Here is a 113,510-nt window from a genome sequence, read left to right on the forward strand (position 1 = left end):
TGTCTATGGTCGTTTATCATAATTCCGCTTATCAGCAGGAGTGGGATGAACGGACGTGGCCATTCTGGGTGATGACGGTCGGTCTGTTCTATCCACTGCTGCTGCTTGCCGTCGGGGCCATACGCAAGAAAAAAATTCCATAGCCGTCGATTGATGAGGTGAAGGGAGTGAAACGATGGGCCATAGCGATAAAATGACGTGCCGTTTATTGGAGGGATGTTCCTGCTGATTGTAACTGGGCCTGCTGATCCCCTTGCTGCTTGTTGCGGCCGGGACGCTCCGCAAAAAAATAAAGCCGTAATCTCTTGCTACGGCTGGTTCTATACTTTGCTGTGCGGTCCGATAAGGGCGCGGGTTCCCCGGGAGTAGTGGAGTAGGGCAGGGGTCCCCAGCTCCAGTCCGAATCCGCGCGTCAAGGTGCTGCAGCTGAACTCCGCTTCGGCCGTTTGCAGCTCCCATGGCGCGTGAACTACCTCGCCCCGGTACAGTCCGCCACTGCGGCCGCACCGGCAATAGTAGACATAACGCTCCATAAGCCAATATTCGATCGTTCCTTGCCGGGCGATGGACGGGGTGGAGACAGGGCGGTACGTGGCGCAAAAGGCTTCTTCCGAGAGCGAGGCGGACCGTCGTCGGCTTTGAACCGCAATACTTCGGCCGTCCGCGTGGAAGCGCATCTTCGCTTGATAGTACGGAAGCCGGTACCACTGCTTGGCGATAGGAACAAGTAGGGGGTGGGAAGCGTCCATGGACAAAAAAAAGATGGCGGCTTCCCCTCCCGAACGAATATACGTACGTACGTTAATCTCGGGAAACGAGCGCATCCAGGGCAGGGAAGGCATATATTTCAACCGTATTCCGCCAAGACGGAAGGGCAGAATGCCGACCCATGCCTGCCCATCCCAAGTGTCGATATCCAGCGCCTCGGGGACGAAGGAACGGATCGCTTCGACCGGAACGGGCCAGTGGGCGAATAGGAAATGCTCCCAAGTCTGCTTCATTGTCCATCGGAAAGCGGGCATCGGCGACCTCCCCTTCAGCAGTTCGTCATCCATGCGGATTCGTTTCCGGCTTCTCCCACGGCTCGTAGGCCAATTTTACTTTGGTCACATGACTGGTCCACGCATCGAGTGCCACCATATCGTCGGAATTGACTTCCCGCAGAGCACGTTTACCGAGCGCGCTGATCGCCAGCTTCATTTCGTCCGTGAAAGAATGTAGAAAATTTTCCAAATAGATCGCTGCTTCTTCTTCGTTAAACTTTTCCTGCATGATTCCGGTGTAGTAGGCTAGCTGTGTCGGAGGCTCCCAAGGTATGGTTTTCATCACTTGATCGTGCGTCATGGCCCATAGCAAAGAGGTGCCCATATACACTCCGTCGGCTCCCAAAGCGATGGCCTTAAGGCATTCGCCAGGCTGCGAATACGCGCCTCCGGTCAGAAGGCTGATCGAGTCCTTGACGCCCCGTTGGCGAAGATAGCGGGTCGCGCGCGACAAGGCGTAAATCGTCGGCAGCCCGAAATCGTCCTCCAGAATCGGCGCGCCGCCTTTCGTCCCCGCTTGGCCCCCGTCGAGGCTGATAAAGTCGACGCCGGCTTGAATGGCGATTTCCAGATCGTGCTCCAGAACGGCGCTGGCGCATATTTTTACGCCAATCGGCACCCCTCCGGTCAGCTGACGAAGCCGCTCAACCACTTGCTTGAGATCCTGCGGGCTGGAAATATCTTTATGGCGGCTCGGAATAACAGTGATTTCCTCGTTCTGCACCTGCATGATCTCGCTGGCTCTACCTTCCAGATCGGCTGCTTGCAGGACGCTTGCCGTTCCCGCCAGCGCTCCTTGACCGAAGCGGATTTCAATCGCGTCGGCTTGCTTTAGAATTTCGGGCGATTTGGACCAATGGCCCGAATTGTATTGAATAATCAAGTATTTGGCATTCTGCCGTTCCTCCGGCAAAAATCCTCCTTCGCCGGTATTTGTGCTTGTCCCGGCTTTGGCCGTTCCTTTGGCGATGGCGATTTTGACCTTTTCGCTTAAGCCTACGCCATAGCCCATCCCGGCAGCGAGTATGGGAATGCGCAGCACCAGCGGTTTCTGCGCTTTGGGCCCAATGACGGTTGTCGTATCGATCTCGACGTCCTGTTCCGTAGGAAGCGTAGACAATTGCGCGGGAGAGAACACGAGTCCCTCGAAATGAAGAAATTTGCGCGGGCTTCCGAACGGACGTTCAATCACGGCGCCGGAAGCGGCGCGAATGCTGTTTTCCACGACGGTAATGGGACTGATTCGGGTCATTGCCGTTACGATTTCCCAGATGTTGGACTCGTAGGGATTGGACATTAACCGTTTCGTAAAGCGGCCGACGATCCACTTGATCATGCTTCTTGAGCACAAAAGAGCGAGCATGCCGGAAAGAACGACGGCCGCAAGCGATCCGACAAACGAGCCGAACATAAACCAAGCCCATTTCGTTGACATAAGAAAGACCTCTTCCGATTCGAATCGTTAGCTAAGAGAAACGCGGGGTTAGTTTGTGCATCGAATCGGCCAAATATACCAAATAAGGAATTATTTAAGAAGTCCCCGGGAACCATCCCGGATCGCCCCAAATCATCCGCCAGAGCGGGTCCGGGATGATAAGACGCTGCTGCGCGTCGGCCCGGAGTGTCGTTTCGATGTCCGCCTCGCGTCCGTGCTTGACCTTCTCGATCCAGTCGGGATCGATCACCAGCCCGCGGGCGAGCGAAAGGAGATCGATACCTGTTTCATACGCTTCCAGCGCTTCGTCTGCCGTGTAGATCGAACCGCCGCCGATGACCGGCACACGGCTTCCGACCGCTTCCTTGATCAGCTCAAGGCGGGTGCGAGTAACGTCAGCTTCGCGACGCGGCCGGGAGCGGTAATCGTTCGTCAGCACGTGAATGTAATCAAGCTCTTGCTTCGCCAGCACATCGGCCAAGTGCAGCGCGTCAGCCATCGTAAGCCCCGGCGTTGTCGCTTCTTCGGGGGTAAAGCGGTATCCGACGATAAACGGACGGTCGGCGTGGCTGGCGACGGCTTTCTTTACCTCGTCGATAACCGCAAGAGGAAAGGTCAGTCGCTTCTCGACGCTCCCGCCCCAACGGTCGCGGCGGCGGTTGCCGTGCGGAGAATAAAACTGCTGGAGCAGCAAAGCGAAAGCGCCATGGATCTCGACTCCGTCGAATCCGGCGATGATGGCGCGGCGCGCGGCTTCTCCGAACTGCCGGATCAGCTCCTCGATCTCATGCGGCGCCAGCTCCCGGGGGAGGACGAAGCCTCCGGCTTCATCCTTTATTGCGCTCGGGCCGACGACGTCGCCGTTCGGCACGAGTCCGGGGTCCGCATTGCGCCCGCCATGATGAAGCTGGAGGACGGCTTTCGTTCCTTGCGCTTGAATGACCTGGGCCCAGCGGCTCAGCTCCGGTATCGTTTCGTCGCGGTCGGCTGCGGGCTCCCCGGCAGCATCTTGTCCTCCAGGGGCAATGTAGGCGCAGGCCGTAACGACCATGCCGGCGCCTCTGGAGCGCCGGGCTATAAAATGCAGCTCCTCGTCTGTCAACGTTCCGTCTGAACGGGACGAATAGTGAGTCATCGGCGCGACGACGATCCGGTTATCAAGCGTGATGCCGCTCCGCAGGGCGAGCGGTTCGAACAAAGGGGCATATCGTGGATTCATAGGATGGATTCGACCTTTCTTTGGAAATATAGTATACTATTATGTATGTTAAGTTGATTTAATCAAAAGGCCGCACAAAAATCAATCCTTTTCCACGTCTGCAGCCCGATAGGCGGAAATGACCTGTTGATCCGCCGGGCTCAAGGCTTTTTAATTATTTCCAAGATGGGTAATCTTAAGATGTACTTATATCAAGGAGGGTGCTAACGATGGAATTCCGAACTGAAAAAGACACGATGGGCGAAATTCAAGTGCCTGCGGACAAATTATGGGGCGCTCAAACCCAGCGGAGCAAGGAGAATTTCAAGATCGGCACGGAGCGGATGCCGCTGGAAATCGTCCGGGCGTTCGCGCTGCTGAAGAAGGGGGCTGCAGCAGCTAACCTGAAGCTGGGCAAGCTGGAGCCGGAAAAGGCGGAAGCGATCGCCCAAGCGGCCGATGAAGTGAGCGGGGGACAATGGGACGATCATTTTCCGCTTGTTGTATGGCAGACCGGCAGCGGCACGCAGTCCAACATGAACGCGAACGAAGTCATCGCGAGAAGGGCGTCGCAGCTGCTCGAAGCGAAAGGAAGCGGGCTGCGGATTCACCCGAACGATGACGTGAACCGCTCGCAAAGCTCGAACGATACGTTCCCGACTGCGATGCATATCGCCGGCGTGCTGGCGGTGCGGCAGCAGCTGCTTCCCGCCCTGCAGCGGCTCAAGGAAACGCTCGGAAATAAAGCCAAGGCATTTGAGGATATCGTCAAAATCGGACGCACGCATCTGCAGGATGCGACGCCGCTGACGCTCGGGCAGGAAATCAGCGGTTGGTGGGCGATGCTTGAGAAGACGGAGCGGATGATTCGCGAAAGCTTGGAGCCGATGCGGGAGCTGGCGATCGGCGGCACGGCCGTCGGAACGGGATTGAATGCCCATCCGAAATTCGGCGAGACGGTGGCCGAGGAAATTTCCTGCTACACGGGAGAAACCTTCGTCTCGGCCGAGAACAAATTTCACGGGCTGACCAGCCATGATCAAATCGTATACAGCCATGGCGCGATCAAAGCGCTCGCAGCCGATCTGATGAAGATCGCCAACGATGTCCGGTGGCTGGCAAGCGGTCCGCGATGCGGCATCGGCGAGCTGCGCATCCCGGAGAACGAGCCGGGCAGCTCGATTATGCCGGGCAAGGTGAACCCGACTCAGAGCGAGGCGATGACGATGGTTGCCTGCCAGGTGATGGGCAACGATGCGGTGATCGGCTTTGCCGCAAGCCAAGGAAATTTTGAATTGAACGTGTTCAAGCCGGTCATTATTCACAACTATTTGCAGTCCGTTCGTCTGCTGGCGGACGCGATGGATTCGTTCAACGAGCATTGCGCCGTCGGCATCGAACCGAATCGCGAGGTCATTCAGCGGTACTTGGACGAATCGCTGATGCTGGTTACGGCGCTGAACCCGCATATCGGCTATGAGAAAGCGGCGTCGATCGCCAAATCGGCGCACAAGGAAGGATTAACGCTTAAGGAAGCGGCGATCCGGAGCGGCTATTTGACGGAGGAGCAATTCGTTTCGATCGTGCGTCCGGAGGAAATGATTCATCCGAAAGAATAGACGGCGAGGAGACAGCCTGTATGAAGCGGGCTGTCTTTTTTCTATCCCTTGCCGGGCTACTTTTTCAAGCCTGCAGATTGAATGGGGCTCAGTTGGATCATGCGCGTGAACATTAAGGCCATGTCCCACGGCGTATAATCGCGGCCTTGTTCAAGCCAATATTGAACGATGCCCAGATGCGCGGAGATTAAATAGGCCATCAAATAATCCCACGGAACCGGCACGCGGTCTTCGCTGTGGTGAAATTCGTTGAACTTGTCCATCAAATGAACCCGCATGAACTCCTTGAACTTCACAGAAAAGGACGGGTCCCCCTTCGGCCCCAGCATAACGCTGAAAAAGCGGGCATGCTCGCCGAAATATTCGAACAGCCGGACCGTGAACGGAAAGGGGGTATCCCGGGACTCGTGCATGACCAGGTCCAGCGGATCGAACGTTTGGGCGATCTTTCGGAGCCCCTGCATCATCTCTTCGGTGATTCGCTCCAGAAGATCGAATTTATCGGCAAAATGCAAATAAAAGGTACCCCGGTTCAGCCCCGCTTTTGACGTGATATCCTTCACTGTGATTCGTTCGAAGCCTTGTTCCTCTATCAGCTCAAGCAGCGCCTCCCGCAGCATGTGCATCGTCCGGACAATTCTGGGATCGTTTGCATTCTCGGTCACTTCGTTCAGTCCTTTCACTTCAATATAGAGTTGTGTAAAAATTGTCAAATCTAGGATGTTTTTTGATTGTTTAGTAGACATTTTCCGCCGGACTGTTCATGGTATCGTCTCCAGTTAACACTATAATAGACAGTGTGATCATTAATCAACACAAAGTTCATTTAGGGAGGCCTATTTATGGAAAAGTCCGCTATTACCGATTTTGGTCAAGTTCGCGAGCTTAGCACTCCGGAAGAGCGTTTCAACCCGTTTAAATGGTATCGCAAAATGAGAGAGGAGGCCCCCGTCCGTTGGGATGAGGAGCGCCGCACGTGGGATGTTTTCGGCTACGAGGAAGTGAAGACGGTTTTGGATCGGAAGGAGGTCTTTTCGTCCCGTGTTTTTCGCGACGGGAAGTCGCTTTTCGAGAACGGTCTCCTCAATCTCGACCCGCCAAAGCATACGCAGATGCGCGATATTGTCAATAAAGCTTTTACCCCCAAAGCGATGCAGGATTGGGAGCCGCGGATTCAGGCGATTACCAACGAATTGTTGGATAACATCGGTGGAGAACGGGAGATCGATCTTGTCGAGCAATTATCTTACCCTCTTCCGGTTCTGGTGATCGCCGCCATGCTTGGAGTTCCTGCGAAAGATAAGCGCAAATTTAAAGATTGGTCCGATCAGGCTGTTGCGGGACCAGCAAACAACAGTGCAGAAGCCAAGAACGAGCAGCTCCAGAAGCAGCAGCAGGTGGTCGGAGAGCTGTATGCCTATTTCAAGGAAATCATCGAGCTGAAAAAAAAGCAGCCTGCGGACGACATCATTTCCGTGCTGCTTCAGGCCAGCGTGAATGGTGAGAGCTTGACGGAAGAGGAGATCGTCGGATTTTGCATCTTGCTGCTCGTTGCCGGGAACGAAACCACGACCAATTTGATTACCAATGCGATCTACACGTTCCTAGAGTACCCGGAGGTGTACCGGCAAATCAATAATGATCCGGACGAATTGCTGCCTGCGGCGATTGAAGAAGTGCTGCGTTTTCGTTCGCCCGTACAGGCTTCATTTCGTATCGTGCAAGAAGACGTCGTTTTGGGAGGGAAAAAGCTGCGCGCAGGGGAATACGTGATCGTCTGGATGGGCGCGGCCAATCGCGACGAAAAGCAGTTTCAGGATGCGGAGCAGTTCGTGGTGCCGCGCAAGCCGAATCTGCACATGGCCTTTGGCCGGGGCATCCATTTTTGTCTCGGGGCGCCGCTGGCCCGCATGGAAGCGGAGATCGCTTTAAGAGAATGGATCCGGCGGTATCCCGACTTCAAGTTAAGTGCGGGCTTTACTTTAAAGCCGCTTGAAAGCACGTTTGCGTACGGGATCAAAGAGCTGCTGCTTACCGTTTAAGGCGGATGAATGAAGTACGAGGCTAAACGCAACAGCAGGTCGGTCAGTCAACCGGCCTGCTGTTTTTTTGCTCGTTTTTCCAAGGAACGGGTCGACGGGAAGGGGGTTATGGTATAATATGATGAAGCACGTTTTCGAAATACGGCTTGCAAATGCCGGTGCCATACGCTGCAATTTTCATCGGCATAGGAGAGGAAAGTTGACGGATGAAGACGCTTGTTATCGCCGAGAAGCCGGACATGGGGCGCAATATTGCGGCCGCCATCGAGCCGAAGGCGAAAAATCAACGCACGCATATCGAAGGCGAGAAGTATATTATCACCTGGGCCATCGGGCACCTGATCGGCCTCGCCGAACCGGATGCGTACGATGAAAAATATAAAAAATGGAATTTTAGCGATTTGCCGATCATTCCGGAGCGGTTCAAGCTCGTGCCCAATCCGAAGACGAAGGACCAGCTCAAGGTCATCGCCGAGCTGGCCAAACGGAGCGGGCAGCTTATTAACGCTTGCGACGCCGGGCGGGAGGGGCAGCATATTTTTTCCCTTATCCAGCGGCATCTGAAGCTGTCTCAGCCGGTCAAGCGGCTGTGGATATCGGACCTAACGCCGGAGACGATCCGCAAAGGCTTCGTCGAGCTGCGCGAGGGCGCGGAATTCGAGCCGCTGACGCGGGCGGCCCGGGCGCGGAGCGAGGCGGATTGGCTGATCGGGATGAACGGCTCGCGCGCGTTTACGACGAAGCACCGCGAGCTGCTGTCCGTCGGACGGGTGCAGACGCCGGTGCTGGCGCTTCTGTACGACCGGCAGAAGGAGATCGAGGCGTTTACGTCGAGCAAGTACTTCGAAGTCGAAGCATGGTTCACGCAAGGGGAGACGAAGTACCGCGGGCTGTGGCAGGGGGACAAGCTGACCGACGGCGAGAAAGCGGCTGCGCTTGCTGCCAAGGTCAAAGGGAAGGCCGGCCGGATCGAAAGCTACGACGTGAAGGATACGAAGGAATACCCGTTCAAGCTCTACGATCTGACTTTGCTGCAGCGCGAAGCGAATGCGAAGTTCGGGTTTTCCGCCAAAAAGACGCTCGATCTCGCCCAAGCGCTCTATGAGAAGCATAAAGCGATCAGCTACCCGCGGACGAACTCCAACTATGTGACCGAGCAGAACATCCCCGAGATGCACCGGGCGCTCGACCAGCTCGGCAAGACGGGCTATGCGCCGCTTGTCCAGCAGGCGGACAAAAAGCTGGTGCACAAAAACAATAAGGCGGTATGCAATCCGGCCAGGGTGGAAGATCACCATGCGATTTTGCCGACGCACAAAATGCCAAGCGGGCTCGCGCCCGACGAACAAAAGCTGTACGACTTGATCGTACGGCGGTTTTTGTCGCATTTTTATCCGGCGGCGATGTACAAGCTCCATACGATCGTGACGGTATCCGAAGGCGAACGGTTCAAGAGTACGGTCAAGCAATTGCTGTCTCTGGGCTGGAAGGTCATTTATTCGGACCAGAAAAAGGAAAAAGAAAAGCCGTCCCGGGGCAAGGGCAAGGCCGACCGGGAGCAGGAAGAGGATGCCGTCGCCGAGGAGGAGACCGACGCTCCGTTCACGCTGGATGCGGCGCAGGCGGTGCTGTGCAAGGACAGCGCGGCGAAGGAGAAGGAGACCCAGCCGCCGAAGGCGTACACCGAAGGCACGCTGCTGAAGGCGATGGAAAGCGCAGGCAAGCAGATCGAGGACGAGGAGCTGCGCGACGCGATGAAGGATTCCGGGCTCGGAACGCCGGCGACACGCGCGTCCGTCATCGAGCGGCTGAAGCAGGTCGGCTACGTGGTCATGCAGGGTAAGCGCATCGCGATTACGCCGAAGGGCCGAATGGCGGTCGAGCTGATCCGCGGCGCGGGCGTCGAGCTGCTGACGTCGCCGGAGATGACCGGGCAGTGGGAGCGGCGGCTGAACGAGATCGCGCGCGGCGCGGCGTCGGACGAGACGTTCATGAAGAACGTCGAGCGTTTTGCCGCCCTGATCGTCGAGAAGGTGCGGGGGCAGAAGCCCGTGGCGAAGCAGGCGTTCGAAGGCGATGCGCCTTCGAACGCCCAGCGCCAGCGGCGCAAAAGCGGCGCGGCGGCCAAGGCCGCGCCGGAGGGCACCGCCCGCGCGTCCGGCTCCGCGCGGGGCAAGCGCACCGCGCGCGCAGCCGCGGCCGCGGGCGAGCCGCCTGCGGCGGAAGCCGTGCGCCCCGCGAGCACGCGGCGCGCACGGTCCGCCCCGGGCGGCGAAGACGCCGCAGCGCCGGCCCCGCAGCCGGCCGCCGCAGCGGCGGTGGCGGCGCTGGGCGCGTGCCCGCGCGCGGGCTGCCGCGGCAGCATCATCCGCGGCAAGCGCGGCTACGGCTGCAGCGCGTACAAGGCGGGCTGCACCTTCGTGATCTGGAAGGACAGCTTCGGAGCTTCGCTGACGGACGCCGCCATCGCGTATCTGCTGAAACACGGGCGCACCGCGCTGATGAGGCTGGTCGACGAGCAGGGACGGCCGGTCGAAGGACGGCTCGTGCTGCAGGACCCGAACACGGGACAGCTCAGGCTGGAGCCGGTGTCTTCTTAGGAGCTTTGCCGGGAGCAAGCCTTCGTCGGCCAGGCAGGCTCCCGACCGAGTAAAGCTATTTTTATCGTGGGGTGAATCGAGCACTTATGAAAGAAATTCCCATTCCGTACGTCCGAGCGAACCAAGCCGGCATTGTCCTGCTGGTTGCGCTTGCGGTAGCGCTGCGCCAGCCGGCGCTGATCGCCGCCTTGTGGGCGATTCAAGTGCTTGGCTTGTGGCAGGGCATTCGCGCCAACCTGATCGTACAGCTCGCCGCCCCGCTGCTTCGCAGCCGTGTAGCAGGAGCCCGCACCGAATCACGGGAGCTGCTGAGGTTCAACAACGCGATAACCGTCGCGCTCCTTACTTTGTCGCTGCTTGCGTTCTGGGTGAATCCGGGCGGCTGGCTCGGATACGTCCTCGCCGGCATCGTGGCGCTTGCCGCGCTCGCGGCTCTATGCGGCTTTTGCCTCGGCTGCTTCCTGTATTACCGGTTCAAGCGTCTCCGCAAATAACCTATCATTATAAAAAAAGCTTTCACCGCAGAATCTGCGTGAAAGCTTTTTTGCCGTTAGGCCTTACCAGGGCAGCACGTAGAAATAGACGGAGCAAAAGTGGCAGATGCTTCCTCCCAGCACAAACACGTGCCATACGGTGTGGGCGTAAGGGAGCTTGCGCCATAAATAAAAGATCGTGCCAACCGTATACAGCAGGCCTCCGGCGACCAGCCAGCCGATTCCGGCTGCGGGAAGCTGCTCTTGCAGCGGACGGAACGCGAACATGACCATCCAGCCCATCGCGATATAGAACAGCGTCGAGAGGACATTAAACCGCTTGACGAAAAACAGCTTGAACACAATGCCCAGCAGCGCAATTCCCCACACGACGCCGAATAAGCTCCACCCCAAAGGGCCGCGAATCGTGACGAGCAAAAATGGAGTATAAGTGCCGGCGATGAGAACGTAGATGGCCGAATGGTCCATAATTTCGAACAGATCGACCCAGCGCTCCTTGCGGGCGCTATGCAGCAAGGTGGAGCAGACGTACAGCAGAATGAGCGAGACGCCGAATACGGTGAAGCTGACGATATGCCAGACCGTGCCGTTCTGCATCGAATGAAGCAGCAGCAGAACGAGAGCCGCGACGCTGAGTGCGGCGCCGATGCCGTGGCTGATGGCGTTGGCCCGTTCTTCTTTCCAAGACGATAAAGTCAACTTGCATTCATCTCCCGTCGGTTGATGGATTTCTTCCATTATAACCCGCGACCGGAGAAATGACCAACTCTTAGTACCAGCCCGTAACCGGGATCGGAAAGCCCCTGGGCGATTCATTGCCCGGCTCGTCTGGAATGAGCAGCAGCCCGGGAGTATCGCGGACTCCTTCCGCGAACAGCTCAAACGAAGTGCGGGGAAAATCCGCTTGCAATACAACGACGTTGCCGTCTACTTGAATGACGCGGATTGCAAGCTCCAGCGGCTGTCCGCCGGCGATGCAGCGGTAATGACTAGGCTCTGCGGCGGATTCGGCATCCACGCGCTTGTTGAATTCCAGCACCGCCAGCTGACGGTCCGGACGATGGACCCGCAGCACCCGCGGTGGTTCCCGGTACATCGGGAGGCTGATGGAATACTCGTAGGCCGTCCAGAACCGGTAACCAAGCTCGCCCGCCGATTTGGCAAAATCTCGAATCCAGGTCCGGCTGCGCCGCATCCGGGCATGCGAGCCGATATCCGCCTGGATGCCCAGCGGAATGCCAGGATGAACGGCACGGATACTCTCCGCGAAAGGCCGGTAATGTCTTATGTAATCGGGCGGCAAATGCGCGCGCATCCAGTCGGGCCAATGGGTCTGGAGCATGTGGGCGTCGGGGCGGACCGTCCGGATCATTTCAACGGCATCCATGCCCTGATACTCGCGAAGCGCTCCGACGGGGTCTTGACCGGCGTCGACCGCAAGGGACCACGTTGCGATTTTGATATCGGGTCTCGCTTCGCGGACCCCGCCGGCTCCGTTGATCAGCTCGTTCAGAAACCCGTTCACCGCCTGTACCCGAAACTCGATCCACAGCAAGTAACGACCGCGGTCCTTTTTGTAATGCAGCGGCGAGGAGGAGTAACGAAACTCCGGCATGTCGCTGCCGCTGAACTGCTTGAACGCCGCCCGGGCATACGGGCCGACATCGCCGTACACGCCGCTTGCCAGTCCGTTCCATTCCGGAAAATACGGCTCAGCCACCTCAAAGCCCGTAAACGGGTGCGTGCGGACGAGATGGGCAGCCGCCGCTTTTTTCCATGACACATAGCGGTGGCTGAAAGGGGATAGCCGGGTAAACCCGTCGTTGACCGGCTTTAGCAGCGTCATTTGCCACTCCGGCCAATCCGAAGGCAAATTTTCGGTCGTGAACGTCCCGTTGCCGATCACCATCGCCCAGACGTCCATGCCGCGCTCGCGAAGCGCCGCTACGAGCCTGCCGTTCACCCGGGTTTCATCCGTCACAAAATAGCGCACGGTACGGAATCCGGCCAGTTCCAGCTCGGAAGCGACGCTTTCGGGGGAACGGTCGAGATAATAAGCAAAGGTCGGATCGATTTGAATTGTAGGCCGAGTCGGGGTTCGGACAGACATGCGCATCCCTCGCTTTCCTTACTACAAGCGGTAATCGATTTTTTCTTATAGAAACGTTTCCTTCCATAGTACGCTCCATGCTCCGCGGATTCAAATTTGAAGTCCGCGGATGTTTATGGAACGTGCTTCCAAAGCCTTCAGAATTATTTATATGAGCCGGATAGCAAAAAAATTTGGTTTATTTATCGAATAAAGCTTCGGCCTTAGCCCAAAAAAGAAACGCCTCTCGCATGCGAGGGCGTTAAGTCCGCAGAGATCGGATGGGGTTACGCAGTGCCGTCTTTCGGTTTGCCATGGTCAATAATAATTCCGGCGAGAACGAGAATGGCGCTGACTCCGTTGGCGATTTCGTTAATGAGATTATCGGGGATGTCGTATCCGAAGCTGCCTAAGGCAAGCTTCGCGCCACCAAGAATACCTAGAATGAATGCTGGCTTTTTCCATTTATTACGCATAGGCCCAACCTCCTTTTCGATGGACTCCATATATTCATATGAGTCTTCAAAAAAAAGGAGTGGACTACCGGAGAAACGGGGTATTGTCCAAGTTCATGCCGGCGTCAAGCGCCGGGTCAGTCCCCAGAACAGCAGCGCGAGACCGCTTATGGAGGCGCCCAGCAGACAGACGCCGGTCCAACCGGCCCGCGCGTACATAAGCGTCGAGGAAATCGAACCGACGGCGCTGCCGATCGAATAGAAGATCATATACGCCCCGGCGAGACGGCTGCGTGCTTCCGGGCGCACGTTGTAAATCATGCTCTGATTGGTGACGTGTACGGCTTGCACTGCGAGGTCGAAGAGGACCACTCCGGCGATCAAGGCCCATAGGGAGCGTTCGGTCAGACTGATCGGCAGCCACGAAACCAGCAGCAGCGTCAGCGCGATTCCGGTGGTCCGCTGTCCCAAGCCGCGGTCTGCGAGCCGTCCCGCACGCGCCGCCGCCAACGCTCCCGCTACACCCACGAGCCCGAACGATCCGATCGCGGTATGGGAAAGCGACAGCGGCGGCGAGCTGAGCGGCAGGACAAGCGAGGTCCACAGCACGCTGAACGAGGCAAAAATAAGCAGTGCGAGGATACCGCGGATGCGCAGCACCGGCTCCTCCACGAATAAAGCGAACACGGAGCGCAGCAGCTGCGGATACGTCATCGGCACCTTCCCGTGATCTTCACGCGGCAGTATCCGGAACAACAGCCCGGCCATGAGCACCGTCAATCCGGCGGAGACGAAATATACCGAACGCCATCCTGCAAGATCGGTCAGTGTCCCGGCGACGGTTCGGGCAAGCAGAATGCCGATCACCACACCGCTCGTTACGAGACCGACGACCCGGCCCCGCTCGGCGGGCGCAGCTAACGTCGAGGCATAGGCCACGAGCGCCTGCGTCACGACGGCAAGCAGGCCGACCGCACCCATGCCCGCAAGCAGCACGGTGGCGGTAGAGGCGGTGCCGACCGCGAGAAGCGCTAATACGGACAACAGCATTTGGCCGACGATCAGCTTCCGGCGGTTCACCAGATCGCCGAGCGGGACGAGCATAAGCAGTCCCAGCGCATAGAAGATCTGAGTGGCCGTGATGACAATGCCTACGGCGGCGCGGTCAATGCCAAGCTCGCTTGCCATCGAGTCAAGCAGCGGCTGCGCATAGTAGATGTTGGCGACAGCAAGCCCGCAGGCGATAGCAAACAACAGTGCGACGGAACGGGACATCGCCGGCGCGGAAGCCGGTTCCTCTGCGGCTAAAGGCCCTTGCGGCATCTCCGCTGTCGCCTCGCTGCGGTTTTCGGCAAGAAGTCCCGCCTTTTTTTTAAGCCTATCCATCGTTTTTACCTCCTGATAAGTAAAAATATTTTGTACCGAAAAGTATAATATACCGATTGGTATGTAATTCGCTTCGTAAATATAACTCTCACGCAGGGCTGCTGTCAAGAGGCCGATTGGCCGGGAAGCGAGCTGAAATTCCATCATGACGCGTTTGAGTAATGCCGCTGGAATTTGACATCGACGGCTTCAAGGCCTAAAATCATAGTATACTAATCGATACGAAATGAGGCTATTCTTATGGTACGGCCAAGGGCGTTTGATGAAGACAAGGCTTTGGATGCCGCGATGCGGCTATTTTGGGAGAAGGGGTACGAATCGACTTCTTTAAGCGATCTCACGTCCGGAATGGGCATACAGCGCCCAAGCCTTTATGCGGCCTTCGGAGACAAGAAGGAGCTGTTCGAAGCTGCGCTGCGCAAATATACGCGTGCTCATTCCTCCTACGTCCGGTCCAAGCTGCTTAACGCTGCTTCCGTCAAGGAAGCGTTCCGGTCCTATTTCGAAGGGATTGCGGCGGAAGCGGACGAGGAAGGGCCCAACAAGGGATGCTTCTGCATCAACGTCATGGTGGAGCTTGCGCCGCATGACGCCAAATTCGAGGTGCTCACCAGAGAGCATCAGATGTATTTGGCTGCCCTGTTTCAAGAAACGATCGAACGCGGCATACGGTCGGGAGAGCTGAAGCAAGTCGGCAGCGCCAAGGCGTTGGCCCACACCTTGCTTGTGTCGGTCATCGGACTTACCGTTCTGATGAAATCCCGTCCCGAACGCTCGGTTGCGGACCATTTTATCGCGACGATCCTCGAATTGCTGAAGTAACTTGACCAGATGAGTTTAATCATAAAAATTACGATTAATTGACAGGGCCGATCGGACGGAGTAAAATTTGAAAAAAAGAAAGGCAACGACCTGACTTGCGAACATAAACGGAAAGCGGTGTAGCGATTTGAAGGAAGAACGATCGGTTCCGGTTCATATTTTGACCGGATTTTTGGGCAGCGGCAAGACGACGCTGCTGACTCGGGCGCTGGATTATTATAAGCTGAGCGGCAGAAAGCCCGCCGTTCTGATGAACGAGCTGGGTGACGTGAATCTGGACGGGATGCTCGTGGACGAGGACGTGCCAATGACCGAAATGCTTGGCGGCTGCATCTGCTGTACGATTCGCGGCGATCTGGGCATGGAGCTAAAGCAGCTGATCGAGGAGCACCAGCCGGACGTCGTGTTTGTGGAGTGCACGGGAGCGGCCAACCCGATCGAGATGCTGGACGGCGTAACGGATGCGTCCCTACTTACGAAGGTGGAGCTGAAGTCGGTTATTACGGTCGTCGATGCAGCGCAGCTCAGCGAGCGCTCACACAGTCCGAAGGGCAAGACGTACCGGCTCATGCAGGATCAAATCCGCTGCGCGACCCGCATTTTGCTCAACAAGACGGATCTCGTGCCTCCGGCAGAGCTCGTTCGTCTGGATACGCTGATCCGGGAGCTGAATCCCGCAGCCCCGATCCTGCCGACCGTGCGCTGCGAGATCGAGCTGTCCTTGTTCGAGCACCTCGAAGGCGGCGTAGCGGAGCGGCACCAGGCGGCTTCCGCTTGCGGCTGCGGACATGAGCATGCGGAGGGCGGAGCCTGCGCAACCGGAAGTGACCATGATCACGAGCACGGAAGCGATGCGCATCATCACAGCCACGAGCATGTGATGGTCTACACGCATTATTTCGCACGGCCGGTGGACAGTGAGCAGTTTGAAGCGCTGATTGGACGGCTCCCGCAGGAAATTTACCGGGCCAAAGGCATTTTGCGGTTCACCGATACGGCTAGTCCGTTTTTGTTCCAATATGCGTACCGTGAGATGGATTTTGTGAAAATTTCGCCGAAGGAAGAGCTGCCCAGCGTGGCGGTGTTTATCGGCGAGCACTTTGACCGCTCTCATCTGGAGTCTGAGCTGGAGGCTCTGGAAGGCCGGTAACCTTGACTCCCGCTGCGGATTCAGGCATTATTAGTAGTATCCGATAGCGTATTCATAGGGAAGAGGTAGGTATGGGAAATCACGAGCATGAGGTTCAGTCGACCGTTCAAGATATTTTGAAGGCCATGTCGGCCAAAGGCTGGCGCATCACCGACCAACGGAAGAGCCTTGCCGCCTTGTTCGCCGAATCGACCGGCTATTTGTCCCCGAAGGACGTTTATGATTATATGAAGCAGCCATATCCTGGCGTCAGCTTCGATACGGTATATCGTAACCTGCGCCTGCTGAGTGAGATGGGTGTTCTGGAACAAATTTACTTAAACGACGGACTGAAGTTCCGCGCCCGCTGCCAGTCGCACCACCATCATCATCTCATTTGCATGAACTGCGAGAAAACGGTGCCTTTCGAATTTTGCCCGATGAAGCAGATCGACAATCTGCCGTCTGATTTTCAAATCGTGAATCATCGGTTTGAAATTTTAGGCTACTGCGGCGACTGCGCCCCGGCGGAATCCCGCGAGGTAGGGACGGAAAAGCATTAATACAGCCAGGCTGCCATCATGGAAGACAGTGTACCCGCGAAGGGACGCTGTCTTTTGTTTGAAGAGTAAAGAAATGGGGAGTGAGTTCGTCTATGCATTTCCGGCATGTGCTCGAATCCGATTACATACCCGTGATCTCCGTGATCGACGATTGGTGGGGCGGCCGGCCGATGTCCGACATGCTGCCGAAGCTATTTTTTCAGCATTTTCAAGATACAAGCTTTGTAGCAGAACAAGGCGGTCAAATCGTCGGCTTTTTGATCGGCTTTGTTTCCCAGACGTACCCGGAGCAGGCCTATATCCACTTTATCGGCGTGCATCCGGAGCATCGGAAAGACGGCATCGCCAAGCGCCTGTACGAGATGTTCTTCGACAAGGCTCGTGAGAAGGGGTGCGAGATCGCGCGCTGCGTCACCTCGCCGGTTAATAAAACATCCATTGCCTTTCACACCCGCATGGGCTTTCGGATGGATCAGGGAACCGGCGAAGTAGACGGGGTGCAGGTTACGGCCAATTATGACGGAAAAGGGCATGACCGGGTGTTGTTTGTCAAGGAATTGCGGCCGTAAAGCCGGAATTGGCACGCACCGGAAGGGGAATGGTAGGAACTGCAGTTGTGGAGCAATATTATTGGCACTAGCCCAGGAAGAGCCGTGGCAAAAGGAAGATTCTAAAATTTGAAAATTCAACGCGAAACGGGGAGCGATCGGCTCCTCTTTTTTTATGACTAAATAGTGAAAAAATCCCAAAAAAATCGATTGACAGGACACAGGGCCGATGCTAATATACTGACATAACTAAGTAAGTTTATCGGAATTATTAGTTAGTCACCGGACAACCGGAACGCCATATAATGAGCTGTGGGCGTTTGACCCGCCCCTCCGATCCGATAAACGGAAATTATAAGCAGAATTGATAAATGGGGAGAGAAAAGGTTATGCGCGCACACACAAATCACGTGCTACGGTTGTTCGGTAAATGGTCAATATTCAGCGTACTTACGATATCGCTTGTCGGGCTGACGGCTTGCGGCGGCGCCAAACCGGATTCGGGCGGAGCTGCCCCGGCTCCTGGCGACGGCACGAAGCCTGCGGCATCGGCGGCAAAGCCGATCGAGCTGCTTAACGTCTCGTACGACCCGACGCGCGAGCTGTATCAAAGCTACAATAAAGCGTTTGCCGCCTATTGGAAGAAGACGAAAGGGCAGGATGTCACCTTCAAGCAATCACACGGCGGCTCCGGCAAGCAGGGACGCTCGGTCGTCGACGGGCTGGAAGCGGATGTGGTGACGCTTGCGCTTGCCTATGACATTGACGCGATTCAGCAAGCGGGACTGATTCAGGCGGATTGGCAGAAAAAGCTGAAAAACAACAGCTCCCCGTATACTTCGACCATCGTCTTCCTCGTGAAGAAAGGTAACCCGAAGGGCATCAAGGATTGGGACGATCTGATCAAGCCGGGCGTGCAAGTCATTACGCCGAATCCGAAAACGTCCGGCGGCGCCCGCTGGAACTATGTGGCCGCTTGGGGCTACGCCTACCAGAAGAACAATAAAGACGAAGCCAAGGCGAAGGAATTCGTGCAGCAGCTGTTCAAAAACGTGCCGGTGCTCGATTCCGGCGCGCGCGATGCAACCACAACTTTCGTGCAGCGCGGTATCGGCGACGTGCTGATCGCCTGGGAGAATGAAGCGTATCTGTCCATCAACGAGTTCGGCAAAGACAAATTCGAGATCGTCACGCCTTCGATCAGCGTGCTTGCCGAGCCTCCGGTCGCCGTCGTCGACAAAGTGGTCGATAAGAAAGGCAGCCGCGAAGTGGCGCAGGCGTATCTGGACTATTTGTACTCGGAGGAAGGGCAGGAGATTGCGGCCAAAAACTACTACCGTCCGCGTCTGGAGTCGGTCGCGAAGAAGTACGAGAACCAGTTCTCCAAAGTAAACCTGTTTACCATCGATGACGAGCCGTTCGGCGGCTGGGCGAAAACGCAAAAGACGCATTTTAGCGACGGCGGCGTATTCGACCAAATCTACAAACCGTAACTGACAGGGAGAGAATAGACGATGGCGAAAGCTTGGAAAAAGCGCAGTATTTTACCCGGATTCGGTTTATCGATGGGTTTTACTGTTTTATACTTGAGTTTAATCGTTCTGTTCCCTTTGTCGGCCATTTTCATTAAGAGCTCCGGGATGGGCTGGGAGGCGTTCTGGCATACGATTAGCGACCCCCGGGTCATCGCTTCCTACAAGATCAGCTTCGGCACGGCGTTCGGCGCCGCGCTCGTGAATTCAGTCTTCGGCTTCATCGTCGCTTGGGTGCTTGTCCGGTACTCGTTTCCGGGCAAAAAAATCGTCGACGCGCTCGTCGATTTGCCCTTTGCGCTGCCGACAGCCGTCGCCGGGATCGCCCTGACGACGATCTATTCGCAGAACGGCTGGGTCGGCAAGCTGCTGGAGCCGCTGGGGATCAAAATCGCCTTTACGCCGCTAGGCATTATGCTTGCGCTGACGTTCATCGGCATTCCTTTCGTCGTCCGGACGCTTCAGCCGGTGATGGAGGAATTGGAGAAGGAGGTCGAGGAGGCGGCGGTGAGCCTTGGCGCAAGCCGCTGGAAGACGTTCGCCCGCATCCTGTTTCCCGAGCTGCTGCCTGCGCTGCTGACCGGCTTTACGCTGGCGTTCGCCCGGGCGGTGGGAGAGTACGGCTCGGTCGTTTTCATCTCCGGCAATATGCCGATGAAGACCGAAATCGCGCCGCTTCTGATCATGACGAAGCTGGAGCAATACGATTACGCCGGTGCGACGGCAATCGCCTTGGTCATGCTGGTCATTTCCTTCGTGACGCTGCTCGTCATCAATCTGCTGCAATGGCGGGCGAACCGCCACGTCACATCGGCATAAGCCGGAGAGGAGAGGAAGACTATGGCCGGTTACGTAGCCACCGCAGTGAAATCGGGTTCGGCCGTCGCCGAACGTCCACGTCATATTACTGAGCCCCGGATCGTGAAATGGGCACTCATTACCGTCGCACTGTTGTTTTTGGGATTTCTGCTCATCCTGCCTTTGGTCAGCGTCTTCGTTGAAGCGTTCCACAAAGGCTGGGAAGTGTATGCGGCTTCGCTGATCGAGTCCGATGCGGCCGCTGCCATTCGCCTGACACTGCTCGTCGCCGTCATCGCGGTGCCGCTTAACCTGCTGTTCGGGCTGGCGGCGGCATGGGCGATCACGAAGTTCCAATTTAAAGGGAAAAATCTGCTGATCACGCTCATCGACTTGCCGTTTGCGGTGTCTCCGGTGATCTCGGGCCTGATCTTTGTCCTGCTGTTCGGCGCGAAAGGCTGGTTCGGCCCATGGCTGCAGGAGAACGACCTCAAGATCATTTTCGCGCTGCCGGGCATCGTGCTCGCCACGGTGTTCGTCACCTTCCCGTTCGTCGCCCGGGAGCTGCTGCCGCTGATGCAGGCTCAAGGGACGCTGGAGGAAGAGGCGGCCGTGACGCTCGGCGCCAAAGGATGGCGCATCTTCTGGAGGATCACGCTGCCTAACATCAAGTGGGGGCTACTGTATGGGGTAATCCTGTGCAACGCCCGCGCCATGGGCGAATTCGGTGCCGTGTCGGTTGTCTCCGGTCATATTCGCGGATCGACGAACACGATGCCTCTGCATATACAGATACTGTACAACGAATATAATTTTGCCGGCGCATTCGCCATGGCGTCTTTGCTCGTTCTGCTTGCGGTGGTCACTCTGGTCGTCAAAAGCGTCATCGAGTGGAAGCACCATCAGCAGCAGCTCAGCCGGGAAGGAGAGACCTGATCATGCATATTGTGGCCAAACATTTGACGAAAAGCTTCGGCAGCTTTCAGGCGACCAAAGATGTCAGCTTTGAGATTGAAAAAGGGAAGCTGATCGGTCTGCTCGGACCGAGCGGAGGCGGGAAAACGACGATCCTTCGCATGCTCGCCGGACTGGAGGAGCCGGATTCGGGCGACATTCTCTTTCACGGGCAAAAGGTCAATTCGCTTCCGCCGCAAGCACGCGGCATCGGCTTCGTATTCCAGAGCTATGCGCTGTTCCGCCACATGAGCGTGTTCGACAACATCGCCTTCGGGCTGACGGTTCAGAAGCGCAGCAAGGCTCAGATCAAGCAGCGCGTGCAGGAGCTGATCGAGCTGACCGGCTTGGCAGGGCTGGAGAAGCGGCTGCCGCACCAGCTTTCCGGCGGACAGCGGCAGCGTGTCGCCTTTGCCCGTGCCATCGCGCCCGAGCCGCAGCTGCTGCTGCTGGATGAACCGTTTGCCGCCATCGACGCCAAGGTACGCAAAGAACTGCGCACCTGGCTGAAAGAGATGATCGACCGCGTTGGCATTACGACCATCTTTGTCACGCACGACCAGGAGGAAGCCGTCGAGGTGGCCGATCAGATCATGATCATCAACCAAGGCCGTTTGGAGCAGCAGGGCACGCCGATTGAAATTTACAAGCAGCCGGAAACGCCGTTTGTGGCGAATTTCATCGGCGAATCGAATCAGCTCAGAGACGCCACGGCGCTCAAAGGCTTCCCGGCTGCCGGAGCGATCGACGGCGCAAAAGCGATTATCCGCCCCGAGTTTATCGAGGTCGGCTTGCCCGGTGAGCTGCCTTTCCCGTCCGCAGCCGAGCAGGGCGTCGTCAAAAACGTCTACTTCCGCGGAACGAATTGGCAGATCGAGGTAGCGCTCGGCAGCGAGAAGCTGTTCGCTTACCGCTCGCTGGAGCTGCCGCAGCTTCATGCCGGAGACCGGGTGAGCGTGTTGATTCACCGCTTGTACCTGTTCAACGAAGACGAACATTTGACCTTGGAGAATACTTTGAAATCCGACCCGATGCCGGTGCACATTTAAAAATCTATGTGCACAGGGGGATCGGTTCGCACGCGCAGCGTCTCATAAGCGACGGACACCGAAGAGGTCCGCAGAAAGGGGTAGTCGATGATGGAACATCACATTACGATACGAAGCGAACGATACGAACTGGCGGCCACCCTCCATTATCCGCCGGCGGAAGAGGAGGGCGGAAAAGGCTGCGGGTCGGGCCGTTATCCGATCATCATCCTATGCCACGGGTTCGTCGGCACGCGAATCGGCGTCGACCGCTTGTTCGTCCTGGCGGCGCGGGAATTTGCCCGTCACGGCTACATGGTGCTCCGTTTTGACTACGGCGGCTGCGGCGAGAGCACAGGCGACTACGGCGCCGGGGGCTTGAACGCGTTGATCGACCAGACGCGCACCGTCCTCGATTACGCGCTCGATATCGACTGCGTCGACCCGCAGCGGGTCGTGCTGCTCGGACACAGCCTTGGCGGAGCGGTCGCCATCCTGACCGCCGCCCGGGACAAACGGGTGAAATCGCTCGTGCTCTGGTCGGCCGTTGCGTACCCGTTTAACGACATCGTGAACATCACCGGGAAGAAGACGTACGAGACGGCCGTTCAATGCGGCTCGGCGGATCATCTCGGTTATGCGCTGCAGCCAGTTTTCTTCGAATCGCTGTCGCAGCACCAGCCGTTCGAGCAGCTTCGCAAATTTAACGGCGACGTCCTGCTCGTCCACGGTACGGCAGATGACGTGATTCCCGTCGATTACTGCTTTCTGTACCAGAAGCTGTTCTGGCTGCGCAGCCAGGGACAGTGTGAGAAAGAAATTATTTTCCAGGCCGATCATACGTTTACGGGCAGTCTGGCCAAAGAGCAGCTGCTGAGCAAAACAAGGGATTGGCTGCTGTACATCGACAAACGCAAAAACGAGTGGAACGATTGGACGATTTGAAGGGTATGCGCATTTTTTTTAACATACAAAACCAACTTAACACATAGGAATAAAAAACATTAAATCTGGAGGGATTAGGATGGCTAAACCGCTCGATGTGGATGAACTTTGGACGAAACGCATCCTTCAAAGTGTCAACGGACTCGAATACGGTACGGTGCAGATCGTCGTGCATGACGGACGAATCGTGCAAATCGAACGTACGGAACGCAAACGTTTTGAATCGGATTCGGCATCCCAGCGCCATCTGCCCGAACAAAAACAACATAAGCGCACCCTTTGATGCGAACGGGTCCACCGAACCGCTGGAGACCTCCCGAACTGCATGGCATATTTGCCGTGCGTTCGCCGGAGGTCTCTTTCTTTATTCGCTTCAAAATGATCAAAAGGAGTGTATGACTATGGCACGACTTGTTATTATTTCCGGCAGTCCATCCCCGGCTTCCCGGCTGAACGGTGTACTGCAGTCGATTGAATCGGTGCTGCAGCAGGAAGGGCTGCGTCCGGAGTGGATTCGCGTCCACGAGCTGCCGCCCGAGGATTTGGTGTACACCAGGTTCGACAGTCCCATCATTATTGCGGCCAACCGGCTCATCGAGCAGGCAAACGCCGTCGTCGTGGTGACTCCGATCTACAAAGCGGCCTATACCGGCGTGTTGAAAGCTTTTCTGGATCTGATTCCGCAGCGGGGACTTGAAGGCAAAGTGATCCTGCCGGTTGCTATCGGCGGTTCGGCCGGGCACCTGCTGGCGATCGATTATGCGTTGAAGCCGGTGCTGTCGGCGCTCGGGGCGCGCAATCAGCTGCAAGGCGTGTACGCGTTGGATACGCAGGTGAAGCCCAAGGAGGAAGGCGGATTCGAGGTGGCCGAGGAGCTGGAGGCACGGCTTCGCCAGTCCGCGCTGGATTTTACGCGCGAAGCGCGGTTGTATGCGGAACGGACCGTCCGGGGCCAGGGAGCCGTCGTATGAGACGGAAGCTGGGGGCGAGGCCATTCGCATTGGCTTTGCTGGCGGTTCTACTGGTGGCCGTTGCAGCCAGCTGCGCGACGGCGGCCAAGTCCGGACTGGGCGGAACCACGGGAGCTGCCGGCGAGAAGGATGAAAAAGCGAAGCAGGTGCGGATCGGCTACCAGAAATACGGTACCGTGAACTTTCTGAAGGCGCAAGGGAAGCTTGATCGGAAGCTACAAGAGGCGGGCTACGCGGTGACGTGGACGGAGTTTCCCGGCGGTCCGCAGTTGCTTGAGGCGCTCAATGTAGGCAGCATCGATTTCGGGCATACGGGCGAAGCGCCCCCGATTTTCGCGCAGGCGGCCGGAGCGCCCTTGGTTTATTTGGCGTATGAACAGGCTAGACCGGCCAGCGAAGCGATTGTTGTGCCCGAAGCGTCCCCAATTCAAAGCATCAAAGATTTGAAGGATAAAAAGGTCGCCTTAAACAAAGGGTCCAACGTTCATTATCTGCTCGTAAAGCTGCTTGAGCAAGCCGGTTTGAGCTATTCCGACGTTCGAACGGTGTTTCTGCCTCCGGCCGACGCCAGAGTCGCATTCGAGCGGGGCAGCGTGGACGCTTGGGTCATCTGGGACCCGTATTTCGCCGCTGTGCAGACGTCCGCCAAGGCAAGAGTATTGGCGGATGGAAAAGACGTGGTGTCCAACCACGAGTATTATTTGGCATCTCGCCCGTTTGCCGAGCGGAATAAAGAGATCACCGCCGTCCTGCTGGAGGAATTGAACAAGGCCGGTGCTTGGGCGAAGGCAAATCCGCAGGAGGTGGCGCAGCTCTTGTCGCCGCAGCTCGGCATCGATATTCCGTCGCTGGAGCTCGCCATGGGAAGGCGCGAATACGGCTTGCTGCCGATTAACGGGCAAGTGATCGCCGAGCAGCAGCGCGTGGCGGATACGTTTCTGCAAATCGGGCTGATCCCCAAAGCAATCAAGGTGAGCGAAGCGTTGTTAGACTCGTAACAACAACCCGGAAAGGATGACGGACGATGGAAGTGTTCTGGTTTATCCCGACGCACGGAGACGGACGCTACTTGGGCACGCGGAAGGGAGCCCGCGCCGTTGATTTTTCCTATATGAGTCAAATCGCCCAGGCGGCCGACCGGCTCGGATACGGGGGCGTGCTGCTGCCGACCGGGAAATCGTGCGAAGACGCATGGATCGTCGCCTCGGCGCTCGTTCCGCAGACCAAGCGTCTCAAGTTTCTGGTGGCCATCCGCCCGGGACTGATGTCGCCGATGCTGTCGGCTCGCATGGCCGCCACGCTGGACCGTCTATCCGGCGGGAGGCTGTTGATCAACGTGGTCACCGGCGGCGACCCGGTCGAAAATGCCGGCGACGGCTTGTTCCTCGATCATACGTCGCGCTATGAGCTGACGGACGAATTTTTGCACATATGGCGGAAGGGGCTGGAGGGCGGGGAAGTCACCTTCGAGGGTGACTATTTAACCGTCAAAGGCGGTACGCTACTATATCCATCGCTCCAAAAGCCGCATCCTCCGCTTTATTTCGGCGGGTCCTCCGACATCGCCCAGTCGATTGCAGCGGAGCATATCGACGTGTACTTGACTTGGGGCGAACCGCCGGCCCAGGTCGAGGCCAAAATCAAGCGCGTGCGCAAGCTGGCCGAAGCGAAGGGACGGCAGGTGAGGTTCGGCATCCGGCTCCACGTCATCGTCCGGGAGACGGAGCGGGAGGCTTGGAGCGCAGCCGAAGAGCTGATCCGCTATGTGGATGACGAGACGATCGCGCAAGCGCAAAAGGTGTTCGCCCGTTTCGACTCCGTTGGGCAGCGCCGGATGGCGGAGCTGCACAGCGGGAAGCGCGAGGAGCTGGAGATCAGCCCGAATCTGTGGGCCGGAATCGGTCTGGTGCGCGGCGGAGCCGGAACGGCGCTCGTCGGCGACCCGGAGACGGTGGCGGCCCGGATGAAGCAATATGCGGAGCTGGGCATCGACACATTCATTTTATCCGGCTACCCGCATCTGGAAGAGGCCTACCGGATGGCGGAACTGGTGTTCCCGCTGCTGCCGTTGAAGCGCGTTCCGGCGAGGAGCTCCGACGAATCGGAAGCCGCAGCGGCCGGCGTTTCCTCGGCAAGTCCGTTCGGCGAAATAATCGCCAACAACAACCTGCCGACGAAGCAAGACCCCTTATTTGTCAAAGAAAACGAGGTGCAAGCCGATGAAGGCCGCATTCCGCGACTCGCACACTAAAGGCTGGCTGCCTTGGCTCGTCCCGGTCGCCATTGTGCTGATATGGCAGCTGCTCGGACAGACCGGCTTCATCTCGACACGCATTTTGCCGACGCCTTTGCAGGTCATTCAGGCATTCATTCCGCTTGCCGAAAACGGTACGCTGCTTCAGCATATCGGGATCAGCGCGAAGCGGGCATTGCTCGGCTTTGCCGTTGGCGGGGGGATTGGCTTGGCGCTCGGACTCGCGAATGGGGTGTCACCGCTGCTGGAAAAGCTGACCGACTCGTCCATGCAGATGATCCGCACCATCCCGCATTTGGCCCTTATTCCGCTCGTCATTCTATGGTTTGGCATCGGAGAGGAGGCGAAGCTGTTTCTGGTTGCATTGGGCTGTGCTTTTCCGGTTTACCTGAATACGTTTCACGGCATCCGCTCCGTCGATCCGGGCTTGATTGAAATGGGCAAAGTGTATGGTTTGCAGGGCCTCCCGCTGTTCTGGCAGGTCATCCTTCCCGGCGCGCTTCCCAGCATTCTGGTCGGGGTGCGTTACGCGCTTGGCATCATGTGGATCACGCTGATCGTCGCCGAGACGATCTCCGCCGATTCGGGCATCGGCTATATGGCGATGCATGCGCGGGAATTCATGCAGATGGACGTCGTGGTGCTCAGTATCATCATCTACGCGTTACTTGGGAAGCTGTCGGATGCGCTGGCCAAAGAGCTTGAGCGGCGCTGGCTGCAGTGGCATCCGAATTTTAAGAAAGCCTGACCTTGAACCGAAGGAGGGTTCCGTATGAGTGCAAGACAAGGCGGCATCCGGCTGAATATCCGCCGTGTGACCAAGCGGTTCGGAGATCGTGCCGTACTGAAAGAGATTACGCTCGATTTGAACGCGGGCGAGTTTGTGGCCGTCGTCGGCCGGAGCGGCTGCGGGAAAAGTACGCTGCTCCGGCTCGTGGGCGGATTGGAAACGGCCGACGAAGGCACCGTGCTGTTGGACGGGAGGGAGCTTGAAGGAATCGACCCCGACACGAGGCTGCTGTTCCAGGAAGCCCGGCTGCTTCCATGGAAAAAAGTGCTGGCGAACGTGCAGATCGGCGAGAAGACGGGGGACCGGGCGAAGGCGCGCGAAGCGCTTCGCTTGGTCGGCTTGGAGGAGCGGGCCGACGAATGGCCCGGAGTATTGTCCGGCGGACAGAAGCAGCGAATCGCGCTCGCCCGGGCGCTGGCCGGCGCTCCGCGCCTGCTGCTGCTTGACGAGCCGCTGGGTGCGCTTGATGCGCTCACCCGCATCGAAATGCAGCGGCTGCTCGAACGGCTGTGGCTGGAACAGGGGTTCTCCGCCGTTCTCGTCACGCACGATGTCAGCGAAGCCGTCGCGCTGGCCGACCGGGTCGTGCTCATCGAGGACGGCGCGGTTGCTCTGAACATCCCGATATCTTTAGCCCGTCCGCGGGAGCGAGACAGCGGCTTTGCCCATTACGAAAAGGTAATTCTGGATCGTGTGATGGGATCGGAGCTGGAGAGGGCTCCCTCCGGCGTTCCGGCGCTGAGACCGGACTATTCGTTCACCATTTAAGGAAAAAACAAGGAGTGAATGCGAATGCTTACCCATATCTCTCTTTCCGGGCAGTTCGATGAGGCTGACGTGCTTCAGCTTCCCGATCATCGGTTCGTCACGCATTGCTTTGAATGCTATGGCCTCAATCGGGGCATTTACAATACGATTGACGAGTGGCTGTACCGATTCGGCGTGCGGGATATTGTCCATCGCCGTCAGGCCGTCCTGGCCTTTCTGGCCTCGCTGCAGCCGCCGGATCGGACGAAAGGAACGTATCTGAAATTCGGCAAGGGCGGCTTGACCAAGCAGCTGTTCGATTTTATGACGAAGCCCAAGCTCGTTGGATAAGCGTCGTCCCCGCCGCACCGTGGCCGTTGAGTAAGAGACTCAACGGCTTTTTGCCGTTGCCGCCTCCACTTGCGCGGGCTTAATCGCGAACAGCGCAACGAACCCCCCGACGAGTACGGTGCCTGCAAGCAGCCCGAACAGTACGGCCGACGGCCATTTGATTCCGACGGAGATGAATGGGGGCCCGGCGGCCACTCCGATAAAGCGCATGCTGCTGTACACCGCGCTCACCGTCCCTCGCTGCTCCTTCTTGATTCCTTCCGTAATCAAAGCGTCCAGACACGGGAGAGCGATGCCGATTCCGATGCCGCCAAGGCCGACCCAGACAAACAACAGCCAGAGTCGGGTTATGCTGGACAACGCCATACAGACAAGCGCCGCTCCTAGAAGAACGAGCCCGGCCACCGTTAGCCATTTCATCCGCGGTTTGTTTTCCCCGATCGCTTTGCCGGCCAGAAAGGACGCCAGACATAAAGCGGATAAAGGCACAGCGAGCAGGCAGCCTTTGACCAGTCCCTGAATTCCGAATCGCTCTTCCAACGTTTCTGACAAGTAGAACAGGATGCCGAACAAGACGAACATCGCAATGACCCCGACGACAAATATGGCGGCCAGCCACCGTCCCTCGTTGCGGGCGATCGTTCTCAGCATGGCGGCAAAGCTGCGGAAGCTCGTGTCTTGCTTGCTCTCGGATTTCGGTGTCCGGACCAGACATGCGACCAGCAAAACAGAAACGAGACACAGCGCCGGAATCGCGTAAAAGACGGCGGTCCAAGTCCATAGTGCAAGCAGCGAGCCTATAATTGGACTGAGCACTTTGCCGAACGTATTTGAGGTTTCGATCATCCCAAGCCCGCTGCTGACGTCGCTTTCTTTTTGGAACATGTCACCTACGAGCGGCATGACGATCGGAGCGGCTCCCGCAGCGCCGATTCCTTGGATGAACCGGCCTGCCAGGATGAGGGGGTAGGCCGCATTCTGACTGAGCCAAGGCGCAAGCGCGCAGAGCAATCCACCCGCTCCGGCGACCAAGAGGCTGGGAATGATGATTTTTTTGCGTCCGAAGCGGTCCGACAAATAGCCGGCAATCGGAATCAGTACGATGGCGACGACGGAATATACTGTGATCAGCAGGCTGATTTGAAGGGAGGTCACGTGCAGCGTGCGTTCTAAAGCAGGTAATATGGGAATAAGCATGGAATTGCCTAAGGTCATGATAAGCGGAATGGAGGAAACCGCAGCCAGATCCCAAGTTTTTTTAGCTTCCAAGCCTGTCGAACCACCTTTCCGGGAGAGAGGATTAGGTCTTTGGGATGAAAAGGAAGCCTCCGGCGGTCCGGTCGACATACGAATGTTATTTTGTGCCATATTTCCTAGTTCTATTCCATGTTTATTCATTGCCGGACCGGATACGTGATTGTAAAAGCGAGAGGTCTATTATATAATGTACAGGTTAAAGAGAAAGGAGATTTGACCAGTGACTAAAAACAAAGCCATTATCTTCATGCTCCTCTGCTTTACGCTGATCGTATCCGCATGCGGCACGAAGCCTGCAGCTACGACCGCCGACAAGCCGGCAACCGGGGGAGATGCGGCCGCAACGACACCGGCGTCCAAGGACTCCAAGCTTGAACAAATCAAAAAAGCGGGCAAAATCGTATTAGGCACGAGCGCCGACTATCCGCCGTACGAGTTCCACAAGGAAATCAACAAGAAGGATGAAATCATCGGCTTCGATATCGAGATCGCCAAAGAGATTGCTAAGGACCTCGGCGTTACCCTGGAAATCAAAGATATGAAATACGAAGGTCTGCTTGCCGCTCTGGATTCCGGCAACATCGACTTCATTCTCGCCGGCATGACGCCGACGGAAGAACGCAAGAAGAACGTGGATTTCTCCAAAATCTACTACACGGCTATCCAACGCGTGGCTGTCCGCGCGGAGGACAAAGATAAATACAAGTCCATCGACGATCTGAAAGGCAAAAAAGTCGCCGGTCAGAAGGGTGCGACGCAAGAAAAAATCATTAAAGAGCAAATGCCAGCCTCCGAGCTGAAGGCGCTCGGCAAAATTTCCGATCTGATGCTGGAGCTGAAAAACAAAAAAGTCGAAGCTCTCGTCGTCGAGCAGCCGGTAGCCGAAGCTTACTTGAGCAAAAACAAAGATTTGGTGCTTGCGGACATTAAGCTGAGTACGGAAGACAGCGGATCGGCTATTGCCGTGAAAAAAGGCGGCTCTGATCTCGTGGAAGCGATGAATAAAACGTTGGACCGCTTGATGAGCGCCAAGTCCATCGATAAAATGGTAGCTGAAGCGAACGATCAAGTCGATACGCAATAAGCAAGAAGGCGGGACCGTCCGTTCCTTGCAGCACTCCGACAAAAACCTGAGCGGAATTCTCCGGCGGGTTTTTGTTCGGTTATAACGCTTCTTTAACAGAAAGGGGGGGGACGCATGGATTTTTCATTTTTATCCAAATACTACATGTTTTTTATCGACGGAGCGAAGATGACACTCATTTTGTCCATCTTCACCGTCATTTTCGGGGTGCTGCTCGGCATGGTCATTGCCTTGATGCGCATGTCCCGCTTTTGGCCGCTTAAAGCGTTCGCGGTTGCCTATATCGAGTTCATCCGCGGGACGCCGATGCTTGTGCAGCTGTACATTTTTTATTTCGGGCTGCCGAAACTGGGCATTCAATTTCCCGAGGTGCCGGGAATCGGTTCATCGTTTCCCGATATGATGGCTGCGATTATCGCGTTGTCCATCAACAGCGCCGCATATGTGGCGGAGACGTTCCGCGCGGGCATCCAGTCGATCGACAAGGGACAAATGGAAGCAGCCCGCTCCCTCGGAATGCCGCACGCGATGGCGATGCGCTTTATCATTTTGCCGCAGGCGCTGCGCAACATTCTCCCGGCGCTCGGCAACGAATTTATCGTGGTGATCAAGGAAACGTCCATCGTCTCCGTCATCGGAATCGGCGAGCTGATGTACAAAGCCGACACGGTGCGGGGCAATACGTTCCAGCCGTTTGAGCCGCTCATTCTGGCGGCGATCATTTACTTCATCATGACGTTCACGCTGACCAAGCTGCTCGGCGTTGCGGAAAGGAGGATGAAGTCCTCTGATTAAAGTAACCGGTTTACAGAAGTCGTTCGGATCTAACCATGTATTGACCGGAATCGATATCGAGATCGCGAAAGGCGAGGTCGTCGTCGTCATCGGACCGAGCGGCTCAGGCAAAAGCACGTTTCTGCGCTGCCTGAACCTTCTGGAGATGCCGACGGGAGGAGACATCGAATTCGACGGCGTGTCGCTGCTGCGCGGCAAGCACGATATCAATCAGCTGCGGCAGCGGATGGGCATGGTGTTCCAGCAGTTCAACCTGTTCCCGCATATGACCGTACAGGAGAACATCACGCTGGCGCCCCAGAAGCTGAAAAACGTCAGCAAGCCGGAAGCGGACAAGATTGCGCAGCAGCTTCTGCGGCGCATCGGGCTGGCAGACAAGGCGTCCAGCTACCCGTCGCAGTTGTCCGGCGGACAGAAGCAGCGGATCGCGATTGCTAGGGCGCTCGCGATGTCGCCGGCCGTCATGCTGTTTGACGAGCCGACCTCGGCGCTGGACCCGGAGATGGTCGGCGAGGTACTCGACGTCATGAAGGAACTGGCAGCGGAAGGCATGACGATGGTCGTCGTCACGCATGAGATGGGCTTTGCCCGGGAAGTCGGCAAGCGCCTCATCTTCATGGACGGGGGAAAGATCGTAGAGCAGGGCAATCCGGTCGACATCTTCTCGAATCCGCAGCATCCGCGGACGAAAGAGTTTTTGGCCAAGGTGCTCTAACCGCATCCTTATAAAAAAGTAAAGCCGCGAACATCCGGTTCGAATCCGGGTCGCGGCTTTTTGGCGTTTCGTTTATTCCGCAGCGTTCACGCTGCGTTCGAATTCGTCGCGGATCGACAGCAGCAGGGCAGGGTCGGCCAATACATCGTAAGCGGTGTACGCCAGCGCTTTGGCGCCGAGCAGCATGCCTTCGAAGGCCCGGGGCTGCATGGCCAGATCGCGGAATTCCTTCGTGTGCAGCAAATGCTTTTCGTCGACGACCTTGACGTACGGGTGGATCGACGGGCAATGCCGCGACACGTTCCCAAGATCGAGCGAGCCGTGGTCCTTGCCGTATTCGATCTCGTCTTCCCGGATGCCCAGACCGGCGAGATTGCAGGTAAACGTGTCCGACAAATGAGCATTAGTTATCAGTTCGTCATAGGAGTACTCGTAATTAGACCATTTCATTGTACAACCGGTTTGCAGCGCGGCGCCTTCCGCGCAGCGGATTACCTTTTGCACGGTTTCGTCCGTGTAGGGACGGTTCGCCGATCGGACATAAAACTGCGCAGCCGCGTAATCCGGAATAATGTTCGGGGCTTTGCCGCCCTCAGTGATGATGCCGTGAATCCGCGCATGGCTGCGAAGCTGCTGCCTCAGTGCGCTGATCGATTGGAACAGAAGCAGCACCGCGTCCAGCGCGTTGACGCCTTCATACGGGCTTGCCGCGGCATGTGCCGCCTTGCCGAAAAACTCGAACTGCAGCGCATCCATAGCCAGCGAACTCCCCGATTTCTCGTACGCATAGTACGGGTGAGCCATCAAGGCGAAGTCGACGTCGTCGAACAGGCCGGCGGCCGCCATATCGACCTTCCCGCCCTTCGTTTCCTCTGCCGGGGTGCCGTATACCCGAATCGTGCCGCCGAGCTGGTCGATGACGGCTTTCAGTCCGACAGCCGCTGCAAGGCCCATAACGCAGATCAGATGATGTCCGCAAGCATGTCCCAGCTCTGGCAGCGCGTCGTACTCGCACAGGAAGGCGACGGTCGGTCCCGGCTTGCTTGCGGTGTACGTCCCGAGAAACGCCGTCGGCAGCCCGGCGTAAGGGGCTTGTACGGTGAAACCGTGCTCTTTCAACGCTTCGATCAGGCGCGCCGACGCCTTCCATTCCTCGTGGCCCAGCTCGGGGTTCTCGCCGATAAACTGGGAAATCTCCGTGAACGACGAGGTGTGCAGGTCGATGGTGGAGGCAATTTGTTGTTTCATCTTCAGTTCTCCTTTACTTCTCAGTAGCATGACCTTATTATAACGAAAAAAGCGGAGCAAACAAAGAAAGACCCCGCTGCAAGGGCTTGCAGAAACGGGGTCTGGGTGTCGTTTCAAAATTCTGTTCGGTTATTGCAGGCTGCGGCGCTTGTCGATGATTTGCTCTTCAAGCTGCTTTTTAATTTTTTGAACCGCATCGACTTCCAGTTTATGATTTTGCCGGAATCGAACGCCGGTCAATGCCAAAGCCTCGTTCAAGGTCAGCTCGACGGAAATTTTTTGCTCCTGCGGCTCGCGTGCTTCATAACTCATGGTGCATCGCTCCTTCTCATTAGGGTTTGAGAGTGCATCAATAAGCTGTATTTGGCAGGGGACTTGAGTTTATTTTTCGGAAAAATCCTTAATTTTCCTTGGTTTCAATATAACATACCATGTAACATATTGCAAGTGCAGGACACAAAAAAGAGGCCCGTCCGGCCTCGGTTATTTTATCCGTTCCTGCATCCGAAGACGTTGGATGGACAAGATCAGACGATCTATTTTTTGGCTGAGCTCTACTACCCGGGGATCAACGAAACTTCCTTTTTCTTCCACGAGTAAGTAAAGCTGCATCTGCATTCGCTCCAAATGCCGTCTCAGTTCCGCTTCTTCCATCGGTTTCAGACCCCATCCTAACGATGTAAAAATAGTAAGTCCACTATCAGTCTATTATAATTCAACCTAGTTGTAAAATATGTAAATGATTGTCGAGCCGATTATTAATTTTTTTTATAGAAACCGACAGACTGTATAATCCCCTCCGGGAAGCGGTATATTACGGTCGACGGGAGGTGAGCCGAACATGGACAGCGCCAAGGCGAATACGAGAAACAATCCGAATTTCAAGGAGAACAAATTCACGGAAGAAGAGGCGGTCATGCATGCGGGTAAGGTGGCGGATCGTCCTCCGAATTTGAACGAAATTCCGAAGGAGACGAATCCTCAGTAACACAACGATTTCCGTGTAAGCGGCACGAACGGGGATGTGGCAGAGAAGTGAAAGCGAAAACGGTAAAACCCCGGAGACGGGCAGTTTTACCGTTTTTCCGCATTTGTTAAGCTTCGGCGTCGTTATTGTGCCCGATGGCCAGATTGGCGATTTCATCGTTCATTTCGTCCGGGAGGCGGGTTTTGAAATAGCCGACGACCGCTTCGACCGCTTTGTCCGCCTGTCCTTCGGTAATGCTCGCTTGCTCGGAGACGAGCTTGACCAATTGGTGCTTCACGCGTTGTTCCTCCTCTTCGGGATCTACGGGATAAGCATCTAATAGGATATGCTCCTTTATGGTTTTTATGTGGTGGAACATGTTATATTTATACAAAGACACAACAAGCCTGCAATTGCTTTGGCTCGAACAAAGGAGACATCGGACGGATGATCATCGTACGCAATCTAACCAAATCGTTCCCATCCGGGCAGCGCGTTCTGGACCGCATCAGCTTTCAGGCGGACGAAGGGGAGCTGGTCGCGCTGCTCGGCGCAAGCGGGAGCGGCAAAACGACCTTTTTCCGGTGCTTGATGCTCAAGGAAAAATGGAACGAGGGCCAGTATATTTACGACGGAAAGGATATTTCGGGCGCCGGAGTCTGGGAGAAGTTCAAATTGAACAAGCAGTGGGCCTATCTGGAGGAAAAGCCGAGCTTGAATCTGAAAAAGACGGCTTTGAAAAATGTACTCAGCGCGCTGCTGTTCAAAAAATCGTGGTGGCGCTTTTTGACGAATACCGTTTCGGAAGATGACCATATGGAAGCGATGGATTACCTCGATAAAGTAGGACTGCTCGACAAAGCGCACGAGCCGGTGGAGAAGCTGAGCGGCGGGGAGAAGCAGCGCGTCGCGATCTGCAAGGCGCTGATCAAGGAAGCCAAGGTGATATTTGCGGACGAGCCGGTGTCCGGCTTGGACCCGGAGGCAGCGAGCCTCGTCATGCAAGATTTCAAGTCCATCTGCCAGAAGCATAAGCTTCTCGTGTTTTGCAGTCTGCACCAGGTGGAGCTCGCCGAAAAATTCGGCTCGCGCATCTGGGGACTGTCGGACGGGAAGCTCGTGGTCGATATTGCGGGCCGGCGGTTGACGCAGCGGGAGAAGGAACTTATTTTTTAAATGAATCGTTACATACCAGCAATAAAGAAGGTCGGCCTAGACATCGATGTCCAGGTCGACCTTTCTTTAGTTAACCGCGGGATCGCAAGCGGCGATCCGCTTGGCGATCAATCCACCGTGCAAACGGCCGGTTTCGATAAATACCTCGTTGGCGTTCGCGCCCGAAGCGATGACACCGGCGACGAACAGCCCGGGAACGGTCGTTTCCATGGTGGCCGGATCGTACTGGGGAATCCCGTCCGACTCTGATACAACGGCCCCGGCTCCTGCCAACAGACCGCGGTCCGGACGGAAGCCGGTCAGCGCCAGGACGAAGTCGTTATCGAATTCCTCTTCGCGTCCTTCGCGAGAAACGGTGACGGACGTTTCCGAGATGCGGACGACTCGGGATTGAAACAGCATCCGAATACGGCCTTTACTGACCATGCTTTCGAAGATCGGTTTAACCCACGGCTTAATGACCGGCGAGTAGGTTTCGCCCCGATAAACGACAGTCACCTCGGCGCCTGCCCGCAGCAGCTCCATCGCGGCATCGATCGCGGAGTTGCTTCCGCCGATGATCGCGACCTTCGTGCCGGTATACGGATGAGCTTCGCGGAAGTAGTGCGTCACCTTGCTTAATTCCTCTCCCGGGATGCCGAGCATATTCGGCTGCGAGAAATAGCCGGTGGCGACAATGACATGACGTGCGGCTATCGTTGTAACTGCGCCGAAACGATTCTGCACCGTCAGCTCGAAGGTTCCTCCCGGCTGTACCGCCAGTTGGGTTGCCGTATGGTAGGGACGAATGCGCACACCGCTGCGGGCCGCCACATTCCGGTAATAATTCAAAGCTTCCAGCCGATAAGGCTTATCGTTAGGCGTCGAGAACGGGTAACCGCCGATCTCAAGCAGCTCCGGCGTGCTGAAAAACTGCATATACGTCGGATATAAGTATATCGAATGCACAACGCACTCTTTTTCGATAATGAGAGGATCGATGCCGATCTTCTGCAGCTCCAGGGCTGCCGATAGGCCGCAAGGACCCGCGCCGATAATAACAACATCTTCCATTGGAATGCTTCACCCGCTTTTTTGAATGTATGGATAGAGAGAGAATCCTGTTAATCCTCTACCCATAGTACCTTATCGGGCCGACGGATGCCAACGCTTAGTTTATTCGGGAGCCCTCGGGCTGTACGCCGGATTTTTTATCGACCTCCGTGGCCATGGAACCGTTGACAAAAACTGGCCTGCTGTCCTAGGATTAGCTTGAACGCTGTGATACGGCGGCGCGAGACTAGCCCTTTGGAGGTACGGACATGTTAAAAGGCATTCCTTCGATTCTTTCCCCCGAATTGTTCAAAATTATGATGGAAATGGGACACGGCGACGAACTGGTACTGGCTGACGCCAATTTTCCGGCAGCGAGCCATGCGCAGCGTTTGGTGCGCTGTGACGGGCACGGCGTACCCGAGCTGCTCGAAGCGATCCTGACCTTTTTTCCATTGGACGCTTATGCGGAGCATTCGGTGGCTTTAATGGCCGTCGTTCCCGGCGATCCGGTGAAGCCGGTCATCTGGGACGAATATCGTGCGATTGTGAAGAAGCACGCGTCCGAAGCCGCCGAGCCTGCATTTGTGGAGCGGTTTGCGTTCTATGAGCGCGCCAAACAATCGTATGCCGTCGTTGCGACGGGCGAAGGGGCGTTGTATGCGAACATCGTGCTCAAAAAAGGCGTCGTCAAGCCATAACGCCAATCATAATCCGTCCCGGAATCTCATAGATTAAGACTACGAATCTATGACTATGATTTCCGATGAAATGGGGATGCGCCGATGATAGCCGTTCTGAGAAACCGTCTGGCCCGCGGAAACGAACGTCAGCTCCAGCTTTTGCTTGCGGGATTTTTGCTTGGCAATTTAATTGCCGTCATTTTGTCCGCCTATTGGACAACCCCTCGGGAAAAGCCGGCTCTCGTTCATTATACATACGCCACGTATGCGGCGGCGAACGGAGTGAAGCTGCATGCGATGCGGACGGCTCCCGACAATATCGAGCTGAAGCACATCGTGACCAACGTGACTGCGACGGCCGATTACGGGATTAACGGAGGCTTTTTCTGGAACGGCGACCTGCTCAGCATTGCTGTTGTCAACGGCAAGCCGCTGAAGGGCGAACCCCACGATTACGGCTCCGGTTGGTACAACATCGATTATCCGAAAGGGACGCTCGTCTGGGACGAAGTGACGCGGTCGTTCTCCGTGCAGGTAGCGCTGGAGGCCGGGGAGCTGAAAATGACCGATCCGAACCGCTACTGGGCGCAAGGCGGGGTCAGCATGTCTCTTGGGGCGGAGGAGCGCTGGATTGAGCAGGCGAAGAAGGAGGACATGCCGGTTTTTGACGAGCCGAGGCTGCGCTCGGGAGCGGTGTTCGACCGGCAGCAGAACCTATGGCTGCTCGTATCGGACAAGCCGTGCACCGTCGAGCAATTCCGTCGGGCGGTGCTTGAAACGGTCGCCCCGGGTCAACTGGTCGACGGCGTTTTTCTGGACGGCGACGGCTCCTCGCAGATGCAGAACGGACAAGTCCGTCTTAAGGGGGACTCCCGGGAAGTGTATCAGATGCTGGCGCTCAAGTCGAAGTAAAGATGGCCGTGGGAAAGTCGATTTCCTGCGGCATTGATTTTTATTTGCATAATAAGGAAAATAGAGGAAAATAAAACGAAACTTTTACGCGTATGATGCGTATTACGATTTGAGGACATAACCCTAGACGGTCAGGAGGGAAGGACATGCTTGGAGTGTATTGGGGGCTGCTGATTACCGGCGTCCTATTCGCCTTGGTGACGGTGCTGCTCGGCGATTTGCTCAGCAACGCGCTGGACGGGATGTTCGATTTCATGTCCGGCGACGTGCTTCACTGGCTGCAGCCGATGGTGCTCTTTAGCGCGATTACGGTGCTCGGCGGGGCCGGGGTGCTGCTGACGGGCTATACGTCTTTGGTCGCGGGGGCGGTCTTTGTCCTATCTCTGCTGGCCGCAGCCGCATCTGCCGTTCTGATTTACTTTGTTTACGTGAAGCCAATGGAGAGAACCGAAAATTCCGTCGCCTTCTCGATGCAGGATCTGGTCGGCCGCATCGGCGAGGTGACCGTGCCCATCCCCGCGCGGGGCAGCGGCGAGGTCGTGATGCGGATCGGCGGCGGCGTGACGAATCAAATTGCGGAAAGCTTCGACGGGACGGAGATTGCGGCAGGTCTTAAGGTTGTGACGGTGGAAGTGAAGGACGGCGCACTGCTGGTGTCTTGTCTGGACTCCAATCATTAATTACTTATCGAAGGAGCGGTGCAGATGGATGGAATAAGCGATGCCTTGTTGGTTCCCGTGATTGTCGTTGCCGTTATCGTAGTGTTGGGCCTGGCGTTCTGGGCGCGGTACAAAACGGTCAGCCCGGACGAAGCGATGATCGTGACCGGTTCGTTTCTCGGCAGCAAAAACGTACTGACGGACGACAGCGGACGCAAAATCAAAATTGTACGCGGCGGCGGGTCATTCATTCTTCCCGTGTTCCAGCGGGCCGAGTTTTTGTCGCTGCTGTCGCATAAGCTCGACGTCTCTACTCCCGAAGTATATACGGAGCAAGGGGTGCCTGTACTTGCCGACGGCGTGGCGATCATCAAGATCGGCGGGGCCGTCGAGGATGTCGCTACCGCGGCGGAGCAGTTTATGGGCAAGCCGACGGAAGCGCTTAAAGGAGAGGCGCAGGAAGTGCTGGAAGGCCACCTGCGGGCCATTCTCGGCTCGATGACGGTGGAGGAGGTGTACCGTAACCGGGATCGCTTTGCACAAGAGGTTCAAGGTGTGGCGGCCAAGGATTTGAAGAAAATGGGCCTGCAAATTGTTTCCTTTACGATCAAGGACGTCCGCGACAAGCAGGGTTATCTGGAGGCGCTCGGGAAGCCGAGAATTGCCGCCGTGAAGCGGGATGCAGAAATCGCCGAAGCGGAAGCGCTTCGCGATTCGCGGATTCAGAAGGCGCGCGCCGAGGAGGAAGGGCAGAAGGCCGAGCTGCTGCGGGACACGAACATCGCCGAGGCTTCGAAGGAGAAGGAGCTGAAGGTAGCCGCCTTCAAGAAAGATCAGGATATGGCCCGCGCGGAAGCGGACCAGGCGTACCACATCCAGGAGGCACGTTCGAAGCAAAGCGTTGTCGAGGAGCAAATGCGTGTCGAGCTCGTGCGGAAGGAGCGCGAAATCGACCTCGAAGCGAAGGAGATTCTTCGCCGCGAGAAGCAGTATGACGCCGAGGTGAAGAAGAAGGCGGATGCCGACCGGTATGCGGTCGTTCAGGCGGCGGAAGCGGAGAAGGCGAAGCAGATCACGCAAGCGGACGCCATGCAGTACCGCATCGAAGCGGAGGCGAAAGCGCAGGCGGAGCAGAAGCGGCTTGAAGGTTTGGCGATCGCGGATGCCGAGCGGGCCAAAGGGACGGCGGAGGCGGAGGTGATCCGGCTGCGCGGCTTGGCCGAAGCGGAAGCGAAGCAGAAACTCGCGGAGGCGTTCGAGAAGTTCGGCGAGGCGGCCGTTCTCGACATCATTGTCAAGATGCTGCCGGAGCTGGCGGGCAAGGTGGCCGAGCCGATCAAATCGATCGACAAGCTTACGATCGTCGATACCGGTCACGGCGAAGGCGCGGCGCGGGTCAGCAACTACGTGACGCAGCTGATGGCGACGGCGCCGGAAATGCTGAAGAGCGTCAGTGGACTGGACGTGGAGAAGCTGGTGAAAGGCTTGACGAATCGCACGAGTCAGCAGACTTCCGCGGCGAATCAACCGGCTCTCGTCCCGGCCCCTTCCGCCGATTCGACTGCAAAGCCGGAAGCGTAAGCGGGGGTAGATGGGCAGTCCGATTTTACGCGCGGCCTGTTCTGGATTATAATGGAGAAGCGGCACGTTTCTACGTGTGCACATTAAGGGCGGCCTTCCGGGCCGCTTTTCTTTTCTCCGGAGGGATTACAATGCCTAAAACAAACGCTGCAAGCGTCAATTTGACGGAAGGCCCCATAGCCAAGAAGCTGCTGTTATTCGCTCTGCCGGTGCTGATGGGCAACGTGCTCCAGTCGCTGAACGGGACGATCAACTCGATCTGGGTTGGCAATTACCTTGGTGAGAGCGCTTTCGCCGCCACTTCCAACGCAAACAATATTATGTTTTTCCTGCTTAGCCTTGTATTCGGCATAGGGATGGCTTCCACGATTTTGATCGGACAAAGCATCGGCGCGCAAAATGAGGAGCAAGCCAAACGCGTAGTCGGTACGAGCGCGCTGTTTTTTGTTACTCTGGCGGTGATCATCACCGTGATCGGTTTTATTTTCTCGTCAACGATTCTGGAATGGATGCAGACGCCCAAAGATGCGATGCCTTATGCCATCGCGTATTTGCGCATTATTTTTGTCGGCGTGCCGTTCATGTTCTTCTATAATTTCGTGATGATGATCATGCGGGGCGCGGGCGACTCCAAGACGCCGTTCTACTTCTTGCTGCTGTCGACCGTGATCGATATCGTGCTGAATCCCGTATTCATTTTCGGATTAGGGCCGATTCCCCGCCTCGAAACGGCCGGCGCCGCCGTAGCCACGGTTATTGCGCAGCTGGTGAGTCTGGTCGGCCTGATCTTCTACTTGTACCGGACCCGCTATTTTTTGCGTCTGACCCGTGAGGACCGGCGATATATTCGGCTGGATCGGCAAATTATCGTATCGCTTGTCAAAAAAGGGCTGCCGATGGGCCTGCAAATGATGGTCGTCTCGACCAGCGCCATTGCCATCGTCAGTCTGGTGAACAGCTTCGGCTCGTGGCGACCGCAGCGTTCGGCGCGGCCATGCAGCTCTCGAGCTATGTCCAAATGCCGGCGATGGCGATCGGCGGAGCCGTGTCGACGCTGGCTGCGCAAAACGTCGGAGCGGGCAAATGGGACCGGGTGCATAAGACGACGCTGCTTGGGATTGCGTTCAACTTTGTGATGACGGGTTCACTCGTCGGATTGATCTACGTGTTCAACCGGCAAGCGCTGCAATTGTTTCTGCAGGACGAGGCGGCCATTGCCATCGGGATGAACATCAACCATATTACGCTGTGGGCGTTCGTTCTCTTCGGGATCACGTTCGTCGTCTCCGGCGTCGTTCGTTCGACCGGTGCGGTCATGGTGCCGCTGCTTACGGCCTTCCTGGCGCTCTGGTGCATCCGTGTGCCGGTGGCCTACTATTTGGGGAATACGTTCGGGCTGGAGGCGCTCTGGTGGAGCTTTCCCATCGGCTTTTGCATCAGCATTGTGATTTCCGTTGCTTACTACGTGTGGGGAAACTGGCGCAGCGCCAAGATGCTGACTCCGGAGCCGGGTCAGGCGGAGTAGTTGTGATGAAAGTTATCGTATAACGAATTCCTCCCCTGGATTCCAGAGGAGCGTTATGGTAAAGTGAACTCAACTTATCCTTATGAAACCGGAGGACTTGTGCGGCGATGATATGATAACACGTTATCCAAGGAACAACTTGCAGGAATGCAATCGTTTTTCCCCGAAGAAAAGCGGACGGGATACGTGTGCCGACGAGAGTCCATTCGATAGAACGACGAACGGTTAACAAGCTGCCGGGCCTGACGGTTTTTTCCGTATGCGCCTGCGCTTCTTGTCCTCACTTATGCATGCATATGACCGTAAGCCCCGGGCTGCGGTTTTTTTGTTGTCATGAAACGGAAGAAGGCCACAATGCTAATCGTAAAAGCAACGGATTTACGCAAGGAATGGGAACGCAGTTGATGGCAGAGCCGGAGCCGGAGCTTGAGGCGGACCGACAGCAGTTAATAGCCGACATCAAGCGGCTGCGGGCGCTGCTTATGAGCTTGAAGCAATCGTAAGCACGATGAAAAGAAGATGCCTTTCGGGACGGAATAAACCCATCCTGAAAGGCATCTTTCATTACAGCTGACGGATCAGTGAAATTACACCGTTGGCACCGACTCTTTCTTGGCCATGCCCGCCTTCGTCTCCGGCTCGTTCGTAATCTGGCTGGAAGGGAACGACAATTGCAGGCTGATGCAGGCGGCGGCAGCGACAAGCGCGGCGGAGATGAAGAACGTCGTCATCAACGAGGTCGAGCTCATCAACAGCCCGGCGGCTCCCGAGCCGATCAAGACGCCCCCGGTCATGAGCGGAGCCAGAATACCGTTCGTTCGGCCGACGTAATCGGCATGTACCAGCTTAATCATGAACGTGCTGAGCACGATTTGCAGGAAAGCTTCCGTTATCCCGACGAAAAAGCGCATGGAAGCTGTGACGAGGACCCACCGGGACAATACTTCAAAAGCGATCGAAGCGGCCAGGATCAGCAGGCCGAGAAACATGACCGTCTTAGCGAACCGTTGAATGTGGGAGGAAAGCGCTGCGGCGAGCAGCCCCCCGAGAAGCATCCCGAACCCGGAAACGGCGTAGAACCATTGCAAATTTTCTTTGTGCAGGCCGAGACGTTCGATCAGAATGTACACGTCGAGCGGCTGGATAATCCCGACAGCGAGACCGATCAAAGTGAAGACCGCAGCGATGACGACTAAATTCCGGTGGCGCTTCACGTAGCGAAAGCCCTCGGCCATGTCCTGAAGGACCGTGCTGCGGGCCGATTCGGCGGAACGCTCTGACGAAGGGAGCCCTAATTGGATAATTACCGCAAGTAAAAATAATCCCATCAGCACGATCAACGAATATTGGATGCCCAGCGTCGTATAAATCGCCGTGCCAATAATCGGTCCGGCAATGACGAAGATCGACATCAAGCCTTGCGTAATGCCGACGGCCAAGCCGACCTGTTCCTCGGGAACGTGCTTTTTGAACAGGATGGAGGAGGACGGCTGCGAGAACTGGCTGACCACTGCGGATACGATCGTCGCTACGAAGACGGCCTGCCACAAGCCGGACATCATGCACAACATGATGATTCCGATGGAAACCGCGCTCAAGGTATCTCCAGCGATAACCGTTTTCTTCGGGTTCCAACGATCCGCGAAGGTGCCGCCGATGAACGAGAAGATAAAGATCGGTAAATATTCGAACATGGTGAGCAGAGAGACGGCAACCGGATCGTTATTGGTCATATCCATGACATAAAAGAGCAGGGCGATATTGCGCGTCCAAATCGCAAGCTGCTGCAGCAGGTCGGCGAAAGCTACGATTTGGAATACGCGGTTTCGCCATAAGGGCGGGTGGGTGTGGGGGAGAGGCGAATGACTCATAGATAAATCCTCCTTGATAATAAACTGACCGTCCGGTTTAATAAGGCTCAAAAAAAGACGGAAAACCGCTTAGTCAGGCCGAATTCCGTTCAGAATCGTGTCGATCGCTTTGCGATGAATGGCAATCAATTGGTCCATCGAATAATTCTCGTAATAAGTGGCGCTCAAGCCGCCAAGCGTTCCCATGACGATGAAGGTTAATTGCTCGGGGTCGTCTTTCTTGAATTCTCCCTTATCCATACCGGCCTGCAGCACGTTCTTTACATGCTGGTGGGGCGTCTTGGCAAGCGTCAGCAAATAGTTCAAGATGTCGGGATCGGCGGTTTGACTGCCGGAAAATTCCTCTGCCGCCTTCATGAGAGGATTTTGAAGATCGAGCGCAAAATGATCGGCCAGCGCGTACAGCCGTTCGGTTTCGCTCGTCAAGGAAGCGGACAGCTTGGTCCATTGATCAATCCATTCCTGCATGTTCTCGTCCAGCAATTTCAGGAACAGAGATTCCTTGCTTTTGAAATGGTAGTAGATGCTGCCTTTGCTCATGCCGGAGTTCACGCGAATATCGTCAATCGACGTGGCACTGTATCCTTTTTGGACAAACAGCTCCTTGGCGGTGGCGAGTATATGTTTGCGGGTCTGTTCCGCTTCTTCGGGACGTTTGCGTGCCATCGTGCACCTCATTTATTAATCTGACCGTCCGGTCTAATTATAAGATAAAGGAAGCGGAGCGAAATAGCAAGTCACTCGACAGTAAAATCATCTTTGAACATTCCGTGAACAGAATGAGCAAAATGCACACAATGCGAATTATTCAACTTATGAGCAGAAGCTAGGCTCATGAAAGCGCTTAATGCTACAATGACGAAGCAATCGATAAAGAAAGCGCTATCAAAGAAAGGGCAAAACAAAAATAAAATGGAGGTCCTCACTTATGATATTGAAAACGTTATCGAACACATCTTGGAAAATCGCGCTCACCGGCGTTCTGGCGCTCAGTTTGACGGCATGCGGTGCGGGCGGAGGCGCTTCATCAACGAATGCCGGAGCGAAGCCGGCCGCCTCCGACAAATCGTCCTCTTACCCCGAGAAGCCGATCGTCATCGTCGCTCCGTCCGGCGCAGGCGGCGGCTGGGATAAGACGGCGCGGTCCGTCTCCAAGACGCTTGCCGAAAGCAAGGCGGTCGGGCAGCCCATCACTGTGGAAAATAAGCCGGGCGGCGGCGGAGCGGTCTTCATGGCTGAATATGCGACGAAGGACAAGAAAGACAATTACAAGCTGTTCATCAGCTCGCCGCCGATTCTGATCAACAACTTGAAGAAGGAAGGCAACAGCCCGTACGGGTACAAGGATACGACGCCGCTGGCCCAGCTTACCAAGGACTACGGCGCGATCGTTGTCAGCGCAGGCTCGAAGTTTAAAGATATGAAATCGGTGATCGAAGCGCTGAAGGCAGATCCGACGAAGGTAACGGTTGCGGGAGGCTCCGCGCCGGGCTCGATGGATCATCTGATTGCTGTGCTTCCGGCCTACAAGTCGGGGATCGATCCGAAGAAAGTAAAGTACGTTTCGTACGACGGCGGCGGCGAAGCGATGACTTCGCTGCTGGGCGGCAACGCGGACGTGATTGCGACCGACGCTTCCAGCGTAGGCGAATATGTCAAAGCGGGCAAAGTGCGCGTGCTTGCCGTGATGGCGCCCAACCGGCTTTCCGGCGAGCTGAAAGATGTCCCGACGCTCAAGGAGCAGGGCATCGACGCCGAATTTAACATTTGGCGCGGCATCTTCGGTCCGAAGGAAATGGGCAAGGACGAGCTTGCCTTCTGGGATGCCAAGCTGAAAGAAATGTCCGATTCCGAAGGCTGGAAAAAAGAACTTCAGGCGAACGTGTGGGAGAAAGATTACAAGAACGCGGCCGATTTCAAAGTATTCCTCGCCCAGCAGGAATCGCAGGTCAAGGACATGTTGACGGCGCTAGGCATGGCGAAGTAAGGACAGGAGGTTGATCCGATGAGCAAAGCATTTGATCGCACGCTATCTATCGTTTTTCTCGCGGTCGGAACGGCATTCGCTTATGGCAGTTTATCGATTTCCAGCAGCGCCTATGGAAGCCACGTGGGGCCGAACATCTTTCCGCTCGGCCTTGGTATTCTACTGATGCTGATCAGCTTGAGGCTGTTCTACGAAACGTTGAAATACCCGGCCGCTTCTAAAGGGGACGGCCATGGAAAAAAGCTGGATTATAAGCGGTTTCTCGTCATTTTGGCTTCTATGATCGGTTATATTATGCTGCTTGAGGAAATCGGCTATGTGATCAGTACGTTTATTTTTCTGATGATCGGCTTTCAAACGATGGAACGGGGAAAATGGCTGTACTCGGTCATCATTTCCGCAGGCTTTTCCATCGGCGTCTATTACGTCTATGTCGAATTGCTGCAGGGCACTTTGCCGGGCTTGCCTTCTTGGCTGGGCCTCTGAGCGAATGCTTTCGATACGGCAATCGTTCGGATTGCTAGGGAGGGTAGGGCTTCATGGATACGTTACAATATTTGCTCAGCGGGTTTGCTACGGCGCTGATCTGGTACAACTTGCTGTTTGCCTTTGCCGGCGTCTTGATCGGGACGATGGTCGGTGTCCTTCCGGGGATCGGACCCATCAGCGGGGTCGCCCTGCTAATCCCGGTCACCACCTCGCTTACTAGCGGACTGCCGCCGGAAGCTGCCGCGACCAGCTCAATCATCCTGTTGGCCGGCGTGTATTACGGAGCGATGTACGGCGGCTCGACCACCTCGATCCTGCTCAATACGCCGGGGGAATCGTCCTCCGTCGTCACCGCCTTGGACGGTTACCCGATGGCGAAGCAGGGCCGGGCGGGAGCGGCGCTCTCGATTGCGGCGATCGGCTCCTTCGTCGCTGGCGTGATTTCCTTGATCGGGCTGGTGCTCCTAGCTGAGCCGCTGTCCAATGTGGCGCTCAAAATGGGCCCCGCCGAAGAATTTTCGCTCATGGTTCTCGGACTGTGCGCGCTCAGTGGGCTGGCCGGGAAATCGATCACGAAAGCGCTGCTGATGACCGTATTCGGCCTAGCGCTGGCCACGATCGGAATAGATGCGGTGTCCGGCGTCTCGCGCTTTACGTTCGACATTCCCGAGCTGTACCAGGGCATTGAGTTTTTGACCGTCGCCGTCGGGATGTTCGCCCTCGGGGAAGTGTTCAAAACCATACTGGAGAAAGATGCGGATTCTGGCGAAATTGCCAAAATCAACCGTATCCTGCCGACGAAGCAGGACATGAAGGACAGCGCGATGCCGATTGTGCGCGGCTCGCTCGTCGGCTTCTTCAAAGGCATCGTCCCCGGCTCCGGGGCGACCTTGGCCTCGTTCCTTTCGTACCTGCTGGAGAAAAAAATCAGCAAGCATCCGGAAAAATTCGGCAAGGGCGCCATCGAGGGCGTCGCCGGTCCGGAATCGGCCAATAACGCCGCTTCGGGCGGCGCGATGATTCCGCTGCTTACGCTCGGCATTCCCGGAACGGGCACGACCGCCGTGCTCATGGGGGCGCTCATCATGTACAACGTACAGCCGGGTCCGCTGCTGTTCGAGGACCACCCAAGCATCGCTTGGGGCTTAATCTCCAGTATGTTTATCGGAAATGTGATGCTGCTGCTGCTCAACATGCCATTGGTGAAGGTGTTTGCCAAAATTATCGAAACGCCGGCAAAATACTTGATTCTGATTATCGTGACCATCTCCATCTTTGGCGTATACGCCGTGCAGATGTCTGTCTTTCATTTGATGCTCCTGATTGCATGCGGGGTTGCCGGCTATTTTCTTTCCAAAAACGACTACCCGATCGCGCCGCTCGTTCTCGGGCTGGTCCTCGGACCGATGATTGAAAACAACATGCGACGGGCGCTGACCATTTCCAGCGGCGACTTTTCCATTTTCGTCATGAAGCCGGTTTCCTTGATCTTCCTGATCATCGCCGTGCTGTGGCTCGCCATTCCGTTTGTGATGAAGCTGCGCGGCAAAAAAGTGATCGTCAACGAAGAGGCGTAAAGCGGGACGAATCCCGTTCTGAAACCATCCCCGGGCAGGTCCAAGCTTATTGGGCCCCCGGGGCTTTGTGTCGGTGGAGGCCGGATGTGGTATCATAGGAAAAAGGGGGAGTTTATGCGCTTACAAACGAAGCTGATTTTGCTCATATGCACACTCCTTTTTTCCGTGCTTACGGTAGCGGCGGGGGTTGTCGAATATATGGTGACTTCTATGATGGAAGACCAGATCGGAACCCGGGCGCTCAAGGTGGCGGAGACCGTGGCGGAAGTTCCCGAAATTCGCCAAGCGTTCAAGCTTGCGGAGCCGTCGTCCGTCATTCAGCCGCTTGCCGAGCAAATTCGCGAAAAGACAGGCGCCTTGTATTTGGTCATCGGCAACCGTGAAGGAATACGGTACTCCCATCCGGTGCCCGAGCGGATCGGCAAAGAAATGGTCGGCGGCGACAACGGTCCGGTGCTCAAAGGCAAGTCGATCATCTCTAAGGCGGAAGGCTCCATGGGGCCTTCGCTGCGCGGGAAAGTGCCGATTCGGGCCGAGAACGGAGATGTGATCGGCATCGTATCGGTAGGCTTCCTCCTCGACGATATTAACCGATGGGACGATGTGTATCAGCAGCGAATTTTGCTGATTTCCCTCGCAGCGTTAGCCGTGGCGATGGCCGGAGCCGTCGTCATTGCGAGAGGCGTCCGGCGTTCGATTCACGGTCTGGAACCGGAAGAAATCGGAACGCTTTACATGGAGAAGAAAGCCATTCTCGAATCGATCCGCGAAGCGATACTTGCGGTGGACCGCAACGGCTTGATCACCTTGGCGAATCAGCAGACGCTGCGCATTTTGGGGCTTCCCGACGATACGAAGCTGATCGGCAAGCCGATTCGGGAAATCGTTCCGAAATCCCGGCTGCTCACGGTGATTCGCACCGGCCAGTCCGAATTCGACGTCGAGATGATTATGCACGGTCAAGAGGTCGTCGCGAACCGGGTACCGGTGTTCAATAGGCAAAATGAAGTGATCGGCGCCGTAGTCAGCTTCCGCAGCAAGTCGGAGGTGTACCGGCTCGCAGAAGAGCTGTCGCAGGTCAAACGGTTCGCCGAGGGACTGCGAGCGCAAACCCACGAATATTCCAATAAGCTGTACGTCATCTCCGGACTCATCCAGCTCGAATCATATCAAGAGGCTGTCGAGATGATTTCTAAGGAAACTGATGTGCATCAAAATTTCATTCAGTTTATTATGCGCGAAATTCCCGACCCGGTGATCGGGGGATTGTTAATCGGCAAATACAACCGCGCCCACGAGCTGAAAATCAAGTTTGAGATCGATCCCGAAACTTCGTTCAAGGACGTCCCGGCCAGGATTGACAGGGATCTGCTCGTTACCATCATCGGCAATTTAACGGATAATGCCATGGAAGCGCTGCTTGAATATTCTGCCGCTGAAGAAAAGAAGGTTACCTTGTTTCTGAGCGATTACGGTGAAGATCTGATGATCGAATGCGAGGATAACGGTCCGGGTATCCCGGACGATTGGGCAGGGGACATTTTCCAGAAAGGCGTGTCGAGCAAGGAGGGCGAGCACCGGGGCATCGGCCTTGCGCTGGTCAATCATGCGGTGGATAAGCTCGGCGGCCGAATATTGCACGAACCGTCGGGGGAGGGAGGCACCGTGTTCTCGGTTGTCATTCCGAAACGGGTCGAACCGAAGAAAGGAGAAGGAACTTGAAGGCTGACGCTGCGAATGCGACCCCGCCGATCCGCGTGCTGATCGTCGAAGACGATGAGCGGATCGCGGAGATTAACCGGCGCTTCGTCGAGAAAGTGCCGGGCTTCGGTGTTGTCGGCATAGCGACCGACGAGCCGCAGGCGCTGGAGCTGCTGAGCGTGCTGGAGCCGGATCTGGTGCTGCTCGACATTTATTTTCCGGAGACCAGTGGGCTTGAGCTGCTTCGTACCATCGGCCAGCAGCACCGGCAGGCGGATGTCATTATGATTACCGCGGCCAAAGAGGTCGAAGCCGTGCGGGGAGCGATCCGCGGAGGCGTGTTTGATTATATCATCAAGCCGGTACTCTTCAGCAGAATGCAGGAGACGCTGCAGCGGTACGAATCGTTTCATCGGACGATCAAGCAACTGCGTCAGGCTAACGTTTCGATCGGTCAAGATGAGATCGATCGCCTGCTTCAAGGCAGCGCAAAAAAAGAAGCCCCCGGTCCGGGAGCTTTGCTGCCCAAAGGCATCGACAAGCTGACGCTAGATAAAATCGTTCAAGCGATCTCCGAGGCGACCGCGCCGCTTACCGCGGAAGAAACGGCGAAGCGGGTCGGCGTCAGCCGCTCTACAGCCAGGCGCTACTTGGAGCATTTGGCGGAAGAAGGCAAGCTTCGCGCCGATTTGTCTTACGGAGATGTCGGCCGCCCGGAGCGGGTGTACTTTCGAAAAAATAAATGAGTGAATTGTTTATTCTGTTAAATATTTTTCTGTCAAAATCGACAGCAGCTGGATGCCGACTTCGTTGTGCCCGCCCTCGGGGATGATGAGGTCGGCATATTTTTTGGACGGCTCGATGAAGGCTTCGTGCATCGGCTTGACCGTCGTCAAATATTGGTCGTATACGGATTGGATCGACCGGCCGCGTTCCTCGATATCGCGAAGCACTCTGCGGAGAATTCGTACGTCCGGGTCGGTGTCCACGAACACCTTAATGTCCAGAATGCCGCGAAGCTGCTCGTCCGACAACACATGGAGCCCCTCGATGATGACGATTTTGTTCGGCTTCAGTTCGACGGTATGAGTGGTTGACCGCGCATGCTTGGAAAAATCGTAGACGGGTGCGGTCACAACCGATTGGTTTTTAAGCTGCTTCAAATGCACCAGCAGCAATTCGTTATCGAAGGCGAACGGATGATCGTAGTTGATCGATTCCCGTTCCGTGAGGGATATATGCGAGTGATCCTTGTAATAATTGTCCTGCGAAATAAACGTTACTTTGTCGGATCCGAGCCGGTCGATAACGGAGCGTGCGACCGTCGTTTTGCCCGAACCTGTGCCTCCTGCGATACCGATGATTAACATAAAGGGGAAAATGCCTCCTGCCGCGTAAGATCAAACTTCAATTTTAGTATTGTAGCACAAATGCCTCCGGAACACGAGTCCGGTCGAACGCTGTCACATATTCTTCGGAGCTTTTGGCAAAATAACGCTGTTGCCGAACATCTACAAGACGAAGGAGCGAGAACGGATGACTTTACAGACGCTGCAACAACCCGGGATGACGCTCCCGGGGTTGAAAGACAAAGTCGCGGTCGTCACCGGCGCCGGTTCCGGGATCGGCCGCGCCGCCGCGATTGCCTTGGCCAAGCAGGGAGTGAAAGTATGCCTGCTCGATCTGCTGAACGACCGCACGGAGCAGGTCAAGCAGGAGCTGACGGCCATGCAGGCCCAGACGATCACGGTGGACGTGGACGTGTCCGACCCGCTGCGGGTGAAGCAGGCGATCGATACGGCAGCGGGAACATGGGGCCGGCTTGACGTCGTTTTTGCCAACGCAGGGATTAACGGCGTGCTGGCGCCGATCGAAGATATGAAGCCGGAAGATTGGGACCATACGCTGTTCGTCAATCTGAAAGGGACGTTTCTGTGCGTGAAATATGCGATTCCTCATATGAAGCAAAAGGGTGGGAGCATCATCGTGACCAGCTCGATCAACGGCAGCCGCGTCTTCTCGAACTTCGGGATGTCGGCGTACAGCACGTCCAAGGCGGGTCAGATTGCTTTTGCGAAGATGGCGGCGCTTGAGCTTGCCCGTTATAAAATCCGGGTGAACGCCGTGTGTCCGGGTTCGATCAAAACCCACATCAATCAAAGCACGCACCCGTCGCCGGAGCTGGAGAAAGTCAAGATCAAGGTGGAATATCCGGAGGGCAATCAGCCTCTGGAGCACGGTCCCGGGCAGCCGGAGCAGGTGGCGGATCTGGTCGCTTTTCTCGCGTCCGACGCTTCGAGCCACATTACCGGAACGGAAATCTTTATCGACGGGGCGGAGTCGTTGATCTGACCGAACGGGACATGTAGCGCGGGGAGGCCTTTTATGGTATGCTCGCTTCAAGGTCTTAGCCGTTCGGAACGGAACGTTCGAGGCAATCCGCCGAACAGCTGCCTACGGCTCTGGAAGGGGGAGAGAGCATGAACGAATTTATCAAGATCAAGGGGCTGGAGGGAGATCTGAAAATTTCTCATAAAAAGAGAGATTTCGGACTAACGGTCTCGACCAAGGAACTCGTGTTCCAAAAGCCGCATGCCAATTATCATATCAAGCTTGAAGATATTATTAGCATCTTGCCGTACGAGCCGCCGTCCGGCGTCCGTCCGATTACGTTCCAAAAAAGCGGTGCCTCCGGAAGCGAAACCGTCAGCATGCACTCCGGGATGCCGCATTACCGCCTGTACGTGAAAGAAGCGACGGTGCATAACCGCAGCGGCATATTTCAGCTTGATGGCGCGCAGTTCGTTTTGCCGATATTGCGCGATTTGCTGCTTGCGATTTCCCAGTACGGCGGCCTCAAGAGCTTCACTTGACAGCTTTTCCATACCGGCCCTATTGCAGCGTTATGCTGGCAGCAGGGCTTTTTGCGGCGAACATTGCAAAACGGCTTCGAGCCTGTCTTGTAAAAAGAATGTGGAATTTGTCTGCGCTAGTACTACGGTTGGTAACCTAGTATAATATATAGAATGCATAAGTATTGAAGGAGGAACGACGATGAATTCGTTTGATTTTCATAATCCTACCAAAATCTTGTTCGGTGCGGGCAAGCTGGAGCAGCTGGGCGAGCAAGTAGCAGCCTGCGGAAGCAAAACGGTATTGCTCGTTTATGGCGGCGGAAGCATCAAAAAGAGCGGCCTGTACGACCGCATCCTCACGCAGCTTGCCAATGCGGGTGTTCGAACTGTCGAACTGCCCGGCGTCGAGCCGAATCCCCGGGTCACGACGGTGCGCAAGGGAATCGAGCTGTGCCGCGCGGAAGGCGTCGATTTGATTCTGGCCGTGGGCGGAGGCAGCGTAATCGACGCAGCCAAAGCCGTCGCCGTCGGTGTTCCGTATGAGGGAGACGTGTGGGATTTTCTGATGCGGAAAGCGAAAATCACGGCGGCGCTGCCGCTTGGAACGGTGTTGACCTTATCGGCAACGGGCTCCGAAATGAACGGCAACGCCGTTATCACTAACTGGGAAGAAAAGCTGAAGAAATCGTTCGGCAGCATTTACGCTTATCCCAAATTTTCCATTCTGGACCCGACGCTGACGTACTCGGTGCCCGCGGATCAAACGGTGAACGGGATCGTGGACATGATGTCGCACGTCTTCGAGCAATATTTCAGCCTCACGCCGGACACGCCTCTGCAAGAGCGGCTTTGCGAATCGATCCTGCAAACGGTTATCGAGAACGGCGAACAGGCTCTGGCCAACCCGGAGCAATACGAGGCTCGCGCGAACCTGATGCTGTGCGGCACGTATGCGCTGAACGGCGGCATGATCAGCGTCGGCGTACAGACCGATTGGGCGACGCACGCCATCGAGCACGAGGTGAGTGCGATCTATGATATTGCGCATGCGGCGGGACTTTCCATTTTGTTCCCGAGCTGGATGAAGTATGTATACCACAGCCGTCCGGACCGGTTCGTGCAGTTTGCCGTCCGGGTGTGGAACATCGATCCTGCAGGCAAAAGCGAAGAAGAAATCGCGTTGGCCGGCATTCAGGCGACGAGGGATTACTTTACGCGCATCGGCGCGCCTGCCCGTCTCACTGATCTCGGTATCGGAGAGAGCGAAATCGGCCGAATGGCGAAGGAAGCCGTCAAGTTCGGTCCGGTCGGATCGTTCAAGGTGTTGCATGAGGACGATGTGAAGGCCATTCTACAGCTAAGCTTATAAGAGGGAAGAAGACTCATCATGAAATCGACAACCGCAGAGCGAATGAACCATACGATCTTTGTGTTGGTCACTTTGCTGTATTGGTGCACGCTCTATGTCTACGTGCCGATCCTATCGCCATACCTTGATCATCTAGGCGCTTCCTACACCATGGCCGGGATCGTGCTCGGCAGCTACGGCTTGACGCAGATCGTGCTGCGTTTGCCGCTCGGGATCACTTCCGACCGTTTCAAGAGCCGGAAGCCGTTCATTCTGCTCGGCATGTTGTGCACCGCGGCCAGCTGCTTATGCTTCGCTTTGGGCGAGCAGCTTGGCTGGGCGTTCGCCGGCCGTGTTCTGTCAGGGGTAGGCGCCTCGACCTGGGTTGCGTTTACCGTCATGTATGCCGGAATATACCGCGGCGAACAAGCGACCCGGGCGATGGGCACGATCAGCCTGCTTACCGTCGCCGGGCAGCTTTTCGGCATGAGCATGAGCGGCTACTTGGTCAAATGGGGCGGGTGGAACGCCGCATTCTGGACCGGGACGGTCATCGGACTGGCCGGACTGGCACTCGCCTTCCTGCTGAAGGAACCGCAGGAAAGCGGCGACCGTTCGCCGATGCGTTTCGCCGACCTCGCGCCGGTGATGAAGGATAGGCTGCTGCTGAAAGTTTCTTCGTTGTCCATTTTGGCGCACAGCGTCTTGTTTATTACGATGTTCGGTTTTACGCCCTCCTACGCCTTATCGCTGGGGGCGGATGAGGCTGGGCTGACGCTGCTTGTATTTGCTTTCATGATTCCGCACGCCGTCAGCTCGTTTATGACCGGCAAAGTATTTGCTCCGCGCTTCGGAGCGTGGAACGTCGTGCTGCTCGGCTTTGCGGTCAGCGCCGTGTGCTCGGCGGCAACGTCGCTGGTGCCCGGTTTCGGGCTGCTGCTGCTGACGCAGGCGGTAAACGGATTTTTCCAAGGGCTGCATTTCCCGCTGCTCCTGGGGCTCTCGATACAGCACATTCCGGAACAAAAAAGAGCTACAGCGATGGGGCTATACCAGGCGGTGTACGCGATTGGCATGTTTGCAGGGCCGTTCTTGGCCGGCGGCTTAAACGAGTGGGCGGGGCTCAAGAGCGGATTTTATTTGGCCGGGGTACTCGGGGCGAGCGCCGTGGGCTTGACCTTGTTCTGGTTCAGGCCCCGCCGTCAACGGTCCGACGCTTCGCGGTCGTCGCTTAGCAGATAGCGCGTATACAAATCAGGCTGTCGAGAAATTTTCGACAGCCATTTTTATGCTTTTTTTTCATGATCAATCGATTCAAGCAGCCTGTTGCCACTAAGCGTCCTTTATAACTATGCTATCGCATCTGGACGAGTAACTACACTACTTATGCAAGCCGCGCACCTACTAATAATGCGAAACTTCCAGAAGAGGTGATTCTATGGCTTGTGCTTGTAGTCGTTCAGTGCGAAAAGGGAAGGCTAAGGCAGCAAAGCGGGGAACCGCACAATCGAGTTCTTGTCCTTGTAAAGTAAATAATGCGGGGCTCAGATTCCGGAGCAAAAAAGGAAATCTGCTTACGTTTGAAGTCATCTTCAGCTCCAAATGTACTCCATGTACGAGCAGCCCCCTCATTACGTTCTCGATTCCCAAGGTGTTCCGCGGCAAAGCGCGTATCGTTAAGGTTAATCAAGTGTTAGTTACCGTAGCTGCAACCTCTCTGGCCGACTTCGTGCTGGCGGCCAAAGTTCAGAACCGCTGCATCAGACCGTTGTCCAAACGGAATTGCGTGTTCAAAGTCGTGTCGTCTTGCTCGCAAACCCGAAAGCTCCGGATCATTAACGGACAACGGGTCGACGGTTTTTGCCTGACCTAGAACGAGCCTGAAAATACAACGAAACGGGCAGGGGAGACCCTGCCCGTTTGTCGTGCCGTCCTATCATATAAAACGCGTGGATATTGTCCGGCCTTCCTTCACATAAACCCGGGGAACCCGGGCGCTGATGCCGCATACGATTTCGTAATGGATCGTATGCGCATGGCTTGCGACATCGGCGGCGGTCACTTTGTCTTCCGGCGTGCCGAAAAGTAAGACTTCGTCGCCGAGCTTCGCGTCCGGAATTGCGGTTACGTCAAGCATCAACTGGTCCATGCAGATCGTTCCGGCGATTGGCACGGACTGCCCGCGTACCGTTGCGGTTCCTTTATTGGAGAGCGCCCGCGGCATACCGTCGGCGTATCCGAGCGGTACCGTGGCAATTCTGCTATCTTTGTCGGAGGCAAACGTGCACCCGTAGCTGACCGGCTCCAACGCCGGGACGTCCTTGAGCGATACGATTCGCGATAGAAGCCGCATAGCCGGCTTGAGGGGAGCTCCTGCAATAACGCCTCTTACTGACGGCTTCAAGCCGTACAAGCCGATCCCGACGCGCACTATGTCCAAATGCATATGCGGATAAGCAATGGTTGCGGCGGTGTTGCAGCAATGCCAGAGTGGAACGGTGATGCCGGCTTCCTCAAAAGCGCCGCGAAATTCGAGAAACCTCGCAAATTGAAGTTCTGTGTATGCCGGACTCGGATGGTCCGCATTGGCAAAATGCGTAAATACACCCTCCAGCGTCACATAAGGGCTCTCGCTCGCACGGCGAGCGAGCTGCAGTGCAGCATCTGGCGACGTAATCCCGAGCCGGTTCATCCCGGTCTCGATCTTTAGATGAATCCGGGCTGCCCGGCCCAAGCTCTCCGCTTCATGCAGCACTGTTTCGAGCGCCTCATCGCTAAACACCGTCAGCGTCACATCGGCCGCAACGGCCTCCCGGATCGCTTCCGGAGACGTGTAGCCGAGCACAAGGATCGAGGCGGCAATGCCCGCCGACCGCAGGCGGAGTGCCTCATCCAGAAAAGCGACCCCGAGGCGGTCCGCGCCGGCGCTCAGTGCCGTCCTGGCGGTTTCCACCGCGCCGTGGCCGTATCCGTTCGCTTTGACCACCGCCATCCACTGGCAGCCGGGTCGGAGAAGCGACTTGAAGTACGCCGCGTTCGAGGCGATGGCATCGAGCGAGATTTCGGCCAGTGTCGGACGATGACTGAAACTGCCGTCCCAATCGGCGTAGTCCAGCTCGGGCATAATCGAACGGGGGGGCTCCTCGTGCGGTTTCACAATCCTATCGTTCCTTGTGTGCATGTTGTGCTGCTCCTTCGTGGTAGATATAGAATTTATAAGTTATAAGCGGAGCTGATTGAATTCTATATCGCAAGTAAAGTTTCCACTAAAACACGAATGTATCTTCCTCGAAAAGGCTTCGATAAGAAGCTTTTCTTATGATTTGCTGAATAAATAATAATCTCCCCCGAGGGCGGGGGAGTTTTTCTTATTTATCGGCTGGATACGGTTTCCAGTGCTTTGTGTGAAGGCACATAGTCGTAATTCAGATCTTTCGCTACCGCTTCGTACGTGATGGCACCGCCTGCCGTTGTAAGACCTTTGGCCAAGGCCGGGCTATCGGTGAACGCTTGCTTCACGCCTTTGTTCGCGATTTGCAGCGCGTACGGAATCGTCACGTTCGTCAGAGCGATGGTGGAGGTGTTCGGAACCGCACCCGGCATATTGGCTACCGCATAGTGGACTACGCCGTGCTTGACATACGTAGGCGCATCGTGAGTCGTGATGCGGTCAACCGTAGCGAAGATTCCGCCTTGATCGATGGCAACATCGACAACAACGGAGCCTGGCGACATGCTGCGCACCATATCTTCGCTAACCAGCTTAGGCGCTTTGGCTCCCGGAATGAGCACCGCTCCGATGACGAGATCGGATTGACGGACCGCTTGGGCGATGTTATACGGATTGGACATGAGCGTCTGAATTTGCGGGCCGAACTGATCGTCAAGCTGACGAAGCCGGTCTGCGCTCAAATCGATTACTGTTACATCCGCACCTAAGCCAACTGCGATTTTCGCCGCGTTCGTGCCGACTACGCCGCCGCCGATGACCGTGACTTTTGCCCGTTGTACTCCGGGCACGCCGGCGAGCAGGACACCTTTGCCGCCATACGGCTTCTCCAGGAACTGCGCTCCGATTTGCGTCGCCATCCGTCCGGCAACCTCGCTCATCGGTGTCAAAAGCGGGAGCGTGCGGTTGACTTCAACCGTTTCGTAAGCAATGGAAATGACTCCCGATTTCGTCAAAGCCGCGGCTAATTCCGCATCGGCGGCCAGGTGAAGGTAGGTGAATAAGATCAGACCTTCCCGGAAATAACCGTATTCGGAAGAAAGGGGTTCTTTGACCTTCATAATCATTTGGGATTTTTCCCAAACCTCTTGAGCAGCATCGGCGATCAAGGCTCCGGCCGCCGCGTATTGCTCGTCCGTAAAGCCGCTGCCAAGGCCTGCTCCTTTTTCAATATACACGCTATGGCCCGACTGTACAACTGTGGACACGCCGGCAGGCGTAATGGCCACGCGGTTTTCATTATTTTTAATTTCTTTTGGCACGCCGATAATCATTATTGCCATCTCCCTCGATAATGTGGTTGGATCGTTTCGGTAAACTGAGTATATCGAACAAATCCGGCGTTTTTCTTCGTGAAACGAGCTGAAAAGAATTGGATGCTTTTGTGTTTTTTCACAAAACGTAAGCGTTTTCGCAGGAGGGACGGGCCATTTTGTGTAATGTCACAAATCGGTCCGGTTATTTTTGAGTAACAAGACAAATGCAGACGGGAACGAGTGTGCTACGATTTAGACATCAATTCGTCACATAAGCGAATGTAAGCGCATACTGTAGCTCCTGTGTAAGTTTATGGTAAAATAAAAAGCACAGACTTTTCGCCGGGCGTATCGGCTCGCAGCAGATTCATAAGGAGGGAAACAACAGTCAGAAGCAAGTCTCTATCCTTTGAGGCACGAATAATGCAAGCCCAAGCCTGGAAATTAACTATTGGAGGAGATTTTTTGTGAAAAACAACAATGAACTGAAACGGGGACTGGAGCAAAAGCACATTACTCTAATGTCGCTTGGCGCGGCAATCGGCGTCGGCTTGTTTCTGGGGTCCGCATCGGCAATAAAGGTAGCCGGGCCTGCGATACTGATCGGCTACATGATCGGCGGGCTGGCGATGTTCTTCATTATGCGGGCGCTGGGGGAGATGGCCGTTCAGAAGCCGGTGGCCGGTTCGTTCAGCCGCTATGCCCGGGAATATATGAGTCCTGTGTTCGGCTTTTTGACGGGATGGAACTATTGGTTTATTTGGGTCGTGACGTGTATGGCCGAAATTACCGCCGTCGGGATCTATATGGAGTATTGGTTCCCGGGAGTGCCTAGGTGGATTTGGGCTCTGGCGGCGCTGGTCATCATGAGCCTGGTCAACCTGATTGCCGTTAAAGCCTACGGTGAGCTGGAGTTTTGGTTCGCTTTGATCAAAATCATCACCATCATCTTCATGATCATCGTCGGCGTGGGCATGATCGTATTCGGTCTGGGGAATGGCGGCATCGCTGTCGGAATCAGCAACTTGTGGAGTCACGGAGGCTTTTTTGCGAATGGCTGGTCGGGCGTCCTGCTGGCTATGCAGATGATCATGTTCGCCTATCTGGGGATCGAAATGATCGGGGTAACGGCCGGTGAAGTCAAGGACCCTGCGAAAGCGCTCACAAGAGCGATCGACAACGTGTTCTGGCGCATTCTCATCTTCTACGTCGGCGCGCTGTTCGTCATCATGTCGATTTATCCGTGGACGGAAATCGGTCTCAAGGGCAGCCCGTTCGTCATGACCTTCGAGAAGCTGGGCATTCCATATGCCGCAGGTATCATCAACTTCGTCGTGCTGACTGCCGCGCTTTCGTCTTGCAACAGCGGCATTTTCAGCAACGGCCGCATGCTGTACAATTTGGCGCAGCAGGGAGAGGCGCCTGCAAGCTTTGAGAAGATATCCCGTTCCGGCGTTCCGGCTCGTGCGATTGTTGTATCCGCTTTCTTCCTGTTGATCGGCGTCGTGCTCAATTACATCGTTCCGGAAAAAGCATTTACCATGGTTACCAGCATCGCTACGTTTGCGGTCATTTGGGTATGGGCGGTCATTCTGATCTCGCAAATCCGCTTCCGCAAGAAGCTTTCGGCCGATCAAGCCGCCAAGCTGATTTACAAAATGCCGTTTGCGCCTTATAGCTCTTACATCGTGCTCACATTCCTTGTGTTCGTGGTCGGGATTATGGCTTATTCCCCGGATACCCGGATTGCACTGGTGGTCGGTCCAATATGGTATGCGATCCTGCTCGTGGTTTATTACGTGAAAAAGAAAAAAAGCGTCTCTCCGGCCGAAACGAACGGCAGGGAAAGACGCGTAGACGACGGCGCGACGCAGATATAGTCTAATCGAACGGAATGGATCAGGAGGACATGAGCTTATTGGTCTTGAGATCAATGTAAAGCGCTACCTTCTGGTCCATGCTTTTTAAGTCGATCTCGCCGATTTCGGCAATCCGGGACAGACGATAGTTCATCGTATTCGTGTGGATATGGAGCGCGGCAGCGGCCTCCTTGGCATTGCTGTCGTGCATCAGAAACGTCTCCAGCGTGTCCAGCAGATTCGTATGATGGTCCCGGTCGTATTCTTTAAGCCGCTGCAAATGGCGGTTCACCATCCGGTGGGACTGCTTGTATTCGAAAATGGGGGGCAGGAACCGGTAAAATCCCAAGTCTTCGTAGTGGTGAATTTTCGTTTGATTCGGGAACAGCTTCTTCAGGCGCAGCAGCGTAAGCGCTTCGCGGTAGCTCGTCTCGACCTTGCCGTAATCCTCGTACAGAGAACCGCAGGCGGAGGCCATGGCAGACACGCGAAACCGGTCGTGCATCTGCTTGCCAAAATGATTGATAAAGCTGCCAGCATGCTCTTTCCAAGACGTCGATTCGGAAGGGGAAGCGAGCAGAATGAAGTGATGGTGATCCACCGCATGGCATACGACGGAGATGCGCTGCGTCACCGACATCAGATAGCGGATTTGCTGGAGCCGATGATCATCGATCGATTCGGGAAATTCGAACACCATGACGTAAAAAGCGGGGGGCAGCGTCAAATGGATTTGAGCCGCTTTGTCCCGGACCGCCGCTTCGGTGGTCAGATGCCCCGTAAGCAGCTGCCAGAAAAACTCCTGATAGCCTTCCTCCTGCTTGCGTTTGCGCGTTTGAATCTGCAGGAGCTTTTGCTTGGCCGTTTGCGCGGCCTTTTTTAATTGCTGTATGCCGTTATCGTCGATGGGCTTCTCCACTTCAAGCGCCCAAATATATCCAAGAACTTCCTCGTCTTTGCGAATGGCGACGGCGACGCGGTCCCCGAGACCGATATTCATAATGGAAGCGATCCGGACGGGCTCGTCGGTCTTCATGAGCTGCGGAATAACCCCTTGCCTCCACAAGCTTTGCACGACCTTCTCAGGCACCCGCCGGCCGATGATGGTCGCAGTGCGGGCTTCGTCCGTCTGGCGGTCGTGCGCGCTGTAGGCGACAAGCCGATGATTGGCGTCTTCAATCGTAACCGGGCAGCGAAGCACCTCGCTAATGGTTTCGGCTAACGTTTCCAGACTGTCGAAATGCTGATCGAAGGGCCCTTTTTCGGCGGTCATGCTTCATTTCTCCTTTTTAAAGTTTCGGGTGGCAGCGGTACCATTTTAACTATAAACAAATTTTTTTGTCATGGGAATCCCCTGAGGGGGATCAAAATTTAACTGTATCGTGCTATAATGGACGAACACACATTCTCATGGAAATAGAAAGGGATTTTCTATGTCGTTTCGTCAGCTTGTAATCATTGTAGGAATTACCGTGCTTGGCATCGCTGCCGCCTATATGGCCCAAGTTCCGGTCGTCTTCGGCTTTTCGGCAGGGCTGCTGGCCCTTATTCTGATTTCGCTCCGCAGCGGAATCGGAGGCAAGGAGCTTGGTGCCGGGATACTGGATGGCGTTCGCCGCACCAAGGAAGTCGTCTGGCTTCTGCTGCTCGTCGGCATGATTCTGCCCTGCTGGGCGGTCAGTGGGACGGTGGACGAGCTGGTTCAATGGGCGCTTGCCGTCGTGCAGCCGCAGTATGCGCTGACCTTTTCGTTTCTGATCTGCGCGTTCGTATCGATGATTCTCGGGACCTCGACCGGGACGCTCAGCGCAGTCGGCGTTCCACTCATCGGGATGGCAATCCATGTGGGCGTTCCGCTGCCGTACGTGGCCGGGGCCGTCGTCTCCGGCATTTTTGTCGGCGACCGTACGTCGCCTTTTTCCAGTGCGCACCAGTTGATTGCGGCTTCGACGGAAACGTCCATCCCGCGGCAATGGCGGGCGATGGCTCCGACCTCGGCGCTTGCCGTGCTTGCTTCGCTGGCCTTCTACGGATGGCTTGATCTGCGGACGGCGAAGGGTTCGGTGGAGCAGGCGGCTAGCCTCATTCCTTCCGATCTCGGTGAATCGCTTGTGCTGCTGATACCCATCTTCGTTCTTCTCGGCTCGATCGTACTGCGGCTGAAGACGAAATACGGATTTCTGTTATCCATTGCCGCCGCTATTATTGTAGGAAGCCTGCAAAAAGGGGTGGGGCCGGCCGTTTGGCTGAAAGCGATGTGGAGCGGGGCGGAGCATTCGATTGTCGAAGGCAAGGGATTGCTGAGCATGATCAGCCTTGTCTCGCTTATTGTGCTAGCCGGGGCGTTCAACGGCATTCTGGAACGGTCGAACCTGATCGGCGCGTACATCGAGCGGATGATGGGGGAGATGCCTTCGCTCGCTTCCGCCACATGGCGCACCGGAGCGTTCGGCTTGGTCCTTTGTCTGATCTCCTGCACGCAGACGCTGCCGATTATCATGTCCGGCCGTAACATTTTGCCGCTGTGGAACCGCCGGTTTAGCTCCGCGCACCTCTCGCGCGTCATCGCCGATACGAGCGCCGTTCTGGCCGCGGCCGTACCGTGGAATTTGCTGGCCGTGCTGTGCAGCACGTTTGTGGGCGTGCCGGTGGAGCAGTATTTGCCGTTTGCGATTTTTTTGTGGAGCCTGCCGCTTTGCACTTATTTATATTCCGCTTATCTGGATCGTGCGAAAGTCCGTGTTCAAGCCTGAGATATCAGGCTTTTTTGTTTATAATGATAGAATGTATAAGTTTTCAGCGGAGCTGAAGCATTCTATCATTTCAAGAAAAGCTTCGGCTAAAACACGAATGTATCTTCCTCGAAAAAGCTTCGATAAGAAGCTTTTCTTATAAATCTTGCGAGAGACGTACCATATCGATTACCTGCATCCCGTTCTCATAAATCGGCTCCTCGTAATGCCGGATGAAAAAGTCTTTGTCGATCCAGGTCATGCGGAAGCCGCACTTCTGATACAGAGCGAGCTGACCGATGCTTGAATTGCCGGTGCCGATTTCAATCGTTTTATACCCTAGCTGTCTCGCGGTCTCGATGGCGTGGTTAACCAGCTTTTTGCCTATGCCTTGGCCTTGATGGCGCTCATCAACGGCGACATTGACGATTTCGACGGTTTCGGGTCGGGTGGGCAGAAGAACGTATACACCGAGAATAAGCTCTTCCGCTTTGGCGACATAGCATTGGCCTCTTTGAATATATTCTTCAACCAGACTCGGGGAAGGGTCGGCTAATAACAGCAAGTCCATTGGAGGCTGTTCATGGGATGCCAGTTTTACAATTTTCATATGATCACTCCTAGAAAGTTAAAAAATAGCAGTTTCTTCACATAACATTCGGTAAGCCTCCGCCCGGTTCCTTCTTTTTACTCATAATTGGTTGAAAGCATCCGCATACTAACCAATAAAAAACGCTTGTGGATACTCGTTTTACGGTAAGCTAGCGGGAAGGAAAGTTTAAATGAATTTTTTCCATACTCACTAAGTACTAAATTTGATTATTATTTAAATAAGCTATATTCGGAACGGAGTGAGAGATGTGGACGTGCAAAATATTATTTCTAAAATTATTGATCGTCTTAAGCAAATTGACGGCGTGCATGCTCTGGTTCTAGGCGGTTCCAGAGCTAGAGGGACTGAAAATCCCGACTCCGATATTGATATTGGAATTTATTATAACGCCAACAGTGGGTTAGACATTGCCCAGCTTCGTCAGGCAGCCGCCATCTTGGATGACGATAATAGAGACGACTTAGTAACAGAAATCGGCGGCTGGGGACCGTGGATTAATGGTGGCGGCTGGCTGAAAGTGAGTCAAATACCGGTCGATTTTTTATACCGTGATCTGAGTAAAGTATCAAAAGTAATTGACCAATGCGTCATGGGGGATATCACAATCGACTATCAACCGGGACATCCTCATGGATTTATCAATTCGATCTATTTAGCTGAAATCGCGTTGTGTAAGGTGTTATGGGACCCGTCAGGTGTTGTGGGGGAAATGATGCTCAGAACAAATCCCTCCCCGCACATTTTGCAAATATCGATCATTCGAAAATTTCTATGGGAAGCACATTTCTCCCTTGAGATTGGGAAAAAGGGTAACTATAAAAATGATTTATCTTACATTGCCGGATGTTGTTTTAGGGCAGTCTCTTGCTTGAATCAGGTTTTGTTTGCACTTAACGAAACTTACTGGATGAACGAAAAAGGAGCTGCTGCCATCGCCGATTCGTTTAGCATGGCGCCAAGCCAATACTCCAATACAATTAATAGCATATTGACCTTGGTCACAGAAGACCAAACCGGTTTGGAGAAAGCTCAAAGCCTGTTACGTGATCTGATTCATGAAACAGACAATCTAGTGAAAAGTAAAGGTCTGCTGAACTAAGGGCAGGATAGTTTAAATATAAGAGTATTCTACATTTTGAGAAACAGCGATAGCATGTAGACTGGTGTTGATACAAAATCCATGCCAAAGTAGGATGATATGTGAATTATTGCGAAGAGGAAAGTGCCATTTGGAAAAAGATTGTTAGGAAGCTTCGCGCTTCCGGTTGTGTTTTTGCTGAGGATGAAGCCCGGTTACTTATGTCTTCTTCGAAGAATTCTACCGAGCTCGCCAAACTAGTGGATCGCAGAATTGCCGGTTTTCCTCTTGAACATATTATCGGGTGGGCGGATTTCTGTGGGTTGAGGATTGAGTTGGATCCCGGCATTTTCGTGCCCCGGCAACGAACCGAGTTTCTAGTTCGACAGGCCGTGGCCCTCACTCGACCAGGAGACGTAGTACTAGACCTGTGCTGCGGTTCTGGAGCTTTGGGCGCAGCATTGGTCGCTTTAACGGAACGTATTGAATTGCACGCGGTTGATATCGACCCCGCTGCAGTACAGTGTGCCCGTCGCAATATTCACTTGGACCAGGGTTTTGTGTATGAAGGGGATCTCTACGATCCAATACCTGTTCAACTTCATAACCGCGTCAATGTTATTATAGCCAATGCCCCATATGTGCCTACCGAGGCAATAAAATTCATGCCGACGGAAGCCCGCGTCCACGAGGCACGGCTTGCGCTTGATGGAGGAGCCGATGGACTTGACGTCCAACGAAGAATAGTAGCTGAAGCTCCTCGCTGGCTTGCAAAGGGTGGCTATTTGCTAGTGGAAACTAGCGAGAAGCAGGCGCCATTGACTGCCGAACTCTTTGCTCAATACGGATTGATTCCAAAATGGGTTCGTTCCGAAGAACAGGACGCTAACGTGATCATCGGAAGCCGAAGCGGTCAGATTTAAAGAAATAAAGATTTACAAGATAGTTGTGATGGAGTAGATTTCTTTATATGAAGAGTTTACCGGATATTTATTGATGCGGAGGGGTAACTATGCCATATATTAATCTTCAAATAACAAAGGGTGCAACCAGAGAACAAAAAGCCCAAATAGTAAAAGAATTTACCGAGACTCTTGTTAACGTGCTTGGTAAAAAACCAGAACATACCCATATCGTTATCCAAGAAATTGAGGACGAAAATTGGGGCTTTTCTGGAATATTGACTGATGACTTTCGAAAGTTATCGGAAGATAAGAGTTGAATAACAATAAAACGAGGCCGCCGATGGAATGATATGCTCCCCTTTAGGTAGACAGGTTAAATAAATAAACCGTCTGCTTGAAGGGGAGTTTTCTTTGGCCAAAAAGAATGAATATAACGCTAAAGAGAAATTAGCGATTATTAAGGAATGGGAAGAAGGCGCTCGGACCCGAGCGGAAGTTGCCCAAAGGTACAACATTAGTGTCAATACCTTGGTGAAATGGCGACATCGCTATGAATTGTACGGGATGGAAGGATTAGAAATCCGAACGGGTAAAAGCAGCTACTCCGTGGAACTTAAACTTCGAGCTGTTCACGATTATCTCTCGGGTCAATATTCTCAATACGAAATCATCGATAAATACAAAATTGCTAGTCGTACCCAACTCAAGAGTTGGATTGACAAGTATAATAGTCATAGCAGCTTTAAATCGGATAACGAATGAGCAAGAGCTATGACAAAGGGTCGCTCTACAACGTGGCAGGAACGAATCGATATCGTCCTCTACTATCTTACACATCAACATGACTACCGGAAGGCCGCGGAACAGTATCAAGTCTCCTACCATCAAGTGTTCCAATGGGTAAAAAAGTATTAAGCTGGCGGACAGGATGCATTACAGGATGGTCGAGGGCGAAAAAAGGCAGCTGAAGAGTTAACTGAAGCGGATCACCAGAAGCTCGCAATGAAGAAACTGGAGTATGAAAATGAACGGCTTCGAGCGGAGAATGCATTCTTAAAAAAGTTACAGGAATTGCAAAGGAGGCGACGTTAAGTGGGCACCGACAGGAACATGTTTACTTAGCTATACAGTCCGTTCAGCAGGAAGGGGCTTTTAGCCTCCAACTGCTGTGTGAGATTGCCGAGATCCCACGGTCAAGTTATTATAAATGGCTAGGCCACAAACCTAGTTTGCGTGAACAAGAAAATGAGGAGCTTATAGAGGCCATGCTTGTTCTTCATGAGAAGGTTGGGGGCATTTACGGATACCGTCGCTTAACCCTTCATCTGCGCCGACAAATCAAGCAACGGATTAACCACAAACGCGTGTATCGCCTTATGAAGCTGGCTAGGATCCAATCGGTCATTCGCAGAAAGAAGAAATATACACGTTCCACACCTCAACATATAGCTGAGAATCTGTTAAACCGTGAGTTCCACGCAGATGCACCAAACAAGAAGTGGCTGACAGATGTAACGGAATTGAAATACGGGAATGGGCAGAAGGCCTACCTGAGCGCCGTTTTAGACCTCCATGATAATACTGTAGTCTCCTATGTATTAGGGCACTCCAACAACAATGGCCTTGTATTTCAAACCGTGAAATTTGCCTTACGAGCAGCACCAGGAAGCAAGCCGATGCTTCATAGTGATCGGGGATTTCAATACACCTCTTCACAGTTCAAAAGGTTATTTGGCGGGAAACTCACCCAGAGCATGTCTCGCGTTGGTAGGTGCATTGATAATGGGCCTATGGAAGCATTCTGGGGAACTCTAAAGTGCGAGAGGTATTACTTGGGTTCCTATATTACATTCGAGGANNCTACTTGACGGGGTGCAGTTCAGAACACTCGGCAGCCTCATTAGGCTAAACGTTGGAATGAAGTTCGTTTTCATGACTGAACAGGTCCTGCGCCACGGTAAGGAAGGCCTGAACTGCCGGAGAAACATATGGAATCGCCGGAAAAGCCAGCGCCACATGACGGCAATTTGCTTGTTTTAGATTCCCTAATTTAATTTTTGGCTGGTCTTTGAGAAATAGTTCGGGCCCGATCGTAATCCCAAGTCCTTCTTGGACCATACTTGAAATGGTAGCGCAATCTTGAACTTCGAAGCGGACCGACGGTTTTATCTTAGCCTGAGCAAAAATCTCATCAACATGCGCCCGATAAACTCCTTTAGGCATAATAAAGGACTCTTCCTTTAACTCTTGCACATCAATTGTTTTTTCCTTTTCAAATCGATGTCCTTCGGGATAGGCGACAACCATTTGATCTTTGATTAAAGGCAAAAGATTCAGATTCGCATTCATGTTGTGCTGTACAACAATTCCAATGTCAATGACACCCGTCTCAAACCACTCGATGATTTCCTCGTAGGTCCCTTCAAAGAAAATAAACTCAATGTTCGGATATTTTTTTTGATATTTCGAAATGATTTTTGGCAGGATGCAAGCTGTTGCGCTTGCGAAGCTTCCTATGCGTATCGTGCCTGCTTCAAGATTGGATGCGAAGGCTGCTTCTTGCTTGATTTTTTCCATGTGGTTTAAGATTTCCCGCATATGCCCCAGCGTTCTCCGGCCCACTTCAGTCAGCATGAAGCCTTTTTTACGGTCCCGTATTAGCAATGGAATACCTAATTCCGACTCCAGCCCGGCGACAGCGTGACTTACTGCGGATTGGGTCATGTTTAGTTTTTCCGCTGCTTTTGTGAAGCTGCCCGTCTCAATGACTTTGGAAAAAACCTCGAATCGCGCTATAGTCATGAGCTACACCTCATATATCTTATGAATATTATGAATTTGATTAATGTTAACATGGGATTATATACTGATGCAAGCAGGATCGTCTTTCAAATCTAGGGGAGGCTGCTTCCATGACTTTAAAACTTTTTTCTTCGTACGATCTGAAGGGGCTGCACTTAAAAAATCGCATTGTGATGGCGCCGATGTGCCAGTATGCCGTCAAAGCAAAAGACGGAAAGCCGAACGATTGGCATTATGTGCATTATCTCAGCCGCGCTATTGGCGGAACGGGCCTCATTATTATGGAGATGACCGATGTCGATCCCGACGGCCGAATTACCGATTTTGACCTCGGTTTGTGGTCGGATGAGCATATTTCCGCATTCGCCAAAATTATTGATGGCGTACATGCTCATAACGGCAAAATTGGCATTCAGCTTGCTCATGCGGGACGGAAAACGGAAGATGTGGCCGTGCCTATCGCCCCAACTGCGATAAAATTTCCGGGTTCGCCTTACCAAATGCCGTGTGAGCTTGCGACCGATGAGATTCAAATCGTCGTCCAAAAATTTGCCGATGCTGCCCGCCGTGCCGTAAAAGCCGGAGTAGATACGATCGAGCTTCATGGAGCTCACGGTTATTTGATCCATCAATTCCAATCACCGTTGACCAATAAACGGGAGGATCGGTATGGCCAAGAGCTTGCCCGTTTTGGTGTGGAAGTCATCCAAGCCGTAAAAGCGGAAATGCCTGCGGATATGCCGCTCCTCTTCCGTATTTCGGCTGTCGAATATGCCGATGGCGGATATGATATCGATCACGCGATTGAATTGGCCAAAGCCTACAAAGCTGTCGGGGTAGACGCGTTTCATGTAAGTACGGGCGGAGAAGGACCCCCCGGAGAGAAAAAGCCGGGCAATTACCCCGGGTATCAAGTGCCTTTTGCCCGTAGTATCCGCGAGGCGGTGGGCTTGCCTGTCATTGCCGTGGGTATGCTTGAAGATCCGTTGCTGGCCGAATCGATCATCGACAATGAAGCAGACTTTGTAGCGATTGGACGGGCCCTGCTGCGTGATCCTTATTGGGCTGTTCATGCCGCGGTTGCACTCGGTCACGAGCAAACTCCTATTGCGGAACCTTATAGAGCCGCTTACGAAGTATAAAAATGTAAAAAGGGAGAAGAAAAGCTTGCTTAAACGACCGGAACAAAACGAATACGATCCGTATTTCTCGAGGTACATCGAGCTTGTGCCTGAAGACGATATCCTGGCTTTTCTTGAACGCCAACGAAACCGAATAAACGGCTTTTTCGGTCATCTTAGCGAAGAGCAAGGATCGCATCACCATGTGTGGGGGAAGTGGAGCTTTAAGGAAGTGCTCGGTCATATCAGCGATTCGGAGCGTGTGATGAGCTATTGGATGCTTAGCGTTGCACGCGGAGATACCATGAAACTTCTTGGCTACGATCAGGATATTTACGTAAACAACGGTCGCTTCGGGGAGCATACAATTCCCGAGTTGCTTGTAGATTTCGAAGCAGTCAGACAAGCGACACGTACGCTTTTGACAACAATTGCAGAGACCGACTGGTTACGGGTAGGCCATGTGGTCAATAAAGCTGTGACCGCCCGAAGTCTTCTCTATGTGATGGTCGGTCATACGGAGCATCATTTACATGTCATTCAGCAGCAGTTTGGTCGAAAACCGGAAGGATGCAGGATGCTATGATCAGCGGCCGTTTTACAAGGAGTTCTGTCCTTCCACGAAGAAGTTAAATACGCGGTTCGCTGACAGAAAGGAAAGTGGGAGGGAAAACATGACGGAAGAAGAGGCAAAACGGCTGTTGCTGCTCCACAGTTTCTCAATTGATGAGGCGATCGACCATCCGAAGGGTCAAACCGGATTTCTGATGTCGCTTCGCCCGTACCGCGGCTTGATCGAAGAGAACTTTCACGAGGTCATGTACGCTCTGTATATCCTGCAAAAGAGGCTTGGGCCGGACGCTCCGTATCTGGATCGGGATCTTGTCACCGCCGTATGGGGGATGTGCCACTTAAGCCGGGCGTGGGGCGTTCATCCGGACGGCATGCTCCGTTCTAACCGGTTGATCGCGGAAGAGGACGTGAGCCGATTAGAAGAATGGATCGACATGATTTCGTATGCGTTCCTGAATTTGTTGGAAGGCAATGGGGATGAGGCCTTTTTCGAATACTTGGAAAGCTACGGCGCATTCCGGGAGCCGAAACTTGAAGAGGAAGGGTAACCCGTTGATGTCGGCAATGATATTTGCCGTAGAGCTTGCCCGAGGCGCAATTTCTGCAAATGGAAGAGTGCGGCTCGGGCATGGGGATGCACAACTGAATTAAGATTTAAAACGGCATTTCAGCAGATAAACTTCATCGTACGATTTGATTAATTCGTCAGGGTCCGGTCTGAAACTCGTCGGACCCTGCTCCTTCTTGCGTACAATCGCGCTTAAAGTAATGGGCTCCTCCGGTACGATCTTTTGGCTGCCAATCATCGAACCCCACGTAGATGAAATAAAAGCTTCTTTGGCCATGGAGCCCTTACTGGAGGAGAAACTGCCTCCGTCCCGTACCGAAACAATCCACATTTGCTCCTTCTCGTTTACGTTGGTCAGGCTCCAGTACAGCTTATTTTCACGCTTGGGCCTCATACTCGACCCCATCGATGCCATAGTCTCCTTAAACGATCCGTTTACATAATGTTCCATCCAGCAATCGATCTGGGTGATACTCTCGTCATCCGTTTGAAACTTATAGATGAATAAACTGTCCGTGCCTGCGGCGCTTTGGATGGATGCATATTCGTCATCCGTTATCGGAACATAGCTTATCGCATTTTTTTCACTAGGAGAAGCGGTTGTATTGACCAGCTTCGCAAGGTGCTTCTTCGGTGCGTCATTCCAGATCCCGGCCGCAAAGGCAAGCGCGAATAAACAGGCGAGAAATACTTTTAGTTTCATCAGATAAGACCTCCAAACATGTTCGTGCAAACGGAACGTTCCAACACCAATATACCATATCTTGGTTTTTTGTACCAATTATGTTACAAGACTTTTCTCATTGAGAGGTGAAAAGTGTATCCTGCGCGCAAATGTTTGGGCGTTGTCAACTCGATTTAAAGACAATTTAAAGATTTGTCTCTAAATACCCGCTGGCGCTATGATGATATTGAAATCGCTATCAATCGTGAAGAAGGGAGCTGTCTTGATCGATGAGAACCGTGGAGGAACTGGAGCATAAGCTTGCCGAGCCGTCGCCAGCTTTGGTGCAGGAGATGAAGTCGCTGGAGGGGGACATCATGCTGCTCGGGGTGGGCGGCAAAATGGGACCGAGTCTCGCCAAGCTGGCGATCAACGCGATCCGGGAATCGGGGGTCGGCCGTAAAGTATACGGCGTGTCGAGATTTTCAGAACAAGGGCTGAAGGAAGAGCTGGAGAGCTTCGGCGTCGAAACGATCGCGTGCGATCTGCTGAACGATGAGCAACTGCAAAAGCTTCCTGACGTGAAAAACGTCGTTTATATGGCCGGCACGAAATTCGGCACCACGGGCAGAGAGTATTTTACATGGGCGATGAACGCTTATTTGCCGGGCCGCGTGGCGGAGAAGTTCCGCCATTCACGGATCGTGGTATTCTCCACCGGCAACGTCTACCCGTTGACTCCTGTCCTACAAGGCGGAGCGAGCGAATCGACAGCTCCGTCGCCGGCCGGCGAGTATGGGCAGTCGTGTCTCGGGCGGGAGCGGGTGTTCGAGCATTTTTCCCATCAATACGGAACGCCGGTCTTGATCTACCGTCTCAATTATGCGATCGATCTGCGGTACGGGGTGCTGCTGGAAATTGCAAAATCGGTGAAGGAAGGCCGTCCGATCGACGTGTCTATGGGGCATTTCAACTGCATCTGGCAGGGTGACGCCAACGAGATAGCGCTTCGTTCGCTGCTGCGCTGCAAGCAAGGGGCGGAAGTGCTGAACGTGACCGGCCCGGAGACGGTATCGATCCGGTATGCGGCTGCGGAGCTCGCCAAGCGGCTTGGAACGGAAGCGGTGTTCACCGGACAGGAGGCGGACACGGCGCTGCTCAGTAACGCGTCAAAATGCATGCAGCTGTTCGGGTATCCGCGGGTATCGCTTTTGCAAATGATCGATTGGGTGGCCGACTGGGTGCTGCATGAAGGCAAGATGATTAATAAACCGACACACTTTCAGGAAAGAGAGGGGAAATTTTAACGTATGGGCAGCAGAAAACCGTTGTCACCGGAACAATCCCAGGCGCTGCACGAAGGGCTGGTCATTCCCGCTCACCCGCTGGCGCTGGACGAACATCGGCAGCTCGACGAGCGCAGCCAGCGCGCTTTAACCCGCTATTATGCCGCATCGGGCGCCGGAGGCGTCGCGGTGGGCGTGCATTCGACGCAGTTTGAAATCCGCGAGCCGCAGTTCAACTTGTTCGAGAAAGTGCTGCGAATGGCCTCTGAGGAGGTCGATCGGGCCAACATCGCGCGTCCGTTCCTGAAAATCGCCGGAATTTGCGGCCCGACCGAGCAGGCGCTGAGCGAAGCGGATACAGCGGTCGGACTCGGGTATGACGCCGGGCTGCTGAGCATGGGCGGGCTGCAGAGCTTGAGCGAGGCGCAAATCCTCGAACGCACGGCGCGGGTCGCCGAAAAGATGCCGGTTGTCGGCTTTTATTTGCAGCCGTCCGTCGGCGGGAAGGTATTCAGCTTCGACTTTTGGAAGGAGTTTGCGACCATTCGAGGCATCGTGGCGATTAAAATGGCGCCATTTAATCGGTACCAAACGATCGACGTGGCGCGGGCTGTCTGCTATTCGTCCCGGCGCGACGAGATTGCGCTGTATACCGGCAACGACGATAACATCGTGAACGATCTGTTGACGGTATACCGCTTTATGGTGGACGGCAAGCCCGTGGAAAAACGAATCGTCGGCGGGCTGCTTGGGCATTGGGCGGTCTGGACGCGCAAAGCGGTCGAGCTGCTGGAGGAAATCAAGCGAGTGCGGCAATCGGGGACGATCGGCAGCGAGTGGCTGACCCGCAACGTGGCGGTGACGGATGCGAACGCGGCGTTTTTCGATCCGGCGCACGGATTTGCCGGCTGCATTCCGGGCATCCACGAGGTGCTCCGCCGTCAAGGGCTGATGAAAGGTGTCTGGTGCCTGAATCCTCACGAAACGCTGTCTCCGGGGCAGGCAGAGGAGATCGACCGGGTGTACCGGGACTACCCGGAATTGAATGACGATGCGTTCATCCGTGAGCATTTAGCGTCTTGGATGGCTTGAGTTCCCGGGGAAAGGGGTGAACGAATGAAACCGATTCATGAGGACGGTCAGAAGCTGTTGGCGTCGGCGGAACGGCTTGCGGACTCGCTAGTAGCATTTCGCCGCGACCTGCACGCTGAGCCCGAGTTGAGTTTGGACGAACGGGAAACGTCCCGCAAGGTGGCAGAGCAGTTGACCGGGCTTGGGCTTAAGGTGCGGACCGGCGTCGGCGGGTATGGCGTGACGGCCGAACTTCGCGGCAGCGGACCCGGGCCCGTCATTGCGCTGCGCGCCGATATGGATGCGCTGCCGGTGACGGAAGAGACCGGCCTGCCGTTCGCCTCGCGCCGCCCGGGCGTCATGCACGCCTGCGGCCATGACGGGCATACGGCGATTTTGCTCGGCGCGGCCCAGCTGCTCACGGAGCGGCGGGAGCGCTTGAACGGTAGCGTGCGGTTCCTGTTCCAAGCAGCAGAGGAAATCAACGCAGGCGCCAAAGCGATGATCGCGGACGGCGCGCTGGACGGCGTCTCGGAAATTTACGGACTGCACAATTTGCCGACGCTTTCGGCGGGCAAAATAGCGACTCGCGCCGGTGCGCTCATGGGCTCCGTCGACCGTATCGAGATCGACATCGAGGGGAAAGGAGGACATGGGGCCATCCCCGATCAGTGCATCGATCCGATCGTGGCGGCTTCGGCCATCGTTCTATCTCTGCAAACCGCCGTAAGCCGCGAGCTTTCGCCGTTCGCCCCTGCCGTCGTAACCGTCGGCAGCCTACAGGCCGGGGAAGCGAACAACGTCATCCCTCACAGGGCTCGTCTGACCGGTACGGTACGGACGTTTGCGCTGGAGGTGCAGAGCGGCATGCCGGAGCGGCTGGAACGGCTCGTGACGCGGATCGCCGAAGGCTACCGGTGCCGGGCCGAGCTCCGTTACATTTCGCAGACTCCGGTGCTTGTCAATCATGACGAGTGCCTGGCCTACGCCGAGAGAGCCATGGACAGGCTTCTGGGGCATGAACGGCGTATTCAGGCGGAGCCGACGATGGCGGGCGAGGATTTCTCCGTCTATTTGCAGCGGGTGCCGGGCTGCTTTTTTTGGCTCGGTTCAGGTCCCGAGACGGGAGCGGAGCAAGCTTTCGGACTGCACCATCCCCGGTTTACGCTTAACGAAGCGTGTCTCCCTGTCGGGGCGGCGGCGCTCGCCGCCGTTGCTTTGGAGCGGTCGGCATCGGGGCAGGCATAAATGAAGAGTCACTTTGAAAACGTCACCTTTTTGCAATTGGCAGATTCCTCCGGTCGGGTATAATGGAGATAGATTGAACACAAGCATGGGTAAGGCGGTGTTGTCATGTTCGGGACTGATGGTCCGTCCACTGTAGAAAAAGGAATTCCGATAGCGCTGATCGGACCGGAGCCGATGATTCCCGTCATGCTGCAAGCGATGAAATCGTTTCCGTCTTTCGTTCCCGTCACCGGGGCGTATGCGAATCTGGAAGAAGCGGTTCAATGGACCCGGGACCTGATGGACCGCGTCGAAGTGATCCTATATTCGGGACCGCTTCCATACCAGATATGCCATGACCGCGTCCAACTGTGCGTACCCGCTCATTTTGTTCCGCTGAACGGCTCGGGACTGTACCGGTCGTTGTTTCGGGCGGAGCGGATGGGGCGGCTCGGTGCCATGTCCGTCGATACGCTGACCCGCCAGCCGTTCGTGAAAACGTTCCGCGAGCTGGGCCAATCGCTGCCTGAACTGACGTTCTATGCAGGCGGCGATCCTGTGGATACGGAAGCGATCGTTCGTTTTCATGCGGAGCAACACGCTCAGGGAAACACGGCGATTGGCTTAACCGCGCTCCGTTCCGTATCGTTGAAGCTGAGCGAGCTCGGCGTGCCGAACGAATGGGTGCTGCCGACCGAGCAGGATATCATCGTCGCGCTTGAACGGGCGCTGTTGTCGACCGAATCCCGCCGCAGCAAGGAATCGCAAATTGTGGTGGGCTTGATCGACGTGGATGGGTTCCGCAAAGCGGCCGATCTCCGGAAGTCGGAGCATGACGTGCAGCGGCTGAAGCTGGACATTCACCGGATGATGCTCGAATATGCCGAAACGATCGAAGGGCACTTGACCCCGCTTGGCGGCGACGAATATTTGTTCGTCACGACGCGGGGGACGTTCGAGCGCCATACAGGCGGGTACAAATATATCCCGCTGGCTAAAATGGCGCAGGACGCCTTTTCCCTTTCGCTGAGCATCGGCATCGGCTTCGGCCGGTCCGCCCACGAAGCGGGCTCGCATGCCCGGATGGCGCTGCGGCGGGCCAAAGACGCGGGCGGCAGCATCAGCTTCATCGTTCGCGAGGACGAGAGCGTCATCGGTCCGCTGGAAATGGCCGAGCCCCTTAGCGCCGGCCTGTCGCTGCTGGACGCCGCCTTGATCCGGAAAGCGGAGGAGGCCGGCTTGACCCAGACGTATTTGAGCCGGGTGGTCGCCCAGCTCACCCGTACGGGCAAGACGGACTATAACGTTCACGAGCTGGCGTCGGCTCTCGGCGTGACCGTCCGCAGCACCCACCGGCTGCTCACGCAGTGGATGGATGAAGGACTGGTCGAGGTGGCCGGAGAGGAACGGGGCAGAGCGAAAGGCAGGCCGAAGCAAATTTACCGGTTTTCCTTTCTGGATGACCTGCTTCGCCGTTAAAAAGCATGCTTGTCGTTTATATCGGACTTAGCTGAGGAGGATGTACGCATGAAATTGGGATTAAGCACCTATAGTTTATACCGGGCTATCGATAAAAAGGAATTAACCGTAACGGAAGCCATCCGCTGGATTGCCGACAATGGAGGCGAGCATGTGGAGATCGTGCCGATCGGGTACGACTTGACGGACAATCCAGGGTTGATTGAAGATATCCGCAAGACCGCAGACCAAGCGGGACTTGATATTTCCGGCTACGCGGTCGGCGCGAATTTCGTGCAGGCGACCCCGGAAGCATACGAGCTGGAGATTGAGAAGACGATGCGCCAGGTCGATATCGCCCGCGACCTGGGAGTGAAGCGGATGCGTCACGATGTGGCGTCGCGCCCGATCCCCGAAACGTCGATCCGCCAATTTGAAGCGGACTTGCCCCGGCTCGTTGAAGCGTGCCGCCGTATCGCCGACTATGCGGCGCAGTTCGATATCGTCACAAGCGTGGAAAACCACGGCTTCTACCTGCAGGCGAGCGATCGGGTGCTCCGGCTCGTGCACGAGGTGGATCGCGCCAACTTCAAGACGACGCTGGATATCGGCAATTTCCTGTGCGTGGACGAGGACCCGGTCAGCGCCGTTTCGAACAACATTCCGTTTGCGTCCATGGTGCATTTGAAAGACTTTTACCGCCGCCCGTCGTACCGCAATCCGGGCGAAGGCTGGTTTAAGTCAACCCACGGCAACTTCCTGCGGGGCGCCATCGTCGGACAAGGCGACATCGATATGCCGGAGGTTATCCGGGTGCTGAAGGCTTCGGGATACGACGGGTATTTGTCCGTCGAATTCGAAGGCATGGAAGACCCGAGGACCGGTTCGAGAATCGCTATGGACAACGTCCGCCGGTTGTGGCAGGAAGCCGCAGTGTAATCCGAAAAACAACAGGAGAAGCAGGAGGAACAGGGGAACGATGAGCAAAATCAAAATCGGAATTATCGGAGCGGGCTCCATTTCGGAGCAGCATTTTAGAGCCTACAGCCATCATCCGGAAGTGGAGATTTATGCCGTTTGTGATTTGAACGAGGAACGGGCAAAAGCGAAGGCCGAAGCGTACGGCGCAGCCAAAGTGTTCACCGATTACCGTGACCTGCTGGCGCTGCCGGACATTCACGGCGTCAGCATCTGCACTTGGAACAACTCTCATGCCGAGATCAGCATCGCGGCGCTCGAAGCGGGCAAGCACGTGCTCGTGGAGAAACCGCTGTGCCAGACGGTGGCCGAAGCTTTGAAGGTCGAAGAAACGGTGCGGCGGACAGGCAAGCTCTTGCAGGTCGGCTTCGTGCGCCGGTACAGCAGCAATACGGAAATCTTGAAAAAATTTATCGATGCGGGCGATCTGGGCGAGATTTATTACGCCAAAGTCTCTTGTCTGCGCCGTCTCGGCAACCCGGGCGGCTGGTTCTCGGATATCAAGCGCTCCGGCGGTGGTCCGGTCATCGACCTTGGCGTGCATATTATCGATATTTGCTGGTACCTGATGGGCAAGCCGAAGGTCAAGTCGGTCTCGGCCAATACGTACAACCGCCTCGGCAACCGCTCGAACGTGGAGCACTTGGAATTCTACAAAGCCGCGGATTACAACGGGGCGCTCAATACGGTCGAGGACATGGCCAATGCGCTTATCCGCTTCGAGAACGGGGCGAGCCTCATGGTTGATGTCAGTTTCACGCTGCACGCGAAGAAGGACGAGTTGTCCGTCAAGCTGTACGGGGACAAGGGCGGCGCGGAACTGGAGCCCGAGCTTGCGATCATTACGGAGAAGTACGATACGATTCTAAACGTCGCGCCGCAGGTAGACCATCCTTCGTTCGATTTTATTGCCGGGTTCCAGCAGGAGATCAACTATTTTATCGACAGCTCGCTCGGACGAACGGAAACGCGGAGTCCAGTGGAAGACGGCGTCGAAGTGATGAAAATGCTGTGCGCCATTTACGAATCGGCCGTCCAAGGGCGGGAAATCGAGCTATAGGAAGGAGCGATGCTTATGGCATTGACGAACAAAATCGGAGTTATTTCGGACAGCTTCAAGCTGCCGCTGCGTGAGAGCCTGCAAAAGTCCAAGGAGCTTGGCGCCGACGGTGTTCAGATTTGGGCCACCAAGGGGGAAATGGACCCGGCGAACTTGAACGTGGCCGCTCGGAAAGACCTTAAGGCTTATCTCGATTCGATCGGGCTGGAAATTTCCGCTTTGTGCGGCGATTTGGGCGGGCACGGCTTCCAAGACAAGGAAGCGAATCCGGCCAAAATTGAAATGTCGAAGCGGATTCTCGATCTGGCGCTTGATCTGGGCACGAATATCGTCACGACGCATATCGGTCTGGTGCCGGAGGACCCGGCCGATCCAATCTATGCCGAGATGCAGGACGCTTGCGGCCAACTGGCCCGCTATGCCTCGTCCGTCGGCGGTTTTTTTGCCATCGAGACCGGCCCCGAAACCGCCGCACATCTGAAAAGCTTCCTGGATAGCCTCGGCTCCAAAGGAATGGCGGTCAACTTTGACCCGGCCAATATGGTCATGGTGACCGGCGACGATCCGGCAAAAGGCGTGTACACTCTTAAAGAGTACATTGTCCATACGCACGTGAAGGACGGGCTCCGGCTGCGCGAAGCGGACCCTCGCGCCATCTACGGCTCCCTCGGATATAAGCCGATGGATCACGAGGAGATCGCGCGGATGGTAAGCGCGGGCGAATTTTTCCGGGAGCTGCCTCCCGGCGAGGGTGCCGTCGATTTCGACGCGTACTTCCAAGCGCTGCAAGACATCGGGTATACGGGCTATTTGACGATCGAGCGTGAAGTCGGCGATCAGCCGGAGGAAGATATCCGCAAAGCGATTCAGTTTATCGAAGCGTACCGGAAGCGAGGCTAAGCACATGGATGCGACGCTGCGCATAGGCATAATCGGACTCGATACGTCGCACGTAACGGCATTCACGAAGCTGCTGAACGACCCGTCGGATGCTAACCATGTGCCGGGAGGAAGAGTGATTGCCGCTTATCCTGGCGGCTCCGCCGACTTCCCGCTCAGCATGGACCGGGTCGACGGCTTTACGCAAGAGCTGCGCGGGCAATATGGCGTTTCCATGATGGAAACGCCGGAAGCCGTCGCGGAAACGGTCGATGCGCTGATGCTCGAATCGGCCGACGGACGGGTGCACTTGGAGCAGTTTCGCGCCATTGCGCCTTACGGCAAGCCGGTATTTATCGATAAGCCGCTCGCGCTAAGCTCGCGGGAGGCGTATGAAATCGCCGAGCTTGCGCAGCAATACGATATTCCGGTCATGAGCGCTTCGGCGCTACGGTACTCTGAAGGGCTCGTCAACGCTCTGGCGGAAGCTGACGGAGCCATTACAGGAGCCGATGCCTTCGGGCCGATGCATCTCGAACCGACGCAGCCGGGGTACTACTGGTACGGAATTCATACGGCCGAGCTGCTGTACCGCGTCATGGGGGCGGGATGCCGAGAAGTGGCTGTGACGGCGAACGACGATTTCGACATCATTACCGGTATCTGGCAGGACGGCCGGATCGGTACGGTGCGGGGCAGCCGGCGGCCCGGTCAAAGCTTCGGCGCCACGCTGCACACCGGCGGAGGACCGCGCCTGGTCGACGTGTACAAGGACAGCAGACCATTTTATTCCAGCCTGCTGGTCGAGGTCATGAAGATGCTCAGGACGGGAGAACCGGGCATTCCGCTGATGGAGACGGTGGAGATCATCCGTTTCCTCGAAGCCGCCAACGAAAGCCGGGCGACAGGACAGCGGGTCATGTTGTAGCCGTAGCTTGGGGGTTCCGCGTTATTCCCCCAAACCGGATTTTTCTAGCAGCATTTTTGAAACCGAAATCGCATCCTTGCGTATTAGTATCGTAACGTTAGCTATCCTTGGAAAATCAAATAGGAAATACCCGGAGGAGCCTGTCACCTTAGCATTGCTATGTTTATTTAGCAGCTATGGTCGATAGGCTTCTTTTTGTATGTTTTTGCCTGAATATCCACAGGATAAGCACGATAACAACAGAAGGGGCGGTCGGTCATTATGCTTATTTTTCAACTGGCTATCATTTTGCTTGCTTCCAAAATTGCGGGAGACCTCAGCGTTAAATTAGGACAGCCTTCCGTGCTCGGGAAGCTGCTGATCGGGATCGTCTTGGGACCGACGGTGCTCGGACTTGTCACGAATACCGACATTTTAACGGAAATCAGTCAAATCGGCGTGATTCTGCTGATGTTCATTGCCGGACTGGAAACCGATGTCGAGGAATTCAAGCATACGGGGAAGCCTTCCGCTTTTGTAGGGGTTGCGGGGATTATCGTGCCGCTGGTCGCAGGGTTTTTGGCCGGGCAAGTCATGGGGCTGCCGACGATACAGGCCGTATTCCTCGGATTGCTGCTGTCAGCCACCAGCGTCAGTATTTCGGTGCAGGCGCTGAAGGAAATGGGCAAGCTGAAATCACGGGCAGGGGCGACGATTCTGGGCGCCGCGGTCATTGATGATGTGCTGGTCATCATTGCGCTGGCGTTTGTGATGAGCTTTGCAGGGGGAGATGTGAATCTGGGTGTCGTTGTCCTGAAAAAAGTAATCTTTTTCGCCGGTGCGATTCTGATCGCTTGGAAGGTCGTTCCTTGGGTGTTGAAAAAGTTCGCGCCTCTCCGTGTGACCGAAGCGGTCATATCGGCCGCTCTCATCATCTGCTTTACTTACGCCTACTTGGCCGAATATGCAGGGGTTGCCGCCATCATCGGAGCTTACATCGCCGGTGTGGCGATCAGCGTAACGAAATATAAGCACGAGGTGTTCGAAAAGGTCGAAACGATCGGCTATTCGATCTTCGTTCCGGTGTTCTTTACTTCCATCGGCGTGACGGCAGAGTTCACGGGAATTACTGGAAATCTTGGCTTGATCGTCGCACTGAGCATTCTGGCGATTCTCACCAAGCTGGTCGGCTCGGCGCTGGGAGCGAAATTGGCCGGTTTTGCCTGGAGACCATCTATGGGGATCGGGGCAGCCATGGTATCGCGGGGCGAAGTTGCGTTGATCATCGCCGCCATGGGGCTGGACGCCGGTTTGCTGAGCAAAGAGATGTTCGCCGTCCTCATTGTAGTCGTCTTGGTGACGACACTCGTGACGCCTCCGATGATGAAATGGTTTTTCAAGGAATCCAACGCGCCGGGTGAAAAGATAGATCAATCCGCTTGAGGCGATAAAGCGGTGGAAATGTGGAATTGGGAAAAGAGTCCCAGCCATTGGTATGGGTCTGGGACTTTTTGCATCCAAACTTGCATTACTTCCACTGCGGACCGGAGTAGCCGTTCGCCTTGAGACCCTCGTTCACTTCCTTGATGATCTGGGCACCGCCTTTGTCAGACCACTCTTTGACCATTTTATCCCAATCGGACAGCGGCTTTTCGCCGAAAATCATTTTCGTTTGCTCGGTGTACAGGAACTTGGACAGCTCGGTGTCCTTCACGGCCCGGGTCTCGGAGAACACGGCGTTAATCGGATTGATCAGATGCTTCGTTTCGCCGTGCATTTTCTCCAGACTGGCAGCCACATCGCGCAGCAGCGGGACGGTATATTCCTTCGAATAGCCGTTGGCTGCGTCGTTAGGGGCCCACATCGTTTTGTCCGGCAAATAGTTGATCGGCGCAAGCCCTTTTTCCTCAACCTCGCGGCGCACGCTGCCGTTCTCGATTTTGTAGCCTTGGCCTTCCTTACCGTTCAGCCAGTCAAAATCGGCATGGCTAGCGTTGCGCTGCTCCAGCGGCACAAACTTCCGGCCGTAGTCGAGCATCTCCATAATTTTGCTCACTTTGTCCGGGTCCTTCGCCAGCTTCGCATTCAGCATCACGATGCCGTAGAAGCCGGGGGAGGAGACGAACCCTTGCGAGCCGTCCGGCGCTTGGAACGGAGGAATCGGCACGATTTTGGCGTTCGGGTTCACGTCGATCAGCCCTTGCATCGAGGTCGGATTCATGCCGCGCGGCGTACCGATGAAGATGCCCGCCTTGCCGGAGTAGAACTCCTTGTTCGTTTGCGCCCAGTTGAGCAGGGCGAAGTCCTTCGTAATCGCGCCTTCCTTGTACAGGTCGGCCAGCCAGCCGATATGCTGCTTCCGCGCCTCGGAGATAATGCCGGGGATCACTTGTCCGTCGGCGTTTTTATGATACCAGGCCTCGAAATCCCAATAGGCGCCCATCCCGAAGCTCGGGTTAATGTTTGCGGACATGGCGAGCCCGTATGTATCGTTCTTGCCGTTGCCGTCGGGGTCGTTTTGGGTGAAGGCGATCGCGACTTTTTTCAGCTCGTCGTAGTTTTTCGGAACCTCCAGTCCCAGCTTGTCCAACCAGTCTTTGCGGATGATCGGGGTCAGCTGGTAGTTCTCGGTTAAGTATTTTTGGACCGCATATATTTTGCCGTTGACCGTAACGGCTTTGCGGGTGTTGTCCGGAATTTGCTTCATTGTTGGGTACTTGTCGAGCAGGTCGTTGAGCGGTAAAAAGGCTCCTTGCTTCGCCCATTTATAGAAATTCGAATCCGGTCCCTCCATGACGATGATGTCGGGAATTTCGCCCGAGGCCACGACGGCGCTCAGCTTCTGGTCGTAATCGGAGCGGACCACGTATTGCGGTTTGAAATCGACGTTGAATTTCTCGTTAACCATTTCCAGGCCCTTGCCTCCGGTCGGAGGAAACGCCCCGTAACGGAAGTCGATCATGGTGATCGTCTGTTTTTTCTGGCTATCCGTTGCGGCTCCGGCCTTCGGCTGATCGGTCTTCGCGTCACTGCCGCCGCTGCAGGCGGACGTTAACGTGATGGCCCCGACAAGTGCGACGGCCGTCCATGTTTTTCCTCTGTAATTCATTGACAAGCCCCTCCCATGTTTGGATCATACTCTGAAATTTTGGTTTGTACAAGTTCGTGCGCCTGACAGGATGTCCCATGTCAGCCTTTGACGGACCCAAGCATCACCCCCTTGGCAAAATGCTTTTGCAGGAACGGATACACAAAGAGAATCGGCACGGTCGCGACGATGATCGCCGCCATTTGGATCGTATCCGCCGGCGGAGCATGTTCGAGCAAAATCTGGCCGCTGCCGAGCGCCGTCTGCGCTTCACCGACGACGACCATTTGACGCAGAATGACTTGAATCGGCCATTTTTCCGGTTCGTTCAAGTACAGGATGCCCGTGAAATAATTGTTCCAGTGCAGCACCGCGTAGAACAAGGCGAAGGCGGCCAGCGAAGGCTTGGACAAAGGCAGCATGATGTTCCAGAACACCTTCAGATCGTTGGCGCCGTCGATGACCGCCGCTTCGTGCAGCTCGTTCGGGATGCCGACGAAAAACTGCCGCATGACGATCAGGTTGAACGGATTGATGGCGATCGGCAGGATAAGCGCCCAGATCGAGTTCAAGAGGTGCGTTTCCTTCACGATCAGGTATGTCGGAATCATACCCGCGCTGAACAGCAGCGTGAAGAGGACAAGCACCAGCATGATTCGTTGGCCGATGACCGGGCGGGCTAGCGTATAAGCGAAGGTGGACGTAAACGCCAGATTGACCGCCGTGCCGATCACGGTCACAAGCACGGTCACGCCGACCGAACGGACAAACGATTCCGAAGCGAAAATATATTCGTAGGCGCTGAGCACCCACTCTTTTGGAAACCAGATGATGTCATGCTGTAAAAATTCCTTGTACGAGGCGAAAGAGACGGCCAGCACATACCAGAACGGCGCCAGCATAATCAAGGCGATCAGGCCGAACAGCAGGACGTTGGCGATATCGATCAAGCGGTCTCCCGGGGTACGATAATGCAAGCGGATCATCCTTTCTTAGGCGCACACAGTTTAGAATACGCCGTCATCGCCGAGTTTTTTGGCTATATAGTTGGCCGATAGCACGAGCACGAGCCCAACGGCTCCTTTGAACAGCCCGACCGCTGTCGCGAAGCTGTAGTCCGATTGTCCGATCCCTTTGAAGAACACATACGTATCGAGGATGTTGCCGATTTCCATGTTGAACGGATTGAGCAGAAGAAAGATTTGTTCGTATCCGGCATCCATGACATGTCCCAGCCGCAGGATGAGCAGGATGACGATCGTATTGCGGATGGCCGGCAGCGTAATGTGCCGCATTTGGCGGAACCGTCCCGCGCCGTCCATAGTCGCCGCTTCGTAGAGCTGCGGATTCACTCCGGCCAGCGCCGCCAGGAATAGAATCGTTCCCCAGCCCGCTTCCTTCCAAATCACCTGAAGGATGACGATCGGCTTAAAATAGCTCGGATCGGTCAAGAACGGAATCGGCTGCGCAAGGCCAAACCCTTGCTTGAGGAGATCGTTGACGACGCCGTTTCCTTTTAAAAAGATCGTGCAGATTCCGATGACGACGACCCACGACAGGAAATGGGGGAGATAAATGACCGACTGGAGGATGCGCTTATAGAGTTGGTTGCGAAGCTCGTTCAGCATCAGGGCCAGCACGATCGGAACCGGGAAGGCGAATACGATTTGCAGAAACGAGATCGACAAGGTGTTCCACAACACCTGCACGATTTCCGGATCTTCGAAGATCCGGGCAAAATGCTTCAAGCCTGCCCACTCGCTGCCCGCAATCCCTTGAAACGGGCTGTAATCGATGAAGGCCATGTACAGCCCCGCCATGGGGACGTAGCGATAAATCAGAAAATAGGCGATGCCGGGCAAGCCGAGCAGCAGCAGGTACCGGTCCTTCCATAGCCGGGCCCGCAAACGTCCGAGACGGCTCGTGGAAGCAGTCTTGCGGATAGCGGGTGAGGAGTGGGGATGGGGGGGCAAGGTGCTCAAGCACATTCCTCCTTGGGGCCGCAACGAACCGGAGGCGTTTACATTCCGACGGTTGCGAATCGTTGTTGTTGATCCGATTATCCGGAATGGGCCGACTCACGGCAATTCTCCATTTTTCATGGGTATGACAAAAAAAGATAAAGAACCGCAAAAAAGGAAAAAGCCGCGAAAGCGCGTCAGGACGGGATTTATCGTTATAGGGGAATGGCGAGGACAAGGAAAAAACGCCGGTTCGGAAGGGCCCGAAGCATCGGCGTTGGGAGGGAAACAGCGGGGCGGAAGAGCTTCAATCGCCCCGAAACCGCTTGCGGTATTCGCCCGGCGGAAGCTGCTCGTACTGTTTGAACACTCGGGTAAAATTTTGAACGGAGGTGTAGCTGAGTTTCTCTGCAATATCTTTAATCGGCATCTCGGTGTGCGCCAGCCATTCTTTGGCCTTGTCCATCCGGAACCGGATGAGGTAATCGATAAAGTTCGTTCCCGTCTCTTCCTTGAACATGCGGCTGAGCTGGGAAGGAGATATGCGGAGCTGATCGGCCAATTGCTGAAGCGACAAATCCGTATCGAAGTGGCTGTGGATAAACCGGATGACATCGGCGGCCATGCGCTGCTGTTTGCCGGTATGCGCCAGCTCCAGCCGTTCGGCGATCGAGGGAAATACCGTGCCCGCCAGCCATTCCGCTACTTCGTTCATCGTCGTCATTTCGTACAGCCGCTTGTAAGGATCTTCTCCGAACACCTCGTACGGGGCCAGCTCCAGCTCCTGCATGTTGAGAACCAGCTCGCCGATCAGGTGGGCGAATAAGCCGAGCGCCGCATGGAAATGCCGAACGAATTGCGGCATGTCCTGTACCCACTTGCGCAGCAGCTCTGCGCCTTCGTCCGCTTTTCCCTGCATGACGGCGGTAACGATCAGCTTCTCCCGTTTGATGATATCGCTTGCAAGCTGGTTTTCAGCCGGAACGACCTGCTGCGGCGTCAGCAGCTTGCCCGGTCCGTACAGCAGCCGGTAGCCGAGCAAGTCCCGCGCCTCCCGGTAGGCCTCGTTGATATCGCGATACGTCAGGACGGGATGCGAGCAGGTGATCGTGATGGTAAACTGAAAATATTTGGCGGAAGTATCGAGGAACTTCTGTGCGGTAAGCAGCAGGGTTTCCAATGCGGCGTCGCCTTTTTCGAGCCCGACGATCAGGGCCATTTGGCCTGGCATGGCAATAGCGGATGCGCAGGAAAACCACTCCTCGAACACTTCCTCCGTCATTTTCCGCAGGGCAAACATGATGAGGGACCGGTCTTTGTCTTGATACAACTGCTGAAAGCGGGCATAGTCGTCAATATCGATCAAGCACACCGCATACCGACTGCCCCGAAGCTGGAAGCCGAACGTCTGCCGGACCCGTTCCGCCTCGTTGCTGTTCATTTCACCGCGCAGCAGTTGATGCACGATCGTTTCTTTTAGATATGGCGATTGTTCGTTCAGCTGCCGGCGCAGCTGCTCGTTCGTTTGGAGCATCCCGGTCACGTAGGCATCAAGCGCACGCCACTCGTTGCCGGTCCCGGCGTGGGAATTCTCGCGAGACGGGGGCAGGAGCCGCTGCAGCAGATGCTGCACGGGACCATACAACCGGGTGGAGCCGAAGCGGGCAATCAGCACCCAAAAAGCGGCGAGCAGCAGCACGATCCCGACGGTCGTCACCTGGATACGATCTGCTTGCCGGGTCAGCTCCTTCATGGGCGTCATAGCCACGTGTGTCCACCGCGTATAATCCGACTGCCTGACGGTGAGCTGGTACTTTTCTCCGCCGATGTCCGTCTCTGCAGGCTCGCCGGTGTAGTACCGGGGCAATCCGCCGGTGAACAGGGCAGGCCGGGTGCCGATCTCCTCAGGCGCTCTGCTGATCAGGACGACGCCCTTCTCGTCGAAGACATACAGCTTGCGGTTCCCCCCTAAGGGGACATGCGCGGCAAAGTCGGCCAGCTTGTCCTTCTGGATGTGAAGCACCAGGATCCCGCTTCCCTGCATGTCGGAGAAAATCGGCACCGGCCTTAAGTAGAGCAGCTCGTCCTGCCCCGGATAGGTGTCGGGCGCTACGATCTCGGAGCGGAAATGAGGCGGAATCCGGTCGATGACATTGCGGTAAGCGAATTCATTAAGCTCGATGAAGCCGTGTTTGCTGGAATATACTTTGCCGAATTTCAAGAAGATAACGGAAACGTCGTATTGAAAGTCGGAGACGCTCCGCTGCTTTTGAATCGTATCGGCCAGCTCCAACATTTCGTCCAAATATTTGCTGGAAGGCTCAAGCTGCACGGCTTGCTCCAAAGCCCGGTGATTGGCGAGCTGAATGGAAGCTTTATCAAGCCCGGCCCAGAACGAATCGACCTGGCGCTGCATTTCTTGTAAAATGATCTGATGATTCTGGTTGACTTCGTCTTGAATGGCCTTGGCCGCCATGTGCGCAAGGACGGTTCCGGTCAATATGACGGGCAGCAGGCTGATGACGAGGGAGTAAACGAACAGTTTCCTTTTAAAAGACATGTTGCGAAACCATGGGATCGGTCTCCACATGGACGTGCACCCCCGGCTGGCCTAAAGTTGTTCTCTCTTTATCTCTATTGTTACATTAAGAGTAGTTTGTCCGGATACGGACTGTCAAGAATGGAACGGGAATTTTTCTCCCGAAAACAAAAATATTAGAGGAGAAATCCTCCATTTTGTGATATAGTAATGGAGAATGCAGTCAGAGGAGAGTGAGTCATGGATTCCATCGTTTCATCCTTGGTTCGAACTTTAACGACCTATTTTACGGATTTGCTGGAACAACAGGCGGACGGCAGCCTCGGCATCCGGGATGACGAGCTTGGAGCTTTGGCCAGCTGCTGCACGACGGGTCAGGCCGCGGCCTTCTTCGTCCTGGATTATCGTTTGCATGGAGGAGAGGGACTTGCCATCGCCTCGGGCTTAGCGGCGAACGTGCTCCAGCGACAGCGGCCGGACGGGGCGTTCGGCCAGCCTTATTACGTCAAGCGCGGCGACCCGGAAACGGTCGATATCGCGGAGATCGGTGCGGTAGCGAACAGCCTGTACCTGCTGCACCGTCATACCGGCTCCGAAGAAGCGAAAGAAAGCCTGATTCGGTCAGCCCATTATTTGCTTACGGAGGTCGCCGCGGAGAAGCCCGGGGCTGTCTATAAAAATCCGAATGCAAGGCATCACGACGTGCTGAACGGGGATATGTACGCGGCGCATACGTTCGCCCGCGCGTACGAGTTGAACGGGGATGCCCACCTGCTGGAGCAGACCGTCCGCGTATTCCGTCACTTGATCGAGCGGTTCGGCAAGCACGAGCCCGATTGGTGGCCTTACATCGAGCACTGGGATGGAAGCGTAGCGATGGACAACAGCGTCAGCTATCAGGGGATTATCGTCGCCTTTGCCGCCACGGCGCTGCCTCTGCTCTCGCAGGAGCTGCAGCGACAGTGGCAGGAGACGGCGGAGGCGGCGGTGCGCCGGATGCTGGCAGCCATGAAGGAAGGCCCGCATGACGGCAACGAAGCGCCGTGGTGGTGCAGGGATTGGAGCAATGTGTGGGAGATCGATTTGGCGTTCACCCGTTACGCTCATCTTCCCGAAGCCCGCGATTATGCCGAAGGCCGTTTGAAGGAGCTGAACGACCGGCTAGCGCGCGAGGGTTGGTCGGTGTTCGCGCCGAAAGGCTTGCAGCACGATCCGGAACGGGCTCCGGTTAGCACGACTTTCCGGAAAGCGGCGACATTCGCCGGTATTTTGGCCTCCATGAAGCTGGACGATTCTTGGGGCAGCAGGAGGGAAAACCAATGACATCTATCGGACCAAAGCGGCTGCCGATGCCGCCCGGGTTGATCGTATCGTGCCAGGCGCTTCCGGGGGAGCCGCTGTACGGCGAAGGGATTATGGCCCTCATGGCGAAGGCGGCGGTTATCGGAGGAGCGGTGGCGATCCGCACGAACGGCGTAGACGATATCCGCAGCATTAAGGCCGCGGTACAGCTGCCCGTGATCGGGCTGCTTAAGCGGGATATTCCAGGCTCGGAGATTTATATTACCCCCGAGTTGGAAGACGTGGAAGCGGTGCTTGCAGCTGGAGCCGATATCGTCGCGCTCGATGTGACGAACCGGGGAAGCCGGCTGGAGCGGGTCGTTCCGCTGCTGGAGCGGATTCGCGAAGCGGGAGCGCTTGCGATGGCCGACATATCTACGGAAGAGGAGGGTCTCGCCGCCGAGCGGCTTGGCTTCGACATCGTGTCGACGACGTTGTCCGGCTATACGCCGTACAGCCCGCAGACGAAGAAGCCGGACCTGGAGCTGGTCCGGCGGTTGTTCGCCCAGCTGACCGTTCCGCTTGCCGCGGAGGGGCGCATCTTCAGCGCGGAAGAAGCGGAAGCGGCGATTGAAGCGGGGGCGACGTTCGTGGTCGTCGGCGGGGCCATCACCCGTCCGCAGCTCATCACGCAGCATTTCGCCGAGGCTGTGAACAGCCGTTTGGATGCGAAGCCCGTCGTGGCCGGAAGTGGGGAAGCGCAAAGAAGGTCCGGGCTATGAACCGGCAGTACGGATGTGATATTGCCGTGATCGGCGGCGGAATCGGAGGCTGTGCCGCTGCGCTTGCCGCGGCGGAAGCCGGGATGCGGATCGTGCTGACGGAGGAGACGGATTGGATCGGCGGGCAGTTCACGAGTCAAGCCGTTCCGGCGGACGAGCACCGTTGGATCGAACAGTTCGGCAGCACCCGCAAGTACCGGGAGTTCCGCAACCGCGTTCGCGGGTATTACAAAGCAAACTATCCGCTGACCGCGGAAGCGATGCGCAGCGACCGGTTCAATCCGGGCACGGCCAGCGTCAGCCGCCTGTCTTGCGACCCGCGTGTCGCGCTGTCCGTGCTGCAGGATATGCTCGCCCCGCATATCCATGCGGGACGTATCACCCTGCTGCTGAACGTTCGCCCGACAGCAGCGGATACGGACGGCGATACGGTCCGCTCCGTTACGCTGGAGCATACGCCGTCCGGCGACCGCATTGTCGTCGAAGCACGCTATGTGCTCGACGCGACGGAATGCGGCGATCTGCTGCCGTTGACCGGCACGGAATACGTGACGGGGGCCGAATCGCGCCGGGATACGGGGGAGCCGCATGCGCTCGAAGGGGAACCGGAGCCGCTCGACATTCAATCGGTGACGTGGTGCTTCGCACTCGATTACCGCGAGGGGGAGGACCATACGATCGAGAAGCCGGCGGCGTACGAGTTCTGGCGCAGCTACCAGGCTCCGTTTCAGCGGGACAGGATGTTTAGCTGGACGCCGCTGAAAACGAACGAGGCGGTGAAGCGCTTTTCGCTGTTTCCCGAAACGGGTGCTTTTTCGTTATGGGATTACCGGCGGATAGCCGACCGGTCGCAGTTTACGCCGGGGACGTTCGCCAGCGACTTGACTCTCGTCAACTGGCCGCAGAACGACTACTGGCTCGGCAATGTGTATGAGGTGCCGGAGGAAGAACGGCGGCGCCATTTGGAAGGGGCTAAGCAGTTGAGCCTCAGCCTGCTGTACTGGCTGCAGACCGAAGCGCCCCGGCCCGACGGCGGGAACGGGTACCCTGGACTGCGGCTGCGCGGCGATGTGACGGGGACGGCCGACGGACTGGCGAAGGCGCCGTACATCCGCGAATCCCGCCGCATCCGGGCGGAGTTTACGGTCAAGGAGCAGCATATCAGCCCCGAGGTCCGCGGATCGAGCGGCGCAGAACCGTTCTACGACAGTGTCGGCATCGGCAGCTACCGGATCGATCTGCACCCGACGACAGGCGGCCGTGAAGGCTTCTATATCCCGAGCCTGCCGTTTCAAATTCCGCTCGGCAGCCTGATTCCTGTACGGATGGACAACCTGCTGCCCGCCTGCAAAAACATCGGCGTCACGCATTTGACGAACGGCTGCTACCGTTTGCACCCGGTGGAGTGGAATATCGGCGAAGCTGCCGGGGCGCTGGCCGCATACTGCTTGCAGCGGGGAGTTTCCCCGCGTCAAGTGCGCCGCGATTCGGGCCGACTCGCCGACTTCCAAAGCGTGCTGGTCCAGCGCGGCGTGGAGCTGGCGTGGCCTGTCTTGGGGCCGATGTAGCCGAAGGGTATGGGGGGGCAGCGGACTATTTGGGATGCTCATGGGGGAGTGGGCTCTTGTTGCAAGCCGCTTTCTTGACCGGTTACAGCGATAGGGGGTTCGCTATGTTTGGAGCGGGTCGATCTAACGAGCGATTAGCAAATGGCGGTCTGCTTTGTGCACCTTTCCCGGCACGCATTTGCGGCGCTGATGGCGGGTGGCCAGTCTCCATCCCGATAAGGCTATCGGTTCAGACATTCTAAGGAAGGTCGCCTGCTGAATAGTTGGCGTGAAGACATGTAGGCCTTTTGGCGGTTGTCTGCTGAGCAAACGAACGATATTTCATTGAAAATACGAGATTAGATGATTAACGAGATAAAATATTAATTGTATTAATTTTATAAAAGGCCACAATTTCATCCGGACGTTTGCTGAGAAAAACTTATTAAAATATACAAAGAAGATCATCCGTTTGATCGACGATATGTAGTTCTGAGGAAGGGACGGTGCAGAAGCGTGTGAACTGAACCGGTAAGAAGACATTACCGGTTAAAATTAACGCGAACAAGTTAAACTATGCCAAACTTCTCACGGTTTCCCATCCGAAAGTGAGCGAGCCTCTACCGCTGTGCAAGTTGGAGAGGCTCGCTTTTTCTATTTTTTTGGACATCGTCCAAATGAGCATGAAACGGACTAACAACAAGTTGGTCCGTCAAAGGCCAAAAATAAAGGAATCGTGGTGCGCTATGCGAGATTCTAGGAAGATTGCGAGAGCATAGCGGAGCTCAGGTGCTTTAAGTGTGTCGAAAAATGTTACGTTCCCTTAGGATTGGGCTAATAACGCATCACAGGTGCCCTATTATGATTAGGCAAGCCAATTTAGGTGGAATAACGCATGCCAGTTCCTCTAAATATTCAGAAGGGAATAGAAAGGTTGAGAAATGTAGCTTCCGCAAGCGCCGCATCGGCCAGTCGAGCCATCTCATGCAAACTACAGCTGCGGTTCTGGCTTCTCCGAAGGATGAGAAGGGAATGTTACCTTATTCAACCAAACGGAGTAGGTTAATCGTGTGGGCCTTCTTCAACCAAGTGGAGTAGGGCCTATAGTACTACCATTCTCCATCCAATCGTGAGAGCGGTCCAACGGCTCCGGCCCGGTCTTCTTCGCTCAAGGATCCTTAGCTTAGATGTCCGCGTCCGGTCCGCTGCTGCCGCACAGCCGATCCCATGCAAGCTTGGCGGCCCCGGCGACGCCCGCCGCGTTGCCGAGCTCGGCCGCGACGATAGGCGTGTCGCGGTACACCGGCATAGCGCGTTCGTGGACGATTCGGCGGATCCGTCCCAACAGCGCGTCGCCTTGGGTGGTGACGGCTCCGCCGAGCACGATCGCCTGCGGATTCAGCACATGCGCGAGGCTGATCAGTCCAACCGCCGTGTATTCGGCGTATCGCTCGATGACGGCCGAAGCGGCATGATGTCCCGCCGCTACCAGGTCAAAAATCGATTTGGCGCCGTCCGGCAGCTCTTCGCCGCACAGTCCTGCTTCGGCCGCGAGCCTAAGCAGGGCCGTTACCGAGGCGTACTGCTCGTAGCAGCCGGACAGGCCGCAGTTGCAGGGCTGGCCTCCCCAAGCAATAACCATATGGCCGAAGCCCCCGGCAAAGCCGCTGCCGCCGTAGTCCGGCCGTCCGGCGATAACGCGCGAGCCGCCGACGCCGGTACCGAGCGTGACGCAGATGAAGTCGCGGTACGGCCGCCCGGCTCCGAGCCATGCTTCGCCGACGGCCATCGCGTGCGCGTCGTTCACGACGGCGACCGGCAGGAAGGAAGCCTGCTCCAAGGCTTCGCGCAGCTGCAGTCCGGTCCAGCCCGGCAAGTTCGGCGTGGCATAGGCGACATGGCCGCTCAGCGGCTCGACGTAGCCGGCTGTGCCGACACCGATGCCCATAGGCAGCAGGCCGGCCGATGCGGCGTGCGCCCGGAAATCTTCGATGATGGCGCGCAGCCTGCCCAGCAGCGCATCGCGTCCTTGCTCGGCCTGAGTCGGAGTAACCGTATGCTTCAGCACCTCACCGCTGTCGGCTACAATTCCCGCTTTGATATTCGTGCCGCCCAAATCAATACCCAAAACAACCTTACGCATGAGACGAACGCTCCTTACCAAGCGTACGCAGACCATTCCGGTCCAGAAACGCCATATAGTCTTCGTATAGTTTGACGGACGATTCATGCCCTGCATGAACCGGGCTGGCGGGCTTGTTCATCATGCCCAGATATTGATAGCCGAGCACTTTGTCCACCCAAGGCGATACGGTCTGCAGCTGCCGCTCGATCCGTTCGAAGGCGGGAGGGTAGAGCACCTTCCCTTGAAAACGAAATAACTCCACGTCCGCCCAAAGCGGCTTTCCTGCCCGGTCATGCGCTTCCCGCAAGGAGGCGAACGTTCGCTTCGCTTCCTCATGGGTAGTCCGATTGACGCCGAGCTCGTCCTGATAGGCGATATAATCGACGTCCAGCGAGCGAAGCTGTGCGACAAAACGGTCGTCGGCTTTGACCGTGCGCGTGCCATAGGGCGCGATCAGCACCTTGCTTGGGCCATATTTGCGGCACAGATTGGCCAAATCGTTCGCATACGCGATATAGTTGTCCGGAAAATATTCGCGGATGGCCGCTTCCACAGGAAAATACCATCCGGCAAAGGAACGATGATGGCCGTATTTCTCCGCCAGCTCCTTCGCGACATCGATGCGCAAACGGGAATAATCGCCGTTGAGCGACAACTGACCCATAATCGGCGTTGTGAAAAAGCCAAGCCCGAGGTACAGTGAGACGTTCAGCTTATCTCCCGCGACCAGTACCGCTTCGAGTGGATCTTGGCAGACGGTATCCCAGCGCCAAGGCATCACTTCCGACGGATAGAACGCTTTGCCGTGCAGCGCGACGCTGAGCAGGACAAAAGTATCCATGCCGGCTTCCGCCATTTCCGTCATTTTCAGCTCCCAGTCGTGAGCTGTAAACTGCTGGGTCGCCGCATTCCAAGTGTCGCCTTCATACGGATTGCAATGGTAAAAATCGAACCATGTGCCCGTGATCGGTTTCATCGGCCGTTCCTCGCTTTGCTTGAGATAGGGGGGACTCTGTAGTCTCGTAAAAACGCTCGCCGCTCCGCATGCAGATCACGCTTCCTCTCGCGCAAGCCGGAGTGCTTCTCGTACGCTGCCGCCCGCTTGCCGCAGCAAGCGGCTTGCCCGTCCGGCATCGGGAGCCGGTGCGAGCAGCATAACGATGGCGGTCTTTACAACGCCGCCCGTCTGCCGCAGCGTATGCGCCACCGCCTCCGGCTTGGCGCCGGTCGCCATCTCGACGATTCGCTCCGCCCGGCGCAGCAGCTTGCCGTTCGTCGGCTGCATGTCAACCATCAGGCTGCCGTATACCTTGCCGAGACGGACCATCGTTACGGTGCTGAGCATGTTCAGCACCAGCTTCTGCGCCGTCCCCGCCTTCAAGCGGGTGGAGCCGGTGACGACCTCCGGTCCGACGGGCACTTCGATTGCGGTGTCGGCCAGCGCGCCGATCAGCGAGCCGCGAACGCAGCTCACGGCAACGGTGGCGGCGCCGACCTCACGCGCGTAGCGCAGCGCGCCAGCGACATAAGGCGTCCGGCCGCTGGCAGCGATGCCGACGACGACGTCCCGCGGGGAGAGCCCGCAGGCTTCAAGATCCTCAGCACCGCCTTCGGCCCGGTCCTCGGCGGCTTCGTCGGCCTGCAGCATGTTGCTTCCTCCGGCCATGACGGCCTGCACGAGGTCGGGCGGGGTGCCGAAGGTCGGCGGACATTCGTAGGCATCAAGGAGCCCGAGCCTGCCGCTCGTTCCCGCTCCGACATAGAACAGCCTGCCGCCGTCGCGGATTACTTCGACAATGACGTCTACCGCGGCGGCGATGTCGGCCAGACTTTCTCCGACATGGGCGGGCACCGACCGGTCGGCTTCATTCATATGGCGGACCAAGTCCACCGTTGTCATCAAATCCAGCTCGGGGGCCTGCGGGTCCCGGGTTTCGGTTTCGAGCCGATCCGTTTCGTGCGCGTTCATAGGTCACCTGCCATCGGGTTCGATTTGAAAAAATACTCCTTAATTGAACTTCAGTATGGAGATCAACTCCATTATATAAGGAGAAAATGGTTTCCGTAAACCTTTTTTCGGAGGAAAATTCCTCATTGAATCAAAAAAATGAAGATAATCTCTATTGCGTATAGTATAATGGAACTAGTACTCGCCAACTTAGGAGGTTCCTGTCATGATCCGCATTTCCGCCATTGACGTATTCCCGCTCCGCCTCCCAATGAAGCAATCGTTTCGGATCTCCCAAGGAACGGTCGGCACCATATCCGCCGGAGCGCCGCATATTTATGTTCGCATCACGGGAGACAACGGCGTCGAAGGATGGGGGGAAGCGCGCCCGAGTCCCCGCTGGAGCTACGAAACGCCCGAATCCGTTTGCAGCGCCGTCTCCAACTATATGAGGCCGGCGCTGCTCGGGCAGCGCGCCGACGACTTGGCGGGCATTCACCGTATGATGAACCGCGAACTCGCAGGCAGCCTTCACCCGGGCCAGCCGATCGCCAAGGCGGCTGTGGATACCGCGCTTCACGATCTGATCGCCCGCAGCTACGGCCTGCCGGTAGCGGCACTATGGCAGACGGGATCTTCGCACCCGGTCCGCCTGTCTTATTTGATCAGCACCGACAGTCCGGAGGAAGCCGCGCGCAAAGCGCGGGAGGCCGTAGCCGAAGGCTACACCGGAGTCGATGTCAAAATCGGGCTGAATCCGGCGAATGATCTGGATATCGTCGCGGCGGTGAAGCAGGAAGCGCCGAAGTTATTTTTCCGCGTGGATGCGAATCAGGCTTATCGTCTCACCCAAGCGATTCAACTGGCTAAAGGCCTCGAACGCATCGGCGTCGACGTGCTTGAGCAGCCGCTGCTGGCCAACCAGCTCCACGGTCATGCCGAGCTGCGCCGCAAAGTGTCCATCCCGATCGCGCTGGACGAGAGCGTCTGGTCGCCAAGCGGCGTTCTGGAGGCTCTGCGCAGCGAAGCTTGCGACATCATCGTCATCAAGCTGACGAAAATGGGCGGCCTCCGCGGCGCCAAGCTGTGCGGCGAGATCGCCCGGGAGAGCGGGCTCGGCTTGCTCGGCGGCGGGCTGACGGAGTCGAAGCTCGGACTGGTCGCTTCGGCGCACCTGTTCCGTTATTTGGAGCTGACGGACCCGGTCGACCTGAACGGACCGATGTTCCTGAAAGACGACGCCGTCGAAGGAGACTGGCCGATTCGCAGCGGCGAAGTCATCCTGCCGGAAGGGCCGGGGATCGGCTGCCGCATCTCGGAAAGCAAGCTGCAGGACTACGCCGCCGACGCCACGTAAGCCGGGCAAGCTCCGGTGCGCATTGAAACGACCGACCTGTTGCCATAACAAAAAAAGGGGAGCATCGCATGAAATTTTACGTCAGCTGCGATATGGAAGGGATTGCCGGCGTGACGCTGAGGGAACAACTGGTAAGAGGGGAGCCGCTGTACGAAGAGGCCCGGCGGCTGCTGACACTGGAAACGAACGCCGTGACGGAAGCGCTGCTGGACGCGGGAGCAACCCGGATTATTGTGAAGGACGCCCACGGAAGCGGCTTTAACTTCATACCCGAGCTGCTGCATCCGGGGGCGGACTACGTGATGGGCGCGACCCGGGTCGAGAACCGGTTTCCCGGTCTCGACAAAACGTTTGACGGCGCGCTGCTGATCGGGTACCATGCGATGGGAGGGACCCCTCTGGCCGTGCGGGACCATACGATGACCTCGCAGGGCTGGCAATCGCTTCGGCTGAACGGCCGGCCGATCGGCGAGATCGGGCTGGATGGGCTGTTGTTCGGCTTACAGGGTGTCCCGGTACTGTTCGTCTCCGGCGACGACAAAACGTGCGCGGAAGCCGCAAACGAGCTTCCCGGCGTCGTCGCGTACGAGACGAAGACGGCGCTCGGCCGGCATGCCGCCTTGATGAAAGCGCCGCAGCGGGTACGCAGCGAGCTGCAGGCAGCAGTGCGCCGCGCCATAGAGAACGTGAACTGCCCGAAGCCGCTCCACCTCGACGGGCCGTACGAGCTGACGATCCGTTTTCTACATACCGAACAAGCCGATGCGCGCAGATATGACGGAATAACAGCCGAGAGGACGGACGGGTTGACCGCCGTATACAAATCAGACCATATAACCGGACTGCTGGCAGCGGCCTTTTGAACGAAGAAACGAATACGATAAAAAAGGTGGTTAGTTATGAACAAACAGTCAATCGGCGCGAAGGCGCTGCTGTGGATCGAAAGCAACTACAACTCGCTGACCAAGGCCGAGAAGAAGGTCGCCGACGTCGTCCTGCAGGACAAAGAAAAAGTGGTGTACAGCTCCGTGACCGACTTGGCGGAAATGGCTGCGACGGGGGAGACAACCGTGCTGCGGTTTTGCCGGAAGCTCGGCTTTCGCGGCTACCAGGAGTTTAAGATGGCGGTCGCTCAAGACCTCGTCAGCCCGAGCGAGAACGTGCACGGGGCCATTGACGAGAACGACAAGATCAGCGAAATCTCCCAGAAGATCACGTCCAGCAACAGTCAGGCGTTGAAAGACACGATGAGCCTGCTGCAGGAAAAGGAGCTGCAAAAAACGGTCGACGCGCTGCTGTCCAAAAAACGGATTTTCTTTTTCGGCGTGGGGTCGTCCGGCGTGACGGCCATGGACGCGCAGCACCGCTTCATGCGACTGGGCTTTCAAGCCTTCTGCGCGAACGATGCGCATATTATTACGATGAACTGCGCTTTGACGGGGCCGGATGACGTGGTGGTCGGAATTTCGACCTCGGGAAGCACGAAGGATCTGGTCGACGCCATACGGATCGCGAACGAAAATGGCGCGACCATCGTCTGCTTGACGAACCACGCTCGCTCGCCTATTACCCAATACGCCGACGCCGTGCTGCTCGCCTCGTCGAAAGAAACGCCGCTGCAGGGAGGGGCCTTTGCTTCCAAACTTGCCCAGATTCATGTGCTCGATATTTTATCGACCATTGTCGCGCTGCGGCGCAAAGCGGAAGCGTTCCAAGCGATCGAGAAAACGGCCAAATCCGTGGTCGACAAGTTATATTAGAAAATAAATTCATAAAATTAAATAAAAATGGAGGAAATCTCCACCCAAATGTTGTATAGTTTAGTTAGAGGACAGCATGAAGGGGGGGATTTTCTTTTTTTCGGCTTTCCCAGACGAAACGAAGGATAAAGATAAACAAACGAATCGGAGTAGAGAGAGCCGCCTGAGATAGGATGGAGGTGGAACAAAATGAAAGCGTTTCACAAAACGGGTATCGCAGCATTTTCCCTCATCTTGGCTTCGGTGGCCGGGCTGGCCGGATGCTCCGGCGGAACGGCGAAGCCTCAAGGCGACGGCGCGGGCAAGACCGATGCCGCAGGCGGCAAGCCGAAGGATAAGGTGGAGATCACCTTCTGGCACGTGTGGACCGATAAAGACGCTGGTCCGATTACAGCGCGGGTCGATGCGTTCAACAAGAGCCAGGACCGCATCACGGTCAAGGTGCTGGGCAACTAGGACGCGACGAAGCAGCTCACGGCAATTTCCGGAGGCAACCCGCCCGACGTCGCGCTGACGTACTGGAACAATATCGGCCCGTGGGCGCATGCCGGTGCGGTACTTCCGCTTGCCGATTCCCTCAAGAAGAGCAAGCTCGATCCCGCGAACTTTATCCCGGCGGCTTTGGAACGGATGAAGGTGGACGATCAATATTACGCGCTGCCGTTCACGGTCAGTATGGCCAGCACGCTGATGTACAACAAGAAAGCGTTCCAGGATGCAGGTATTGCGAAGCCACCGGAAACGCTCGAAGAGCTGTTCGATACGGCCAAAAAGCTGACCAAGCGCGAAAACGGCGCGATCTCGCAAATCGGCTTCATTCCGGATTATCCGTGGATCGATAACGTGTTCTGGCCGATCATTTTCGACGGAGAAATGGACGCTGTCCGTCGGCCTCAGGTCGTTTATCGGGGAATACAAAGTTTCGTGGGGCCTTCTGATGGCCGCTTCCACGCTCTTCACGGTCCCGATCATCGCGCTGTATTTCTTCGTGCAGAAGCAGTTCATTCAAGGCATTACGCTGACAGGCTTTAAGTGAGACAGAGCATCCGGGAAATGAACATAAATAATTCGATTCCAAATTCACCCATCTGGAGGGAAGCAAATGAAAAAACGATCCAACATTACGGCAGCCATTCTGTCTTTGGCACTGGCCGGGGGGATGGTCATCCCCGCAGCGGGCGCATCCGCAGAACAATCAGTACAGGCGACCGCGCCTCTGGAAAATTTGGCTTTGTACAAGCCGTATACGTTCGAAACCCCGTATCCGCGCGACTCGCATTTCGGACCGACGGAAGATGCTCATGCGGACGATACCGGCAAGCAGCTGACGGACGGCGTTTTCGGCGGGCTGTCCTTTTCCGACAAAGCGTATGTCGGCAAGCTATGGCAGGGCTACCGCACCTTCAAGCTCGATCTGGGTGAGCCGGTGACGATCCAGGACATTAAGGTCAGTACGCTTCAGGATTTGCCGAACGGGATCTTTTTCCCGGAGGAAATCTCGTATTCGATCTCAGAGAACGGCAGCACGTGGCAGCATCTGGGCAAAGTAAAAAGCGCGCTGCCGACGACGGAAAAAGGTCCCGTGAAGCAAACGATCGCCAAAACCGGCGTGAACACGGTAGCCCGTTACGTCTACATGGACATTCCGGTGGAAACCTGGCTGTTCGTCGATGAAATCGAAGTCATGGGCACGCGCGACAAGTCCGGCAACAAGCTGAAGCCGATTAAAGCGCCGAAGCCGGACCAAGGGTATCCTCGCGCAGGCTCCCAGCAGGCCGGGGGCATCCGCAATGAAGTGCTTATTTATACCGGGGAGTGGCAGTATCAGCCGAGCGACTGGATCTCGTTCAAGAAAGAAGATTTCAAGCCTTACGTCTCCTATGTGGATCAAGACATGAAGCGCAAGGATTTTATGTTCGACGGCTTCCTGTTCATGCCTTACGCTCCTCTGATGGATGGAGCCAACTACGGGCCGACGACGGGAAAACCGACGAACAAAGCGAACTTCGAACAATTCCTCGACCGTCTGTTCCGCGACGATTATGAGCTGGGTGCGCTGAATGAAGCGGTGAAGGAAGCGAAGGCGGACATGTCGAGAAAGAATTATGAGGCAAAGGTCGTTATCGCAATCCCGTATCCGCGTACGGACCAAAGCGATTTCGGCGATGTGGACGGCGACGGGATCAGCGAGAACTTGAACGTCAAGGAGGTCGGAGAGGCGGAAGCGCTGAAAAACCGGCTGAAGGTGACGAAATGGTTCGTCGACGAGGTATACAAACGCTGGAACGCGAAGCATTACAGCGATCTGAAGCTCGTTTCGTTCTATTGGTACAACGAGTACATTGCGCATCAGTTGAGCACGCTTGATCATGAGCTGGTGAAGCAAACCGGCGATTATGTCCGCTCCAAAGGCGCAAGATTCCAATGGATTCCGTATTATTTTGGCCGGGGCTGGAACGATTGGAAGGAAAACGGCTTCGATACGGCGCTTATGCAGCCGAACTACTTCTTCCATGCGAAGGCCGGCGTCGACCGGATGAGCACGATTGCACAAGCGGCTTACGATAACGGCATGGGCGTCGAGATCGAGCTGAGCGACGCGGTGCTGACGGACGAAAATATGCGTAACCGCTACTACGCGTATTTGGATGCCGGCAAAGAGCACAAGTTTATGAAAAAGTCGCTTAACGCGTTCTACCAGCAGGTCAAGACGCTGTGGAAAGCGGCGCAATCCAAAACGCCGGCGGAGCGGGAAGTATACGACCGTACGTATCAGTTCCTGAAGGGCAAGTATAAAGTCACGAATCCGCAAGAGCTTCAGTCGCTGGAGCTGGAGGAGCAGGAAGCGGAATAACGAAATTCGAAGAAAAAGGGGAATGAAGCATGAAAACGATCGTTACTTGCCAAGGCGCAGTACGCCTCGAAGACCGGCCTGAGCCGTCCGTGAAGGAGCATCCCAAGAGGGTTCTGGTGAAGGTGAATTACTCTTCGATCAGTCCGGGTACGGAGCTCGGTCTGCTGGCGAATCCGGCCATTCCGGACGGCTTCGCGCTCGGCTACAGTGCCGCCGGTACCGTGTTGGAAGTCGGCAGCGCCGTGGAGGGGCTGAAGCCGGGAGATTTCGTCGCCTGCTACGGCGGACCTTACGTTTATCATGCGGAGGTGTTGTCCGTGCCGGAGATGCTCTGCGCGAAGCTGAGCGGTCCCGAATCGATGCCGACGGCTTCGTTCGTCGGGCTCGGCTCCGTCGCCGTGCACAGCACCCGCAGGCTGGCCCGCCAGTTCGGCGAGACCGTATGGGTCGCCGGACTCGGCGTGCTCGGCCAGTTGATCGCGCAGCTCGGCGACCGGGCCAACTACCGGGTATTCGCCACGGATATGAAGGACGAACGGCTGCAGCTTGCGGCCGCGTGCGGCATTAGCGACGTTCACCGTGCCGACGATCCGCTGCTCGCCGAGCGAATTTCCGCTTATACCGAAGGCCACGGCTTCGACAGCATCGCTTTATGCGCGCACGCCTCGTCCACACAGCTGATCGAGTCGTGCATGCAGCATTTGGCGTTTCGCGGCACCTTCGCTTTGATCGGCAACGTGCCGATTCAGTTCTCGCGCGATTTGTTTTTTGCGAAGGAAGCGGATTTCGTCATTGCCCGGGGAGGCGGTCCGGGGCGATATGATCGCCAATACGAGGAAGAGGGGCTGGATTATCCGAAATCGTACGTCCGTTGGACGGAAGGGCGCAATATGCAAGAATTTGTCCGTAACGTGGAAAACGGGCGTCTGGCGATCCGGCCGATGATGACGCACGAATTCGCGCTGGCCGATGCCGTCGAGGCGTACGAGGTGCTGAAGCGCGAAGCATCCTCGGCGCTTGGTGTGCTGATCTGTTACGATTCGTAGAGAGGTGAAAGAGGGTTCCCATGATATTCTATGGGAATCCTCTTGGGCTTGTCGAGAAAATAAAGGTAATAGATGTCACGAGGGGCGGGGTATACACTTCCGGTCGCTCTTGTCCGCAGGAAATTTTGATTTGAAGCCGCTTCGCAGCAGATATTTCCCGCGGACAAAGGCGAACGCTATCGCTCCTACAGTGCATACCCCACCTCCGTATGATTTCTATATACCTGCGAAGACCACTTTCTCAACAAACTCGGGGATTCCCGTGCAGTCCCATGGGAATCCTCTTTTTTAAAGTAAGGGGATTATCAGGTCGGCAGATTTAACGCCGTTTGAATATTGTTCCGACCCAGCTCGATTTGTTCGGGAATATGATACGGGCGGTAATACCTTCTGCGCATCATGTAATTCGTGATTTTCTCGTTGGAAAATCACTTCCGGCTGCTTGAACACGGATAGGGTTTCCTTAACATTTTTCGCCTATACCCGGACATCCTGAAGTCAAAGGTTGCAGTTTGCGACGGCATTCCAAGCGGCATAGAACTCGGCAACCGAAGCGTAGCGTTCGTTCCGGTCCGGCCGAACGGCGCGCAGAGCCGTTTCGTACAGTTTCTCGCCTGCTTCCCACTTCGAGTAGGAGCGATCGCGTTCCCCGCCCAGCAGGCCGAAAGCGATGGCCCCCATGTTAAAGACATTGGTTCGTGCGTCAATGTCCGCGCCGAGCTCGAATTCTTCGGGCGACATGAAGCGGGACGAGCCCCACAGCCGGCCCATCGTATTGATAAAAGGCTTTTTCTGATAAAAATCGATATCGCAAATTTTCGTCACGTTATTTTTGAAATCGTACAAGATGCTGCCGTCGTAAAAATCGACAGCGACATAGCCGCTCGTTTCCACATGTGCGTGGAACGAAAAGATACAATCCAACGAACGGAGCCGTTCTTCGACAGGCAGCTGGCGGAAACGAAAAAACGGAGAATCCGGATGCGTGTATTTTTGCGGCGGGGGAAAGGACCAATGCGAATGCAGACATTCGCCGTCAAACCAGTCGAATACGGCCGCATACCCGTTATGTACTTCAAAATGCTCTTCCAGCCGAATGAGATGGGGATGATTCAAGGCTTCATAAAGCGGAAGAGCCTGCTTTAATCGGTGAACAGCCTCTTGAGGGGTTCCGGTGTAGGCCACGGTCGGCGCTCCTGCGTACTTCACGAACTTCTTGCGGCCCTGCCATTCGATGCCGAAGGAAAGGTTTCCCGAATCCTGCTGATCGAAGACGCAAAATACCCGGCCGAGCTTCCGCAGCCACTCGAAGGGATGAGGTTCTTTTAATTGAAATGATATGCCGTCTATGTTTACGGTAACGGAATGGTTCGTCATAGCCCGCCTCCATGGATTCGAAATGAAAAACACTTCCCACATTTTAGCACATGCCTTTAGCGATTCCTTGGCAGGTTTTCGGTAAATCCAAACTTTCCGGGATTTGTGTCGTACTCGGGACAATAGGAGGGGGAATGGAAGGTGGCGGCATGGCGCAAAAGAAAGAGAGAGGCTGCGGAAGCGCCTCTCTTTCTCGTGAAACCTTATTCTGCCGTGCGTGTACCGTCTTCTTCCGGAGCAACGAGGGCTATCGTGCCGTCCGTTTCGTCGCCTTCGACAAAGCGCTGGAGAGCCAGCAGCTTGTTGTCCCAGTATCTCTCGTAGTAGGCCAGCCACCGCTTCAATTCGAGCAGCGGCTCGGGCTCCAGCCGGTACCGCGTTTCGCGGCCGATTTTTCGTTCTTTAACCAGTCCGGCATCGGCCAAAATGCGCAGATGCTTGGAAACCGCCGTCCGGCTCATCGGAAAATGGCCGCTGATTACGGTAACGGGCATTTCCCGCTCGCCCAGCATACTTAACAACTGGCGGCGCGTCGGATCGGCAATCGCTTGAAAGACGTCAGTCTTGCGTGAAGGGGCGGCCATATTAGCCCTCGACGAAGGTAACGAGCTTCTGTACTATGCCGACCCAGCCTTTGTCCATTGTGTCGCGAACGGCTTGATGCGGCTGCCCGAATTCGGTAACCTTGTCGGCGTCCCAGCCCGAGTGAATGAGCGTAAATTCCGTCTGGCCGTCCTTCTCCGTCAGCTCGAACACGATTGTCCAATCTTTGCCCCAACGGAACGAAAGGCGGTTCGGAGGATCAAGCTCCGTTACTTTGCAGGGGGACATGCCGAACGGGCCGGCGTTCAATTGGAATTCATAACCGAGAATAGGCTGAAAATCGTTGGGCATAAACCACGCGGCAATGCCATCCGAGGTGGCAACGGCATCCCATACTTTTTGAATAGGTGCTTTGAGCAGGGCGGTTCTGCGAATTTCCGGCAGCGTATTTTGCGTATTGTTTTCCATATGATTTCATTCCTCCGATGTGATTGGGTATAGGTTACTTCGAGGACTTTACTTTATCCTGGTGGCGAAAACGCAAGGCGGACCATTTGTCGTCGACGGCTACGTTGCTGACCGGGCGGTAGGCTGTTTTTGCCTGTACCATCGCGGCCAAGCTGTCGCGGTTAATATCCGTTTTCACTTTTGAGCTTTGCTTCGGGTAAGTGATCCAGAATACGGCATCTTCGTTCAAGAGCGGGATGACTTTCGGTACCCAGTTGTCCGTTTCTTGCGCATTATGAACGAACAGTTGAATAAAATCATAGGTCTTGTCCGGCTCTGTCTCGCTTTCGATGCCGAGCCGATACCCTTCGGGAGCATTTAAGACTAAAGCCGCTCCTTCTTTGTACCGCAGTTTTTTCAACAACGCCTCCACGAGCTCATCCCTTTCCTTGTATAGCATGTCCTTGAAGCGATCATTCGTATTATATGAAACCAAAAGGTTTCGTGTCAAGGTGCGGAAAAAACTGGTCACAAAAAGCCCGAATACCTATCGACTCATCGAAAGTATCCGGGCTTTGCAGGCGATTTGTGGATGTTATTTCATCTTTTTACGGGCGGCTTCGCGCACCATGTCCGGGGTGACATGGACCCGGGTCGGGGAAATGCCGTTCTGGGCGTGCCGGTTGATGCGGTCCGTCGCCGCGTTAATGGCATCGACGCTGAACGGTTCGCCGGCGATGCATAAGGCGATCGCTTGTTCAATCGCAGCCTCCCGTTCGTTTTCCAGTTCAAGAAAACGTTCCAAGTGCGCGTTTTGTTTACGGGTATGGTTCGTGATGGCTTCATGGACATTCATAAAGATTAGCAGCTCCTTTAGCAGACCGGAATTCGATAAAATTTATGATACTATAAGGGGCTTGGCGTGACAATGCCGCAAAATCAAACGAACAGCGTATTTCCGCGAATCCGGTAGCAGGCTTCAAAGCCATAATACGCTGCAAGAGTCGGTAGTATGTTCAATTACTTAATGATATTAAATAAAAAGATTAACTACATTAATTTAATAATTAATTAATCATGTTAATTATGTAAAAAGGAGGAGCGGCATTTAGTGCATTCTTCAGAATAATTTAAGACTTCTTCTTACTTTCTTCTAAGAAGTATTGGATAGGATGGGGAACGTAGGAAATATGAGGATAAGGAAAGAAGGGGGCTGTTCATGAAAAAAGTAGGGCGTTATACGTCAGCGTTGGTTTTACTCCTAATAGGAGCGTTAATTCTGCTGGACCAGACGATGGAGACCGAGTATTTGCATTTGGCGATTGGCTGGTGGCCTGTAGTGCTGGTGGCATTTGGAGTGGAGCTGTTAGCGTTTAATTTCCTCCGGCGCGAGAAGCAAGAGAGGCCGAATCTGGATTTCGGGAGCATGCTGCTCACGGTCTTAATCTTATGGGGGCTAAGCTTATTTACATCGGCCTCTCCTTCCGTATCCTCTTCTGCAGCGGGCTACAGAGTTGCGGGCGGCATCAGCACCGTGGCGTTGAGCGAACAAACGGACAGCCTCGTCATCGATAACCCTGCGGGCAGTGTGGTCGTCAAGCCCGGACCTGTGGACAAAATTCAAATCGATGCTTCTTTATGGGCCGAAACGCCAAAGGCATCGCATGACTTCAAAATCACCTCCAAAGAGAAAGACGGAACGATAACGCTCACCGCAAGAGGAGGTTTATCCGGGTTAAGCAACAAGAGCAAGCCGCTCATTCGCCTGTTGGTTACCGTCCCCGAACAGCGCAAGCTGGATATGCGGCTCAAATTAAAAAGCGGGGATGTGGAAGCTACGAGACTGCCTATCCGCAATCAACTGATGGTTGAAACTTCGAACGGAAAAGCGACGGTTTCGGATATCGACGCAAACGTATTGCTTCGTACGACGGACGCCCAAGTCCAAGCGGACCATATTCAAGGCGATACCGAGATGCATGGATCGGGCGGTTCGATCCGGCTGTCCGAAGTAAACGGCAAAGTCAAAGTCGCGGCCTCCAATGGTCCTGTTACGATAAGCGGCTCGACGGTTGGGGGAGATTGGAATGTGGATTCGAAGCAGGGCGACATCACCGTCGAGGTTCCTGCGCAGGGCGACTTCCGCATCGACGGCTCCAGCCCCCAAGGCCGGGTAACCGCCGGGCTGCCTATGAATGTAACCGCTAATGCCGCGACAGGTACGGTCGGCACCGGTGCCCATCTCATCCGCTTGCATGCGGCGAACGGGAACATTGCGATAAACGAAGCGCAAAGTACCGGACAGGGTGGAGGAGTGGGTAAGTGAAACAACTAACCTGACCGATCAGTGCGAAGCGATGATCAAGAAGCATTTGCGGACTCTGGCAATCCTCAAGGGGAACGGGTGTGCGGTTCGGCAGGCCAAATCGGCTATTCGTTTAAATTCGCTTTCAGCTTTTACCATTTGAACCGGTCGCCCGGGGACAAGGAAGCATCCGTCGAAAACTTTCGCTATCTTATCCGCGGTTAAGGCGGGAGGGGAGCTGTGGCGGCAAGAATATGGATTAAGGCAAAAAGGCGGACCTACGCCCAGCAGTTTGCAGCACTTTCGCCGAGCGGTTATGATAGATACGTTATTTGCAAAAAAGAACGGACGGAGTGACGATTGTATGCAGATCGATAACATTATCATTACGGGCCGGATGTACCGGGAGCTTGAAGCCGCATGGCCGGGGGTCACGGGTAAGCAAGTCCGGTTTCTCGCCGAATCCGAGGTGAGCGAAGCCGATATGGCATGGGCCGATGCGTTTGTCGGCTTCAAGCCGGTTCCGGCGTTTCATCTGGAGTCGGTCCGTTGGGTGCATGCGCTCGGAGCAGGCGTCGATGCCTTCGTGTACCGCAAGCCATGGAAGCCGGACGTGCTGCTCACTCGTACGACCGGTTCGTTCGGGCAGAAAATCGGCGAATATTGCCTCAGTCATATGCTCGCCGATCTCCAGCATCACGAAGCGTTCGCGCGCAGCCGGTCGGACAGAAGCTGGAACCCGATCCCGCCGCTGCCGCTGTCCGGAAGCAGGGTGACGGTGATGGGTACCGGCTCCGTCGGGCAAGAGCTTGCCCGGATGCTGCAGGCGCTGGGGGTTGAAGTGTCGGGCGTTTCCATGCGCGGGGAAAGGAAGCCGCATATGGATCATGTTTATCCGATGAAGTATATCGGGGAAGCCGTTTCCACGGCCGACTGGGTAATCAACACTTTGCCGCTGACCGCGCAAACGGATAAGCTGTTCGGGCCTGCGCTTTTTGCGCGGATGAACGGTGCCGGCTTTATTAACGTCGGCCGCGGCCCGTCGGTCGATTATGCTGCGCTGCTGGAGGCGCTTGATCAGGGCCACCTTCGTCTTGCGGTGCTCGACGTGTTCGAGGAGGAGCCGCTCCCCGATGCGTCCCCGTTATGGAAGCGCAAGGATGTCCGGGTAACGCCTCACGTAGCCGCCGTCACTTCCGTGGAAGAGGCGTTGAGCGGTTTCTTGGACACGCTGCGCAAGCTGGAGGCAGGGGAACAGGAGCTTGCGAATCGGGTGGACCTGGTACGCGGGTATTAAACGGTTGCCGGGCTGCATAACCATGCAACGAGTTTTAGCTAGCTGAGGAGGAACAATCGTCATGGCACCAAGCGAAGAAATCTTTGACATTTTTGACGAACGAATGAATCCGGTGGGACAGGCTTCCCGCTCCGAGGTTCATGCCCGGGGCCTGTGGCATCAAACGTTTCATTGCTGGATTGCGGAGCCGACGGATGGGGAGGCGGTGCTGCTGTTTCAAGAACGGCATCCGGGAAAAGATACGTTTCCGTCATTGCTCGATACGTCCTGCGCCGGTCATCTGCTGGCAGGCGAAGTAGTCGAAGACGGTGTCCGGGAGCTGGAAGAGGAGCTTGGACTAAGCGTTCCGTTCGAAGCTCTGGTTCCCTGCGGACTGTTTGCCGAGGAGGACGTCATCTCCGAAGCATGCAACGACCGCGAGTTCTGCCATGTGTTTCTTCATGTGAACCAGCAGCCGCTGACCCAATACCGTTTACAACCGGAGGAGGTCACGGGCTTATACCGGGTTCCGCTTGAGCAAGTACGGAAGCTGGCTCAAGGAACATTATCGGAGCCGATCCGGATCGCCGGCATTGCATCGGATGAGAACGGCATACCGGTGCCGGTCGAGCGGACGGTTGGACCTGCGGATTTCGTTCCGCATCCGGGGGCTTATTACGAGCTGGTGCTGAAGGCGATAGACCGGATCGGAAAATCCGCGCTTTGATGTAGAGCGCTAAGCCGCATCCGGGTTTGCCGAGAGTGGAGAGACGAGGCAATATAAAAAATTGGGAATGAAGCAGAGCCGGGAAATGAACGGCGTATTTCCCGGGCAAGCGCACAACTCGATTCGTTATTCGATTTTTCAGACTTTTTCGACAACGACAATGTCGGGTTTATCCTATATAATGGGATACTTGTCATTCATATAAAAAATTTCAAATAAACAAGCGGGTGCTCCGTCATCATCGACATTCCTTAAGAAAGGTCGGATGGATGGGGATACCCGCTTTTTTAACATTTAGACGGACACACGGCTGATGGTCAAGAACGTACGATGTACGCCGCCCGCCGGTACTTCCACCAGCTCTTGCTTCCGGTTCAGCTCGTCGGTTTTGGCCATCCACGGCTCGACGCAGACGAAGCTTTTGCCGCTTACGGACCACAGCACGACATATTTGAACGACTCGCCGTACGTCATCCGCACGACCAAACGCTCCGCCGGGCTGAAGGTAATGTCCCGCCGCTGCGTGTTCAGGAAAACGACCGATTCCGGCAGCTTATCGAGATCGATGACCCGGCCGTCATAGCTTTTTTCCGAGCCGTCGTTGTAGTCGAAGTATTTCGTCGCGTCGGTTTCGTACGCGAGCGCTTTGCGGTCGGCGACGAAATACGGGTGGAATCCCGGGTACATCGGCATCGGCTCCGCCGAGCCGTTCCGGTATTCCTGCTCGATGGTCAATTGACCGTCCTTCAACCGGTAGGTAAAGCTAAGCTCGAAGTCGAACGGGTACGATTCCCGCGTTTCTGCGTCACTGGCGAGCGTTAACGTAATGGCGGCGCCGTCACGGGTATCCGTCGATTCGACACGCCAAGGGCGTACGCGGGCGACGCCGTGATTTTTCATGCTATAGCGCTGTCCGTTCCATTCGTAGGCGCCTTCCGCGAGCTGCCCGGAAATCGGGAACAGCACCGGAATGCCGCCGCGGATATTGGCGTTCGGATCGTCGAACGTCGCTTTGTCCAAATAAAGCAGCTCCTGACCGTTTGCGCCGAAGCTGATGACGATTCCGCCGCGCGCCGGGGCGATTTTGAACCACGAACGAGTACTGTGCTCGATCAACTCGTAAATCTCGTAGGAATCTTGGTAGGTCCGGATTTCGTATGGTTTCATGGTCCGTCTCCTTTCTCGTCTCCCCTATATTTTACCATAACGATCTGCGTTTGTTCTACGAGGACGCTTTGCGCCCATGACGAAAATCCGAAATAACCGGCAAGCCGCCATTCCCGGCATGCATAATATTTCTGTACATGAAGATACTGGAATTAAAAAAACAAGAGGTGTTCTTCATGTGCGAACGTTTTTCGTTGACGGCTGAGCTGCCGGAGCTGTCGGAGCGTTATCGGATCGGTCAAGTGACTTACGCTTACAAGCCGCGATATAACATCGCCCCGACACAGCAGGTGGCCGTAATCATCCGGGGTGCGGAAAGCCGGATGCTGGAGGAGCACCGATGGGGGCTCGTTCCGTTCTGGGGGAAGGATGCCGTGAATGCCGACAGCGCAGCGGTACATGAAAAACCGGCGTATCGCAAGCTGTTCGGCAAACAGCGCTGCATCATCCCAAGCAACGGCTTTTACGTCTGGAAAACGGAGGGCAAAACAAGACGACCGATTCGCATCGTCATGAAGGACCGGGGCGTCTTCGCCATGGCCGGGCTGTATGAAGTGTGGAAAGATTCGCGGGGCGGGGAAACCCGCACCTGCACGGTCATGACGACGAGGTCGAACCGATTGGTGTTCGATTACAATGAGCGGATGCCGGTCATTTTGGACGAACGGGACGTCGAGATGTGGCTCGATCCGACCATGAACGGTGAACCGGACAGGCTGCAATCGCTGCTCCGGCCTTACGCGCCCGAGCGCATGCATGCGTACCCAGTCTCCCAGCGCGTAGCGGACCCTCTTATCGAGTCGGAGGAATGCGTCGAAGAAGCGGCGCCTACCAGGTATGCGCTTCTCAGACGGTAAGACCGAGGAAGCGTCCGGCCTGTGACGGTGCGTCGACCTGCACAAAACGTGAAGCCTTATTCCTTGATGGAGTAAGGCTTCTTGACGTTGGTCGAAGGATGGAAAAACAAGCTAAAAAAGGAATTCGGCACGGATCTCTCGAACTTGGAAAGGAATACCTTTACCAAAACAAGCTGAAGAGGGAGTGTGGGCGATGGCGAAGCACGTTTATCCTGTCGAGGAATGGGTCGAGGAAGCGACGGTCGACAATTTGCAGCAGGCGATAGAATCCGGGGAGCGAACCGCCGCGGAGCTGGTCCAGGCGTATATGGCGCGGATTGCGGCATACGACAAGCAGGGACCGGCGCTGAATGCAGTGCTGGAGCTTAATCCGGATGCGCTTGCGATCGCCGAAGCGCTGGATGTCGAGCGGCGGTTACAAGGTCCAAGAGGGCCCTTGCACGGTATTCCGGTGCTGTTGAAGGACAATATCGATACGGCCGATAAAATGCACACAAGCGCTGGCTCCCTTGCGCTGGAGGGACATTATGCGGCAAGCGATGCTTACTTGGTCAAACGGCTGCGTGCGGCAGGCGCCGTCATTCTGGGAAAAGCCAATATGACGGAATGGGCGAACTTCATGACGCAAGGGATGCCGGGAGGCTACAGCTCTCGCGGCGGCCAAGTGCTGAACGCGTACGGTTCCAAGCTTGCGGCTGGCGGTTCGAGCACCGGGTCCGGCGTGGCTGTGGCTGCGAACCTGTGTGCGCTGGCCGTAGGGACGGAGACGTCCGGCTCGATTCTGAGCCCGGCGGCGAGCAGCTCGGTCGTCGGCATCAAGCCGACGGTTGGGCTAATCAGCCGCAGCGGAATCATTCCGCTGGCCCACAGTCAAGATACGGCGGGACCGCTCGCCCGAACGGTGGCCGATGCAGCGCTGCTTCTCGGGGCAATAGCCGGGACGGACTCCGCCGATTCGATCACGGGCGCGTCGCTGGGCCGGGTGCCCGCCGATTACCGGCAGTTTCTGGACAAGGACGGTTTGCAAGGAGCACGGATCGGCATTCCGCGGGCAGTCTACCATGACAAGCTGGGCGAGGAGGAGCGCCGGGCGTTCGACGCTCACGTCGCCGCTCTGCGGCTTGCCGGAGCGGACGTGGTCGATCCGGCGGATATTCCTTCGGCGCAGGAGTTTGCTTCATTCCACTCCAGCGTGTTCCGCTATGAATTCAAAGCGGATGTGAACGCCTACTTAAGCAAGCTTGCGCCGCATCTGCCGGTTCATTCGCTGCGCGAGGTCATCGCCTTTAATGCGAAGTATTTTGAGCGGACGCTAAAATACGGCCAAGTGACACTGATGCGCGCCGAAGAGACGTCGGGAACGCTCACCGAGGCGGAATATGTAGAGGACAGACTGAAAGATCTGCGGCTGTCCCGGGCCGAAGGCATCGATGCAGCGATGGCCAAACACCGGTTGGATGCGCTGCTGTTCCCGGGAACGTCCGGGGCCGGGATTGCCGCCGCGGCAGGCTATCCCTCGATTGCCGTTCCCGGCGGCTATACCGCAGACGGCCGGCCGCTTGCGGTCACGTTTACGGGGCAGGCGTACAGCGAGCCCGTGCTGATCCGGCTTGCCTATGCGTTCGAGCAGCTCGGACCGCAGCGGCGAAAGCCGACGTGGACGAGGTAAGACGATAAGCGCTATACGACGAGTACGGATTGGAAAGAGGTAAAGAGGAGCCGGGAATTAAGCGTCCTTAACGGACGTTTAATCCCCGGCTTTTTTGCGTGCGCGAAAACGGCGCACCTTCATGAGATTGCCGCATAATTTGTCATCGCAGTACCGCTTGGACCGGTTGCGGGTGTCGTCGTAATAAACCCACAAGCAATCAGGGTTGCTGCAAATACGCATCCGGGCAGGATCTTTGTCGGCCAAAGTCTGTGCGAACGAAGCGGCGATTGCGGCTCCAATCTGCGTCCAGCCGAGCAAAGTCGGCACGTAGTCCAGCTGATATCGCTCGTCTGTCCAGACGAGCTGACGAACGACCGGCCCGTCGGCCATGACCCGGTTTAATTCCCCGAGATCATCCGGATCGGGTTGAGAGCCTGCGGCGAAGGCTTGAACGATGCGAAGCAGTAGGTCCCGCAGCCTTTTCAATTCATCCATCTCTTGAGGCGAAGGCAGGTGAGGAGCGGTAAGCCGGTGCTCGGAGAGCCATTGCCTGACCCATTCGGGGCTCTCCAGCCGATCCTCGCTTCTGCCGCTGCCGCGCCAATCCCGCCACATGCTGTTGAGAAAATCATCCCATATCATTGCGATCCCAGCTTTTTTTGTCCCTTATTGTAGCATGGAAATATTGGCTTGCGCCAGCTTCTATACAATCAGCTTTGCCTGTGGTATATTATGGGTGTAACCATTAATATAAAAATAGATGGTTACAAATATGGCGAAACGGGAGGAGAAGACGGAATGAACAAGAAGGAGCTGCTCCTGCACGAATGGGATATTTGTTATGATAAGGAAGATTGGTTTCCGCCGCTGCGCGAGGCGCTGGAGGGTCTAACGGAGGCCGAAGCCGACTGGCGGCCGGAGGGAGCCGCCGCCAATACGATCCGCGAAAACGTCCGGCATTTGACGTTCTATAAGGAGCGTCTGCTCAAATGGCTGTCGGGCGAAGATCCGCATTATCCCGACGGGTTGACGAACGACGATACGTTTGCCGCGTACGGGGAAAGGGAAGCGACCTGGGAAGAAGAGGCCGCACGTTTGGAACATGTACATAAGGCCGTTCGAACTGCGCTTGCGGAGTTAAGCGAAGACGACTTGGAACGGCAGCTCCCGAGAAACACGATAACGCTTTCCGTTACGAGCCTGGTCGTACACGACGCGTATCATATTGGTCAAATTGTGCAAATCCGCAAGCTGCAGGGCTCATGGCCTGCGCGGCGCTTTTTCGACTAGCGAAGAAACTTACGCATCTCAATCACCTACGCATCACAGCAAAAAGACCCGAGCCTTTCCC

General features: G+C 55.7%; 111 protein-coding genes and 3 pseudogenes (1 of these 114 cut by a window edge). 77 read left to right on the forward strand and 37 right to left on the reverse strand.

Going from position 1 to position 113,510, the window contains the following annotated elements; genetic code table 11:
• Positions 1 to 143: the 3' end of a GerAB/ArcD/ProY family transporter gene (locus ET33_RS19850; protein WP_036685669.1), read on the forward strand. Its footprint begins 958 nt before the window's first position; the window shows 143 of its 1,101 coding nt (coding positions 959–1,101); the start codon falls outside the window, past its left edge; it ends in the stop codon at positions 141 to 143.
• A gap of 177 nt (positions 144 to 320) precedes the next feature.
• Here the strand turns inward: ET33_RS19850 and ET33_RS19855 are convergent, their stop codons facing one another.
• The 3 genes from ET33_RS19855 to ET33_RS19865 form a co-directional block, all read right to left on the reverse strand.
• Entirely contained in the window at positions 321 to 1,055 is a 735-nt protein-coding gene (locus tag ET33_RS19855; RefSeq protein ID WP_036685672.1) for a YqjF family protein, read from the reverse strand.
• Positions 1,048 to 2,478 carry an FMN-binding glutamate synthase family protein gene (locus tag ET33_RS19860; protein ID WP_036685674.1) on the reverse strand — a complete coding sequence of 477 codons (1,431 nt, stop codon included), beginning with the start codon at positions 2,476 to 2,478 and terminating at the stop codon, positions 1,048 to 1,050. Before ET33_RS19860 ends, ET33_RS19855 begins: the two co-directional genes overlap by 8 nt.
• A 94-nt stretch (positions 2,479 to 2,572) precedes the next feature.
• Positions 2,573 to 3,697, reverse strand: a complete 1,125-nt coding sequence (locus tag ET33_RS19865; protein ID WP_036685677.1) for an NADH-dependent flavin oxidoreductase — start codon at positions 3,695 to 3,697, stop codon at positions 2,573 to 2,575.
• A 209-nt stretch (positions 3,698 to 3,906) separates the two neighbouring features.
• Here ET33_RS19865 and fumC point away from each other — a divergent pair, with 209 nt between their 5' ends.
• Positions 3,907 to 5,295, forward strand: coding sequence for a class II fumarate hydratase (fumC, locus tag ET33_RS19870; protein WP_036685679.1), 1,389 nt, complete (start codon positions 3,907 to 3,909; stop codon positions 5,293 to 5,295).
• Positions 5,296 to 5,351: 56 nt separating this feature from the next.
• Here fumC and ET33_RS19875 read toward each other — a convergent pair whose 3' ends face one another.
• Complete coding sequence (locus ET33_RS19875; protein WP_036686013.1) at positions 5,352 to 5,960, reverse strand: TetR/AcrR family transcriptional regulator; 609 nt, start codon at positions 5,958 to 5,960, stop codon at positions 5,352 to 5,354.
• Between the two features lie 177 nt (positions 5,961 to 6,137).
• Between ET33_RS19875 and ET33_RS19880 the strand changes: the two genes are divergently transcribed.
• The 3 genes from ET33_RS19880 (at position 6,138) to ET33_RS19890 (ending at position 10,431) form a co-directional block, all read left to right on the forward strand.
• A complete protein-coding gene (locus ET33_RS19880) occupies positions 6,138 to 7,337 on the forward strand; it encodes a cytochrome P450 (RefSeq protein ID WP_036685681.1) in 1,200 nt (399 codons plus the stop codon).
• Positions 7,338 to 7,543: 206 nt separating this feature from the next.
• Positions 7,544 to 9,937, forward strand: a complete 2,394-nt coding sequence (locus ET33_RS19885; RefSeq protein WP_036685684.1) for a type IA DNA topoisomerase — start codon at positions 7,544 to 7,546, stop codon at positions 9,935 to 9,937.
• An 86-nt stretch (positions 9,938 to 10,023) separates the two neighbouring features.
• A complete protein-coding gene (locus ET33_RS19890; RefSeq protein WP_036685689.1) occupies positions 10,024 to 10,431 on the forward strand; it encodes a DUF4395 domain-containing protein in 408 nt (135 codons plus the stop codon).
• 63 nt (positions 10,432 to 10,494) lie between these two features.
• Here ET33_RS19890 and trhA read toward each other — a convergent pair whose 3' ends face one another.
• The 4 genes from trhA to ET33_RS19910 all read right to left on the reverse strand — a co-directional run bounded on the left by trhA (position 10,495) and on the right by ET33_RS19910 (position 14,361).
• Positions 10,495 to 11,169, reverse strand: a complete 675-nt coding sequence (gene trhA, locus ET33_RS19895; protein WP_051775454.1) for a PAQR family membrane homeostasis protein TrhA — start codon at positions 11,167 to 11,169, stop codon at positions 10,495 to 10,497.
• Between the two features lie 31 nt (positions 11,170 to 11,200).
• On the reverse strand, positions 11,201 to 12,541 hold the full coding sequence (locus tag ET33_RS19900; protein ID WP_235206766.1) for an N-acyl-D-glucosamine 2-epimerase: 1,341 nt from the start codon (positions 12,539 to 12,541) through the stop codon (positions 11,201 to 11,203).
• 266 nt (positions 12,542 to 12,807) lie between these two features.
• A complete protein-coding gene (locus ET33_RS19905) occupies positions 12,808 to 12,996 on the reverse strand; it encodes a hypothetical protein (RefSeq protein ID WP_036685695.1) in 189 nt (62 codons plus the stop codon).
• 93 nt (positions 12,997 to 13,089) lie between these two features.
• Positions 13,090 to 14,361 carry an MFS transporter gene (locus tag ET33_RS19910; protein ID WP_036685698.1) on the reverse strand — a complete coding sequence of 424 codons (1,272 nt, stop codon included), beginning with the start codon at positions 14,359 to 14,361 and terminating at the stop codon, positions 13,090 to 13,092.
• A gap of 240 nt (positions 14,362 to 14,601) precedes the next feature.
• On the opposite strand from ET33_RS19910, the gene ET33_RS19915 reads away from it, so the two are divergent.
• The 16 genes from ET33_RS19915 to ET33_RS19990 all read left to right on the forward strand — a co-directional run bounded on the left by ET33_RS19915 (position 14,602) and on the right by ET33_RS19990 (position 27,793).
• Positions 14,602 to 15,183, forward strand: coding sequence for a TetR/AcrR family transcriptional regulator (locus ET33_RS19915; protein ID WP_036685700.1), 582 nt, complete (start codon positions 14,602 to 14,604; stop codon positions 15,181 to 15,183).
• Positions 15,184 to 15,310: 127 nt separating this feature from the next.
• Entirely contained in the window at positions 15,311 to 16,333 is a 1,023-nt protein-coding gene (locus ET33_RS19920; RefSeq protein ID WP_036685703.1) for a CobW family GTP-binding protein, read from the forward strand.
• A gap of 71 nt (positions 16,334 to 16,404) precedes the next feature.
• Positions 16,405 to 16,875 (forward strand): Fur family transcriptional regulator, encoded by a 471-nt coding sequence (locus tag ET33_RS19925; protein ID WP_036685706.1) that lies wholly within the window; start codon positions 16,405 to 16,407, stop codon positions 16,873 to 16,875.
• A gap of 92 nt (positions 16,876 to 16,967) precedes the next feature.
• Positions 16,968 to 17,444, forward strand: a complete 477-nt coding sequence (locus ET33_RS19930; protein ID WP_036685710.1) for a GNAT family N-acetyltransferase — start codon at positions 16,968 to 16,970, stop codon at positions 17,442 to 17,444.
• Between the two features lie 368 nt (positions 17,445 to 17,812).
• Positions 17,813 to 18,916: a sulfate ABC transporter substrate-binding protein gene (locus ET33_RS19935; RefSeq protein ID WP_036685714.1), complete on the forward strand. Its 1,104-nt coding sequence runs from the start codon at positions 17,813 to 17,815 to the stop codon at positions 18,914 to 18,916.
• Positions 18,917 to 18,937: 21 nt separating this feature from the next.
• On the forward strand, positions 18,938 to 19,774 hold the full coding sequence (gene cysT / locus ET33_RS19940; RefSeq protein WP_036685717.1) for a sulfate ABC transporter permease subunit CysT: 837 nt from the start codon (positions 18,938 to 18,940) through the stop codon (positions 19,772 to 19,774).
• Between the two features lie 21 nt (positions 19,775 to 19,795).
• Positions 19,796 to 20,689 carry a sulfate ABC transporter permease subunit CysW gene (cysW, locus tag ET33_RS19945; protein WP_036685719.1) on the forward strand — a complete coding sequence of 298 codons (894 nt, stop codon included), beginning with the start codon at positions 19,796 to 19,798 and terminating at the stop codon, positions 20,687 to 20,689.
• Positions 20,690 to 20,691: 2 nt separating this feature from the next.
• On the forward strand, positions 20,692 to 21,756 hold the full coding sequence (locus ET33_RS19950; protein WP_036685721.1) for a sulfate/molybdate ABC transporter ATP-binding protein: 1,065 nt from the start codon (positions 20,692 to 20,694) through the stop codon (positions 21,754 to 21,756).
• Between the two features lie 90 nt (positions 21,757 to 21,846).
• Positions 21,847 to 22,680, forward strand: a complete 834-nt coding sequence (locus ET33_RS19955) for an alpha/beta hydrolase family protein (RefSeq protein ID WP_036685724.1) — start codon at positions 21,847 to 21,849, stop codon at positions 22,678 to 22,680.
• Positions 22,681 to 22,759: 79 nt separating this feature from the next.
• Complete coding sequence (locus tag ET33_RS19960; protein ID WP_036685727.1) at positions 22,760 to 22,963, forward strand: YezD family protein; 204 nt, start codon at positions 22,760 to 22,762, stop codon at positions 22,961 to 22,963.
• A gap of 118 nt (positions 22,964 to 23,081) precedes the next feature.
• Entirely contained in the window at positions 23,082 to 23,651 is a 570-nt protein-coding gene (gene ssuE / locus ET33_RS19965; RefSeq protein ID WP_051775455.1) for an NADPH-dependent FMN reductase, read from the forward strand.
• Entirely contained in the window at positions 23,648 to 24,649 is a 1,002-nt protein-coding gene (locus ET33_RS19970; protein WP_051775456.1) for a sulfonate ABC transporter substrate-binding protein, read from the forward strand. Before ssuE ends, ET33_RS19970 begins: the two co-directional genes overlap by 4 nt.
• 26 nt (positions 24,650 to 24,675) lie before the next feature.
• Complete coding sequence (gene ssuD, locus ET33_RS19975) at positions 24,676 to 25,902, forward strand: FMNH2-dependent alkanesulfonate monooxygenase (protein ID WP_036685730.1); 1,227 nt, start codon at positions 24,676 to 24,678, stop codon at positions 25,900 to 25,902.
• A complete protein-coding gene (gene ssuC, locus ET33_RS19980; RefSeq protein WP_036685733.1) occupies positions 25,871 to 26,653 on the forward strand; it encodes an aliphatic sulfonate ABC transporter permease SsuC in 783 nt (260 codons plus the stop codon). The genes ssuD and ssuC overlap by 32 nt, the downstream gene beginning before the upstream one ends.
• Positions 26,654 to 26,677: 24 nt before the next feature.
• The gene (locus ET33_RS19985; protein ID WP_036685736.1) at positions 26,678 to 27,463 is read left to right on the forward strand and encodes an ATP-binding cassette domain-containing protein; all 786 of its coding nucleotides are present in this window, start codon (positions 26,678 to 26,680) and stop codon (positions 27,461 to 27,463) included.
• Between the two features lie 24 nt (positions 27,464 to 27,487).
• Complete coding sequence (locus ET33_RS19990) at positions 27,488 to 27,793, forward strand: hypothetical protein (RefSeq protein ID WP_036685738.1); 306 nt, start codon at positions 27,488 to 27,490, stop codon at positions 27,791 to 27,793.
• Between the two features lie 39 nt (positions 27,794 to 27,832).
• Here the strand turns inward: ET33_RS19990 and ET33_RS19995 are convergent, their stop codons facing one another.
• Complete coding sequence (locus ET33_RS19995) at positions 27,833 to 29,008, reverse strand: MFS transporter (RefSeq protein WP_407668109.1); 1,176 nt, start codon at positions 29,006 to 29,008, stop codon at positions 27,833 to 27,835.
• Between the two features lie 262 nt (positions 29,009 to 29,270).
• Between ET33_RS19995 and ET33_RS20000 the strand changes: the two genes are divergently transcribed.
• The 3 genes from ET33_RS20000 (at position 29,271) to ET33_RS20010 (ending at position 31,644) form a co-directional block, all read left to right on the forward strand.
• Entirely contained in the window at positions 29,271 to 30,134 is an 864-nt protein-coding gene (locus ET33_RS20000) for a transporter substrate-binding domain-containing protein (RefSeq protein WP_036685746.1), read from the forward strand.
• Positions 30,135 to 30,248: 114 nt separating this feature from the next.
• Positions 30,249 to 30,929 carry an amino acid ABC transporter permease gene (locus ET33_RS20005; RefSeq protein WP_036685750.1) on the forward strand — a complete coding sequence of 227 codons (681 nt, stop codon included), beginning with the start codon at positions 30,249 to 30,251 and terminating at the stop codon, positions 30,927 to 30,929.
• Entirely contained in the window at positions 30,922 to 31,644 is a 723-nt protein-coding gene (locus tag ET33_RS20010; RefSeq protein WP_036685752.1) for an amino acid ABC transporter ATP-binding protein, read from the forward strand. The genes ET33_RS20005 and ET33_RS20010 overlap by 8 nt, the downstream gene beginning before the upstream one ends.
• 72 nt (positions 31,645 to 31,716) lie before the next feature.
• Here the strand turns inward: ET33_RS20010 and ET33_RS20015 are convergent, their stop codons facing one another.
• From ET33_RS20015 to ET33_RS37565, 3 genes are all read right to left on the reverse strand, one after another.
• Positions 31,717 to 32,892: a M20 family metallopeptidase gene (locus ET33_RS20015; protein WP_036685754.1), complete on the reverse strand. Its 1,176-nt coding sequence runs from the start codon at positions 32,890 to 32,892 to the stop codon at positions 31,717 to 31,719.
• 129 nt (positions 32,893 to 33,021) lie between these two features.
• A complete protein-coding gene (locus ET33_RS20020) occupies positions 33,022 to 33,204 on the reverse strand; it encodes a hypothetical protein (RefSeq protein WP_010495355.1) in 183 nt (60 codons plus the stop codon).
• 171 nt (positions 33,205 to 33,375) lie between these two features.
• Positions 33,376 to 33,546: an aspartyl-phosphate phosphatase Spo0E family protein gene (locus tag ET33_RS37565; protein ID WP_081890397.1), complete on the reverse strand. Its 171-nt coding sequence runs from the start codon at positions 33,544 to 33,546 to the stop codon at positions 33,376 to 33,378.
• 187 nt (positions 33,547 to 33,733) lie between these two features.
• Here ET33_RS37565 and ET33_RS39295 point away from each other — a divergent pair, with 187 nt between their 5' ends.
• Entirely contained in the window at positions 33,734 to 33,880 is a 147-nt protein-coding gene (locus tag ET33_RS39295; protein ID WP_167336439.1) for a hypothetical protein, read from the forward strand.
• A gap of 106 nt (positions 33,881 to 33,986) precedes the next feature.
• Here the strand turns inward: ET33_RS39295 and ET33_RS39300 are convergent, their stop codons facing one another.
• Positions 33,987 to 34,157, reverse strand: coding sequence for a hypothetical protein (locus ET33_RS39300; RefSeq protein ID WP_167336440.1), 171 nt, complete (start codon positions 34,155 to 34,157; stop codon positions 33,987 to 33,989).
• 149 nt (positions 34,158 to 34,306) lie between these two features.
• Between ET33_RS39300 and ET33_RS20025 the strand changes: the two genes are divergently transcribed.
• Positions 34,307 to 35,035 (forward strand): phosphonate ABC transporter ATP-binding protein, encoded by a 729-nt coding sequence (locus tag ET33_RS20025; RefSeq protein ID WP_036685757.1) that lies wholly within the window; start codon positions 34,307 to 34,309, stop codon positions 35,033 to 35,035.
• A 66-nt stretch (positions 35,036 to 35,101) separates the two neighbouring features.
• Here ET33_RS20025 and ET33_RS20030 read toward each other — a convergent pair whose 3' ends face one another.
• A complete protein-coding gene (locus tag ET33_RS20030; protein ID WP_036685759.1) occupies positions 35,102 to 36,088 on the reverse strand; it encodes a YpdA family putative bacillithiol disulfide reductase in 987 nt (328 codons plus the stop codon).
• A gap of 248 nt (positions 36,089 to 36,336) precedes the next feature.
• Between ET33_RS20030 and fucU the strand changes: the two genes are divergently transcribed.
• The 5 genes and pseudogenes from fucU to ET33_RS20055 all read left to right on the forward strand — a co-directional run bounded on the left by fucU (position 36,337) and on the right by ET33_RS20055 (position 41,427).
• Positions 36,337 to 36,768, forward strand: coding sequence for an L-fucose mutarotase (gene fucU, locus ET33_RS20035; protein ID WP_036685764.1), 432 nt, complete (start codon positions 36,337 to 36,339; stop codon positions 36,766 to 36,768).
• A gap of 84 nt (positions 36,769 to 36,852) precedes the next feature.
• Positions 36,853 to 37,662 carry a hypothetical protein gene (locus ET33_RS20040; protein ID WP_036685767.1) on the forward strand — a complete coding sequence of 270 codons (810 nt, stop codon included), beginning with the start codon at positions 36,853 to 36,855 and terminating at the stop codon, positions 37,660 to 37,662.
• A 146-nt stretch (positions 37,663 to 37,808) separates the two neighbouring features.
• Positions 37,809 to 38,342: a hypothetical protein gene (locus tag ET33_RS20045; protein WP_025849531.1), complete on the forward strand. Its 534-nt coding sequence runs from the start codon at positions 37,809 to 37,811 to the stop codon at positions 38,340 to 38,342.
• A gap of 24 nt (positions 38,343 to 38,366) precedes the next feature.
• A complete protein-coding gene (locus ET33_RS20050) occupies positions 38,367 to 39,902 on the forward strand; it encodes a flotillin family protein (RefSeq protein WP_036685769.1) in 1,536 nt (511 codons plus the stop codon).
• 131 nt (positions 39,903 to 40,033) lie between these two features.
• A pseudogene (locus ET33_RS20055) lies at positions 40,034 to 41,427 on the forward strand (MATE family efflux transporter).
• Positions 41,428 to 42,014: 587 nt separating this feature from the next.
• Here the strand turns inward: ET33_RS20055 and ET33_RS20065 are convergent.
• Together ET33_RS20065 and ET33_RS20070 are read right to left on the reverse strand one after the other, a co-directional pair.
• Positions 42,015 to 43,298, reverse strand: a complete 1,284-nt coding sequence (locus ET33_RS20065; protein ID WP_051775457.1) for an MFS transporter — start codon at positions 43,296 to 43,298, stop codon at positions 42,015 to 42,017.
• A gap of 69 nt (positions 43,299 to 43,367) precedes the next feature.
• Positions 43,368 to 43,964, reverse strand: a complete 597-nt coding sequence (locus ET33_RS20070; protein WP_010495378.1) for a TetR/AcrR family transcriptional regulator — start codon at positions 43,962 to 43,964, stop codon at positions 43,368 to 43,370.
• A 262-nt stretch (positions 43,965 to 44,226) separates the two neighbouring features.
• Here ET33_RS20070 and ET33_RS20075 point away from each other — a divergent pair, with 262 nt between their 5' ends.
• The 5 genes from ET33_RS20075 to ET33_RS20095 all read left to right on the forward strand — a co-directional run bounded on the left by ET33_RS20075 (position 44,227) and on the right by ET33_RS20095 (position 49,798).
• On the forward strand, positions 44,227 to 45,285 hold the full coding sequence (locus tag ET33_RS20075; protein ID WP_081890398.1) for a tripartite tricarboxylate transporter substrate binding protein: 1,059 nt from the start codon (positions 44,227 to 44,229) through the stop codon (positions 45,283 to 45,285).
• 18 nt (positions 45,286 to 45,303) lie between these two features.
• Positions 45,304 to 45,771 carry a tripartite tricarboxylate transporter TctB family protein gene (locus ET33_RS20080; RefSeq protein ID WP_036685771.1) on the forward strand — a complete coding sequence of 156 codons (468 nt, stop codon included), beginning with the start codon at positions 45,304 to 45,306 and terminating at the stop codon, positions 45,769 to 45,771.
• Positions 45,772 to 45,824: 53 nt separating this feature from the next.
• Positions 45,825 to 47,351, forward strand: a complete 1,527-nt coding sequence (locus ET33_RS20085) for a tripartite tricarboxylate transporter permease (protein WP_036685773.1) — start codon at positions 45,825 to 45,827, stop codon at positions 47,349 to 47,351.
• Between the two features lie 114 nt (positions 47,352 to 47,465).
• On the forward strand, positions 47,466 to 49,073 hold the full coding sequence (locus tag ET33_RS20090; protein WP_036685775.1) for an ATP-binding protein: 1,608 nt from the start codon (positions 47,466 to 47,468) through the stop codon (positions 49,071 to 49,073).
• On the forward strand, positions 49,070 to 49,798 hold the full coding sequence (locus tag ET33_RS20095) for a response regulator (RefSeq protein WP_051775458.1): 729 nt from the start codon (positions 49,070 to 49,072) through the stop codon (positions 49,796 to 49,798). The genes ET33_RS20090 and ET33_RS20095 overlap by 4 nt, the downstream gene beginning before the upstream one ends.
• 9 nt (positions 49,799 to 49,807) lie before the next feature.
• On the opposite strand, the gene udk is transcribed toward ET33_RS20095, so the two are convergent.
• Positions 49,808 to 50,422 (reverse strand): uridine kinase, encoded by a 615-nt coding sequence (udk, locus tag ET33_RS20100; protein ID WP_036685785.1) that lies wholly within the window; start codon positions 50,420 to 50,422, stop codon positions 49,808 to 49,810.
• Positions 50,423 to 50,588: 166 nt separating this feature from the next.
• On the opposite strand from udk, the gene ET33_RS20105 reads away from it, so the two are divergent.
• The 4 genes from ET33_RS20105 to ET33_RS20120 all read left to right on the forward strand — a co-directional run bounded on the left by ET33_RS20105 (position 50,589) and on the right by ET33_RS20120 (position 54,497).
• Entirely contained in the window at positions 50,589 to 51,404 is an 816-nt protein-coding gene (locus tag ET33_RS20105; RefSeq protein WP_081890399.1) for an SDR family oxidoreductase, read from the forward strand.
• 128 nt (positions 51,405 to 51,532) lie between these two features.
• Entirely contained in the window at positions 51,533 to 51,925 is a 393-nt protein-coding gene (locus ET33_RS20110) for a hypothetical protein (protein WP_036685787.1), read from the forward strand.
• Positions 51,926 to 52,106: 181 nt separating this feature from the next.
• Positions 52,107 to 53,276, forward strand: a complete 1,170-nt coding sequence (locus ET33_RS20115; RefSeq protein ID WP_036685789.1) for an iron-containing alcohol dehydrogenase — start codon at positions 52,107 to 52,109, stop codon at positions 53,274 to 53,276.
• Positions 53,277 to 53,294: 18 nt separating this feature from the next.
• Positions 53,295 to 54,497, forward strand: coding sequence for an MFS transporter (locus ET33_RS20120; RefSeq protein WP_036685791.1), 1,203 nt, complete (start codon positions 53,295 to 53,297; stop codon positions 54,495 to 54,497).
• A 694-nt stretch (positions 54,498 to 55,191) separates the two neighbouring features.
• Here ET33_RS20120 and alr read toward each other — a convergent pair.
• On the reverse strand, positions 55,192 to 56,436 hold the full coding sequence (alr, locus tag ET33_RS20125) for an alanine racemase (RefSeq protein WP_081890400.1): 1,245 nt from the start codon (positions 56,434 to 56,436) through the stop codon (positions 55,192 to 55,194).
• 191 nt (positions 56,437 to 56,627) lie between these two features.
• Positions 56,628 to 57,758, reverse strand: a complete 1,131-nt coding sequence (ald, locus tag ET33_RS20130; RefSeq protein ID WP_036685792.1) for an alanine dehydrogenase — start codon at positions 57,756 to 57,758, stop codon at positions 56,628 to 56,630.
• A 449-nt stretch (positions 57,759 to 58,207) separates the two neighbouring features.
• Between ald and ET33_RS20135 the strand changes: the two genes are divergently transcribed.
• Entirely contained in the window at positions 58,208 to 59,620 is a 1,413-nt protein-coding gene (locus ET33_RS20135; protein WP_036685794.1) for an amino acid permease, read from the forward strand.
• Between the two features lie 19 nt (positions 59,621 to 59,639).
• Here ET33_RS20135 and ET33_RS20140 read toward each other — a convergent pair whose 3' ends face one another.
• Complete coding sequence (locus ET33_RS20140; RefSeq protein WP_036685797.1) at positions 59,640 to 60,872, reverse strand: PucR family transcriptional regulator; 1,233 nt, start codon at positions 60,870 to 60,872, stop codon at positions 59,640 to 59,642.
• Positions 60,873 to 61,032: 160 nt separating this feature from the next.
• Here ET33_RS20140 and ET33_RS20145 point away from each other — a divergent pair, with 160 nt between their 5' ends.
• Positions 61,033 to 62,352, forward strand: coding sequence for a Na+/H+ antiporter NhaC family protein (locus ET33_RS20145; RefSeq protein WP_036685799.1), 1,320 nt, complete (start codon positions 61,033 to 61,035; stop codon positions 62,350 to 62,352).
• 136 nt (positions 62,353 to 62,488) lie between these two features.
• Here ET33_RS20145 and ET33_RS20150 read toward each other — a convergent pair whose 3' ends face one another.
• Complete coding sequence (locus ET33_RS20150) at positions 62,489 to 62,941, reverse strand: GNAT family N-acetyltransferase (RefSeq protein ID WP_036685801.1); 453 nt, start codon at positions 62,939 to 62,941, stop codon at positions 62,489 to 62,491.
• A 250-nt stretch (positions 62,942 to 63,191) separates the two neighbouring features.
• On the opposite strand from ET33_RS20150, the gene ET33_RS20155 reads away from it, so the two are divergent.
• From ET33_RS20155 to ET33_RS20175, 6 genes are all read left to right on the forward strand, one after another.
• Positions 63,192 to 64,043, forward strand: coding sequence for a nucleotidyltransferase domain-containing protein (locus tag ET33_RS20155; protein WP_036685804.1), 852 nt, complete (start codon positions 63,192 to 63,194; stop codon positions 64,041 to 64,043).
• Positions 64,044 to 64,144: 101 nt separating this feature from the next.
• On the forward strand, positions 64,145 to 64,945 hold the full coding sequence (locus ET33_RS20160; RefSeq protein ID WP_036685805.1) for a putative protein N(5)-glutamine methyltransferase: 801 nt from the start codon (positions 64,145 to 64,147) through the stop codon (positions 64,943 to 64,945).
• 89 nt (positions 64,946 to 65,034) lie between these two features.
• The gene (locus ET33_RS20165) at positions 65,035 to 65,244 is read left to right on the forward strand and encodes a tautomerase family protein (RefSeq protein ID WP_036685807.1); all 210 of its coding nucleotides are present in this window, start codon (positions 65,035 to 65,037) and stop codon (positions 65,242 to 65,244) included.
• A gap of 94 nt (positions 65,245 to 65,338) precedes the next feature.
• Complete coding sequence (locus tag ET33_RS37570; RefSeq protein WP_161783557.1) at positions 65,339 to 65,689, forward strand: helix-turn-helix domain-containing protein; 351 nt, start codon at positions 65,339 to 65,341, stop codon at positions 65,687 to 65,689.
• Between the two features lie 9 nt (positions 65,690 to 65,698).
• Positions 65,699 to 65,842 (forward strand): helix-turn-helix domain-containing protein, encoded by a 144-nt coding sequence (locus tag ET33_RS40660; RefSeq protein ID WP_152570672.1) that lies wholly within the window; start codon positions 65,699 to 65,701, stop codon positions 65,840 to 65,842.
• Positions 65,843 to 65,976: 134 nt separating this feature from the next.
• Complete coding sequence (locus ET33_RS20175; RefSeq protein ID WP_152570673.1) at positions 65,977 to 66,795, forward strand: IS3 family transposase; 819 nt, start codon at positions 65,977 to 65,979, stop codon at positions 66,793 to 66,795.
• A 37-nt stretch (positions 66,796 to 66,832) separates the two neighbouring features.
• Here ET33_RS20175 and ET33_RS20180 read toward each other — a convergent pair whose 3' ends face one another.
• Positions 66,833 to 67,729 (reverse strand): LysR family transcriptional regulator, encoded by an 897-nt coding sequence (locus ET33_RS20180; RefSeq protein ID WP_036685809.1) that lies wholly within the window; start codon positions 67,727 to 67,729, stop codon positions 66,833 to 66,835.
• Between the two features lie 110 nt (positions 67,730 to 67,839).
• Between ET33_RS20180 and ET33_RS20185 the strand changes: the two genes are divergently transcribed.
• The 3 genes from ET33_RS20185 (at position 67,840) to ET33_RS20195 (ending at position 69,971) form a co-directional block, all read left to right on the forward strand.
• On the forward strand, positions 67,840 to 68,871 hold the full coding sequence (locus tag ET33_RS20185) for an NADH:flavin oxidoreductase/NADH oxidase (protein ID WP_036685813.1): 1,032 nt from the start codon (positions 67,840 to 67,842) through the stop codon (positions 68,869 to 68,871).
• Between the two features lie 25 nt (positions 68,872 to 68,896).
• Complete coding sequence (locus ET33_RS20190; protein ID WP_036685816.1) at positions 68,897 to 69,436, forward strand: DinB family protein; 540 nt, start codon at positions 68,897 to 68,899, stop codon at positions 69,434 to 69,436.
• A gap of 88 nt (positions 69,437 to 69,524) precedes the next feature.
• Positions 69,525 to 69,971, forward strand: coding sequence for a hypothetical protein (locus ET33_RS20195; RefSeq protein WP_036685818.1), 447 nt, complete (start codon positions 69,525 to 69,527; stop codon positions 69,969 to 69,971).
• Positions 69,972 to 70,070: 99 nt separating this feature from the next.
• Here the strand turns inward: ET33_RS20195 and ET33_RS20200 are convergent, their stop codons facing one another.
• Entirely contained in the window at positions 70,071 to 70,694 is a 624-nt protein-coding gene (locus ET33_RS20200; RefSeq protein WP_036685820.1) for a hypothetical protein, read from the reverse strand.
• 251 nt (positions 70,695 to 70,945) lie between these two features.
• On the opposite strand from ET33_RS20200, the gene ET33_RS20205 reads away from it, so the two are divergent.
• From ET33_RS20205 to ET33_RS20245, 9 genes are all read left to right on the forward strand, one after another.
• The gene (locus tag ET33_RS20205) at positions 70,946 to 71,962 is read left to right on the forward strand and encodes an NAD-dependent epimerase/dehydratase family protein (protein ID WP_036685823.1); all 1,017 of its coding nucleotides are present in this window, start codon (positions 70,946 to 70,948) and stop codon (positions 71,960 to 71,962) included.
• A 3-nt stretch (positions 71,963 to 71,965) separates the two neighbouring features.
• Positions 71,966 to 73,033 (forward strand): dihydrodipicolinate synthase family protein, encoded by a 1,068-nt coding sequence (locus ET33_RS20210; RefSeq protein ID WP_036685826.1) that lies wholly within the window; start codon positions 71,966 to 71,968, stop codon positions 73,031 to 73,033.
• A gap of 24 nt (positions 73,034 to 73,057) precedes the next feature.
• Positions 73,058 to 74,260, forward strand: coding sequence for a M20 metallopeptidase family protein (locus ET33_RS20215; RefSeq protein WP_036685827.1), 1,203 nt, complete (start codon positions 73,058 to 73,060; stop codon positions 74,258 to 74,260).
• A gap of 105 nt (positions 74,261 to 74,365) precedes the next feature.
• Complete coding sequence (locus ET33_RS20220; RefSeq protein ID WP_036685830.1) at positions 74,366 to 75,718, forward strand: helix-turn-helix domain-containing protein; 1,353 nt, start codon at positions 74,366 to 74,368, stop codon at positions 75,716 to 75,718.
• 48 nt (positions 75,719 to 75,766) lie between these two features.
• Positions 75,767 to 76,636 (forward strand): sugar phosphate isomerase/epimerase family protein, encoded by an 870-nt coding sequence (locus ET33_RS20225; RefSeq protein WP_036685832.1) that lies wholly within the window; start codon positions 75,767 to 75,769, stop codon positions 76,634 to 76,636.
• A 40-nt stretch (positions 76,637 to 76,676) separates the two neighbouring features.
• Entirely contained in the window at positions 76,677 to 77,735 is a 1,059-nt protein-coding gene (locus ET33_RS20230) for a Gfo/Idh/MocA family protein (protein ID WP_036685834.1), read from the forward strand.
• Between the two features lie 15 nt (positions 77,736 to 77,750).
• On the forward strand, positions 77,751 to 78,635 hold the full coding sequence (locus ET33_RS20235) for a sugar phosphate isomerase/epimerase family protein (protein ID WP_235206767.1): 885 nt from the start codon (positions 77,751 to 77,753) through the stop codon (positions 78,633 to 78,635).
• A gap of 4 nt (positions 78,636 to 78,639) precedes the next feature.
• Positions 78,640 to 79,542: a Gfo/Idh/MocA family protein gene (locus ET33_RS20240; protein WP_036685838.1), complete on the forward strand. Its 903-nt coding sequence runs from the start codon at positions 78,640 to 78,642 to the stop codon at positions 79,540 to 79,542.
• 261 nt (positions 79,543 to 79,803) lie between these two features.
• Positions 79,804 to 80,964: a cation:proton antiporter gene (locus tag ET33_RS20245; protein WP_036685839.1), complete on the forward strand. Its 1,161-nt coding sequence runs from the start codon at positions 79,804 to 79,806 to the stop codon at positions 80,962 to 80,964.
• 85 nt (positions 80,965 to 81,049) lie between these two features.
• Here the strand turns inward: ET33_RS20245 and ET33_RS20250 are convergent, their stop codons facing one another.
• From ET33_RS20250 to ET33_RS20265, 4 genes are all read right to left on the reverse strand, one after another.
• Entirely contained in the window at positions 81,050 to 82,630 is a 1,581-nt protein-coding gene (locus ET33_RS20250) for an extracellular solute-binding protein (RefSeq protein WP_036685842.1), read from the reverse strand.
• Positions 82,631 to 82,710: 80 nt separating this feature from the next.
• The gene (locus tag ET33_RS20255) at positions 82,711 to 83,586 is read right to left on the reverse strand and encodes a carbohydrate ABC transporter permease (RefSeq protein WP_081890404.1); all 876 of its coding nucleotides are present in this window, start codon (positions 83,584 to 83,586) and stop codon (positions 82,711 to 82,713) included.
• Positions 83,587 to 83,616: 30 nt separating this feature from the next.
• The gene (locus tag ET33_RS20260; RefSeq protein WP_051775460.1) at positions 83,617 to 84,597 is read right to left on the reverse strand and encodes an ABC transporter permease; all 981 of its coding nucleotides are present in this window, start codon (positions 84,595 to 84,597) and stop codon (positions 83,617 to 83,619) included.
• 280 nt (positions 84,598 to 84,877) lie between these two features.
• Complete coding sequence (locus tag ET33_RS20265) at positions 84,878 to 87,160, reverse strand: AraC family transcriptional regulator (protein WP_036685849.1); 2,283 nt, start codon at positions 87,158 to 87,160, stop codon at positions 84,878 to 84,880.
• Between the two features lie 189 nt (positions 87,161 to 87,349).
• Between ET33_RS20265 and ET33_RS20270 the strand changes: the two genes are divergently transcribed.
• The 3 genes from ET33_RS20270 to ET33_RS20280 are packed head-to-tail and all read left to right on the forward strand — an operon-like array spanning position 87,350 to position 90,740.
• Positions 87,350 to 88,432, forward strand: a complete 1,083-nt coding sequence (locus ET33_RS20270; protein ID WP_036685853.1) for a glycoside hydrolase family protein — start codon at positions 87,350 to 87,352, stop codon at positions 88,430 to 88,432.
• Positions 88,429 to 89,172: an N-acetylmannosamine-6-phosphate 2-epimerase gene (locus ET33_RS20275; RefSeq protein ID WP_051775461.1), complete on the forward strand. Its 744-nt coding sequence runs from the start codon at positions 88,429 to 88,431 to the stop codon at positions 89,170 to 89,172. Before ET33_RS20270 ends, ET33_RS20275 begins: the two co-directional genes overlap by 4 nt.
• On the forward strand, positions 89,169 to 90,740 hold the full coding sequence (locus tag ET33_RS20280) for an FAD-dependent oxidoreductase (protein WP_036685855.1): 1,572 nt from the start codon (positions 89,169 to 89,171) through the stop codon (positions 90,738 to 90,740). Before ET33_RS20275 ends, ET33_RS20280 begins: the two co-directional genes overlap by 4 nt.
• Before the next feature lie 1,162 nt (positions 90,741 to 91,902).
• Here ET33_RS20280 and ET33_RS20285 read toward each other — a convergent pair.
• The 3 genes from ET33_RS20285 to murQ all read right to left on the reverse strand — a co-directional run bounded on the left by ET33_RS20285 (position 91,903) and on the right by murQ (position 94,813).
• A complete protein-coding gene (locus tag ET33_RS20285) occupies positions 91,903 to 92,862 on the reverse strand; it encodes an ROK family protein (protein WP_036685856.1) in 960 nt (319 codons plus the stop codon).
• Entirely contained in the window at positions 92,855 to 93,820 is a 966-nt protein-coding gene (locus ET33_RS20290; RefSeq protein WP_036685859.1) for a DUF4434 domain-containing protein, read from the reverse strand. The genes ET33_RS20285 and ET33_RS20290 overlap by 8 nt, the downstream gene beginning before the upstream one ends.
• Positions 93,821 to 93,895: 75 nt before the next feature.
• On the reverse strand, positions 93,896 to 94,813 hold the full coding sequence (murQ, locus tag ET33_RS20295) for an N-acetylmuramic acid 6-phosphate etherase (protein ID WP_036685862.1): 918 nt from the start codon (positions 94,811 to 94,813) through the stop codon (positions 93,896 to 93,898).
• A gap of 205 nt (positions 94,814 to 95,018) precedes the next feature.
• Here murQ and ET33_RS20300 point away from each other — a divergent pair, with 205 nt between their 5' ends.
• From ET33_RS20300 to ET33_RS20325, 8 genes and pseudogenes are all read left to right on the forward strand, one after another.
• The gene (locus ET33_RS20300) at positions 95,019 to 96,149 is read left to right on the forward strand and encodes a mandelate racemase/muconate lactonizing enzyme family protein (RefSeq protein ID WP_036685864.1); all 1,131 of its coding nucleotides are present in this window, start codon (positions 95,019 to 95,021) and stop codon (positions 96,147 to 96,149) included.
• A 68-nt stretch (positions 96,150 to 96,217) separates the two neighbouring features.
• Entirely contained in the window at positions 96,218 to 97,012 is a 795-nt protein-coding gene (locus tag ET33_RS20305) for a M55 family metallopeptidase (RefSeq protein ID WP_036685866.1), read from the forward strand.
• 36 nt (positions 97,013 to 97,048) lie between these two features.
• A complete protein-coding gene (locus tag ET33_RS20310) occupies positions 97,049 to 97,909 on the forward strand; it encodes a MurR/RpiR family transcriptional regulator (RefSeq protein WP_036685868.1) in 861 nt (286 codons plus the stop codon).
• A 189-nt stretch (positions 97,910 to 98,098) separates the two neighbouring features.
• Positions 98,099 to 98,365 carry a hypothetical protein gene (locus ET33_RS39820; RefSeq protein ID WP_081890405.1) on the forward strand — a complete coding sequence of 89 codons (267 nt, stop codon included), beginning with the start codon at positions 98,099 to 98,101 and terminating at the stop codon, positions 98,363 to 98,365.
• A gap of 18 nt (positions 98,366 to 98,383) precedes the next feature.
• Positions 98,384 to 98,719, forward strand: a pseudogene (locus ET33_RS39825) (ABC transporter substrate-binding protein); the annotation flags it as partial.
• A 58-nt stretch (positions 98,720 to 98,777) separates the two neighbouring features.
• Positions 98,778 to 98,945: pseudogene (locus ET33_RS39830) on the forward strand (carbohydrate ABC transporter permease); the annotation flags it as partial.
• Positions 98,946 to 99,011: 66 nt separating this feature from the next.
• Positions 99,012 to 100,763, forward strand: a complete 1,752-nt coding sequence (locus ET33_RS20320; protein WP_036685872.1) for a DUF4855 domain-containing protein — start codon at positions 99,012 to 99,014, stop codon at positions 100,761 to 100,763.
• A 29-nt stretch (positions 100,764 to 100,792) separates the two neighbouring features.
• The gene (locus tag ET33_RS20325) at positions 100,793 to 101,809 is read left to right on the forward strand and encodes a zinc-dependent alcohol dehydrogenase (RefSeq protein WP_036685875.1); all 1,017 of its coding nucleotides are present in this window, start codon (positions 100,793 to 100,795) and stop codon (positions 101,807 to 101,809) included.
• Between the two features lie 498 nt (positions 101,810 to 102,307).
• Here ET33_RS20325 and ET33_RS20330 read toward each other — a convergent pair whose 3' ends face one another.
• The 5 genes from ET33_RS20330 to ET33_RS20350 form a co-directional block, all read right to left on the reverse strand.
• Entirely contained in the window at positions 102,308 to 103,186 is an 879-nt protein-coding gene (locus ET33_RS20330) for a serine/threonine-protein kinase (RefSeq protein ID WP_036685879.1), read from the reverse strand.
• Between the two features lie 203 nt (positions 103,187 to 103,389).
• On the reverse strand, positions 103,390 to 103,770 hold the full coding sequence (locus tag ET33_RS20335; RefSeq protein ID WP_036685881.1) for an ArsR/SmtB family transcription factor: 381 nt from the start codon (positions 103,768 to 103,770) through the stop codon (positions 103,390 to 103,392).
• Position 103,771: 1 nt separating this feature from the next.
• Complete coding sequence (locus ET33_RS20340) at positions 103,772 to 104,197, reverse strand: SRPBCC family protein (RefSeq protein WP_036685884.1); 426 nt, start codon at positions 104,195 to 104,197, stop codon at positions 103,772 to 103,774.
• A 34-nt stretch (positions 104,198 to 104,231) separates the two neighbouring features.
• Positions 104,232 to 104,609: a hypothetical protein gene (locus ET33_RS20345; protein WP_036685887.1), complete on the reverse strand. Its 378-nt coding sequence runs from the start codon at positions 104,607 to 104,609 to the stop codon at positions 104,232 to 104,234.
• A 162-nt stretch (positions 104,610 to 104,771) separates the two neighbouring features.
• The gene (locus tag ET33_RS20350) at positions 104,772 to 105,032 is read right to left on the reverse strand and encodes a DUF2533 family protein (protein ID WP_036685890.1); all 261 of its coding nucleotides are present in this window, start codon (positions 105,030 to 105,032) and stop codon (positions 104,772 to 104,774) included.
• A 363-nt stretch (positions 105,033 to 105,395) separates the two neighbouring features.
• On the opposite strand from ET33_RS20350, the gene ET33_RS20355 reads away from it, so the two are divergent.
• The 3 genes from ET33_RS20355 (at position 105,396) to ET33_RS20370 (ending at position 108,484) form a co-directional block, all read left to right on the forward strand.
• The gene (locus ET33_RS20355; RefSeq protein ID WP_036685893.1) at positions 105,396 to 106,502 is read left to right on the forward strand and encodes a DUF4097 family beta strand repeat-containing protein; all 1,107 of its coding nucleotides are present in this window, start codon (positions 105,396 to 105,398) and stop codon (positions 106,500 to 106,502) included.
• Between the two features lie 343 nt (positions 106,503 to 106,845).
• Positions 106,846 to 107,778: a D-2-hydroxyacid dehydrogenase gene (locus ET33_RS20365; RefSeq protein WP_036685898.1), complete on the forward strand. Its 933-nt coding sequence runs from the start codon at positions 106,846 to 106,848 to the stop codon at positions 107,776 to 107,778.
• A 61-nt stretch (positions 107,779 to 107,839) separates the two neighbouring features.
• Positions 107,840 to 108,484, forward strand: coding sequence for an NUDIX hydrolase (locus ET33_RS20370; protein ID WP_036685901.1), 645 nt, complete (start codon positions 107,840 to 107,842; stop codon positions 108,482 to 108,484).
• Positions 108,485 to 108,778: 294 nt separating this feature from the next.
• Here the strand turns inward: ET33_RS20370 and ET33_RS20375 are convergent, their stop codons facing one another.
• Positions 108,779 to 109,651, reverse strand: a complete 873-nt coding sequence (locus ET33_RS20375) for an aldose epimerase family protein (protein WP_036685904.1) — start codon at positions 109,649 to 109,651, stop codon at positions 108,779 to 108,781.
• Positions 109,652 to 109,827: 176 nt separating this feature from the next.
• Between ET33_RS20375 and ET33_RS20380 the strand changes: the two genes are divergently transcribed.
• Together ET33_RS20380 and ET33_RS20385 are read left to right on the forward strand one after the other, a co-directional pair.
• The gene (locus ET33_RS20380; protein WP_036685908.1) at positions 109,828 to 110,508 is read left to right on the forward strand and encodes an SOS response-associated peptidase; all 681 of its coding nucleotides are present in this window, start codon (positions 109,828 to 109,830) and stop codon (positions 110,506 to 110,508) included.
• 193 nt (positions 110,509 to 110,701) lie between these two features.
• A complete protein-coding gene (locus tag ET33_RS20385; protein WP_036685910.1) occupies positions 110,702 to 112,177 on the forward strand; it encodes an amidase family protein in 1,476 nt (491 codons plus the stop codon).
• A gap of 78 nt (positions 112,178 to 112,255) precedes the next feature.
• Here ET33_RS20385 and ET33_RS20390 read toward each other — a convergent pair whose 3' ends face one another.
• Complete coding sequence (locus ET33_RS20390; RefSeq protein WP_036685912.1) at positions 112,256 to 112,801, reverse strand: CGNR zinc finger domain-containing protein; 546 nt, start codon at positions 112,799 to 112,801, stop codon at positions 112,256 to 112,258.
• 156 nt (positions 112,802 to 112,957) lie between these two features.
• Between ET33_RS20390 and ET33_RS20395 the strand changes: the two genes are divergently transcribed.
• Complete coding sequence (locus ET33_RS20395; protein ID WP_036685914.1) at positions 112,958 to 113,449, forward strand: DinB family protein; 492 nt, start codon at positions 112,958 to 112,960, stop codon at positions 113,447 to 113,449.
• Positions 113,450 to 113,510: the final 61 nt, after the last annotated feature.

The sequence above is a fragment of the Paenibacillus tyrphae genome (assembly GCF_000722545.1).
Classification (GTDB): Bacteria; Bacillota; Bacilli; order Paenibacillales; family NBRC-103111; genus Paenibacillus_G; species Paenibacillus_G tyrfis.

Bases quoted from the DNA above. Each gene is read 5' to 3' on its own strand.
- ET33_RS20230 (WP_036685834.1), top strand. From the start codon at position 76,677: ATGAGCAAAATCAAAATCGGAATTATCGGAGCGGGCTCCATTTCGGAG.
- ET33_RS19910 (WP_036685698.1), bottom strand. From the start codon at position 14,361: ATGGATAGGCTTAAAAAAAAGGCGGGACTTCTTGCCGAAAACCGCAGC.
- ET33_RS20040 (WP_036685767.1), top strand. From the start codon at position 36,853: ATGATAGCCGTTCTGAGAAACCGTCTGGCCCGCGGAAACGAACGTCAG.
- ET33_RS20275 (WP_051775461.1), top strand. From the start codon at position 88,429: ATGACATCTATCGGACCAAAGCGGCTGCCGATGCCGCCCGGGTTGATC.
- ET33_RS20080 (WP_036685771.1), top strand. From the start codon at position 45,304: ATGAGCAAAGCATTTGATCGCACGCTATCTATCGTTTTTCTCGCGGTC.
- ET33_RS20025 (WP_036685757.1), top strand. From the start codon at position 34,307: ATGATCATCGTACGCAATCTAACCAAATCGTTCCCATCCGGGCAGCGC.
- cysT (WP_036685717.1), top strand. From the start codon at position 18,938: ATGGCGAAAGCTTGGAAAAAGCGCAGTATTTTACCCGGATTCGGTTTA.
- ET33_RS37565 (WP_081890397.1), bottom strand. From the start codon at position 33,546: ATGGAAGAAGCGGAACTGAGACGGCATTTGGAGCGAATGCAGATGCAG.
- ET33_RS20215 (WP_036685827.1), top strand. From the start codon at position 73,058: ATGAAACCGATTCATGAGGACGGTCAGAAGCTGTTGGCGTCGGCGGAA.
- ET33_RS20375 (WP_036685904.1), bottom strand. From the start codon at position 109,651: ATGAAACCATACGAAATCCGGACCTACCAAGATTCCTACGAGATTTAC.
- ET33_RS20220 (WP_036685830.1), top strand. From the start codon at position 74,366: ATGTTCGGGACTGATGGTCCGTCCACTGTAGAAAAAGGAATTCCGATA.
- ET33_RS19885 (WP_036685684.1), top strand. From the start codon at position 7,544: ATGAAGACGCTTGTTATCGCCGAGAAGCCGGACATGGGGCGCAATATT.
- ET33_RS19860 (WP_036685674.1), bottom strand. From the start codon at position 2,478: ATGTCAACGAAATGGGCTTGGTTTATGTTCGGCTCGTTTGTCGGATCG.
- ET33_RS20145 (WP_036685799.1), top strand. From the start codon at position 61,033: ATGTCGTTTCGTCAGCTTGTAATCATTGTAGGAATTACCGTGCTTGGC.
- ET33_RS20020 (WP_010495355.1), bottom strand. From the start codon at position 33,204: ATGAGTTATGAAGCACGCGAGCCGCAGGAGCAAAAAATTTCCGTCGAG.
- ET33_RS20075 (WP_081890398.1), top strand. From the start codon at position 44,227: ATGATATTGAAAACGTTATCGAACACATCTTGGAAAATCGCGCTCACC.
- ET33_RS20110 (WP_036685787.1), top strand. From the start codon at position 51,533: ATGAACGAATTTATCAAGATCAAGGGGCTGGAGGGAGATCTGAAAATT.
- ssuE (WP_051775455.1), top strand. From the start codon at position 23,082: ATGGCACGACTTGTTATTATTTCCGGCAGTCCATCCCCGGCTTCCCGG.
- ET33_RS19880 (WP_036685681.1), top strand. From the start codon at position 6,138: ATGGAAAAGTCCGCTATTACCGATTTTGGTCAAGTTCGCGAGCTTAGC.
- ET33_RS20245 (WP_036685839.1), top strand. From the start codon at position 79,804: ATGCTTATTTTTCAACTGGCTATCATTTTGCTTGCTTCCAAAATTGCG.
- ET33_RS20045 (WP_025849531.1), top strand. From the start codon at position 37,809: ATGCTTGGAGTGTATTGGGGGCTGCTGATTACCGGCGTCCTATTCGCC.
- ssuC (WP_036685733.1), top strand. From the start codon at position 25,871: ATGAAGGCCGCATTCCGCGACTCGCACACTAAAGGCTGGCTGCCTTGG.
- ET33_RS20260 (WP_051775460.1), bottom strand. From the start codon at position 84,597: ATGTGCTTGAGCACCTTGCCCCCCCATCCCCACTCCTCACCCGCTATC.
- udk (WP_036685785.1), bottom strand. From the start codon at position 50,422: ATGTTAATCATCGGTATCGCAGGAGGCACAGGTTCGGGCAAAACGACG.
- ET33_RS20050 (WP_036685769.1), top strand. From the start codon at position 38,367: ATGGATGGAATAAGCGATGCCTTGTTGGTTCCCGTGATTGTCGTTGCC.
- ET33_RS20205 (WP_036685823.1), top strand. From the start codon at position 70,946: ATGAGAACCGTGGAGGAACTGGAGCATAAGCTTGCCGAGCCGTCGCCA.
- ET33_RS20200 (WP_036685820.1), bottom strand. From the start codon at position 70,694: ATGAAACTAAAAGTATTTCTCGCCTGTTTATTCGCGCTTGCCTTTGCG.
- ET33_RS19900 (WP_235206766.1), bottom strand. From the start codon at position 12,541: ATGTCTGTCCGAACCCCGACTCGGCCTACAATTCAAATCGATCCGACC.
- ET33_RS20280 (WP_036685855.1), top strand. From the start codon at position 89,169: ATGAACCGGCAGTACGGATGTGATATTGCCGTGATCGGCGGCGGAATC.
- ET33_RS20085 (WP_036685773.1), top strand. From the start codon at position 45,825: ATGGATACGTTACAATATTTGCTCAGCGGGTTTGCTACGGCGCTGATC.
- ET33_RS19890 (WP_036685689.1), top strand. From the start codon at position 10,024: ATGAAAGAAATTCCCATTCCGTACGTCCGAGCGAACCAAGCCGGCATT.
- ET33_RS40660 (WP_152570672.1), top strand. From the start codon at position 65,699: ATGACAAAGGGTCGCTCTACAACGTGGCAGGAACGAATCGATATCGTC.
- ET33_RS20355 (WP_036685893.1), top strand. From the start codon at position 105,396: ATGAAAAAAGTAGGGCGTTATACGTCAGCGTTGGTTTTACTCCTAATA.
- ET33_RS20290 (WP_036685859.1), bottom strand. From the start codon at position 93,820: ATGAAACCGATCACGGGCACATGGTTCGATTTTTACCATTGCAATCCG.
- ET33_RS19995 (WP_407668109.1), bottom strand. From the start codon at position 29,008: ATGACCTTAGGCAATTCCATGCTTATTCCCATATTACCTGCTTTAGAA.
- ET33_RS39820 (WP_081890405.1), top strand. From the start codon at position 98,099: ATGAAAGCGTTTCACAAAACGGGTATCGCAGCATTTTCCCTCATCTTG.
- ET33_RS20235 (WP_235206767.1), top strand. From the start codon at position 77,751: ATGGCATTGACGAACAAAATCGGAGTTATTTCGGACAGCTTCAAGCTG.
- ET33_RS20310 (WP_036685868.1), top strand. From the start codon at position 97,049: ATGAACAAACAGTCAATCGGCGCGAAGGCGCTGCTGTGGATCGAAAGC.
- ET33_RS19950 (WP_036685721.1), top strand. From the start codon at position 20,692: ATGCATATTGTGGCCAAACATTTGACGAAAAGCTTCGGCAGCTTTCAG.
- ET33_RS20385 (WP_036685910.1), top strand. From the start codon at position 110,702: ATGGCGAAGCACGTTTATCCTGTCGAGGAATGGGTCGAGGAAGCGACG.
- murQ (WP_036685862.1), bottom strand. From the start codon at position 94,813: ATGAACGCGCACGAAACGGATCGGCTCGAAACCGAAACCCGGGACCCG.
- ET33_RS20365 (WP_036685898.1), top strand. From the start codon at position 106,846: ATGCAGATCGATAACATTATCATTACGGGCCGGATGTACCGGGAGCTT.
- cysW (WP_036685719.1), top strand. From the start codon at position 19,796: ATGGCCGGTTACGTAGCCACCGCAGTGAAATCGGGTTCGGCCGTCGCC.
- ald (WP_036685792.1), bottom strand. From the start codon at position 57,758: ATGATTATCGGCGTGCCAAAAGAAATTAAAAATAATGAAAACCGCGTG.
- ET33_RS20015 (WP_036685754.1), bottom strand. From the start codon at position 32,892: ATGAAACAACAAATTGCCTCCACCATCGACCTGCACACCTCGTCGTTC.
- ET33_RS20195 (WP_036685818.1), top strand. From the start codon at position 69,525: ATGACGGAAGAAGAGGCAAAACGGCTGTTGCTGCTCCACAGTTTCTCA.
- ET33_RS20370 (WP_036685901.1), top strand. From the start codon at position 107,840: ATGGCACCAAGCGAAGAAATCTTTGACATTTTTGACGAACGAATGAAT.
- ssuD (WP_036685730.1), top strand. From the start codon at position 24,676: ATGGAAGTGTTCTGGTTTATCCCGACGCACGGAGACGGACGCTACTTG.
- ET33_RS20250 (WP_036685842.1), bottom strand. From the start codon at position 82,630: ATGAATTACAGAGGAAAAACATGGACGGCCGTCGCACTTGTCGGGGCC.
- ET33_RS19915 (WP_036685700.1), top strand. From the start codon at position 14,602: ATGGTACGGCCAAGGGCGTTTGATGAAGACAAGGCTTTGGATGCCGCG.
- ET33_RS19905 (WP_036685695.1), bottom strand. From the start codon at position 12,996: ATGCGTAATAAATGGAAAAAGCCAGCATTCATTCTAGGTATTCTTGGT.
- ET33_RS20030 (WP_036685759.1), bottom strand. From the start codon at position 36,088: ATGGAAGATGTTGTTATTATCGGCGCGGGTCCTTGCGGCCTATCGGCA.
- ET33_RS20395 (WP_036685914.1), top strand. From the start codon at position 112,958: ATGAACAAGAAGGAGCTGCTCCTGCACGAATGGGATATTTGTTATGAT.
- ET33_RS19925 (WP_036685706.1), top strand. From the start codon at position 16,405: ATGGGAAATCACGAGCATGAGGTTCAGTCGACCGTTCAAGATATTTTG.
- ET33_RS20305 (WP_036685866.1), top strand. From the start codon at position 96,218: ATGAAATTTTACGTCAGCTGCGATATGGAAGGGATTGCCGGCGTGACG.
- ET33_RS20115 (WP_036685789.1), top strand. From the start codon at position 52,107: ATGAATTCGTTTGATTTTCATAATCCTACCAAAATCTTGTTCGGTGCG.
- ET33_RS20210 (WP_036685826.1), top strand. From the start codon at position 71,966: ATGGGCAGCAGAAAACCGTTGTCACCGGAACAATCCCAGGCGCTGCAC.
- ET33_RS19955 (WP_036685724.1), top strand. From the start codon at position 21,847: ATGGAACATCACATTACGATACGAAGCGAACGATACGAACTGGCGGCC.
- ET33_RS19960 (WP_036685727.1), top strand. From the start codon at position 22,760: ATGGCTAAACCGCTCGATGTGGATGAACTTTGGACGAAACGCATCCTT.
- ET33_RS20390 (WP_036685912.1), bottom strand. From the start codon at position 112,801: ATGATATGGGATGATTTTCTCAACAGCATGTGGCGGGATTGGCGCGGC.
- ET33_RS20265 (WP_036685849.1), bottom strand. From the start codon at position 87,160: ATGTGGAGACCGATCCCATGGTTTCGCAACATGTCTTTTAAAAGGAAA.
- ET33_RS20380 (WP_036685908.1), top strand. From the start codon at position 109,828: ATGTGCGAACGTTTTTCGTTGACGGCTGAGCTGCCGGAGCTGTCGGAG.
- ET33_RS20065 (WP_051775457.1), bottom strand. From the start codon at position 43,298: ATGAGTCATTCGCCTCTCCCCCACACCCACCCGCCCTTATGGCGAAAC.
- ET33_RS20090 (WP_036685775.1), top strand. From the start codon at position 47,466: ATGCGCTTACAAACGAAGCTGATTTTGCTCATATGCACACTCCTTTTT.
- ET33_RS20240 (WP_036685838.1), top strand. From the start codon at position 78,640: ATGGATGCGACGCTGCGCATAGGCATAATCGGACTCGATACGTCGCAC.
- ET33_RS20070 (WP_010495378.1), bottom strand. From the start codon at position 43,964: ATGGCACGCAAACGTCCCGAAGAAGCGGAACAGACCCGCAAACATATA.
- ET33_RS20335 (WP_036685881.1), bottom strand. From the start codon at position 103,770: ATGGCCGCCCCTTCACGCAAGACTGACGTCTTTCAAGCGATTGCCGAT.
- ET33_RS20330 (WP_036685879.1), bottom strand. From the start codon at position 103,186: ATGACGAACCATTCCGTTACCGTAAACATAGACGGCATATCATTTCAA.
- ET33_RS20320 (WP_036685872.1), top strand. From the start codon at position 99,012: ATGAAAAAACGATCCAACATTACGGCAGCCATTCTGTCTTTGGCACTG.
- ET33_RS39295 (WP_167336439.1), top strand. From the start codon at position 33,734: ATGGACAGCGCCAAGGCGAATACGAGAAACAATCCGAATTTCAAGGAG.
- ET33_RS20300 (WP_036685864.1), top strand. From the start codon at position 95,019: ATGATCCGCATTTCCGCCATTGACGTATTCCCGCTCCGCCTCCCAATG.
- ET33_RS20120 (WP_036685791.1), top strand. From the start codon at position 53,295: ATGAAATCGACAACCGCAGAGCGAATGAACCATACGATCTTTGTGTTG.
- ET33_RS19970 (WP_051775456.1), top strand. From the start codon at position 23,648: ATGAGACGGAAGCTGGGGGCGAGGCCATTCGCATTGGCTTTGCTGGCG.
- ET33_RS20270 (WP_036685853.1), top strand. From the start codon at position 87,350: ATGGATTCCATCGTTTCATCCTTGGTTCGAACTTTAACGACCTATTTT.
- ET33_RS20285 (WP_036685856.1), bottom strand. From the start codon at position 92,862: ATGCGTAAGGTTGTTTTGGGTATTGATTTGGGCGGCACGAATATCAAA.
- ET33_RS20180 (WP_036685809.1), bottom strand. From the start codon at position 67,729: ATGACTATAGCGCGATTCGAGGTTTTTTCCAAAGTCATTGAGACGGGC.
- trhA (WP_051775454.1), bottom strand. From the start codon at position 11,169: ATGGAAGAAATCCATCAACCGACGGGAGATGAATGCAAGTTGACTTTA.
- ET33_RS20165 (WP_036685807.1), top strand. From the start codon at position 65,035: ATGCCATATATTAATCTTCAAATAACAAAGGGTGCAACCAGAGAACAA.
- ET33_RS19930 (WP_036685710.1), top strand. From the start codon at position 16,968: ATGCATTTCCGGCATGTGCTCGAATCCGATTACATACCCGTGATCTCC.
- ET33_RS20325 (WP_036685875.1), top strand. From the start codon at position 100,793: ATGAAAACGATCGTTACTTGCCAAGGCGCAGTACGCCTCGAAGACCGG.
- ET33_RS20105 (WP_081890399.1), top strand. From the start codon at position 50,589: ATGACTTTACAGACGCTGCAACAACCCGGGATGACGCTCCCGGGGTTG.
- ET33_RS20150 (WP_036685801.1), bottom strand. From the start codon at position 62,941: ATGAAAATTGTAAAACTGGCATCCCATGAACAGCCTCCAATGGACTTG.
- ET33_RS19855 (WP_036685672.1), bottom strand. From the start codon at position 1,055: ATGGATGACGAACTGCTGAAGGGGAGGTCGCCGATGCCCGCTTTCCGA.
- ET33_RS20225 (WP_036685832.1), top strand. From the start codon at position 75,767: ATGAAATTGGGATTAAGCACCTATAGTTTATACCGGGCTATCGATAAA.
- ET33_RS20185 (WP_036685813.1), top strand. From the start codon at position 67,840: ATGACTTTAAAACTTTTTTCTTCGTACGATCTGAAGGGGCTGCACTTA.
- ET33_RS20140 (WP_036685797.1), bottom strand. From the start codon at position 60,872: ATGACCGCCGAAAAAGGGCCCTTCGATCAGCATTTCGACAGTCTGGAA.
- ET33_RS19935 (WP_036685714.1), top strand. From the start codon at position 17,813: ATGCGCGCACACACAAATCACGTGCTACGGTTGTTCGGTAAATGGTCA.
- fucU (WP_036685764.1), top strand. From the start codon at position 36,337: ATGTTAAAAGGCATTCCTTCGATTCTTTCCCCCGAATTGTTCAAAATT.
- ET33_RS19985 (WP_036685736.1), top strand. From the start codon at position 26,678: ATGAGTGCAAGACAAGGCGGCATCCGGCTGAATATCCGCCGTGTGACC.
- ET33_RS20005 (WP_036685750.1), top strand. From the start codon at position 30,249: ATGGATTTTTCATTTTTATCCAAATACTACATGTTTTTTATCGACGGA.
- alr (WP_081890400.1), bottom strand. From the start codon at position 56,436: ATGCACACAAGGAACGATAGGATTGTGAAACCGCACGAGGAGCCCCCC.
- ET33_RS19990 (WP_036685738.1), top strand. From the start codon at position 27,488: ATGCTTACCCATATCTCTCTTTCCGGGCAGTTCGATGAGGCTGACGTG.
- ET33_RS19865 (WP_036685677.1), bottom strand. From the start codon at position 3,697: ATGAATCCACGATATGCCCCTTTGTTCGAACCGCTCGCCCTGCGGAGC.
- ET33_RS20340 (WP_036685884.1), bottom strand. From the start codon at position 104,197: ATGGAAAACAATACGCAAAATACGCTGCCGGAAATTCGCAGAACCGCC.
- fumC (WP_036685679.1), top strand. From the start codon at position 3,907: ATGGAATTCCGAACTGAAAAAGACACGATGGGCGAAATTCAAGTGCCT.
- ET33_RS20350 (WP_036685890.1), bottom strand. From the start codon at position 105,032: ATGAATGTCCATGAAGCCATCACGAACCATACCCGTAAACAAAACGCG.